We start from the raw sequence: 113,062 nt of genomic DNA on the forward strand, positions 1-113,062 counted from the left end.
TCGATCGCCGGGGCCCTCGTCGGCTCACTCCTCATGTCCATGATCAACAACGGTCTGATCCTCGCGGGACTGAGTGTGTCGCAGCAAATGATCGTCCGAGGAGCCATCATTCTCCTCGCCGTCTCCTTGTCCCTACGGGGCAAGAAGAGCCAGTAAGGAGGCACAACGATGTTTCTTGACCTGACCCGTCGTCGCAACCCCGCTCTCATTGCGGATGCCGTCGCGCTCCACCGCAGTGGTGCCATTCCACCGAACACTTCCGTGATCGACCTCGATGCGGTGCGCCGCAATGCCGCTGCGTTTGTCGCCGTGGCGCGGGCACACGGGCTCGTGCCGTTCGCGATGACCAAGCAGATTGGCCGCAATCCCGATGTGTCCGGCGCGCTCGTTGCCGAGGGCATCACTCACGCCGTCGGAGTGGACTTGGAGTGCGCCATCGCCGCACGGGCTGGAGGCCTCAAGACCGGCCACCTTGGCCACCTGGTTCAGATACCCCGCCACAGCGCAGGAACGGCCGCGAGCCTCGAGCCCCTCTTCTGGACAGTGTTCAGCGAAGCCAAAGCTCGTGAGGCGGCAGCCGCGGCGCGGGCACGCGGACGCGAGCAGCCGGTGCTCCTGCGCATCGCAGGTACAGGGGACCGCTTTTACCGCGGCCATGAAGGCGGCTTTGACGCCGACGCCATCGTGGAGACGGCGGCGGCCATCGACGCCATTGAGGGGCTCCGGTTCGCAGGCGTCACATCGTTCCCCGCCACGCTCTTCGACGCGCACACCGGAACCGCGAAGTCGACTCCGAACCTCGCGACGTTGGCGCGAGCCAAGGAGGCCCTGCTCGCAGCTGGCTGGGACCACGTCGAGCTCAACGCGCCCGGCACCACCTCGGCGTCAGTTCTGCCCACGCTTGCTGCCGCGGGTGCGACCCAAGTCGAGCCCGGCCACGGACTCACGGGGACGACGCCCCTGCATGCAGTGCAGGACCTCGTGGAGGAGCCTGCCATCGTGTATGTGTCCGAGGTCTCGCACCTGCACCAGGGAGAAGCGTTTGTCTTTGGAGGCGGGCTCTACGTCGATCCGGTCCTCGGCGACACCCCCACCGCCGCCCTTGTCGTCGGCGATGGCATAGATCCCGCCGAGGTGAACCCCACACCCGTCGACATGCCCGCAGCAAACGCCATCGATTACTACGCGACCGTCAACGCCAATGACTGCGCAGCCGCGCCGGGGGACACCGTGGTGTTTGGGTTCCGGCCCCAGGTCTTCGTCACCCGCGGGCTGACCGCGGCCGTGAGCGGGATCGGCACGGGGTCGCCCCGCGTCCACGGAATCTGGTCCGCGGACGGCTCCGCCCCCATCACCGTCGAGCTCGCGCTCGCCAACGGAAGGTCGCACGCATGAGCACCGCAACATCGACCCGCACGCCGCTCAAACTCGACGGCATCGTCAAACGCTTCGGAGCGGTCACCGCGATCCAGCGGTTCGACCTCGAGATTGCACCAGGAGAGATCGTCGCGCTCGTGGGCGACAACGGCGCCGGGAAGTCGACGCTCGTGAAGATCATCTCGGGTCTGTACCAGCCAACCGAGGGTGAGATTTGGATCAACGGCGACCGCGCCGAGTTCTCCGACCCCTCGGACGCCAGAGCGCGCGGCGTCGAGGTGGTCTATCAGGACCTGGCGCTCGCGGACCTGCAGCCCGTCTACATGAACCTCTTCCTCGGACGGGAACTGACGCGTGGGCCGCTGCGCATCTTGGATCGCTCCAGGATGGCGCGGGAGACCCAACAACTCGTCGACGACCTCGACATCCGCATCCCGTCCGCCAAGGCGCAACTGTCTGACCTCTCCGGCGGTCAGCGCCAGGGCATCGCGATTGCTCGCGCTACCCACTGGGCGTCCGGCCTGGTGTTGATGGATGAGCCGACGGCTGCGCTGGGCGTCGCCGAGACCGCGAAGGTCGAGGAAACCATCCTCAAGCTGAAGGAGCGTGGCGCGGCTGTGCTCATCGTGAGCCACAACATGGAGCAGGTGTTCCGTGTCGCTGACCGCGTGACTGTGCTCAGGCGCGGAACCCAAGTCGGGACGCGGTCCGTCGCGGAGACCACGCACAACGAACTGGTCGCGATGATCACGGGTCTGGCCTCGTAGCCGCCATCACGAAAGCCCCCGGCCTCTCGCAGTGGCCGGGGGCTTTCGTGTCGGGCTACTTCTTCGGGTCCGGGCTGTCCCCGGTCGCCTCGCCCTGGGGGTCGATCTCTTCGAGCGGCAGGATTAACTCATCGGTGTGATGCTGCTCGAAGTCCGGCGCCTCGTCGTCGGCGGCTGTCGCTACCGGTGCAAAGCTCGGCGGGGTGTCGTGGCGCTTGTGGCGACGCGTTCCCCTCACCGGCTTGTCGGTGTACCGATGCTCGGGGCCCATGCGGGTCCACTTGGGCCAGCGGGTGCGTGCACCTTCGATGTCCACCTCAGCGTCCGTGGGCTCAAGCCCGTACTCACCGGAGATGGTGTCACGGACGTGGTCCATGAACTCGGCCCGGTTATTCGCCAAGTACAGCCGGTGCTCGCGGCGGAACGCCTTGATGGTGGACAAACAGATCCCGATCATGACGATCGAGAACGGCAAGGCCGTAATGATCGCGGCCGTCTGAAGGGCGGACAAGCCGCCAGACAGCAGCAGCGCGATCGCGACCAGGGCCGTGGTGCACGCCCAGAAAATGCGGATCCACCGCTTGGGGGACTCGTCGCCGCCGGTCGTGATCATGGACAGCACCAACGATCCGGAGTCGGAACTAGTGACGAAGAACACCGCGATCAGGACCACAGCGCCCAGGACCAACGCGGTGGAGCCGGGCAGGGTTTCCAGCATCGAGAACAGCGAGCCGTTGTAGTCGACCTCGCCGTTGGGCCCCACAAGACCGCCGCCGCCATAGAGCTCCTGGTACAGCGCCGTGCCGCCCATGACGGAGAACCACAGGAAGGTGATGACGGTCGGCACCAGCAGGACGCCCCACACGAACTCGCGCACCGTGCGGCCCTTGGACACGCGGGCGATGAACACGCCAACGAACGGCGCCCACGAGATCCACCAGCCCCAATAGAACGTGGTCCACGCGGCCTGCCACTCTTCGCCGGCCGTGCCTTGGAAGGCGGAGACGTTGAAACTGAGCCCAATGAACTGCTGGATGTAGACGCCGATGGACTGCACGAACTCGCGCATCAGGAACTCGGTGGGCCCGGCGAACAGGACAAAGAGGAGGAGGAAGAGCGCGATGCCCAGGTTGATGTTGGACAGCCACTTCATGCCGCGCTGCAGCCCGGTGACGAGCGAGAAGATGGTGACGATGGTGATTGCGACAATCAGCCAAATCTGAGTGCTGGTGGACGGCTCCGCGATGTCAACCGAGGCCAGGCCGGAGGAGATCTGCATCACGCCTAGGCCCAGCGACGTCGCGACACCAAACAGGGTGCCGACCACGGCGGTGACGTCGATGAGGTTGCCCCAGAAGCCGTTGACGCGCTTGCCGAGCAGCGGCTCGAGCGCGTAGCGGATGGACACCGGCCGGTTGCGGCGGTGGACGGCGTACGCGATGCCCAGCCCCACGACGATGTAGATGGCCCACGCGTGGATGCCCCAGTGCAGGAACGTTTGCGCCATGGATTGTTGTGCCAGCTGTTCCGGGGTGCCGGTCACGCCGGGTCGCGGTTCAGCGAAGTGAGCGAGCGGCTCCGCGACGCCGTAGAAAACCAAGCCAATGCCCATGCCCGCGGCAAACAACAGCGCGAACCAGGAGAACATCGAGAACTGCGGTTTGTCGGAGTCTTTGCCGAGCACGATGTTGCCGAACCGGCTAAATCCCATGACAAGCGCGAAGCCCACGAACACGGCGGCGATCAGCACGTAGTACCAGCCGAACGCGTTGATGATGGTCGACTGGATCGCGTCAAAGACGTTTTCCGCGACGGTAGGCCAGATGATGGCGAACACCACGAAGGCCAAGATCAATATGGCGGAGGGCCAGAACACCCAGGTTGCGAGGGCCTGGCGGGACATACGGTGGGGTTGCTCGTCCGTTTGCGGATGAGCGATGACTTCGTCAGACATCACACGCGCTGCGGGGGTTGGGCCGCGACGCTCGCCTCCTCTTAGGGGTTAACGCTAGTGGACGCGGGCGCCACAGGGGCTGCGTTGCGCGACGGCGACACGGCGCGCCATCGCGTGAGGCGCGACAGCAGGACCCCCAACGCGAGTCCGGCGAGCAAAATGGTGCCGGTGGTGACGGCGACGGGGCCGTATCCGCGCGCCGGGTCTAGGAAGAAATACGGCACCCAGCCGTCGGTTGCGCCGCGCACCACGGTGACTGCGATCCACACAGCGGGGTACACCAGTGGAATCCACATGGAGCGCAGCCTCAAGGTCGATCGCGGTCCCTCCAGCACCCAGTCGATCACGATCGTGACGCATGCCAGGCCGTGCAATGTGTAGTCCGCGAGCGGGTTGGCCGGCGGCCCCGACTGGGGAAACAGCAGGCCCCAGTACACGATCCCGACAATGACCAGGTAGGTCGTTGCGGACAGTCGCGCCCATTCAAGCCACGCTGGTCGGTCGGCTCCGGTCCAGCGTGCGGCAGCCACCAGAACGGCCGCCCCGATGAGGTTGCTTTGGATCGTGAAGTAGCCAAAGAAGTCCACCGGCACAAAATCGCCTGCGCGCACTCCGTCGCGCACGAGGGCCCCGACGGCGAGCACCATCGCGATCGCCAGAACCACGCGGATTCCTATGGCCACGCTGACTCGATTCACAGGCGCCAATCTAGTGCGATGGCGAATCGACGTCCGCATCCTTCTCGTCAGTCTCGTCGGTCTCGTCGCCGGGATGGCGCCTCAGATATGCGCGCTGCGCTGCGAAAACTGCCACGACGGCTCCCACCGCACCCGCGATGAGCCACGGCGAGTCCTGACCACGCAAGGCAACGAAGGCGGTCAGCACCACGGCATCGGCCGCCATTGCTGCCCACACCACCCACACCCGTGCCTGGACCTCAGTACGCAACCGGCGCGCGACGCCCCACTGCACAACGAGATCCATGACGAGGTAGAAGATGATTCCGACGGCGGCGATTTGCGACATATCCAGCGCTACCGCCAGCACCGCAGCGATGACCCCGATGTACACGAGGAGGTGGTGACGCACGGTGCCCGGCATTGCGAAGTGCCGGTGCGGAATCATGTCCATGTCCGTCACCATCGCGAGCATGCGCGACACGGCGAACATCGAGCTCACAAGGCCGGTCAGGCAGGCCACGACGGCGACGACGACTGTGGCGCCCACGCCCCATGCGCCGAGTGCGGGCCTTGCAGCCTCCGCCAGTGCGTAGTCCTGGGCGGCAACGATGTCCTCGACGCTGAGTGAGGAGCCAGCAGCAAACGCCACGGTGGTGTAGATAACCGCGCAGATGGCTAGGGAGATCACGATTGCTCGCCCCACATTTCGCTTGGGGTTGACGAGTTCAGCCCCGTCGTTGGTGATCGTCGTGAACCCCTTGTAGGCCAACACGCCAAGGCCAGTGGCGGCGATAAACCCGGCCAGCGAGGTGCCCGCGGTCAGCCCTTCCTCGCCGGCGGTATACGTGCCTCCACCGACGGCAATTGCGGCGACGGCCAGGAGGCCGAGCCCTCCGACTTTGATGATCGCTCCCGCAGTCTGAACCCAACTGAGGCTCTCATTGCGCATCAGGTTGATGCCCACCGCGGCTGCCACGGACCCGACCGCCAGTACGGGGACGAGCCACGTGGGCCAGCCCAGTGGCTCGCTGAGGTACGTGCCAAACGTGCGGGCTACCAATGCCTGGTTGAGCACCATGGACAGTGCCATCAGCATGGAGGATCCGGCCGCCACCGTTGAGCGCCCATAGGCCTGAGTCAGAATCATCGCGATTCCGCCGGAGGACGGGTGTGTGCGAGTGACACGGATGTACGAATACGAGCCCAGGCCCGCGACGCCGGCCGCCGCAAGCAGGGCGAGGGGGAAGAGCGGGCCAGCGAGCCCCGCGACTTGCCCGGTCAGCGCGAAAATGCCGGCCCCGACCATGACGCCGGTGCCCATGGCCACCGCACCGCGCAAGGACAGCGAACCGTCTCGGAGATCGTTTGCCATACGTCTACTCTCACACCTTCTGCGTGGGCCCTCATCCCAGGCGCGGGCGGCAGCGCGCAGCGGCTTCACACCGACCGCGCAACACGCTACGGTGAGTAGACCGCATGACACGGGGTGCCCCTTGGGGCTGAGAACACACCCGTTGAACCTGATCTAGCTCGTACTAGCGAAGGGATGTCGCGCATGACGCGTACGCCTATTGACCTGCCCATTCCGTCCGCGGACGTCCTGGAAGCCGTGCGCTCCCAGGTCCCGCTGATTCAGTCGATCACCAATGCCGTCACGGTTGAGTTGGTCGCGAACGTCACCATTGCATTGGGCGCGACGCCCGCCATGGTGGACATTGTCGGTGAGGCGGGGCCGTTCGCGTCCGTCGCCTCCGCCGTGCATATCAACATTGGCACCCCGCACGCTGAGCAGCGCCAGGCCATGGTGGAGGCGGCCGATGCCGCAGTCGCCTCGGCAACGCCATGGGTCTTGGACCCGGTGGCGGTGGGCATGCTGCCGGTGCGAACGGCCTTGGCCCAGGACCTTTTGTCGCGGCGCCCGTCCATCATTCGGGGCAACGCCTCGGAGATCATTGCGCTCGCGGGTGTGGGGGCCGGGGGTCGCGGGGTCGATTCAGAGGACGCCGTTGAGGATGCGGAGGCCGCCGCGCGCGCGTTGGCGCGGGCGACCGGCGGCGCAGTAGCGGTGTCGGGCCCTGTGGACCTCATCGTGGACGCTGATCGCACCGCAAGGATCGCGGGCGGACACATCCTGCTGACCCGCATCACGGGCGGCGGCTGCGCGTTGGGCGCGGTCATGGCGGCGTGTGTCGCCGTGCACCCAGAGCCGTTTGAGGCGGCCGCGGCTGCGAGCGACATTTACGGCCAGGCGGCCGAACGTGCGGCGGTTGTGGCGGCCGGTCCCGGGGATTTCCGGACGCGGTTGCTCGACTCGCTGGCGTCCATCCCGGCCGCCCAGCTGCGCGCGCAGGAGGCGGCCGCATGAGCCTCGACCTGTCCGTCTACCTGGTGACCGACGTGGCCCAGTCCGCTGGCTGCGGGCGGGACATCGTCACGACGGTGCGCGAGGCGGTCGACGGGGGAGTCACGACAGTCCAGATCCGCCGCAAGGACGCCCCCGCGCGCGCCATGCTGGGACTGACCCGATCCGTGGCAGACGCCCTCCCTGATCACGTTGCGCTGGTGATCAACGACCGCGTCGACGTGGCGCTGGCCGCCCGGCGCAGCGGGATCAGGGTGGACGGTGTGCACCTGGGGCAGCAAGACATTCCGGTGGCCATTGCCCGCACACTGCTGGGGGATGACTGCGTGATCGGGGTCTCCGCCTCCACCGAAGCACAGATCGCTGCCGCTGGCGCGGACGGCGCGGATTACATCGGCATTGGCGCGGTGCGGGCCACCCAGTCCAAGGTGGATGCTCCGCCGCCGCTGGGCATCGCGCGGGCATGCGAGTTGGCGCGTCTGTGCACAGTGCCGGCCGTTGCGATTGGGGGAGTGCGCGCGGACGACGTGGGGGACCTCCGCCGGGGTGGGTTCGCGGGTGCCGCGGTGGTGTCGTGGATTTGCGCGGCGCCAGATCCCCGCGCGGCTGCGTCAATGCTGTCGCGGGTGTGGGAGGCGGCAGCATGACGGCCGGGCGCACGCGCATCCCGCGAGTGCTGTCCATCGCCGGTACCGACCCCACCGGGGGCGCGGGGATCCAGGCGGATCTGAAGTCGATTGCCGCGAACGGCGGCTATGGAATGGCTGCGGTCACGGCGCTTGTGGCGCAGAACACCCAGGGCGTGCGCGCCGTTCACGCACCGCCAGCGTCGTTTCTTGCCGCGCAGCTCGACGCGGTCAGCGATGACGTGGACATTGATGCCGTCAAGATCGGGATGTTGTTCGACACCGACGTCATTGACGTGGTCAGGGCCTGGCTCGAGCGCACCCGCCCTCCCGTGGTGGTGCTGGACCCCGTCATGGTCGCCACGAGTGGGGACCGCCTGTTGACGGCCGATGCCGAGGATGCCCTGCGTGCGCTGCTCCCACTTGCGGACCTGGTCACCCCGAACGTGCCGGAGCTCGCCGTGCTGGCGGGCGAGCCGCCCGCGCGCACGTGGGAGGCGCTGCTGGACCAGGCGGCGCGGCTTGCCTGTGACGCCGGCGTGAGCGTGCTTGCCAAGGGTGGCCATCTCGCGGGCGACGTGGTGCGCGATGCCCTGGTCCCGCCGTGTGAGCTTGAGCCCATCGTGTTCTCCTCTCCCCGGGTCGACACCACCGCCACTCACGGCACGGGCTGTTCGCTGTCCTCGGCCGTGGCAACGCTGCGTGCCCGCACGGGCCGGTGGGATACGGCTGTAGCAGAGGCCAAGGAGTGGCTGACGCGGTCCTTGACCCAGGCATCGGCCCTCAAGGTGGGGCGCGGTCACGGACCTATCTCCCACTTTGCCGACCTGTGGGAGCGGGCCGATGCTCGCGTCAGTGACGCTCCGGCGCTCGCTCAGCAATGGTGGGACAGCACGCGGGATGTGCGCGAGGAGACCGACCGGTTGGACTTTGTGGTGCAGCTGGGCTCGGGGGAGCTCAACCGGGATGCGTTCGACTGGTACGTCGCGCAGGATGCGCTGTACTTGCGGGACTATTCGCGGGCGCTGTCGGCCGCTGCGGCGCTTGCCCCTACCGCGCGTGAGCAGGCGTTCTGGGCTCGAGGGGCGCACACGTGCGTGGCGATCGAGATTGAGCTGCATGGCAGTTATCTGCCGCCCGCAGAGCTGTTCGCCGCGGAGCCCTCGCCCGTGACGACTGCCTACACCGATCACCTGCTCGCGGCCGCCGCTCGCGGTGACTACGCGGTGCTGTGTGCCGCGATCTTGCCGTGCTACTGGGTGTATCACGACGTCGGCACCAGGCTTGCGGACCAACGCACCGCCGACCATCCCTACGGTGCCTGGCTGGATACGTACTCGGATGAGACGTTCGCGGAGGCCACCCGAGAAGCCGTGCGAATTGCGTCGCAGGCGGTTGCGGCGGCGGACGAGCGCACGCGGGTCGCGGCGGCGAGGGCCTTTGAGTTGTCGACGCGGCACGAGCGGGACTTTTTCGCGGCCCCGTCGTCCTTGCTGGAGTGGAACAAAGTGGCCGCTACAGCCCCCTAAAACACCCGAATGGCTCCATTTGGCTGTTTTAGGGGTGCATGGCAGGCCCTTTGTGCCACTCCAGGAGCGGCGCTATGCCTCGCCGTGGTCCGATGAATCCACGGCCGAGGCCTCGCGGTGCCGGGCCGACGGGGTGATCCACCCCACCGTGCTCAGCACGGCGACCGTCAGGATGATCGCGACCGTGGCGTCGACCTGCGGCAGCCACCACGCGGCCACGACAAAGAACGCTGCCGTGCCCGCGAGCCACTGCCACGTTCCACCGGCCACGCGCATCAGCACCGCGCAGGTCCCGGCAAACACTGCGGCGCCCACCGCGAGGAACACCGACGCCCCGCCGGAGGCCTGCTCCTCCTCGAGGGCCACGACCGCCTCCTCGATGCCGGCCGCGACCAGGATGATGCCCATGATCAACGGCAAGTGCAGGTAGGAGTAGACATCGCGCGCGAGGTCGGGTTTGCGGTCAGCAGGGGCGTCGTCGAGTGCGTCCTCGAGCGCCGGCCCTACCGCCTTGAAGTACGGCCACCACAGCGAGATCGCGACCAAGACACCGAGCAGGCCAATGCCCAACAGCTCGCCACTGAAATCCAACTTAGCGGCCGTGATGCCGACCGCGAGCACGGACTCGCCCAGCGCCAAGATCACGACCAGGTCGAACCGCTCCGCGAAGTGCTGTCCTGAGGAGACCTTCCATCCCGGGCCACGCACGGACAGGAGCCACGTCGCGACTACCTCGAGCACCACGGTGGCGCCCCACCAGTACAGGCGCTGCTCAGGTGCCTGGAGCGCGCCAACGATCAGCGTCACGGCCGCGGGCACCCACGCCGCCGTCGACAGCCACACTTGCCGCTGCAGTTGGTCGTCGCCGCGCACTCCGTGCAGGTACACCGCCGTGTGGACGGCGCGGACCAGCGTGTAGAGCACCGCGAAGGCGACCGGTGCCACCGCGCCGCCCTCCGCATCCCAGATGCCTTGGATGGTGAGCGCAATGCCGAACGTGGCCACCATCGCGACAATGAATCCCGCGAGCGGCAGCCCGCGATCCGCGCGCATGACGTTCCCCAGCCACGCCCACGTCACCCACACCCACCACAGGATGGCGAGCATGACGAGCCCCTCTGCGGTCGCGCGCAGCGTGTGCTCCTGTGCGATCCAGGTAGTGACCTGGATGAACGCGAACACGTACACCAGGTCGAACAGGAGCTCCATGGTCGTGACGCGGTGGTTCTCGTCGGTCCGGTGCGCGCCCAGGCTCCAGCGGGGGGTTCTCATGGAGCGATTGTCTCCTGCACGAGCCGTCCGGGACGTGGGCGCGCCGCACGAGGTCGCCTAGGCTCGCTGGCATGAGTGAGTGGACGCCGCGCGTGATGAGGGCCCTTGCGTGCCCGGTGTGCGGCACAGGTGTGCAGTGGGCCGATGCCTCGTTGACGTGCGCTGCCGGGCACCGGTTTGACCGCGCTCGCCAGGGGTACGTCACGTTGAGGGCCGGGCATGGGCGGTCCCTCAATGCTGACACGGCTGAGATGGTGGCGGCGCGTGAGCGTCTGCAAAGCGATGGCTGGTACGCCCCGGTGGCACAGGCGGTCGCGGAGGCCGTCGGTAGTGCCGCGCGGGCAGCGGAAGCTGGGCTGCTGCTGGACCTTGCCGGCGGCACGGGGTACTACGCGGCGGCCGCCCTGGACGCGCCGGAGCTGCGGTCGTGGGACGGAATCTGCATGGACCTGTCCACCCCCGCGCTCAAGCGTGCGGCGCGCGCGCATGGCAGGTGCGTGGCCGTGGGCGCCGATGCCCTCCGGCCGCTGCCGCTGGTCGATGGCGAGGTGGACGTGGTCCTGTCGGTGTTCGGGCCGCGGGTGCCGAGCGAAATTGCCCGCGTGGTGCGTCCCGGTGGTGCGCTGGTGGTCGTGACGCCCTTGCCGCAGCATCTCGCCGAACTCGTGGACGCCGTCGACGGTGTCCACATCCACGAGGGCAAGTCGGAGCGTCTCGCCGCGCAGTTTCCCGGGTGGGCCAGCGGTGGCCGCGTGGACGTTGTCCAACGGCTCGAGCTCACCGCGCAGGCAGCGCACGATGCTCTCGCGATGGGACCCAACGCGCACCATGTGCCTAGCGGGGATCTCGCAGCGTTGGGCGACCGGGAAGCCACACTAGCGGTGCGGGTGGAGACGCTGACCGCCCCTGCCGCCCCCGTCGCCCCCTAACCCACCCACCCGCCAAATGGCTCCATTTGGCTGTTTTGGCGGCCTATAACAGCCATTTTGTGCCACTTCAGGGGAGTTGAGTGAGCGGCCAGCCGCGGCATCGGCCCGCTGCAGACCCGGCCTCGCGGCGCATCGCAGGCCAGTGCCAGGTATTTACGCAACGCCTGAGTTCTTTATACTGGCCGTGATGACTACTCCGGCCCGTCCCCCTCGCCCCGTCCGCACTGTCTCCGTGGTCCGCACCGAGCGCCTCTCACCCGCAATGGTGCGCGTGGTGCTCGGCGGAGACGTCCTCGCCGAGCTCCCGGACCTGACCCTCACCGACCACTACGTGAAGCTCAAGTTCGGCGACGTGACGCGCACGTACACCGTCCGCTGGTTCGACCGCGAGGCGCGCGAGATCGCGATCGACTTCGTCATCCACGGCGACGAAGGCCTGGCGGGCCCCTGGGCTGCGGGGGCGCAGCCAGGCGACGAGATCAGCTTCGTGGGCCCAGGCGGAGGGTGGGCACCGCGTGCCGATGCCGACATTCACCTTCTTGTGGGCGATGAGTCCGCGCTCCCCGCCGTGGCGGCCGCGCTCGACGCCTTGCCAGTGGGCGCGCGTGCCGAGGTTTTCCTCGAGGTGGGTTCCGCCGCCGACCAGCAGCACTTGCGCCTCACGGACGCTACCCAGGTGCACTGGATTCGACGCGATGAGCACGGCATGGGCTACGGAGAGGCGCTGACGTACGCGGTCCAGACCGCGACCCTACCCACGGGAGACATCGAGGCGTTTGTGCACGGCAACGCCGACATGATCAAGCCGCTGCGTCACCACCTCTTCAATGAGATGGGCGTGCCGCGCGAGCACGTCTCGATCTCCGGGTACTGGCGCACGGGCCTCAACGAGGATGGCTGGCAGTCCTCGAAGCACGAGTTTGTCGCGCAAATGGAAGCCGAGCAGGACGGGCTCTAGGCTCCGCAGCCGGGGAACTCGGCCAGGAGGCAAGGCGTTGCTTGGTTGTGACTGACGAGAGTGTGCCCGAACCCTCCGTAGGCGAACTGGAGCGTGCACGCGATCTGCGTCGCGACCTGTCGCGACTGATGATGGAGTACCGCTTCGCGGTTGACGAGGTGCTCACCAAGGTCACCATCTTGCGCGAGGAGTTCTTGCACCTTCACCGGTATAACCCCATTGAGCACGTGAGTTCGCGAGTGAAGTCCGCGCCCAGCATTGTCGCGAAGATGGCGCGCAAGGCGGTCGCGCCGGACGCTGACGCCATTCGCGCAGCTATTACGGACATTGCGGGGGTGAGGATTACCTGCAGCTTTATTGAGGACACGTACCGGGTTCTCGAGACGTTGGTGAGTCAAGATGACGTCCGGGTGATGCAGATCAAGGACTACATCGCTCACCCCAAGCCCAACGGCTACAAGTCGATCCACGCCATCATCGAGATCCCCGTGTTCCTGTCGACGGGGGCGGTGCAGGTTCCCGTCGAGCTCCAAATCCGCACCATCGCGATGGACTTCTGGGCGTCGCTGGAGCACAAGATTCACTACAAGTTTGATGGCGAGGTGCCCGATCATCTCGCGGAGAGCCTCTCAGATGCGGCCGTGATCGCCGAGCGCCTGGACGTCCGCATGGAAGAACTGCACCGCGAGGTCCACGGCACGGCGGGCGTGCGCGAAGAGTCCCCGTCGGACGCCCTCGACGATGCCGTCCTTGCGCAGCTGTGGAAGCAGCTCAACGCGCGCCAGGCCTAGGCGGCCTGCGCACAGCTGGGCACGGGCCGATGCTTGGACTCAGTAGCGCTCGGTGCCCGCCTACATTTCCTCGTGGGTCGTGGGGTCGCCGTCGAAGAGACGGCCGTCCGCGCGGGTGAGCGCGTTGATGGCACCCATCTCTATGCCGGTGAGCTCGAAGCCGAATACGTCGAGGTTCTCCACCTGGCGCGACGGCGTCGCGGACTTGGGCAGCGGCACGTTGCCCAACTGCACCTGCCAGCGCAGCACAACCTGTGCGGGGGTGACGCCGTGGGACCGCGCGGCCGCGACCACGGCAGGCTCTGAGTACGGCGCCTCGCGCTTACCCAGGGGGCTCCACGACTGGGTCAGGATTCCGCGGTCCGCGTTCGCGGCGCGCATGGCCTCCTGGTTGAAGTAGGGGTGCAGTTCGATCTGGTTGATCGCAGGCGTGACGCCCGAGTCGTCCACAATCTGCGTGAGGTGGTCGGCGGTGAAATTGGAGACGCCAATGGTACGCACGTAGTCGCGCTTGCGTGCCTCGATGAGCCCGCGCCAGGCCTCGCGGAACTTGCCGGTGACGGGGTTGGGCCAGTGGATCAGCACAACGTCGAGCGTGCCGAGCTGCATCTTGTCGAAGGACTCCTCGATGGAGCGTACGGCCGCGTCCGTCTCGTGGTGGCGTCCTGGCAGCTTGGTTTGCACGGTGATGTCCTCGCGAGGGGTGCCCGTGTCCTCAATAAACCCGCGGATGGCCTCGCCGACCTCGACCTCGTTGCCGTAGTTCACGGCGGAATCGATGAGCCGGTAGCCGTTGTCGAGTGCGGCGCGCACCGCGGTCACGCACTCGTCGCCCTTGAGGGGGTAGGTGCCGAACCCCAGCGCGGGGATCGAGTAGCCGTCGTTCAGGGTGTGGGAAGGAATCGCATCAACCATTCCTCCACGCTACGCCTGCGAGCGACGCGTGAAAAGGCCGGCCCGGACTCCTGCCATCGGAGGCCGGACCGGCCAGGTTTCCCCACGGGCCGCACACTGCCGGCGAGGAACTGCGCTTCGTGGCCAACGGATGCGAGGACGCTGGCCACAAAGAGAGAGTCAGGCGGGGAACTCCTCGCGCAGTGCCGCCGCCTCGGTGTCCACGACGGCGGCGTCGATCAGGTTGCCTGCGTCCCCCGTCAGGAGTGCGGACCAGGCGTCGAGCGAGGCGTCAGCCAGGCCGGAGTCAAAGAGTTCGGCTTGGAGGCGCTCCACTTCGGCGTCAATCTGCGCCGCGTATTCGTCGACTGCGCGGAAGCGCTCGGCCAGGATGTTGCTGCCCTGCGTACCTGCGCCCTGCATGCCGCCGCCGGGGGCCTCGCCACCGGGCATGCCGCCGCCGGGGGCCTCGCCGCCGGGCATGTCGCCGCCGGGGGCCTCGCCGCCGGGCATGTCACCGTCGGCAGCGCCGCCGCCTGGCGCGCGCTCACCGGGGACCGGGCGCTCGGCACCGTCTAGGCCGCCCTGTGCCTCACCCGTAGCGGGGCCACCTGCGCCGCCGCCCATCTGGTCACCGCCGCCCATCTGGTCGCCGTTGGTCGCGCCGAACGCGAGATTGAGGTCCCAGTTCACGACGGTCATCTGCTCGTCCTCGATGTCCCAGTAGAGGTAGGCGTTGTTGCCGGGACCGTCAATGTCGTCAAAGTTGTTGACGACTTGTTGATACGCGAGGTACGTGGCGAACGCGTCGACGTCAAGCCACTGGGAGAGGTCGGCCTCGAACGTGGCATCGTCGGCGTTATTGATGAAGTCAAGGAAGTCAATCAGGGGTGCGTAGTTGTCCTCGCCGCCTTCTTGGTCAAAGGAGTCGACGTAGTCGGCCTCATCTTCCCCCACGTAGTCCCACGTGCCGCCGGACTCGGCCTTCCACATGTAGCCGTCGCCCAACTCGCGCTCCATCCAATCCGTGTTGGGGTTTTCGACCACGAGCCGGAGCGTCTCCTCGGACCCGTTCATCGACACTGCCGCCGCGATGGCTTCTTCTGCCGCCAGGCCGGTCTGGTCGAGCAGGTCGAGCGCTACGGCCTCGTTCAGCGCGGTCTCGGAGGTGTTGGAGCGGATGACGAACTCTTCTGCGCCGTCGTGGTCTTGGCCGTCGACGAATTTGTCGAGGTTGATGATCCACGGCAAGTCCTCGGGACTGGCGGCGTCTTCTTCGGTGACGCCACGGAGAGAAGAGTTGCCCTTGAGTTTGAGGCCCACGTTCTCGTATGCCTCTCCATCGATGGTGACATCCGCGGAGATCCACTCCTTGTCCCCTGTGTCGAGGTAGGTCGCGATCATCGCGTCGTAGTCGTCTTGGTCGTAGGTAATGGAGAACTCGTGCAGTTCGCTCGCGTCCCACACCTCGGGGGTGTCGCCCACGGTGGCCGCGCCTACTTGAACGGTGTCCGATGCCGCGCTCGCGGACGCGGTCGACGACTCGGCGGGTGCGGTGCACGCGGTGACGAACGCCAGCGACGCTGCGACAGCGGTGATCTTGAGGGTGCGGGAGAGGTTCATGTCTCCATTTGACGGGCCGATGCTGGGAGCGGCCTGGGAACCGGCTCAGAGTTAGGTGCGGGGTTCTAGTCCGGTCAAGAGCACGTCGAGGGAGTCTTCGAGGGACGGGCCGGTGCCGAGCGCTGACCCGAAGACCTGGGTCATGATGACGAGGGCGGTGGTCACGGGGTCGACGGTTGCCGTGACTCGTCCCAGCGATTGTTCGGCGGCCAAGTACTCGGCGAGGTGGCGAGGAGGGCCGTCTGGCAGTCCGCGTTCGATGGCTTGCGAACGTGCCTGGGACAGTTCGGGGTCGGTGGCGATTGCGAGTTCCAAGGGGGCCATGTCCGCGCGCACGCTCGCCATGTGGCCCATCACGTCCAGCAAGTTGGCGCGAACCGTGGAGGACCCCGCACGTGGGGGGAGTTCCTGGGTGACTGCGCTGACCTGCGCGGCGGTGTCGCTTGCTGCGGCGTGTATGAGGCTGAACTTGTCGGGGAAGTGGCGGTAGATCGTGGCCTCTGACACGCCCGCTTGCTCCGCCACAGCACGGGTGGTCGTGTGGGCATAGCCCCGCGTGCGCGCGACGTGGACGGCGGCTTGGATGAGCCGCTGCTTGGTGTCGTGGCGTCGTGGCACGCGTGCCCCCTAGTCCGTGATGTCCCGCTTCTGATAGACCGCTAGTGTCCCACCTAGGCACAACGCGAGGTAGACCGCTCCGAGGCTCAACGCCGCCCCATAGCTCAAGGCGTCAGTGCCCCCACTGGCAATAGCGGCGATGGTGCTGCCGGGGAGCCAGTCTGCGATGTCGGGAACAATGACGGCGAGAACTCCTTCGACAATGAGGACCCAGCCGGCTCCGATGGAGATGGCGACAGCTGCGGAGCGAGTGATCGTGGCGAGGACCATACCGATGGCACCCCAGATGGTCATGGAGACACACACGTTCACCCACGCCTGGGCAACTATGGCGACGGTGACGTCCTGCCACGCGGAGATATCCAGTGACGTTGAGGCGCTCGCGGCGGGCGCGACGATGAATGTGGCGAGCAGCGCCACGGTCGCTGCGACTGCGGTCCACATGAGCAGCGCGAGGACCTTGCCGACCACGAGTTTCCAGCGGGTGGGTTGCGCGGCTGCGAGGAGCCGAATCATGCCCGTGGAGTAGTCGGACGCGGTGAACAGCGCCCAGAATGCGAGCGCGATGATGCCGAACATGCTGGATGCGGAGGCCAGTGGCGCGACGATGCCCTCGGGTGAGGTCAGCGTCTCCACCGAGGGGAACGTGACTCCCGGACCGCGTTCCGGAGCACCTTCTGCTGAGTCCACGAAGGTGAAAAAGGCGAAGAACATCATCACGGCAAAGAGCGCGGTGAGGCCGAACCAGGCGGCCACTGCGCCCTTGCGCCGGGTGCGGACAATTTCTGAGCGAGTGGCGTTGAGCATCATGATTCCTGGTCGTTGGTCTGTGCGGCGCGGTCACGTGAGACGTCACCGTCGGAGCGGCCGGTCATGTCGAGGAAGACCTCCTCGAGCGAGCGCGTGTGGGTGGTGATGGCGGCGAGGGTGATGCCCGCGGCGAATGCGGTGCGATTGATGTCGGCGCCGGAGACGCCGGGCTGCGTGATCCGCACCGACCCGTCCGCTGTGGCCTCAGCGGCCACGGCGCCGCGTGTCAAGGCGTCGATGAGCGCGCTCGCGTCATCGGGATTCTCGGGCGCGACCACGATCGAGGTCGCCGCGGACCCGAGGAGATCGTTCACGGTGCCGTTGTAGAGGACGTTTCCGAACTTGATGATGATGAGGTGATCGCAGATTGCCTCAAGCTCGCTCATGAGGTGAGACGACACGACGACGGTGCGACCGTCGTTCGCCAAGGCCGACAGCAAGGCCCTGATTTCAACGATCCCTGAGGGGTCGAGTCCATTGGTGGGTTCGTCCAGGATCAGCAGCGCAGGGTCTGGCAGAAGCGCAGCAGCGATCCCGAGGCGCTGTTTCATGCCGAGGCTGAACTGCTTCACCGGCTCCGTGTCCCGGCCGGTCAGGCCAACGATGTCCAGGACCTCGCCCACGCGGCTCATGGGGAGGTTGCGGAGGCGTGCGAGCGAGGCGAGGTTGGCGCGGGCTGACAGCCCCGGGATGAAGGCAGGGCTCTCCACGAGTGCGCCCACGCGGTCCAGGTAGGAGGAGGGCTGGTCGATGCGTCCGTCGAGCACGACCGCGCTGCCGGAGCTGGGGCGGATGAGTCCGAGCAGGATCCGAATGAGGGTCGACTTTCCCGAGCCGTTGGGACCGACGAGGCCCACGACTCCGCCGCTGGGAACGGTGATCGAGACATCGTTCAGTGCGCGGACGTCACCAAAGGTGCGGGTGAGAGAGTCGGTGGTGAGGGCAGCCATGCGGACCTCCAATGGTGGTGGGTCCAGGACGGGCCCTACGTAAGTGAGTGTTCACTCACATTAGCACGCGCGTGCGAGAGCGCACGTGTCATAGAGGCGAGCGGCGGTCACCGCTAGAGGCGTCGGCCTTGTGCGATGGCATCCCGGATCGAGGGGACCACGACGCCGGCCTCGGCCATGACCAGGCGCGTGCGTCGGCGCTGCCACAGGATGCCGGCAATCCCCATCGCAAACGGCAGTGCCAATGAGGCGAGGGCAATGCGGTAGTCGTCCAACGTGTAGTCCGAGGTGCCGGGGGCCACCCACTGGAGCACGGCGCCCACGAGGGCGACCGAGAGTACCGTCGCGGCGAAGCCGCCGACGTTCGCGAACCCAGTCGCGGTGCCCAGCCGCCGCGGCATCCCGAAGGTCCGCGCAAAGTCCATGGCCACCAGTGCCACTGGGCCGCCGAACCCCAGGACCATGATCCAGATGAGCAACTGCCACAGGGGGCGTGGAGTGGAGGGGGTGAGGACCGCGGCCCATGCCGTGATCGCGACGCCCGCGTAGGCCAACACCAGCCAACTGCGTCGCAGGGGGTGCCGCGAGGTCAATGTGCCGACGATGGGGCCGGCGGCCAAGTTGGTGATCACCAGGGCGGTGAGGAGTCCACTGGCCTGCGCGGCGCTCAACCCCTGGCCCTGAATGAGGAACGGGACGCCCCACAGCAGCGCCACAGTGTTGGCGGAGAACAGGCCCGTCCAGTGCGCCCAAAAAGCCAGGCGCACGCCAGGTGGACGCAAGGACTCGCGCAGCGACGGCGCAGGCACGGCGGGATCGGGCTCAGGATGCGCGACCGCGTAGGGAAGCTCGCCGGGATGCGGCATGCGGATGCGGACCATCGCGAGCCCGGCCGCCACAAGGCCTAGCGTCGCCAGTACGGTGAACGTGGTGCTCCATCCCGCCTCGTGCAGCAGGAGTGCCACCGGCACGGCGGTCGCCAGCTGACCCAATTGGCCCAGCAGGCCCGTGATTTGGACCATGACGGGAGCCTGGCGGGGAGGGAACCATTCCGACGCAAGCCGGGTGGCGGCGATGAAGATCGGGGCATCGCCCGCGCCAATCAGGATGCGCGCAGCGAGGGCCCACGCAAGCGTGTCGGCGTACGCGAGCAGGAGTTGGCCCGCCCCCATGATGAGGGACCCGGCCGCGAGCATGGCCTTGGGCCCAATGCGGTCCAGCAAAATGCCCGCCGGGATTTGGAGCGCGGCGTACACGCTGATCTGCACCACGGACAGCGAAGCGAGCCCCAGCGCCTCCACGCCGAACCGGTCGAGCGCCTCGACGCCCGCGACGCCGAGCGCCGTGCGCTGCACTACCGCGACAAAGTAGATGAACGCCGCGCAGGCAAACACCACCCAGGCGAGCGCCGGTGGGCGCACGCGGACGGAAGCGGTCGCGGACATGCCTCTCAGGCTAGTGCGCGCGAAGGTGCGCTCTGGCCGCTCCTGACTCCGGCATCGGCCCCATGCAGTACCGGGCCCAGCGGGTAGAGCGAGCCGTGCTCGCTAGACGTCCGTCACGCCCTCGTACAGTCCCATGATGTTGCCGTCGGGGTCGCGGAACACGGCCCACCAGCTGGTGGCGGTGATCTCTTCCTTTCCGCGCACGATGGTGCCGCCGCGCTCCTGGATCTGCGCGAGCGTGTCATCGATGGAGTCCACCTCGACGTAGGAGCGGGGTTGGGTGAAGCCCTCCGAGCGTGGCGCGAGGCCTCCGCCGCTGACTTCATTGGGCGCCTGCCACATGGGGTAACCCGCAAACCCAGGCGGGGCGGTGATGGTCCAGCCGAACAGTGCCTCGTAAAACTCCGTCGCGGCGCCAAGGTCGGCGACTGGAATATCGATGTGGGTGATGTCTCCGTGGGGCATATGGGTCTCCTGCGGCAGTGGTGGAAATCCCAGTGTGCGCCACAGCGGCGCGGTTTTCCTGGCGAGGCGCTAGGTGCGCTGGCGTGAGCGCACCGCTGTCACGATGCTCGCCGCAGTCGCCCCCACGAACGCGCCCACGAGCGCCCCAACGCTGTTGAGAATGATGTCGTCGATGTCGGCAACCCGCCCCATCCCGAACTGAAGAAACTCGATGCCCCCGGTCAGCACCACGCCGGTGCCGGTCGCAAGGACGAGCCGGCGCCAGAACCCGCCAGGGATCAGGGCCGCGACCACCAGGCCTAACGGGATGAACATCGCGATGTTGCCCACGAGGTTGAACCAGGAGGCGCTGCCGGGGTTGTCGAGGCCACGCTCGATCTCTTGACCCGGAGTGAGGTTCGCATAGCGGCCGCCGGGATAGTCCGAGGTCCCCGGGATCACGAGGGTGACGATCGCGATGATCCCCACCACGACCGCGAGGGTCGTCCAGAGCGCGTATCGCGTTCCCTTCCCGCGCCGCCGCCCCAGCACGAAGGCCACGGCAACGCCCACGAGTCCCACGACGGCGAGCAGCGCGAGCTCGACGCTCGTGGTGCCGTCGACAGGGGGCATGGAAAAGACTCCGGGTTCGTGTGGGCCGTGTGGGCCGTGTGGGTTGTGTGAGCCGCCACTCTATCCGTGCCGGTCGCGCGCAGGTGCTGGGGAAACGCGCTGGTGCGGGCGGGCGTTCCCAGTGCTGGGTGGGCTCAGTGGACAAAATCGGTCATAGGGCCGATGCCGCGGCTGGGCGAACCGTGTCAGGATCAGACAATGACGGCATACGTTCCTGACCAGCCCACTATCGCAGCGGACCTGATGCTGCTGCTGTTCAATCCCCGCAACGGCACCATTGCGGGCGAGGGCATGCTGTACTACCCGCTGGGTGGCGCCGTGCTCGCGGAACTCGCCCTGGCGGACCACGTGGAGATCGAGCCGGGCGGCACCTTGTCGCCGGGGAAGGTCTCTGCGGTGGGCGCCGGCCCCACTGACCCGTTGCTGCGGGAGGCGTGGGAGCGGCTGCAGAAGAAGCCCATGACCACTCAGTCTTTCCTCACGGCCGCAGGGCCCACCCTGCGCGGGCCCGTCCTGGACCGCATTGTCTCCCGCGGCGACATTGTGCGCACCAAGCGCAAGGTGCTCGGCATTTTCCCCAGCACCAAGATGACTGACGGCGGCACTGCCCGCAGGCCCGAGCTCGTCTCGCAGATGGAGGCCGTGCTGATCCATGGCATCGAGCCAGCGCCGCGCACGGCCGTGTTGGGTGCGCTCTTGTCGGCATCGGGCCAGTTGCATTCACTCCACCGGGACATTCCGTGGTCGGGGGCGGTCGCCAAGCGCGGCAAGGAACTGGAGAAGGGTGACTGGGCGGCCGAGGGTGTGAGCAAGGCCGTCAGTGCAGCGGCCGCCGCGGTCGCCAGCAGCGTGGTGCTGACGTCCGCCGTGTTGGTGAGCACGAACAACTGACGGAATCGCTCGGCGCGTGCGGTCGCGGCCGGATGTCGCGAGCCCTGTGCGCGCGACATCCCGGCATTCCGACGCCGCGCAGGTAATGTCCCTCTGTGAAGATTTTTCTGATTGTCCTGCTCGTCGCGGCCATCGTGCTTGGCATCTTGGGTGCGATCATCGAGGCACTGCTGTGGCTCGCGTTCCTTGGGCTCATCCTGTTCGGCGTGACCGCCGCCTACTGGTGGTTCCGCTTCCGTCGCTCGCGCGGCACTGACGTCGAGTCCGCCTCCTAGCGCGTTCCCAGGGGCGGCATCGCCTGCGGTGCCGCGCGACCCCCTTGGTGGTGCAGTGGCGCTGCTCGGACGGTGCGTGTCGGTGGCGTCGACTACGGTGGTGAGTGGATCAAGAAGTGCGACCACAGGCCCTCCGGCCGGTCGCCTGGCAACCGCGTTCCGCACACGGTGCCCCCGGAGGAAGATCCGCCCCGCGCGAACCCGTGCGGGGAAGAACGGATGAACAGGACTGCCTCTATGTCTCTTTCCACGCCCCAGCACCGCGTGCGCGTCGACCAGCCCGGGACCCGCCGGTGGCTGCCGGGACCGCGCCGCATCACCGCTGTGCGGTCCGACGGCACCGCGGTCGTCAAAGCGCCGTATGCCCGCCCTCTGTTCTGGATCGGGGTACCGCCCGGCCTCGACCTGCATGAAGGCAATGTTGTCTTTGGCCTCTGGCACGACCGCCTAATCGCGGGCTCTTACCCGGGAACGTCGCTGTTGTGCGTGGATCCTGGTTGCCCGGCCACAGTGGTCTGCGAGAGCGACGACGGCCACACCTGGGAAGACCCGTATGTCGTTGACGGTCACTTCGCTTTGTGGGGCGCCATGGAGCTTCCGGGGGCCTGACGGTCGAGGCACTGGCTCGCCCCGGTCGAGGCCGGGCGAGCCAGTGCTACCCGCGTGGACACGTCACGCGGTGCGCTCCTTCGTCACCGCCTCGATGATGACCGATGCGGGGGTGTCGAGGTGCTGCGTTGCTTGCTTGCGAACGCGGGCTTTGCCTGCTGGGCTGGTCTCGCGGAACGCGAGCGCGTCGGCCTGGAGCGCCTTGCGGGGAAGGAACTCCACCGTGGTCCACTCCCGCCTGAACGTCACCGCGCGACGCTGAATGCCGCGAGCTCCTGGCACCTCCATGGCCGGAAACTCGATCGTGGAGGGAGTGATCGTCAGCGCGACTTCCGGCAAGCGCGGCACGTGCCGCCATGCGCGGGCTGCGCTCCAGGTGAGAACCGCAGGCACGGCAAGCAATGCGATCGCGAGCGCCGTCCCTGTGGCGGTTGCGGGCTCGGCGGCGACGCCCGTGAGCCAGCCTGCGATGAGGAGGCCGGAGGGCAGCGCACACAGACCCCCAACTAACACCGCGAGGATGAGCGTGGTGCGAGCGTTGGCCCGCTGCAATTTAGGCATGGTCGACTCAAACTCCGCCCGAGCATCGGCCGTAAAACGGATCTCAAGCACTGCCCGGTCGTTACGCACACTGGACCGTCCCAGGTTCGGCGGCGTGCAGCAATGCGACGAGGACCTCGTGGGGGATCGGGCGCGTGGCGGTAAACGTCACGCCTGTCTTCGTGTGCTTGAGACCAGCCTCGGTGAGGAGGTCCTCACACGCGGCAATCGCCTCAGCTGGCAGGTACAGGCCGCATTGCTTGGTGAAGGCGGCATACCCCACCACGGTGCCGTCGCTCAGAAGAAACCCGGGCATCTTGTACTGCACCACTTCATCGGCGTCAGGGAAGGTCGCGGCAATGGTCGCGCGCAACTCTCGCAGGACGTCGTGAAACGCCGCAGGTGCGGATTCGATGTAGTCGTCGTGTGTGCGTGGGGTCGCCATGGCCACCATTGTGGTGTGTGGGTCGGGCCGGGGCGACTGCGGTGACGTGTCGCGCGCGGCTTCGCCCGCGCTCCGTTTGCTTGTTGCCTCCACACGGACACGGAGGCCGTTCACGGCGCTCACGCGTGATCAATGTGCCCTAGGTCCACTTCTTCAACGGTGGCGGCTCGCTTGCTGTTGAGGTTGCGAGTGCGGGTCGGCTGGCGTGGGCGCCACGTCGTCACCACTGTCCGAATCAGGCGCTGGGCGCTTCTTCTTGTCGTCGGGAAAAGCGAGTACTAGAAATACGAAGGCGGCAAGGAAATAGGTGAATGGTGGCGTAATCAAGACATGGCGAATGAGCATGATGATGTCACCTGCACCCGGCACGTGAATCACCGCTTTGCCGAGCACTTCGTCGCCGGTGGTCTCCCACATGTCGATGCGGTCGTTGTTGTCACCTTGGGTGATGAATCCGCTGTCGCCGTCTCCGTCGACGATCCGATGGATGACGTTCGCTGATCCGGTGGTGAACACGACGACGTCGCCGACGGCGTAGGAGTCTTGCTTGCGCGCGGCAACAAAATCACCGCTTTCATACAAAGGTTCCATGCTTGGCCCGGACACCGTGATGTATGTCATCGACCCGCCCATAGTCTCGGGCCACACAAAAAGCCACGCTGCGATGGCGACCGCTGCAGTGAGGGCGATGTTAATGGCGCGGCGGTAGGTCACGGTGCCAGGTCATCTTCAGGCTTGGGAGCTACGGGCTCGTCAACGTGTGTCTCGGATAGTGCCGGTGGCGCTGCCGGCTCGACACACTCGACCACCTCATCTGCAATCGGGTCGTCAACCGCAGTTGTGTCTTCAGTCTCGGTGCTGCTGATGGGCTGTTCGTCTTGCTCGGGCACGGCTGAAGGTGATGGGCTCGGCGCGGTCTCGTTGGGCGTTTCCCGGTCATCGCTCGGTTCCGCCTGGGAAGGGGCCGATGGAGGGGCAACCGGCGCCATTTGCTGCGCTTGCTTGGTATCGCAAGGATTGACAACGTCCCAGCCGATGGTGACATCTGATCCGGAGCCCGCGGGAGCGCACTCTTCGATGAAAACGTCGAAGCTGGTAATGGTGGGGCGGGCGCTGCTCGTGAGAGTGGCCGCGCTCGCGGAGCCCACGGCGATCACGACTGCGCCGAAAGCGGCCGTGACAACGTGCGCGGCTCGGATCACGGAACGCTCCGATCTGTGTCTGCTGGAGTATTGCAAGTTGGCGGGATGCCTGCGCGACGCCCGGCCGAATCAATGGCGAACGGCCGGGCGTCGCACGTGCAGTGGCGTTTAGCCGGAGTACACGTTCAGGTTCAGGCCACCGAGATCCTTCGCGAGGAACTTCTTGGAGGAGATGTCGATGGTGAGGACGCCGTTGGCGTCGGTGGTGAAGTTCGCGGGGTCGTTGAGTGCGTCCGGCCCGAAGTATCCGGCCCAACCACCGTTGGTCTTCAAGAGGCCGCCCTCGACGACCAGGCCGGCGTCATCCGCGCCAAAGTCGAAGGTGATGGTCTGAATCGCGGGCGCGGTCTGCTGAGGGCTAGTGCCGTTGTTCAGGCCGATCCAGGTGGTGTCGAACGAGACGTCTTCAAGGCTAGCGCCGGAGACCTCGACCACACCGGCAGCGAGGGTCTCATCCGGAGTCGAAAGCTGGGCCGCGGAAGCGGCACCAGCGACGACGAGAGCGGCGCCACACGCGCCAATGACGATCTTCTTGATCATGTTTGTCCCTTTTCTGCCGCGTCAGCGGCTGTCAATGCCCGCGCGAAAATAAAGGGAGGCGACAATGCCCATTTTCAACGATGCGATATGGCTCGCGTCGTCATTTCCCCTCAGTCTGACGAGCTGCCAAAGTTGCGATTTTCGCCCCCCCAGCAATGTCAACGTAGCGGTGATCCCTGGATTGGGCAATAGGGAAAGTGCACCTTCATGGAAAGTTTACGGGGATGGTGCAGATTAATGTCCCTTAAGTCCAATTTCTGCCTCCCGTCGAGGGCGGTCACCACTAACGCTGCCCGAAGATCTCGCGCTGTCACAAACTAAAACGTCGGGACACACTCATGCGCGCGAGGCGTGCGTGTGCTTGCCGTCGCAGTCGACCATTGGCGTCAGGGGGGGGAGTCTCTACGGTGGCGGGAGGACGGGACCAGAGGGAATTCCGGCCGATGCTCTCACCGAGGCCGGCATCGACTACGTAGTGTGGCTGCCGTGAGCCGTTTCGACTTTGACGAGGGCGCCGACCAGGTTGCGCCAGTTCGTGCGTGGCTTCGCGCGGAGCCGATCAGCGTTGTTGTCATGCAGAGCGTATGGATGTCGGAGTACGGCACCGCGTATGCACCGACCACAGGGAACTACAGGCGAGCGGTAGCGGCAGTGGCGTTACATCTGTGGGACCGTGGCGACGTGCCCGCGCCCTTGTGGTTCGGGCGTCGAGGCTGGGACAGCGGGGATGTGACTCCGTGGGGTGCACGTCTGGCTGACGCGCTCGCGTTCCATGTCGCGCACATGTATGGAATCGACAGTGCGGGCTGGGCGGTAGTGCTCGATCGCCGATACGCGTCGTACGGTGCCCCGGTCCTGGCCTCCCACTCCTACGTGCAACCGCTGATCGCGGTGCGTGCGTTGCTGAGGGTGGTGCGGGGTGACGAGCCTGTTTCTGCCATGGCGTTCCCGTTCACCACGATGCCTGAGTTGCTTAAAGGCGTCGCCCCGGACCCACGCCCCACCGACGCGGATGTCGACGTAGCCAAGGCGCGACGCGCCGCGAAGCCGCGCTTGGGAGGGCTGCTGGGCAAGGGTGCGCCTACGTGGCACATCGACGTGCCTCCCCTGCTCGCGGAGGCGCCGCCGGTCGCGGAGATCGTGAAGATCAAGACCCGTGAACTCTCGGTTGAGGAACTGATTCAGGATGTCGAGCCTTCGGACCGGAAGGAGTTCACCTTTCTGGTTTCGGTGCACGAGGCAGCCCTGCATCAATGGGGCGAGGCCGCTTACGGGAGGTACGAGGCGGCGCTGGCGGCTCAGCCCGGCATCGAGGCTGTGGAGGGCGAGGATAGAGAGCAGTTCTACGTACTCGCGCCTTCCCTCACGGCTGAGCAGGTCTTGGCGGCCGCGAGGGCGGCTGCACCGCGGCGCTGACAACCCGCCTAGCCGCGCCGCGAGAGCGTCGGGTGCCAGCCTGGCGCTCTTCCCAAAAGTGGGCCCCGTGGGGCTCGAACCCACGACCTACGGATTAAAAGTCCGCTGCTCTACCAACTGAGCTAGAGGCCCTCGGCCACCCATACTACGAGGCCCTGACCACTCCCAGTGCCGCGAGCCCGCGCCAGGCCATGATGGTGTTGGCTTCGCGACCAAGTGTCGCCCACCGCAAGCACTTCGCGAGCGCAACGCCGCGCGCCCGGTCAACGAGCCCGGGGTCCTCGCATCCGGTGGCGGCAACGTAGGCCTCGACAGCATCGGCTATCCCGTTCGCCTCAAGCACCGTGTACACAAACCCTAGGTCCACCGCCCGGTCACAGGCCGCCGCCTTGCCCCAGTCGATGATCCCGCCGAGCGTCCCGCGCCGCTCCAGCACGTTGGACCCGTGCAGGTCCGCGTGTGACCACACCGCCTCGGTGGGCGGGGGAGCATTGAGCGCCCGGCGCCACAGCGCATGCACCCCGTCAAGGTCCAGCGGCGCGGACTGGCCACTCGCGGCCAGCGTGGCGAGAGCGTCCCCGACGTCGGCGGTGCGCTCGGCCATCGCCAGGGATTGCTCGGGGTTGTAGGGGGCGTCGGCCGTCGCGGGGCGGTGAATCTGCGCAATCGCCCGCCCCAGGGCTGGTGCGGCGCGGGCGGGCAAAGGCTCAGCGTCCGTGGTCCGGCCAGGCAGCCACGCGACAATGCTCCACGCCCACGGATAGCCATGCTGGGACCGGCCCATGCGCACCACGTGGGGATGCGGGAAGCCCCAACCCGCACCATGGTTCGCGATGAGCCGTGTCTCCAGCTCAAGCGGCCCCACCGCAGCCTCGACACGCGGGAGCCGGATGCTCAGGTCTGGCCCCAGTCGGAACACCGCCATGTCCCACCCGTCGAACCGTTCGCCCAGGTCCAGGTGGGCGAGGTCGGGGTGCTGCGACGCGACCAGCGCATGGGCCAGCTCACGCGAGATGGACGAGTGCGCCGCGGGCGGCCCGGAATCCAGGACCCCGGGGGCTGCGCCGCTGCTCATACGGCGACCGTATCAGCGCGCCGCCCGCAAGGAATGCCGCGCCGGGCGGGCCTGTTGACGTGAGTGACCGCACCCATGGAAGGGAGTTCATGATCATGACTGCTCACGAACCGCGCGACCAGGACAAGCCCATCGACGTCGACAACGCCGCCGACCACCGGCCTCCAGAGCCGGGTGATCCCGGCCAACCCCCGGAGACGGACACGACCAATCAGAATCCGCAGGCGAAGGAGCCCAATCCTTCGCAGATTCACAAGCAGCAACGCAGCCAGGGCATGAACCACGCCGACTAAGCCCTGAACAATGCCCGATGCCGGGGTGAGAACCGTACGGTTCTCACCCCGGCATCGGGCATTTATGCGTCAGGTCGCCCGCCGAGCGTGGGGTTTACGGGGTGACGATCGCGAACCAGAGGTTGAAGTCGTCGAGGAGCTTCGTGAACGCGATGAAGGAATCCGCATTCCCGTCGATCGTCACGTCGCCGGAATCGAGCGCGGCCTCCAACGTCGTTTCTCCCAGCACAATGGCGTCGAGAACCGATCGAGGGAAGCTGACGGTGGCATCGGCCCCCTCCTTGTTTCCCTCACTGTGGTTCAGCACGCCGTTGCCCAGTTCAAGCACGTAGTCCTCGCCGATGTCTGGCAGCGTGAGGTTGAACACCGCCTGCAGGTCGCCCACCTCGGGGCCGCGCAGCCGCATCGCCAAGTAGTCGAGGAACATCTCCACGGACATGGCCTGCACGGAATCTGCGGAGGCGGTGACCGTGACGATTTGCTCCTGCACGCCGCGGCGAAGTTCAAGTGCGCCGGTGAGGTAGAAGTTGCGCCAGGTGCCGTTCTCGCTTTGGTAGCCCAACTGCTCAAAGGTGTCGGCGAGGAGTTCGCGTGCCTGAGTGTTTGAGTCGTCCGCGTACACGACGTGCTTCAGGGCCTGTGCGACCCACCGGTACTCGCCCTTGTCGAAGTCCTCCTGAGCCTTGGCGATCACGGCGTCAGCGCCGCCCATGTATTCGACGGTCTTGAGGGCGGTCTTCACAGGAGGCAGCGGGTTCAGGTTGGCCGGGTTGGCGTCGAACCACCCCAGGTAGTAGACGTACGTGGACTTGGTGTTGTGCGACACCGAGCCGTAGTAGCCGCGGTTGGCGAAGCGCTGATCCGTGCGCGTGGGCAGGGTGATTTGCTCGGCGATCTCGTCCGGAGTGAAGCCAGCATTGGCCAGGCGCACGGTCTCGTCGTGGATGTACCGGTACAGGTCCCGCTGCCCCTTGATGAGGTCGACAATGTTGTCGTTACCCCAGGTGGGCCAGTGGTGGGACGCGAACTCCACCTCGGCATCGCCAAACAGGGTGAGCATCTCGTTCAGGTGCTTGGACCACACCAGCGAGTCGCGGATTTTTGCGCCGCGCAACGTGTACACGTTGTGAAGCACGTGCGTGAGGATTTCCGCGCCGCACAGCGCCTTGAAGTCCGGCAGGTAGAAGCACAGTTCGGCTGGCGCCTCGGCACCGGGAGTGTTCTGGAAGACCACCCGCACGCCGTCGACGTCGAGCTCCTGCCCGGTCTCCGTGATGATGTCCGTCGGGGCCAACAGCGTCACGCGGCCGGCGGACGTCATGGGGCCAAGCCCGGCGCCCACGGATCCCTGTGGGCCGTAGCCGACCAGTTCTCCATACATGTACATCTTGCGCCGCGACATGGCGTTGCCGAGCATCACGTTTTCGCTCACGGACTCCTCGAGGAACCCCTCGGGTGCGATGACGCGCTGCTCACCAGCGGCGACCTTGGCGTCATCGATCACGGCGCGGACGCCGCCAAAGTGGTCGATGTGGCTGTGGGTGTGGATCACGGCCACGACGGGCAGGTCCTCAACGTGCTCGCGCAGCATCTTGTATTCGAGCTCCATGGGCTCGCAGGAGATGGGCGGGTCCACGACGATCCAGCCGTTGTCCGAGCGGATGAAGCTCTGAACGGAAAGGTCAAAGCCGCGTGCCTGGTAGATGCCGTCGGCAACCTTGTAAATTCCCGCCATGGTGATGAGTTGTGCTTGGCGCCACAGCGAGGGATTCACGGTGTCAGGCGCCTCCCCCTGGAGGAAGGTCCAGCGGTCGATGTCCCAGACCACCTCGCCCTTGTCGTTGGTGATCTGCCCAGTGGCCTCCACCACGAGGCCCTTGCGGGCGTTGTCGAAATCGGTGGTGTCATCGAAGGGCAGCTGGTCCCGGACCGCCTTGTTGGCGGCGATGGTGGCTGGGGTGGCCGGCTTGGGGTAGTTCATGGTGCTGCTCCTTTACTGCGATTGCTGTGGCTGTATGGCGGTGGTGCTGTGGGCGCGCGAGGAGTGCGTCACTCTCACGCTACGGGTCAGTGACGGTTGCCGCATGGCGCTGTGGGTAGGGCGCGTCACAGGCTGCCCTTCTCATTGAGTAGGGCAGCGACGACCGTGAGGTCGCTATTGAGTCGCTGAGTGTCGATGTGCGCCGCGCGCGGGTCGTCGAAGATGCTGGCGAGCCGCTGTTCGAGGTCGGCCGCAGCGACCTCGACCAACGCGCGCGAACGGTCTGTGAGAGATAGGACCACGCGACGGGCGTTCGCCGGATCCGTCCCGGTCGCCAGCCAGCCAGACGCGACCATTGGTGCCACGCGCTTGCTGACGGCCGCCTTGGACACGGCCATGCGGTGCGCAAGCCGCGTAACGTCGCAGGGCTCAATTTCTGAGCAGTTCGCGAGAAAGACGAACTGGCTGAGGCTGAGTCCGTGCTCGCGTACCAAGAGGGCTTCGACGGCGTTGTCGAGCGCCGTGGTGGCCTCGTGGAGGGAGAAGCTCAGCTTGTCGGACATGCCTACATGTTAACTCGTTAACACGTAGGTTGTCAACTGGTTAACACGTAGCTTGGGCCGATGCTCGGGTGAGGTGCGTACGGGCCTCACCCGGGCATCGGCCAGGTGCGCTTAGGCGCCGACCGGCGCAGGCCTGAGCGCTGGGGTGAGTGCGGCGTCGGCGCGCCCCTGCCGTGCCGAACGCTCGAGCGCCGCCTCTCGCTGACCCGGGGTGCTTCTGCGCACCTCCGCCACGCGCGTGACGCCCACGGTCTTGATGCCCACAAACCACAAGGTCGCGGTCTTCAGCGTGCGAATCGCCGCATCGCGGTACGCGAACCGATTCCACGACAGCGGTGAATCCATGGTCATGACGATCCGCGCCGTCCTGCCGGTCAACAGCTTGTCCCAGCCCTGCCCCTTGGGGCGGTAGCGGAAGGACTCGCCCGCCACAATGACGCGGTCCAGCCAGGCCGTCAGTGCCGCGGGGTACGTGCCCCACCACTGCGGGAAGAAGATCGCGACGTGATCGGCGGCGCGCACGCGAGCGACGTAGTCCGCCACCTCTGGGCTGAGCGCGGGCGCGTCCTCCGAACGGGGCGTTTGCAGTTGATACATCGAGGTGGGGTGGTCGGGGATGGGGTCCGATGCCAGGTCAACCACGTCGACCTCCGCGCCCGCACCGCGCGCGGCGTCGACGTAGCGCTGAGCCAGGGCGTGGTTGAGGCTGTCGGCAACAGGGTGGCCAATGACCACCAAAATGCGTGGGGTTGTCACGAGGAGGCTCCGTTCTGTCGCATGAGCGCAACGAGGGTGTTGAGGTCGGCATTGAGTGCATCGAGGTCGATCCCTTGCGCGCGGGAGGCTGCGACCAGGCGGGCGAGGTTGTCGTCGAGGGCGCGTCCCGCCCGCGCCACGAGGTCGCGGGCCGTTGGCGTGAGCTCGAGCAGCACCCTCCGGCCCGGCCCCGGCGGCGTCGAGGTCGAGATCCAGCCCGCCTCCACAAAGGCGGGCACGCGCTTGCTGACGGCCGCCTTGCTGGTGCCAAGGCAGTGCGCGAGCCCCGTCATATCCGTGGGCTCAACATCCAGCAGGGTCGCGAGGAAGATGAACTGGCTGCCGGTGATGTCGAAGTGCTCGCGCAAGTGCTGGTCGGCAGCGTGGTCGAGTTCCCACACGAGCTCGTGGAGGGTGAAGGTGATCTTGTCGGACATGCCTTGAAGTCAACCAGTTGACTTAGGTTGATGTCAACCCGTTGACTTCGCGGCTGCCGGCAAGGTGCGGCTACAGGCCGGCGACGAGGAGCAGCGCGAATGCGGTCGCGCCCGCGACGAGCGTCCAGCCCATCGACCGCTTCCACAGCGCGACGCCCACGGCGACCAATGCCGCGAGGTGCCAGGCGCCAAAGTCGCGCCATGCTCCCTGGTCGAGGAACAGCGAGTTCGCGATGATGGCCGCCATTGCCGCGGGCGCGACCAGGGTCAACGCCTTGCGCACTCGTGGGCTCAGTTGCTTGCCATCTCCCAAGAGTGCGATGCCGGACAGCCTGATCAGGTACGTGCCTATGGCCGCGAGGGTGAACACGATGAACGCCGTCATCATGATTCTTCACCCGCTGAGCGGCCCTCGGGAGTGGCCTTGTCGGGAACGAAGGCGCCCAGCGCAATCCCCAGCAGCGCCCCACTCAGCACGTTGAGGCCGTACGGGAGATCCTTGAGCAGCAGCACCACGGCGATCGCCACGCCGGCTGCCGCCACGGACGGCCAAGTGCGCAGCGCGGGGACCATGACCGCGATGAACATCAGCGGCACAATGAAGCCAATCTGCCAGGCCTCCGGAATGACGGGGCCGAGCAGCGCGCCCGCGGCGGTGCCAGCAATCCACACGCCCACGAAGGGCCCGGAGACGCCCAGGATGAACCACCGGCGACGGACCGGGTCAGGCCAGCGCGGGGCCTCGAGCACGGACACCGCCGCGGACTGGTCCGTCATCAAATACGCCAGCGCGAGCTTCCACCGGCGGGGGAACGCCGCGAACACGGGCGCCAAGGACGCGGAGTACAGGGCGAGCCGCGCGTTGATCACCAGCGCCGTGGCGACCGCGATCAGCAGGGGCGCGTTCTGGCGCAGGGCCTCGACAATGGCGATCTGGCTCGCGCCAGCGGTGACGGTTGACGATGCGTAGGGGGCGAGCCACGCCGGCAGGCCCGCCTCGACAATGAGCGCGCCGAAGGCCAGGCCAAAAACGATTGAGCCGGGCATGAGTGGGGCGATGGCCCTGGAGCCCGTCCAGAAGTCTCGCCATTGTTGGCGGCCGATGCCCCAGAAGGTTCCGCGTGCAGGCTCGCCGTGGGTGCGCGACGGCTTAGGGGACTCTGTCACGCCGCCAGTGTGTCACGAGGGCGCAGGGGGCAAAGGCGGTCCGAGTGGGGAGCCGATGCTGCATCCGGGGGCTCGCCGCCTTCCCAGGGCATCCCCCGCCCGCCCGCCCCCCCCGCCCGCCGCGTGCATGTGGTTGCCGAGAATCGCTCGATTGTCGGCAACCACATGCACGAGAGAGTGGAGAGAGTGGGGGAGGGTGAAGGGGGCTGCGCCTAGCGTGCCTCGAAGGTGAGGCAGTCGGCGGTGTCGAACGATGCGCCCACCTCGATGGCTTCTGCGGTGCAGGCCATGTCGTTGTTGAACTTGCATTCGGTGCGCATGCAGGCACCCACGCCGGCAATGTCTGCGTGGCCGGCCTTCGAGTCCGAATCAACGAAGGTCGAGCAGTGTGCGTGGTCGCCGGACACGTTGATGGCGCCGGCGCGGCAGCCGTCGTGGTTGAAGCCGCAGGACTCCACCGAACACGACGAGACGATGGGCAGGTTGATGATCGTGGCCATGATTCCTCCTAGGCATCAGTGTCAATGCCTCCACTGTAGGACGAGAAATGCCACTTTTCTACATTTATGAATATATTGACAATGCCGTTTCTTAATCATTTACGAAACGGCATTGTTGCGAATAGGTGAGCCTTAGATGCTGTTTACCAGGCATGATGCTCGCCCCGGGTGGTGCCCGTTCGATTTAGCCAACACGGGAGCAGATTTAACGAACATCATGAGGCGTGCGCAGTGGCGGCCCGTTCTTCCGCGACCTCTGCCCGCCGCGCCGCGGCGATTTCCTCACGCTTGGCCTCGAACGCAGCCGCGATCGCGGCGTCGTCCCACGTCATGGCCAGGCCCTCCTTGGCGGCAAACTTTTCCAGGTGGCCCCCCACAATGCCCATGGATCGGTAGACGTCCTCGTCCGCCGCACCCGTGATGGCCACCTCCAGGGAGCCTGGCAGCACGGTCAGCGTGCTCGTCGCGCTCTGGAAGACAACGGTCCCCGAGCCCTCGTCGTGCGTTGCCTCGATCTTTTGGCTCAGGTGCGAGCACAGTTGCTTGAGGTAGCGCGCGGGACGGTCGGTGGTAAACCGACCGGTGATGGAAAGGGTCATGACTGCTCCTGACATCCACGGTGACGGCACGTGCGGGGGTCACCCGGGCATCGACCCTCACCGACTGATCGCTAACGGAAGTAGGCGGCGATCCGGTCGCCGCCTACGGTGTGCACGGAGAACTCCATGCCGTACACGTCGCCCAGGGCGTGCTCGCTGATCACGGCCTCCGGTGGGCCATCGTGAACGACCTCACCGTCGCGCATCGCGATGATCCTGTCGGAGTACACGGACGCGTAGTTCACGTCGTGCAGCACCAGGACAATCGACTTGCCCTTGTCATCCGCCAAGCGCCTCAGCAGCCGCATCAGCCCGGTCGCGTGGACCATGTCGAGGTTGTTCAGTGGCTCATCCAGCAGCACGTAGCGGGTGTCCTGCGCGAGCACCATGGCGACGTAGGCGCGCTGACGCTGACCGCCAGAGAGCTGATGAATGGGGCGCTGCGCGAGATCCACGAGGTCGCAATACTCCAGGGCCTCTGCGACGGCAGCATGGCACTCGGGCGTGAGGCGACCGTGCGAGTGGGGGTAGCGCCCAAACTCGACAAGCTCCTGCACCGTGATGCGAGCGGTGGTGTGGGCGTCCTGGCGCAGAATCGAGAGTTTCTTTGCGACCTGCTTGCTGGGGGCCTTGAAGACGTCCACGCCCTCCACGGAGACGTGCCCGGCATCCGCGCCCAGGATGCGCGACACCATGGACAGCAGCGTGGATTTGCCCGCGCCGTTGGGCCCGATGAGCGACGTCACACCCGAGTCTGGGAGCTGCAGATCAACGTGGTTGACGACGGTGGTGTCGCCGTACGTCTTCGTCAAGGAGTCAATAGTGATCATGAGCGTGCCTCCTTCAGCAGCAGACCAATAAAGTACAGACCGCCCACCACGTTGATGATCGAGCCCAGGGTGCCGTTGTGATCCAGGACGTGCTCCAGGATTGCTTGGCCGGCCACGAGTGCGACGATCGCCACGAGCGAGGCCACCGCGAGGTTGATGACGTGGCGATGGGTGCGGGTGAGTTGGTAGGCAAGGTTGGCCACCAGGAGGCCAAGGAACGTGATGGGGCCCACGAGCGCGGTGGAGACGGACACCAGCAGCGCGATGATGAGCAACAACCACGTCACGGTGCGGTGGTAGTCGAGCCCAAGGGTGATGGCGCGCTCGCGGCCCAGACTGAGGACGTCTAGCTTTCCGGCCATGCGGAACACCGCGACGATGCCGACCATCAGCATCGCGCCACCGATCCCTAGCAGGGTGGTATCGATCGCGTTGAACGAGGCAAACAGCGTCGACATCAGCGAGTCGAACTCGTTGGGGTCCATGGTGCGGAACATGAAGTTCGTCAGCGAGCTGAAGAACGTTCCTGCGACAACGCCAACCAAGATGAGGGTGTAGAGCCCTCGCTCGCCGTTGCCCAGAATCCACCGGTACAGCGCGGTCGCGCAGCCCATCATGAGAACCGTGTTGGCGGCGAACATCACGAGCGGGTCGATCCGCGCCACGGTGGCGGATCCCAGGAGGAATACCAGGGCCGTCGCGACCAGAACGTAGAGGGCGTCGAAGCCCATGATCGACGGCGTCAGGATGCGGTTCGCCGTGAGGGTCTGGAACACCACCGTTGAGGTCGCGATCGCGATTCCGACGACTGTGAGCGCGACGACCTGCTCGCTGCGGCGGGGGAGCGCGAAGTCCCAGTGGCCGTTGACGTCCCAGGTGAGGAACAACGCCAGCGCGGCGAGCAGGAGGAGTGCCAGGCCCGCGAAGACGCGCTTTTGCCGGGTGGTGAGGTGGCGTGTGGAGTGGGCCGATGCCCGGGCCGCCGGGTCGGAGACCTCGGCCTCCGTGGGGAGGGCGAGGGTGGGCTGCTTACGCTGTGGCATAGCGGTTGCTCCGTCGCAGGATGAGGGTGAGGAAGACGGCGGAGCCGATAGTGCCGACGATCACGCCAACGGCGATCTCGTAGGGGAAGATCACGACGCGTCCCACGATGTCGCACACCAGCACGAGTGCTGCGCCCAGGAGCGCGGTCGTGGGCAGGACGCGGCGAATGTTGTCGCCAAGCATCATGGTGACGATGTTGGGGACGATCAGCCCCAGGAAGGGGATAGCGCCCACGGTGGTGACGACGACGGCCGTGACAAGCGCGGCGATGGTGAGGCCCCCGGCCATCGCGAGCCGGTAGTTCACGCCAATGTTCGTGGCGAACTCTTCTCCCATGCCAGCGGCGGTGAACCAGTTCGCGAAGACGTACGCGAGCACGGCGACGCCGCCCGCGAGCCACAGGGTCTCGTAGCGGCCCTGGATGATTCCGGAGAAGTCGCCGTTCATCCACACGCTCATGGTTTGCGTGAGGTTGGTGCGGTAGGCGAAGAACTCGCCAATGGCCGCGTACACGCCTCCGAGCACAATGCCCACGAGGGGGACAAACACGACGTCCTTGAACTGGACGCGTTGGATGAGCGCAATAAAGAGGGCGGTGCCGGCGAGTGCGAAGACGCAAGCAATGGCGATCTTGCCCATGATCGCGGTCCCCGGGGCAATGATCGTGACGGCCAGCAGTCCCAGGGCGGCCGCATCCACGGTGCCGGCGGTGGACGGTGCCACGAACCGGTTGCGCGCGAGGTGTTGCATGATGAGGCCGGCGACGGCGAGCGCCGCACCCGCCAGAATGATCGCGAAGGTGCGGGGCAGGCGCGATTGCACCAGGACCTGGCGCGCAGCTGGGTCGGACCATATGGCGCTGAAGTCAACCTGGGCGACTCCGATGAACACGGAGACCACGCCGAGGACAAGCACCGCCGCGGCCGCTACCCAGGGGGCAGCGGCCGCGACGCTAGAGCGTGAAGGTGCCAAGGCCTTACTCGACGATCGAGGCAACCTCATCGATGATGCTGTTCACCGACGTCAGGCCGCCGAAGGACAGGTACCACTTGGCGGTGTCCGCGTACACGACGTCGTCGTTCGCGACGGCGGTGGTGCCGTTCACGAGGTCGTTGTCGAGGATGGCCTGTGCGGCCTCAGCGCCCTCGGTGCCGATGGCAGCGTCGCGGTCGAGCACAATCAGCAGTTCGGGGTCGAGCTCGGCGAGGTACTCGAAGGAGATGGCGTCACCGTGCGAGTCGATCGCGATCTGCTCAGCAGCGGGCTCGACGCCCAGCAGGTTGTAGACGAAGTCGAAGCGACCCTCTTCTGAGGGGCCGTAGGCGGACAGCTCTCCGCCGGAAGTCATGACGACCAGGCCAGCGCCAGCGTCTGCGGCCTGGGCGGCCGTGGCCTGGACCTTCGCGGTTACCTCGTCGACGGCGGCCTGGGCCTCTTCCTCGGCGCCGAAGATTTGGCCAATGGTCGTGGTGTTGCGGATGAAGGACTCTTGGAACGGAGCGCTGCCCCAGCCGAAGGACAGGTCGATGGTCGGGGCGATCGCCTCCATGTCTGCCATGGTCGCGGCGGAACGGCCGCCCACGATGATCAGGTCAGGCTCCACGGCGTTAATGGCCTCGTAGTCGGGCTCGAAGAGGGTGCCAGTGTTCTCGGTCGAGGTCTCGAAGTCCGTGGCGAGGTAGTCGGGAAGGGCGTGGTGAGGGATGCCTGCCACGTTCTCCGAGGCGCCCAGCGCCTGAATGGTGTCGAGGATGCCGTGCTCGAAGACAACGACCGTCTGCGGGTCGAAGGGCACGGTGACGTCACCCTGCGCGGTCGCCACGGTGACCTCGGTGGGAGCCTCTGCGGCCGCGTCTGCGGTGGCGGTTGCCTCCGTGGTGGCGCCGGCGGCGGCGGTCGTGGAGGTCTCGGCCTCCTCGGCGGCGTCGGTTGCGCACGCGGCGAGAGCAATTGCGGCAACGGCGGCGAGCGCCGGAAGGCGCAGCGTCTTGACAGCAGACATGATTCTCCTGAGGTGGGATGAGTGAGGTGACTTCGACGTCGAATGGGGCCTAACCAGGCCCGGCGCGATTTACGGTAGCGGAATATTGCGAAAATAGGAATCCGTCACTGTGATGTTGCGTAAATGTGACATCGCCCCCTCCTCGGCGAGGTGCTCGTGCCGTCTCTGAGGCATCGGCTCACAAGAATTTTGGCCACCGGGGAACAAACCAAGGCCTAAGTGCGTAGAAGTAAGTGAACCCGCCACGGCGTGAGCCGCATGGGCTCCACTGGCGACGCGCCTGCTGGGCTGAATACCCCCCCCTCAGCCAGTCCAGCATGGCGCGTCGCTTGGCACGTACCCTTGAGATGAGTCCACAAGACCCTCGGGCGTGCCGCCGTGGCGGGTTCCTCTACACGGGGTCCGCGCGAACGCGGGCCAGACAAGGAGAAAGCCATGTCCCCCAAGGTTGAGCGCACTGACGCCGAGTGGCGCGAAATCCTGTCCGACCAGGAGTACCAGGTGCTTCGCGAGTCGGGTACGGAGCGCGCTTTCACCGGCGAGCTCCTCGACAACACCCGCGAAGGCGTGTATCGCTGCCGCGCGTGCAACGCCGAGTTGTTCCGCTCAGACACCAAGTTCGACTCGCACTGTGGCTGGCCGTCCTTCTTTACTGCAGAGAACGACGCCGTGGTCCTCAGCGAGGACGCATCGCTTGGCATGATCCGCACCGAGGTTCGCTGCGCTACCTGCGACTCGCACCTGGGCCACGTTTTCCCGGACGCGCCGCAGACGCCCACCGGTGACCGCTTTTGCATCAACTCTGTGTGCCTCACCTTCGAGGACGCTGACGGAACTCAGGGCGCCTGAGTTGGCCGTCCCGCGCTTCAGGCGCCCCGCCATGCTGGACATGGAAGAGGCTGAGCAGATCGAAGGCGACATTGACCCCGCTGACCGCGGTCTCATTGCGCACGAAACTGCGCTGGCGCTCGTGTCGCAAGCCCGAGCGTCGCAGGACCCGTCGCTGACTGAGCGTCTGGTGCGGCTGGTCGACGAGGAGGGCATCGATACCGTTGCCATGATGTGGTCCAAGGCCGGCGCGACCACGCTCCCCGGCGCGTTGTGGCGCATCTACATGCTGCGCGAGTGGGTGAAGTTTGATGCGCCCTCCGTTGCACGTTCGTATCACCATGGAGTGCACGCCGCTCACGTGCGGCATGCCATCGCCGGAGTCGAGGACCCGCCCGGGCCTACGGAAGTGAAGGCGCTCGCGGACTCTGTGCTGTCGGGCGTGTTCTCGGGAGACCTCGCGGTCGCACTCGAGCGGGCCGGCGCATTCTGCCGCGTCGTGGCCACCGGCGCCGCGTATGAGGCCGAGTCAGACGACGGTCACAACGACAGGCGTGCCCACGAGACGTCGCTGCGCGCCGCGCAGTTGTTGCGCACCGGCGAAGAGCTGGAGAAGTGCGCATCCATGTGGCGCGAGGACCGCCTGGACTAGGCGCTGGCGCTACGCAGAGTCGCGCCACACCACGGGCGTGTCAAGAAGGACGCCGCTCGTGGGTCCGTCCTCTCCAGCGATGGCAGCAAGCACAGCTGCGGCCGCTGCCTCTCCCAGACCACGCGCTGGCTGATGCACGGTGGACAGCGCGGGACTGGTGCGGTGCGCCCACGCGCTGTCGTCAAAACCCACGACGCCAATATCCTCTGGCACCCGCCGGCCCATGTCCTGGAGCGCCTGCATGGCTCCCGCAGCGAGCGAGTCGGATGCGGCGAAGACGCCGTCCAGGTCCGGTGCGCGCTCAAGCAGCGCACGCATGGCGTCCGCTCCGCCGCGGAACGTATAGAGCGGCGTTTCCTCGACCAGCACAGGGTCAAAGCGGTCGCCCAGGGCGTCGGTGAAGCCCGCGAGCCGGTCGGCACCGGAGTCGCGGTCGAGCGCCGCGGCGATCATGCCAATGCGTGACCGGCCGGTCGCCATGAGTCGCTCAATGAGCTCGCGAGTGGAGCCGCGATTGTCGATCCCCACCCAGGGGGCCGTGAGGCCAGGGGGGTGGCCCACAAAGACGGCGGGCACTTGCACGCGTTCAATGGCGCGGGTGATGGGGTCATCGACGCGGGCGGACACCACGATGGCCCCGTCGACAAAGCCGCCGGCAAGGTAGCGAGCGACGCGAGAGGTGTCGCGCGCGGAGTCGACGATGAGGAAAACTAGCTGGTAGTCGGCCTCTGACAGAGCGGCGTTTGCGCCCAAGGTAATCGCGCCGATGTTGGGGTCTTCGAGGAACAAATGGTGCGGTTCGTGCACGATGAGGGCGACGGCCTGGGTGCGTTGACGCACCAGGTTTTGCGCTGCCGTGTTGGGGGAGTAGCCGACCTCAGCGATGGCTTGCTCGATGGCGCTGCGGGCTGCCGCAGAGACGTAGCGTTCGCCGTTGAGAAAGCGGCTCACCGTGCCGCGGGAGACTCCGGCCGTGCGTGCGACGTCGTGGACCGTTGCACGCTTGCGACTCTGCCCACCCTGACTCATGGGGACACCCTACTCACCCGGGGGGCTTGACGAGAACTGCCGATCGTGAATAGTGTGTGCACGTGCACAGAAACGGCGGTGCCACCATCGCCGCCCATTCTGTGCACGTGCACACATCGCTGTGGGCCTAGCGCTGACGCGGAGTGTGCACGTGCACACTTAGCGACTACTCAGGCGAGGTCCCATGTCTCACTCGACGCCACCCAGCGCTCCCGCTGGTGCGCCCTGGCGCGGCGCCATCGCGTACGGCTGCGACTACAACCCCGAGCAGTGGCCACGCGAGGTGTGGGAGCTCGATGCCGACCTGATGGTGGAGGCGGGCGTCACCATGGTCGCCGTCAACATCTTTGGCTGGGCACACATCAACCCCGCAGACGGCGTGTGGGACTTCGAGGGCCTGGACGCCGTGCTGGACCTGCTGCACTCCCGCGGTATCGCGGTCAATCTGGGCACCGGAACCGCGTCAACCCCGCCGTGGCTCACCACCGCCCACCCCGAGATCCTTCCCGTGATGGAAGATGGCACGCGTCGCTTCCCTGGCGGGCGACAGGCGTGGTGCCCCAGCTCCCCTGAGTACCGCGCGCGGTCGCTCGACCTCGTCGCACGGGTGGCCGATCGCTACGGCGACCACCCCGCGGTAGCCCTGTGGCATGTCTCGAACGAGCTCGGTTGCCACAACGCGCTGTGCTACTGCGACCACAGCGCCGCGGCCTTCCGCGAGTGGCTTCGGGAGCGCTACGCAACGATCGACGCCGTGAACGACGCCTGGGGCACCTCGTTTTGGAGCCAGCGCTACGGAGCCTTTGACGAGATCCTCCCGCCGCTCGCGACAGTGTCTTCCCGCAACCCAAGCCAGGTCCTCGACTTCCACCGTTTCAGTTCCGACGCGTTGCTGGCGCAGTACCGCGCCGAGCAGGACGTGCTGCGGAAGAAGTCCTCAGTGCCCGTGACCACCAACTTCATGGTCACGGCGCACATCCGGAATCTCGACTACGCACAGTGGGCCCCACACATGGACGTGATCGCCAACGATCACTACCTGGACCACCGCCTTGCTGACTCGGAAGCGGAGATGCACTTCAGCGCGGACCTCACGCGTGGCCTCGCCGGCGGCGAGCCGTGGTTGTTGATGGAGACCGCAGTGGGTGCGGTCAACTGGCAGCCACTGAACTCCACGCGCGCCCCGGGCGAACTGCGGCGCCACGTCTTCTCCCACGTGGCTCGCGGTGCAGATGGCATTCACTTCTTTCAATGGCGTGCCTCCCTGCAGGGAAGCGAGAAGTTCCACTCGGCGATGCTGCCGCACGCCGGCACCCAGTCCCGCGCGTGGGAGGAGGCGCGAGACCTGGGCTCCGAGCTCGCCGCGGTCGGCGAACTGGCCGGCACGCGCACCGAGGCGCACGCAGCCATCATTTTTGACTGGCCCTCCTGGTGGGCCGTGGATGGCGAGAGCGTGCCGAGCTCACACGTGCGCTACCTCGAGCAAGTACACGCCGCCCACGCTGCCATGAGCGCGGCGGGAGTCACGGTCGACGTGGTCCCGGCCACGGCCGACCTGAGCCGCTACTCACTGGTGATCGCGCCCGCGTGGCACGTGGTCAGCGACGCCGCAGCCGGCGCGCTCGACGAGTATGTGCAGGGCGGAGGTCACGCTCTGGTGACGTTCTTCAGCGGAGTCGTCGACACGCACGACCGGGTACGCGCCGGGGGTTACCCTGGAGCCTTTCGCGATCTCCTTGGGGTAGTAGTGGACGAGTTTGCGCCCCTGCCTCAGGGCGACACCGTGACGCTTGAGTCCGGTGCACAGGCGACCTTGTGGTCAGAGCGAGTGACGCTGCGCGGTGCGATGGCGCAGGACTCCTTCGTGGACGGTCCCATGGCCGGCGGCGCCGCACTTACGCGCCACTCGTACGGGGCTGGCACGGCGTGGTACTGCGCCACCGCATTGGGCCCTGCCGCCTACGCCGACCTGGCCCGCCAGCTCGCCGATCAGGCGCAGATCCCGCGCATTGGTGGCGCCAACGCGCGCGTGACCGCGGTGCGGCGCTCCGGCGAGAACGGGTCCTACGTCGTGATCGCGAACAGTTCCAGCCAGCCCGCATGCGTGGATGTGCGCGGCACCAACCTGCTCACGGGCCAGCCGTGGCAGCCAGACACGGCGCTCGCCTCGGGTGACGTCGCAGTTGTACGAGAGGAGGCGGCATGAGTGCCGCACCAGCATTGGCGAGCGTGGCATCGACGCCACCGCGCCGTACCCCGCTGAAGGTGCAACACAAGGGCGCCATCGCTGCGCTCACCATTCCCTTCTGCACGCTGTTCGTGTTGTTCTACCTGATCCCCATCGGCTACGCGTTTTGGCAGTCGCTGCTCGTCGTCGAGCGCGATGGCACCTACGGCGAAGCGACCAAGGTGTTCGGCGGTTTCCAGCAGTACGCCCTGGTGTTCCAGAACGAGGCCTTCTGGGACTCCATGGGCAGGATGTTCCTGTTCGGCATTGTGCAGGTGCCGGTGATGCTGGGCCTAGCGCTGCTGTTCGCGCTGCTCCTGGACTCGTCACTCCTGAAAGGCCGGCGCTTCTTCCGCCTCGCCTTCTTTGTGCCCTACGCCGTCCCCGGGGTGATCGCGGCGATCATGTGGGGCAACCTGCTGTCGCCCAACCTCTCGCCGTTCACATCGCTGACCAGTTCCGTCGACCTCCTGGGCCCAGAGCTCGTGTTGTGGTCCATCGCGAACGTCGTGACGTGGGTGTTCGTGGGCTACAACATGCTGATCATCTACTCGTCCTTGCTGTCGATCCCGAGCGACCTCTACGAGGCTGCCCGGCTGGACGGCGCGGGTCAGCTGCGCATCGCGTGGTCCATCAAGATCCCGCTGGTGCGGCCCGCGATCATCATGACCGCGGTCTTCTCGATCATCGGAACGCTGCAGTTGCTCGCTGAGCCGCAGGTATTCCAGTCCTTCAGCTCCGCGGTGACCTCCACGTTCACACCCAACATGACCGTCTATGCCACGGCATCGGTCCCCAACACGAACCTGGCCGCCGCAATGTCAGTGGTGCTCGCCCTCGTCACCTTCGTGTTGTCGTTCAGCTTCTTGAAGTTCACCCAGCGAAAGGGCATCTCGTGACCACCACGGCTGTACGCACCCGCGGCACCGCTCGCGGTCCGCGCGATTCCCTCATGTCCCGCACCACCGCCATGATCATCATGAGCGTGTTCACGGTGTACTTCCTGTTGCCCATCTGGTGGCTGTTCGTCGCCTCGACCAAGTCCACCGGAGACATCCTTACCTCCGACCCGCTGTGGTTCGCCGACCCCCAATTGCTGTCGAACCTCGGGGACCTCTTCGCCTACCGCGACGGCGTCTACCTCCGCTGGCTAGGCAACTCGGTCTTGTACGCGGGGCTCGGTGGCCTGGTGGCGACTCTGTTGGCTGGCATGTGCGGCTACGCCTTGGCCAAGTACCACTTCCGTGGCCGCGAGTTCATGTTCTCGGTGGTCCTGGGTGGCGTGCTGGTGCCGGCCACGGCCCTCGCACTGCCGCTGTTCCTGCTGTTCAGCCAGGTGGAACTGACCAACACGTTCTGGGCGGTGTTCCTGCCGTCCATCGTGAGCCCCTTCGGCGTGTACCTGACGCGCATCTTCGCGGCAGGCTCCGTACCGGACGAGCTCCTGGAGGCCGCCCGCTTGGACGGCTCCGGAGAGCTGCGGACCTTCTTCACCGTGAGCCTGCGCCTGATGTCCCCCGCGCTGGTCACCGTGTTCTTGTTCCAGTTCGTCACGATCTGGAACAACTTCTTCCTGCCCCTGATCATGCTGCGGGACGAGGCTCTGTTCCCCGTCACGTTCGGGCTGTACGGCTGGAACACCCAACTCAACCAGATCCCGGAACTGCGCATGTTGGTGCTGGTCGGGGCTTTGGTGTCGATTATCCCGCTCGTCGTGACGTTCCTGTCGCTGCAGCGGTTCTGGCGCAGCGGCCTTGGTGCCGGCGCCGTCAAGTAGCAACCCCGGCGCAGCGCCCGGCTGCGCCGTTCAAAGAGAGAAAGCAGGCATTGCAATGAAGCACATGAGAAAGGCGGCCGTGGTCGCCCTGCTGTCATCCTTCGCGCTCGCAGCGTGTTCCAGCGGTGACGAGGGATCTGAGGCCGCCGCCTCGGGTTCGGGTGCGGACGCCGCTGGCGGCGCCTGCGCCCCTGCCGGTGAGGACGTCACGCTGAGCTTCACGACGTGGATCCCCGGCATCGAGGGTGTCGTCGACATCTGGAACGAGCAGAACCCTGACATTCAGGTCGAGGTCCAGACTGGCCCCAACGGCCTGGGTGGCACGTACCAGAACTTCTTCAACCAGATCGAGGCGGGCAACGCTCCTGACCTGGGTCAGATCGAGTACGACGCCCTGCCCAACTTCCGCGTCCAGGGTGGACTCGAAGACCTGAGCGCCTGCGAAGACGTGGTCGCGGCCGAGTCGGAGTTCGTGGAGTGGACCTGGAGCCAGGTGACGCTCGGCGAGGAGTCCAGCATCTACGGCATCCCGCAGGACTCGGGCCCCATGGCGATGTTCTACCGCAAGGACCTGTTCGAGGAAAACGGCATCGAGATCCCGACCACGTGGGATGAGTACGCTGAGGCCGCCGCGCAGGTGCGCGAGGCCGGTGGCTACATCACCAACTTCTCGCAGACGGACATCAACCAGTTCGCTGGCTTTGTGTGGCAGGCAGACGGTCAGTGGTTCTCCACCGAGGGCGACGAGTGGACCGTTGAGCTCGACTCCGACCCGTCGCTGGCGGTCGCCGATTACTGGCAGGGCCTGCTCGACGAGGACCTCGTCGCGACCTACCCTGCCTGGACCGACGAGTGGAACAACGCGTACAACTCGAGCGAGGTGTGGACCTGGGTCTCGGCCGTCTGGGGCGCCAACTCCATCGCCTCGGGTGCGCCTGACACCGCTGGCAACTGGGCCGTCGCTCCCGCACCGCAGTGGGAAGAGGGCGGTACGGACGCCGGTAACTGGGGTGGATCCTCGACCGCAGTCCTGAAGGGCAGCGAGCACATGTACGAGGCCACCAAGTTCGCGCTGTGGCTCAACACGTCGGAAGAGGCACTGACGGCTCTCAACGAGGCCGCCAACCTTTACCCGGCAACCATCGCAGGCCTGGAGCTTCCGGTGCTCAAGGAGGGCGTCGAGTTCTACGACGACCAGCCCATCTACGACGTGTTCGCCGAGGCCGCCAAGCAGGTCGTGCCCGACTTCACGTGGGGCCCCACCATGACCCAGGTCTACGCGGACGCCTCTGACGGCTTCAAGGCTGCGGCGACCGGTTCCGGCACGCTGGCTGAGGCCCTGACGACCGGCAACCAGAAGACCATCGACGCGCTCAACGCACAGTCGATCCCGGTGGCCGAGTAACCGCCAGGTCTCATAACACCACGCAAGAAATATCGTGGGGGTGGGTGACAACCGTCGCCCACCCCCACGACTGTGTGAAAGTGGGAACACCATGAACGACCACCAGGTGTGGCACCTGAACGCCGCAGGCGTCAGCTTTGCCGTCGCGGCAGATTCTCGCGGCGCGCGCATAGTCCACTGGGGCGCCGAACTCACAGACGCGGACGTCGAGGCGCTCGCAGCGAGTGACCTGCCGGCAGTCACGTTCAGCTCTTTCGATGAGCCCCGCGTATTCCCCGTGCTGCCGGTGGAAAGCACGGGCTGGTCGGGTACGCCCGCGCTCGCATGGCACCGCGCCGGCGCCTTGCCGGCGCCGCACCTTCGCTTTGACGGCGCCGACCGTGCCGGGAACCGGCTCGTACTTCGGTGGGACGATGCCTCGGCGGGGGCCTCAGTGCAGGTCACCTACGGCTTGGACGAGTGGGGCGTGCTCTCCGTGGCGACGACTGTCGAGGCGGCTGAGCATGCGGCTGGCCCCCTCGATGTACTCGGCGTCCGCGCTGTGCTGCCGCTGCCTGCACGCGCGAGCGAGATCATCGACCAGACCGGACGCTGGACGCGCGAGCGCGCTCCGCAGCGCACGCCGGTGCGCGACGGTGCTCACGTGCGCGCGTCGCGTCGCGGCCGCCCGGGGCACGACGCCCCGTATCTCACCATGGTCGCGGAAGCCGGCTGCGGTTTCCGCGAGGCAGAGGTGTGGGCCGCCCACGTGGCGTTCAGCGGCAACCACGAGGTCATCGTGGAACGCCTGCCGGAGGGCGCCGGTGTGCATCAGTCCGCCCTCGTGGCGGGTGAACTGCTCCTGCCAGGCGAGGTGCGGCTGGATGCCGGCGAGGTGTACGAGTCCCCGGTCGTGCTGTGTGCGTGGTCGGGAGAGGGGATCGACGGGCTCAGCGCGCGCCTGCATGGACACGTGCGCGGCCGCGCGGCTCACCCGCGCTCACCCCGGCCCCTCACCCTCAACACGTGGGAAGCGGTGTACTTTGACCACGATCCGGCCGCGATCGAAGAACTCGCGCGCGTTGCCGCAAGCGTGGGGGTGGAGCGCTTCGTCCTGGACGACGGGTGGTTTACCCGGCGGCACAGTGACTCAGCGGGGCTGGGTGACTGGCGCGTGGACCAGGCCAAGTGGCCCCACGGCCTAGGGGTTCTCGCTGACGCCGTGCACGGGCTCGGCATGCAGTGCGGCCTGTGGGTTGAGCCAGAGATGGTCAACCTCGACTCGGACATTGCTCGCGCCCACCCTGAGTGGATCCTTGGCGGTCCCGACGCGCCCACGTGGCGCCACCAGCTGCCCCTCGACCTCACGGTCCCTGAGGTGCGCGCCCACCTTCTTGACCGCATCGGCTCCCTGGTCAGTGACCACGGCATCGACTACCTCAAGTGGGATCACAACCGCGAACTTCACGCTGCGGTGACCCACGCGCAGGGCCGAGCCGCCGTGCGTGCGCAGACCCTCGCCGCGTACAGCGTGATGGACCAGTTGGGGGAGCGCTTCCCGGAGTTGGAGATTGAAAGCTGCGCGTCCGGGGGCGCGCGCGTCGACCTCGGTGTGCTCGAGCGCACCCACCGGGTGTGGCCATCGGACGTCAATGACCCGGTGGAGCGTCAACGCGTCCAGCGCTGGACCGGAGTCCTGCTGCCGCCAGAGCTCGTGGGCACCCACGTGGGGCCAGCAACCGCCCACACCACGCACCGGACCACCGACCTGTCGTTCCGGATGCTGACCGCATTGTTCGGGCATGCCGGTATTGAGTGGGACCTCACGCAGTGCGATGAGGACGAGCGGGCCGCCTTGCGTGCCTGGACGGCGACGTACCGCGAGTTCCGGTCCCTGCTGCACGGCGGCATCACCGTGCGCGCTGAGCTCGCCGACCCCGGTGCCATCCTCCACGGCGTGGTCGCTCCGGATGCCTCCCGTGCACTGCTGTGTTGGGCCCGGCTTGAGACATCCGGGCCCGCGTCCACGCCGCGCGTGCCCATCCCGGGGCTCGACGACCCCACGCAGTACCGCGTGACCGTCCGGGAGCCGTTCGGCGCTGCCCATCGGCACCAAGTGGCCGACCCCGCGTGGGTCGCCACGGGCGTCACGATGAGCGGGCGAGCACTCCGCACGGCCGGCCTCCCGCTGCCGCTGCTGGACCCCGCGCAAGGCCTCTTGCTCGAGTGCGTGCGCGTTCCAGCGTGACTGAATCGGGGCATCGGCCCGCTTGCGTGGGAGCATCGCCTCCCTGGTAGTGCGCCGCTCGCCCGCGCAGGTGTGGACAGCGGGAACAAATGCGCGGCAAGAGACGTAGAGTAGAGACAGGACATCGGGCCGCGGTAGCCCCGGGCTCCAACATCAGCCGCCACGAGCGGCCTTCGCGCCGACTGGCGCTCCCGGCCCGGTGTCCGTCTTCTTCCATCAAATGGCTCCATTTCGCTGTTCTAACTACCCAAAACAGCGAAATGGAGCCATTTGGTGTGGGGCTAGGGATGCACCTGCAGCAGATGGGTTTCGATCGCCGTCACGATGGGTCCGCCGTCCGTGTCCGTGACATGCGCGACGAGCACGCCGCCGGCAGGCAGGAACGGGTTTTTCCGCGGCAGCGCCCCGCGCGTATACGAGCGCGTCGCCGCCCGCAGCATCTCGACAATGGTGGGAAGCGTGGGCCGGTGGGCTGACACCGTCCGCGACGACTTTTTGCGCAGCAGCTTCACGAAGGTGTTGGCGGTCGCGAGCGGCCGCTCGGCGTGCGCGGGCTCCGTGAGGGCGTCATGCTCCTTGATCGTGATGCCCGTGGCCTCCGCGTAGGGGCGCACGGTTGCCATGCAGCGCTCGGCCGGCGACGAGTCGATCTTGGTCACCCCAAAGGCCGCGAACAGGGGCACCAGTTGGCGGGCACGTTCGGCCCCGGCCTTGGTGATGGGTCGCTTGATGTCCGCCCGCTTCCACGCCTTGCGGCGCTTGGCCCGGGCGTGGCGAGTCAGCACAAAAGCCCTGGTATCCAGCCTGTCACGCTCCCAGGCGTCGACCAGCACCTCGAGTGGGCGTAGGTCCTCGCGGAAGGTAATGCGGTCACGGGCTTCCTCGATCGAGAGCCAGCGCACGTGGTCAATCTCGTTCTTGGATGCGGACTTCACGGCCGGGCGCGCCGCGACCGCAACGGATGACCCAGATGCCACCTGCGCTGCCCAATACTTGACGACCTTGGTCTTCTCCCCGGTGGGGTACCGCAGGGTGGGCAGGGGCTGGCCCAGGATGACCTGCTTGCCCGTCTCCTCCGCTACCTCGCGGATCGCGCAGGCAGGCAGCGTCTCCCCGTGGTCCAGTTTGCCTTTGGGCCACGACCAGTCGTTGTACCGAGGCCGGTGCACAGCGAGCACCTGCAGCTCGCCCGAGCGCACTCGCCACACGAGCGCGCCCGCAGCAACGACGGTGCCTGGCGGGTACGGTGTCACTTCCGCTTGGCCCTGCGCTTGGGCTGGCGCTTGATATAGGTGTCCTGGACGTCCCGCAAGCGCTCGCCGTCCTCGCCCACCACCGTGCGGGTATACACGCCATCGCTGTCGAGTTCCCAAGCTGAGAAGTCGGAGGACATGACCATGTCGATGTTCTCGATGAGCAACTCGCGCTGCTGCTCCACCTCGATCGAGATCAGCGCCTCGATGCGGCGGTCAAGGTTGCGGTGCATCAGATCCGCAGAGCCGATGAACACCTCCGGCTCGCCCTCATTGCAGAACGCGTAGATGCGCGAGTGCTCCAGGAAGCGTCCCAGCACGGAGCGCACGCGAATGTTCTCGCTGAGACCCGGCACGCCCGGTCGCAGAGCGCAGATGCCGCGCACCACCAGGTCCACCTTCACCCCCGCCTGCGACGCCCGGTACAGGGCGTCGATGGTCTTTTCATCCACGATGGAATTGACCTTGATCTTCACCCAGCCGGGCTTGCCGTCGCGCGCCCGGTCCGCCTCCGCGTTGATGCGTTCGATGAGGCCCACGCGCACGCTGGTGGGAGCGACAATCAGGCGTCGGAACTTTGCCTTGGGCGCGTACCCGGAGAGTTGGTTGAACAACTTAGTGAGGTCGGAACCCACCTGAGGGTCGTTGGTGAGGAGGCCGTAGTCCTCGTACAAGCGCGCGGTCTTGGGGTGGTAGTTGCCAGTGCCGACGTGGCAGTAGCGCACCAGGCCCGTCTCTTCCTGACGCACCACGAGCGAAAGCTTGCAGTGTGTCTTGAGGCCCACGAGGCCGTACACGACGTGGACGCCCGCCTGCTCAAGCTTGCGTGCCCACGAGATGTTGCGTTGCTCGTCAAAGCGGGCCTTGATCTCCACCAACGCCACCACCTGCTTGCCGTTGCGCGCGGCCTCGATCAGGGAGTCGACGATGGGGGAGTCGCCCGAGGTCCGGTACAGGGTCTGCTTGATGGCCAGCACCTTGGGGTCAACGGCGGCCTGAGCGAGGAACGCCTGGACCGAGGTGGAGAACGAGTCGTATGGGTGGTGCAGCAAGACGTCGCCGCGGCGGATGGCTCGGAAGATGTCCTGCTCGTCGGCCGTTTCCACGGGAGCCAACTGGTGGTGCGTGGTGGGTCGGAAGGGCGAGAACTGTAGGCGCGGGCGGTCAAGGTCGGCGATGACGTTGAGGCCCGTCAGGTCCAGTGGCGCGCGCAGCGAGAACACGTCGTGGTCCACGACGCCAAGCTCGCGCACCAGGCGCTCGCGGATCGACGTGGGAAGGTCGTCGACGACCTCGAGGCGCACGGCGGGCCCAAAACGACGCCGCAGCAGCTCCTTTTCCATGGCCTTGAGAAGGTTCTCCGCGTCGTCTTCCTCGACCTCGACGTCCTCATTGCGGGTCACGCGGAACGTGTAGTGGCTGACCACTTCCATGCCGGGGAACAGGTAGTCCAGGTGCGCCGCGATGACGTCCTCGAGCGGTACGAATGAGCGCGGCTCGTCACTGAGGGCGGAGGCGTCGGTGACCTGCGCGGCGTGGCCGCTGGAGTCGACGGAGAGGAAGCGCGGCAGGGTCTCCGGCACCTTCACGCGGGCAAAGAGGTCCTTACCTGTGTCAGGGTCACGCAGTTCGACGGCGAGGTTAAGGGACAGGCCGGAGATGTAGGGGAACGGGTGCGCCGGGTCGACCGCCAGTGGCGTGAGCACGGGGAAAATGTCCGAACGGAACAGCTTGCGCAGGCGTTCCTGCTCGGCGCCGTCGAGGTCGTCGTGGCGCACCAGCCAGATTCCCTGGTCGGACAGCGCCGGGGCGACGTGGTCCTGGAACACGCTGGCGTGCCGGTCCATCAACTGGTGGGCCTTGTCCGTCAGCACCTCCACGAGGCGGGTGGCGCTCATGCCGGTGGCCGAGGGCAGCGCGAAGCCGGCGGCGATGCGGCGCTTGAGTCCGGCCACGCGGACCATGAAGAACTCGTCCAGGTTGGACGCGAAGATCGCGAGGAACCGGGCTCGCTCGAGCAGCGGCGTGCCGTCGTCTTCGGCCAGTTCGAGCACGCGCTCGTTAAACGCCAGCCATGATAGTTCGCGGTCCAGGAAGCGCTCCTCAGGGAGGTCCTGGGGCTCCGGGTCAACCTCGTCCAGGTCAGCGGAGATGGTCGGCACCGGGTAGGTCTCCTCCGAGTCGGAGAACGCGCCTTGGGCGTCCGCGGGGGTGGCTGGCGTCTGGGTCATGGACCCCATCGTGGCACGGCTCGCGCGCGGCGCACTAGTGGGACATCGAAGAGGGCGGCGGAGTTCACAAAAACGCAACATCGCTGGTGGTCGCCGGCTCCGAGACGGGTTGCGAGTTTCAGTAGTTTCAGATAGAACTGAAACATGATGTCGAGGGCCGATGCTGCACAGCCAGTGGGGGAGGGCGCGTCCAGGGGGCCCGGGGGCCGGGGAGGTGCCGCCGCAGCGGCGCGCCGCGACTTCGTCGCACGCGTAGCCGCTTACTGGGAGCGCGGCGGGCTGACCCACGCTGCCGGAACGATCCTGGGGCACCTCATGGTGTGCGAGCCCGCTGACCCTACCCAGGCGGAACTTGCCGACGCCCTAGGACTGTCGGCGGGATCGGTCTCAACCCAACTCAGCCAGCTGCAGGCCATCGGCATGGTGGAGCGCGTCCGCGTGCCCGGTGAGAGGGCGGCTCACTATCAACTTCCGCGGGACATGTGGACGGAGATCTTGATGTCAGAGCAGGAGCGCATCGCCGGCCTGCGTTCACTGGCCACTGCCGCCGAAGCCGTGCGTCCAGCGGAACGGCCCGACCGCATCGGCTCCCTCGACGCCATGGTGCGCTTTTGGGAACAGGAGTGGCCCGGCACCCAGCGCCGCCTTGACGAGTTCTTGCGAAAGGAGCGGTCATGACCGCAAGCCCGTCCATCGAGGTGGATCGCCTCACCAAGCGCTACGGCGACTTCACCGCCGTCGATGACGTCAGCTTCGAGATCCACCCGGGAGAGATCTTCGGATTCCTCGGTCCCAACGGCGCCGGAAAGTCGACCACCATTCGTGCGATCCTGGACCTGATCCGGCCCACCGCGGGCGCGTGCCGCGTGCTCGGCCTCGACAGCCGCACAGACGCCGTCGAAATCCACCGGCGCACAGGGTTTTTGCCCGCGGACCTCGCGCTGTGGCCCAACCTCACCGGCAAGCAGACCTTGCAGTACCTCGCGAACCTGCGTGGGGGTGTGGACTGGGGCTTTGTCGACGAACTCACGCAGCGCCTGGACGCTGACCTGTCCAAGAAGGTAGGCGAGTACTCGTCGGGCAACAGGCAGAAGATCGGCATAATTCAGGCCTTCATGCACATGCCCGAGGTGCTGATTTTGGACGAACCCATCACGGGCCTTGACCCGCTTGTCCAACTCGAGTTCCACACCCTGCTCCGGGAGACGGCGCAGGCTGGCCGCACCGTGTTTTTGTCGTCACACACCATTTCTGAGGTGGAGCGGGTGGCGGACAAGGTGGCGTTTATTCGGCGCGGCCACCTGATTGCGGTCGAGCAGATGAGCGACCTGCAAGACAAGGCGCTGCGCCGCATCACCCTCGAGTTCGCCGCACCCGTCGCGCCCGAGGCCTTCCGAGGCGTGGAAGGTGTCCACGAGGTGTCCGTCGAGGGTGCCACGGTGACCGCGCAGTACGAAGGCTCCATGGCGCCCCTGCTCAGTGTCGCCACCCGTCACGACGTGGTGTCGGTCGCCTCCGCCAGCGTGGACCTCGACGAGATCTTCCTCGAGTTCTACCGCGACGAGGTGGCCGCCGCGGGCGGCGACCCCTCGCGCGAGCCGGACACGTCCTCCCCGGTGGCGTGATGCTGCGCTCGGTCTACCTCAAGACGGTGCGCGACCGGTGGGTCGGAGCATTGGTCGGAGTTGTGGCGCTGTTCCTGGTCGCATGGATGGGAATCGCGGCGTTCGCCGGCATGGGCGATGACGCCACCGCGTTCATCGAGGCAATGCCCCCGGCGTACCTGTCACTCACGGGAATCTCCGCAGAAGCAGGCGTAGTCGGCATGATGCTCGGCAACATGTTCAACTTCATGGGCCCCTTCGTGATCGCCGGCATAGGGGTGTCCATGGCAGCCGCGGCGATCGCCGGTGAAGAGGCGGACGGCACCATGGAAATCCTCGGGACCATGCCCCGCTCGCGCACGCGTCTCACCGTGTCCAAGGTGACGGCCGCTGTGACCGTCGTCGCGGCATCGGCCCTTACCGCCTCAGTGAGTTACGCGCTCGCCGCGGTGATGTCCGGCGAGGACGTCGCAGGCGTGAACCTCGCGGCCGCGACCGTGCACCTGGTCGTCGTCGCCGTGTTCTTTGTCGCGTTCGCGGTGATGCTGGGCGCGATCACCGGCAACCGGGGACTCGCCTCTGGTGCGACGGTGGGACTCATCGTGGTGTCCTTCCTCGTGTCAGGCATGGCGCCGCTGGTACCCGGATGGGACTGGCTCGCGAAGTGGTCGCCGTGGTACTGGCTGCAAGGCCCCCAGCCCATGGCGAATGGAATCGATGCCGGACCGCTCGCCGTGCTACTGGTGCTCGCGGTTGTCATGGTCGCGGTCGCCGCATGGGGCGTGAACCGTCGCGATCTGAGCGCCGGGCACGGGCGCGTATCCATGCTCGACAAGCTGCGCCGCGACCCGCGCGTTGGTCGGTGGGTCACGAGGATCGCGGGGTCAGGGTCCACGCGGTCGGTGACGGCAAAGGCGTTCTCCGACATCCGTCCGCTCATCCTCATCGGAGGCGCATTTGTGGCCTTCCAGTCGGTGGTGGTCGGCGTGCTCTACAACGCCATCGGAGCGGACATCACGGGCCTGGTGGACTCGATGCCTGACGCGATTCTCGCGATGGTGGGCTTCGCCGACATGTCCACCGCGGAGGGCTTTTACTTCGCGGAGGTCCTGTCGATCGTCGCTCCCCTTGTCGTGGCCGTCGTCGCCATCAACGCCGGTGCCGCGTTGGCAAAGGAAGAGAAGCGCCGCACGGTCGCCATCCTTGCGACTGCACCCGTGACGCGAACCCAGATTGCGGCCAGTAAGGCGACCACGATGGTCCTAGGGTCCGTGCTTGTCGGGTTCCTGGTCGCTGCCGGGCTCGCGCTGGGCAACGCGGTCGCGGGATTGGGTATGGACTGGGTCAAGGTGGCCGCGTCCGGGCTCATGGTGGCCGGGCTGGGAGTGTTCATCGGAGCCGTGGCCTTGGTGATCGCAGCGGCGACGGGACGCTCCCAGTGGGCCGTCGCCGGCGCAGGGGGACTGACGGCCCTGTGGTGGGGGATCAACTCATTTGTGCCGGTCAACCCTGACTACGCGGACTGGGCCAGGATCTCCCCCTTCTACTACTACGGGCATGACAACCCGCTCGAGGTCGGAGCGGACTGGAGCGGCCTCGCCGTACTGATGGGCGCCGCCGCCGTGCTCGTGGCATGCGGCCTTGCCGCGTACCGCGCCCGTGACCTCAGAGGTTGAGTCCCACGTAATCTAGGTCGATGCGAGATTTCTGGCTCAAGCTACCGCCGTGGCTTCGCGCTGTCCTGCCCGGGCTGCTCCTGTGTGCCGTCACCGCCGTGGCGTTCGCTCAGATCCTCGAAGAAGTGGTCGAACGGGAAGCGTTTGTCTCCTGGGACGAGCCCCTCATCGAGTGGATGGCGGATCACCGCACCGCGTGGCTGACCTCTGTGATGACCTTCATCACCAATGTGTTTGGGCCGGTGGTGTTGCCCATCCTCCTGGTGATCGGAGCAGGCCTGTGGGGCTGGCGCACCAAGTCGTGGCGTGACCCCTTGCTCCTGGTGGGCGCCATGATCTTCTCGACTGCAGCGACCAGCATCGCGAAGAACGTGGTCGGCCGCGCGCGCCCCAGCGAAGAGATTCAAGCCGTTCCAGGCGTAGAGCATTCCTTCTCGTTCCCCTCCGGACACACCACCGGCGCGGCCACCCTTGTTCTTGTGACCGGATACCTGCTGTGGCGCCACAGCAGGAGCCGGCGCGCGCTCGTAGTGTGGGCAGTGGCATCCGTTCTCATCACCGGGCTCGTGGCGCTCACCCGCATGTACTTGGGCTATCACTTCTTGTCCGACGTCCTCGCGGGTGCGCTCGTGGGCCTGTTTACGCTGGGGCTCGTGATGTGTGTGGACCGGCTGTTGGATGTGCGGCGTGGATAAAGCGCAAGCGATGAAGGCCCTGGCGTGGGTCGTAGGCGCCGCTGGTGTGATGCTGGGTGGCGCGCTGGCGTGGCGCGTCATCACCTATTGGGGAACCACGCCGGGTGCGACCGCCGAGTACTGGCTGCTCCTGGGTAGTGGCGTGGGTATCGCTTGCCTGGGGCTCATCGTGGCGCGCGGCCTCGTGAAGGGTCAGCAATGGGCGGTGGCAACCACCCTTGTCCTCGGCATCATGCTCGCCATCGTCGCAGTGACATGGCTGGCCTCCCTCGCTGTGGGGTTGTAGCCGACAGGCGCCGCCGGGCTTACCTGAGTGTGCTGCTCGGGGTCGGGCGGTAGTGCGCGATCTCGAGTCCTCGCAGCACTCCCTTGTAGCGCTCGGGGAAGCATGTGGCGAGGACCGCGATGGATGACAACCACTGAGGCGATGCTCCCCGTAGCGCGAGACGTGTCGATAACCCGCGTCGCCGTTGACACTTCCTCATGTGTCTGTGCTCTCAGGATCGCTATCGGATCGTGTTCGAGCCCGTCCGCGTCGATCAGGGCCAGGTGCGGGATCCCGCTTGGACGGCTTCGGCGGAGGAACCCCGCGGGCTGTCAACGAAGATCGTTGTGGCGTGTAGGTCGTGCATGTGTTGCCCCCTTTGTATGCGGGCGCCGCAGTCGCGTTGCTCGGCTCGCCCGTGGCATGACTCTAGAGCCACGCAGCCCCCGGCAGTCGTCGAGTGTCGAGAATCGCCGATGTTCGGCGCTCAGCGACTGCTGGGCCCAGATTCTGCGCCGGAGCCGCGTGACTAGGCCGCCCTCTCGCGCACCACTCTGGCGATGTCGACCCGCCGGATGGCGCGCGCCGCCGGCCACTGCGAGACGGCCGCTGCGAGGAGAACTCCCAGGGCGGCTGCCGGTAGCGTCCACCAGCCCCATTGAAGCTCCAGTGTGAACAGGTCGTCATTGAAGGAAGCGAGGAAGGCACCTGCTGACCAGGCACCGATTGCGAGCCCAAACGGGATGCCCAGCACGGTCGCTACGAGGTTCTCGGTGGCGACGGCCCCGGCGACTTTCCGCAACGGGGCTCCCGCGGCGCGCAGGGTGGCGAGTTCACCTGTGCGCTCGACGACGTTGACGGACATCGTGACGTACATCACGGCCAGCGCGAGCACCGTGCCCATCACAATCATGATGCCAATGAACGCCCAGAACAGTCCCAGGTACTGATTGAGCTGGCCAACGATGGCTCTGACGTCCTGATACGCGACTACGCCTTCAAGCTGTGTGACGGTGTCGCGGATCTGGTCGCGAGCTGTCTCCGTCGTGGACTCCGCAGTGAACGCAAGCGCGTAACTCTCGGTCCCTTCGTTGGGCAGGAGCGAGCGGGCGGTGTCGTTGGTCGCGTACACGGACGTGCCAATGGGCTCGTCGAGGAACCCCACGACGGTGACCTCGTTCTGCCCCGCATCGGAGGTGATGGTGATGGTGTCCCCGGCCGCAATGCCAATCTCTTCCGAGAGGAACTGGCCGGCAAGCACGCCGTCGTCAGGCAACGTGACGGCTGTCCCGTCTGTCCCGATGAAGCCATGCATCTGCGTGTCAGGTTCAAACCCCGTCAGGGTGGTCTGGTAGGTCCCATCCGGACCCTTGAGGGTGACTTGCCCAAGCGTGGTGGCTTCGACGCGCTCCACGCCGTCTACATCGGCGAGCGCGTCGCCAACGCCGGCTTCTGACTGGGCCACCACGGACGCATCTTCGAGTTCGATGTCCTCGAACTGCGTCGTGATCGCGGCCAGGATCGAGGTCATCATCCCCACCGAGGTCAGGACGAGGACCAGCGCCAACACGGTGCCGAGCATGGTGGCGAGAGTGCGCCGCTTGGACCGCACTACGTCGCGCAGCGCCATCCGGCCGCTCACGGGGAGCCACCGCTGCCGCGCGACCCACCTGCTCCACCCGCCAGGCGCCTTCGCATCGGATGCCGGGCGCATTGCCTGCGCCGGCGCGATCCGGGAGGCGCTGACTGCGGGCCCGAGCGCGCCAAGCACTCCCACCACAACGCCAAAGACGAGGCCGATCACGAGCATCCACGGGTAGTTGCGCACCACGGTGTCGGGGACCCCGATGAACCCGGTGTAGGCGGACGTGATCGCGGCATTGGCCGGCACACCCAGCGCGACGCCGAGGAGTGCTCCCACCCCGCCCATGAGCAGCCCCTGAAGCACGTAGTGACGCAGTACGCGTCCACGCCTGGCGCCGGCGGCCATCATGGTGCCGATCACCGGCGTCTCCTGCAGGATTCTGCGCGTCAAGAGCACCCACGACGCCACGCCGGCCGCGATCAGGAACAGGGCGGGGAACGCGACGGACATCTGGTCAAAGCCTTGGAGGTCTTCACTCAAGGTGGCGTTGGACGGCTGGTCGGCCTGACTTTGAAGGGCCGATGCCCCAGCATCCGTCATCGCTTGGGCGACAGCAATGCCGGTGTCCGTCTCCCAAGGCTCGCGTTTCTCCGAGGCGACCCGGGCATCGGCCGTATCCGGCAGCAGCACCTGGGTCTGGTTGGCGGGTATCTCAAACCAGCCCTGAACCGACTCTTCCGGGGCGAAGGCCACGGCGAAAGAGTTGGGATCAGACAAAATCTCTTGGCGCGAGCGCGCGGGCCAGAGGTACTCGGGGGAGTCGACCACGCCCTGCACGGTGACGTCGACCCAGCCGGTCGTGGAGAAGATCTGCAGCGTGTCTCCTGGACCCACCCCGAAGGTGTCCGCGGCGTGGGTCTCAAGCAAGATCTGGTCGGTGGCGCCCTCGTCGAAGTAGTCGCCGTCAATCACGTCGACCTGGTTGACCGCCGGCTGCGCGTCGGTGGGCATGCCAATCACGCGTCCCACGAGCTTGGTGTCCTCGATCAGCATCGGGGGATCCACTTGCGTGCGTGTGATCGCCGCGCTCGCACCGGCGTCGAGCGCGTCTTGTGCGACCGCGTCCAAGTCGCCGCCCGTGGCCGTCAGATCCGCAAAGTGCAGGCGTTCGTAAGTCTGGTCGTAGGACGCGGAGAGGTTCTGGAACGCACCTGCGGTGGCGATGTAGATCATCACGCCAAGCATGATGGTGACGGCGACTGCAATGACCTGCGCTTTGGAGCGCCACAGGTCCCTGAAAGCCTTCTTGGTGGTGGCGTTCATGCGGGCTACCAGGTGACATCCGCGGCGGCCGCGGGGGAGTCGTTGGACTCGATGGACTTGATCTGGCCGTCGACCACGGTGATGACACGGTCCGCAATCTGCCCCACGGAGAGGTTGTGGGTGACGATGATGATGGTTTTTCCCTGGCGATTGAGTTCCTGCAGTAGTTCGAGGATCTGGCGCCCGGTGGGCAGGTCAAGTGCGCCCGTCGGCTCGTCGGCGAGCAGGATGTCGGGGTCGGTCGCGAGGGCGCGGGCCACGGCGACACGCTGCTGCTGGCCGCCGGACAGTTGCGCCGGGAAGCTGTCGAGTTTGTCGCCTAGCCCCACAGCTTCCAGGTGAGCGGGAACCTGGGCTTTGTCGCCCCGGCCGGTCATCTCGACAATCATCTCGACGTTCTCGCGTGCGGTGAGGGTGGGGATGAGGTTGAAGAACTGGAAGATGAAGCCCACGTGGTCACGGCGGAAGTCGCTGAGCTTGGCCGGCTTGGTGCGGGAGATGTCCTCGCCTGCGACCATGACCGTGCCGCTCGTCGCTGTCTCGATTCCGCCAATGATGTTGCACAGCGTGGTCTTTCCCGACCCGGAGGGGCCGATGACCACCACGAACTCGCCTGAGGAGATCTCCAGGTCAACGCCCTTGAGGGCATGGACGGCGGCATCGCCTTCGCCAAAGACTTTGGTCAGCCCGGTGAGGTGGACTCCTCGAGCGGTGGTGGTGGCGGTCATGAGTCCTCCTTGACGGTGGGCGCGGTGAAGATTCCGTGGGTGTAGGCATGGGTCGCTGCGGTCGCTAGGCGCGTCATGCCTGGTTCCGTCAGTGGATCAGTGCCAAGTGCGTCGCCGATGTGCTCGTGCAGGAGCAGTAGGGAGAGGTCGTTGGCGAGGACAAAGGCCGCGCGCGCGGGCGGGTCGGGCGTGGAGCGTGTGGCGCCAGCGGCGTCCATCTGAGCGAGCAACTCCTGCGTCATGGTGAACCACTGTCGGAACAGGCTGCGGCCGGCGTCAGATCCATCGAGTAGCGCTCGCCTGAGGTAGGCAAAGACGGGGGACGCCTGGGGAAGGTGGCGCGCCATGGCGGCCGCGAGTCCGCTGGCTTGGGCGTCCACGTCCGCGGTACCCGGTGCGGTCGCGGGGTCGAGAAGCACGTCGCGCAGCGCGTCGAAAACTCCCACGACCGTGGCGTCGACCGCCTCAATGAGCCCGGCCTTGGATCCAAAGTGATGCGGGATGAGGGCGGGCGAGACGCCCACCGCGGCGGCGATGTCGCGAATCGACACCGCCTCGCTGCCGCGCTCGGCGAACAGGCGCAGGGCGGCGTCGATGATCCGGTCGCGGGCCTGGGACGTGGTCACGCCTTCACCGTACTGAACAGTTGTTCAGTCTGCAATGGCACGGCGGTGCGGCCCATGGAAGCCGCCCGACGGTCGGCGGTCGGCGCCCGCTTACAGGGTTACGGTGGAGTATGAGCTCGTACTCCAGCCTCACCGACATCATCGCCGTCCCACGAGTCGAGGGCCTTGCTCTCGCGCCCGACGGCACCTACGCGGTGCTCACCGTCGCCACGCTCGCCAAGGACCAGACCTCGTATGAGCGCGCCCTGTGGAAAGTGCCCACCTCTGGTGACGGCGCGCCCGTGCGCCTGACCCGCTCCGCGAAGGGCGAAGGCGGCGCGGCGTTCCTGTCCACCGGAGACCTCGTGTTCACCTCTGCGCGCCCAGGGGGCGGCGACGAGGACGCGTCGCAATTGTGGCTCCTGCCCGCAAACGGGGGAGAGGCGCGGCCTGTGACGGGCTTCGCGGGTGGCGCAGGTGGCGTGGCGGCGACGGCGGCCGATGCCCCGGTGGCGGCATTCACCGCGGGTCAGCTTCCTGCCGCGAAAGACCTCGACGAGGACACTGCGTTGCGTGGCATCCGGTCCAAGCGCAAGGTCAACGCCATCTGGCACAGCACCTATCCCATCCGCCACTGGGACCACGACCTAGGGCCCGACCACACCCACCTCTTCGCGCTGGATGCATCCGAGATCCCCGCAGAGACGGCCACCGCCCCGGCCGCGCCGAGCGCAGCGGAAGGCGACGAAGAATCCGAGGGGTCAGAAGTGCCCGCCCCCACGGTGTACCCGCGCCACATGGCGCGCCCGCAGGACCTCACGCCCGGCGCTCGCCGGTGGAGCGACGCCCCGGCGGCGGCCGTCAGCCCCGACGGCTCCGCGGTGCTCGCGACGCTCGAGGTCCCCGAGGGACGGAGCAAGCGCAAGGACCTGGTGCGCATCGTCCGCGCCACCGGAGCACACACCGTGGTGCGCAGCGATGCAGGCGTCGACATCGGCGCCCCGACCTACAGCCTCGATGGCAACGCGATCGCCTACCTTCGCCAGGCCCATTCCGATCCCAGCGGGCCCACACAGGTCGAGACGTGGGTGGCGGACGCCGACGGCGGCAACCCGCGACGCGTTGCCGAGCACTGGGACAGGTGGCCCAGTTCGCTGCAGTTCTCGCACGACTCAGCGGCGCTGGTCGCGACGGCGGACAGCGACGGGCGCGGACCCATCTTCCGCATCGACCTCGCGACGGATGAGGTCACCCAGATCACCACTGACGATGCTCACTACAGCGCAGTCCGCGTCGATCGCGGCACGGGCGACCTGGTCGCGCTGCGCACCACGATGCTGCGCCCCGCGCACCCGGTGCGCGTGAACGCCGCCGGGACCGTCACGGAACTGGCGACCCCGGCCCCGGCAGAAGAAGCCGAGGCGACGCTCACGGATGTCGAGACCCTCGCCGAGGACGGTGCGCGCGTTCGCGGCTGGCTGCTCACCCCGCCTGACGCGTCGGAGGACAACCCGGCGCCGCTCCTACTGTGGATTCACGGCGGCCCGCTCAACTCATGGAACGCCTGGTCGTGGCGGTGGACACCCGCGCTCGCCGTCGCCCGCGGCTACGCCGTGCTGCTCCCCGACCCCGCGCTGTCGACTGGCTACGGGCTGGAGTTCATCGCGCGCGGCTGGAACTCATGGGGCCACAAGCCGTTCACCGACCTCCTGGCAATCACCGACGCCGTTGAGGACCGTCCCGAGATCGACTCCACCCGCACCGCCGCGATGGGTGGATCCTTTGGCGGATACATGGCGAACTGGGTGGCTGGCCACACCGATCGCTTTGACGCGATCGTCACCCACGCGAGCCTGTGGGCGCTCGACCAGTTTGGGCCCACCACGGACCACGCGGACTACTGGCAGTCGATCTTCACGCCCGAGGCCATGGTGGAGCACTCGCCGCACCGAGCGGTGAAGGACATCTCGACCCCCATGCTCGTCATCCACGGCGACAAGGACTACCGCGTGCCCATCGGGGAGGGTCTGCGCCTGTGGGCCGAGCTCGCTGAGCACTTCGCCGCCGACGACGGCACCATGGTGCACCGCTACTTGTACTTCCCGGATGAGAACCACTGGATTCTCAAGCCGCAGCACACCGTGGTCTGGTACGAGGGCGTGTTCGCATTCCTCGCCCAGCACGTACTGGGCCAGGAGGAGGGAGCACCCGAGTCGTTGCGGATCTCCGGCGCGTGACGGTGCACGCCGCGCGGCTGGCGCGGCGGTGGTTATCGTTTCTGCGAATGACCGCTAGGTTGCTCGCATGACTGGCATCGATTCATGGCTACTCATCGTCGGCATCGTTGCCATCGTGGGCCTCGTCGCGTACGTCGCGTGGCGCCGCCACTCCTGGCCGACCGCGATCTTCGTGGGGCTTGGGCTAGCCGCGATCCTGTTCGGCCTGGAGTGGTCCGTCGACCAATTGGTCGCCTAACTGCTCAGTCACCCTGGCATCGGCCCTCACCCGATGCCTTCCGCACGCAACAGCGCCGGCGCCCTCTGGGGAAGAGCGCCGGCGCTGCGGTGTGTGGTGTGACGATTAGTCGTCGTCGGCCTGACCGGACTCCATGCCGTCACGGATGGCCGCCATCACCGTGGCATCAGCCAGGGTGGTGACGTCGCCCACCTCGCGGTGCTCTGCCACATCACGGAGCAGGCGCCGCATGATCTTGCCCGAACGCGTCTTCGGGACCTCCTTCACCACCAGCACGGTGCGCGGCTTAGCCAGGGCGCCAATCTCGCGCTTGACCTGCTCGCGCAGCTCGGCCGCGATCTCGTGGTTGCTGTGGTTCGCGCCGTCGGAGTCGTCACCGATTACGACGAACGCCACGACTGCCTGCCCCGTGGTCTCGTCCTTGGCGCCCACCACCGCGGCCTCGACTACCCACGGGTGCGCCACCAGGGCGGACTCGATCTCGGTCGTCGACAGGCGGTGGCCGGACACGTTCATGACGTCATCCACGCGGCCCATCAGCCAGATGTCGCCGTCAGCGTCGCGCTTGGCGCCGTCGCCGGCGAAGTACAGGCCCTTGAAGCGGCTCCAGTACGTCTCCTCGTAACGCTCACGGTCGCCCCACACGCCGCGCAGCATCGACGGCCATGGCTGGTCGAGCACCAGGTAGCCACCGCGGCCGGGCCCGACCTCGCTGGCGTCGTCGTCCACCACCGCCGCGGACACACCAGGCAGCGGCACCTGCGCTGATCCCGGCTTGGTGGCCGTCACACCTGGTAGCGGAGCGATCATGATGGATCCGGTCTCCGTCTGCCACCAGGTGTCCACGATCGGGCAGCGGTCGCCGCCAATCACGCGGCGGTACCACATCCACGCCTCAGGGTTGATGGGTTCGCCGACGGATCCCAGCAGGCGCAGCGAGGACAGGTCGAACTTGTTCGGGATCGCCTCTCCCCACTTCATGAACATGCGGATCGCTGTGGGGGCGGTGTAGAAGATCGAGACCTTGTACTTCTCGATGATCTCCCACCAGCGGCCCTCGTGCGGGGCGTTCGGGACGCCCTCGTACAGGACCTGCGTGGCCCCATTGATCATGGGGCCGTACACGATGTACGAGTGGCCCGTGATCCAGCCCACGTCCGCCGAGCACCAGTAGACGTCGGTCTCCGGCTTGAGGTCGAACACCACACGGTGGGTGTAGCTCACGCCGGTGAGGTAGCCACCGGTGGTGTGGAACAGACCCTTGGGAGTGCCGGTGGTGCCGGAGGTGTACAGGATGAACAACGGGTGTTCCGCCTCGACCATCACGGGGGAGTGCTGGTCGGAGGCCGGCTCGACAACGTCGTGCCACCACACGTCACGACCCTCGGTCCAGTCGGTGTCCTGGCCCGTGCGCTTGACGGTGAGGACGTGCTCGACGGTGGCTGCTTCCGTGGGGTTCGCCTCCGAGGGCGCCAGTGCGGCGTCCACGAGCGGCTTGAGTGCGAGGTGCGAACCGCGGCGGTTGCCGCCGTCCGCCGTGATGACCAGCTTGGCCTGGGCATCGTCGATGCGCTGGCGCAGGCTGTCAGAAGAGAAGCCGCCGAACACCACGGAGTGGATCGCTCCAATGCGCGCGCACGCGAGCATGGAGATGACGGCCTCAGGGATCTGAGGCAGGTAGATGGCGACGCGGTCGCCCTTGGTCAGGCCGAGGGACTCGAGGGCGTTAGCCGCCTTCGAAACCTCGCGCTGCATGTCGGCATAGGTGAGGGTGCGGGTGTCGCCCGGCTCTCCCTCGAAGAAGAAGGCGACGCGGTCGCCGCGTCCCTCGCGCACGTGGCGGTCCACGGCGTTGTCGCAGGCGTTAAGGGTGCCGTCTGCGAACCAGCGCGCCACGGGCGCGTCGGACCAGTCGAGGGTTTCAGTAAACGGTGTGTCCCAGTGCAGTTGTTCTGCCTGTTCACGCCAGAATCCGAGGCGGTCGGCCGCGGCCTGGTTGTACAGCTCGGCCCGGGCGTTTGCCTGGGCCGCGAAGTCGGGAGACGGCGCAAAGGAGCGCGTCTCGTTGTACAGGTTCTCAAGAGTTTGGGCATCGTTGACCATGGTGGCCACTCTAGTTTGTTAGGAAAGTTTCGTAAACCACCGACCGCGGGTTTGTTAGGGTGCCTGGTAAATCCTGCATCCACCCCCGCCTTCCTCGCCAAATGGCTCCATTTGGCTGTTTTACGGGGGCAAGACGAGCGAAAAGTGCCACTTCAGCGGGGGTGTGCGGAGGCATCGGGCCGATGCCCGGGAAGAGCCCGCTCCGCACTCACCGAGCGTGTTTGGTCACCACGTGTGACGATGAGGAGATGACTGCACCAGAGGGATACGACTACCGGACCCGCTCCAACGGCGAAGTGGCGATCTTCCACCACGGCAAGCTCTCGACCTTGATGCGGGGGGACGACGCCGCGGGGTTCCTGGAGGCGCTGAGCGACGGCGAGCCCCAAGAGGTCATGGCCCGCTTTGCTGGCAACGACGGGCAGAACGAGCATCCAGGAGGAGGCGCTGGAGCGCCTGGCGTGGGCCTTCACGGCAACGGCGAGGCGCACGCGCACCAGGACTTCCGGCGCAAGACGGGCTAGGCCTGCGGCGCTGTTCTCCGTGGCGGCCGACGCGCGGAGTTCAGGCACGAAGTGGCACGTTTTGCCTGTTATGCGCCCCTAAACAGCCAAATGGAGCCATTCGGCGGGTTTTAGGAGACGGTGAAGGAGAACGCTTCCGAGATCGCGACGGTCGGTTCGTTGTCGACGATGTAGGACTCGGGGACGTCGCGCTCCAGGACCTCAAGCAGGACCTCTTGCGGGACATCACACAGGAGTTCCGTGGTGCCCTCGGGCGTCTCGTTCTCTTCGCAGTACGGCTGAATGCGCTCATCCTGAGCGATAGGCGAGTACCCGGCGGTGTACTGCAGGAGTGCGAGGTCGGTGATGCCTTCCTCAGCGAGCTTGCGCGCGACCGCGGCCTGCTCGCCCATGATGATGGGGCTCCACGCGTACACCTTGTACTCGCCAGCGGGCAGGTCGGCATTGTCTTGCTCGAACTGGGCGGCCTTCTCGTATTGAGCGTTGATCTCGTCCTCGGTCGCGTTCTCCCAATCGAAGTCGCTGAGGATCGAGTCAAGCTCGCTGGCAACGTCACACAGCGAGGCGCCGGACATATCGAGTTGCGCGCCAGGGGCTGCCGTGACCTCGTCCGTCGTAATAAACAGCTCGGGCGCGAACTCGCTGCCCCAGTCAGGGGTGACGACCACGTCATCGCGCGTGACGACGACCTGGCCCTCCTGAGCGAGAAAGGCCGTGATGCCCTCGCTCTGTGAGGTGAAGGCCACCCGGGCAGATGCGCCCGAGTCGTTTTGCGTGACCTCCACCACGGGCATGACGCCATTTCCGGGCGTGGGCTCGGCGGACCACGTCTCTCCACATGCGGGCGGCGTGAACAGGCCGTCGCCGTGCTCGACGACCTGGGCGAGGTCGAAGGTCAGCGGCACGGTGGCTCCGGAGGGAGCGTCGGAACCCTCAGCGGCGGTGTCGGAACTCTCGGGTGCGAAGAGAAACTGGACGCCGAACCAGCCCACGGCAGCAGAGGCTCCAGCGAGGGCGACGGCGCCAACCGCCATGAGGCCCTTGTTCATTGCTGCCTATCCTCCCGGCGCATGCGCGCGCCCCGCGTTTCAGGTGGTGTGGGGCATCAGGATACGGGTCGGATATGTCCGTTGTGTATCCCACGCGCCCAGGACCACTGGTGCCCTCCGGTACTTAGACGCGCACCAGGCCAGAAGCGTTGCGTGGAATCCGTCACTCCTCTTCGGGGTCTGGGGCGCTGCGTGCAAGCAGCGCGACGCCCACCACGATCACTGCGACCGCAACCACCCCAATGAGGACCGACCTGGTCTGCGGTCCCGAGTGCAGCCCCACGGGCTTCTTGAAGTACAGATTGCCCCAGCCATGGTCGATGGCGGCCCGGCGCAGAGCCCGATCCGCGTTGACGGTGAAGCCATGACCGACCACGTCGAGCATGGGGGCGTCAGTGATCGAGTCGGAGTACGCGTAGGAGCGGTGCAGGTCGTAGCCGCGCTTCGCAGCCAGGTCCCGAATCGCTTCCGCCTTTGCCTCGCCGTACGCATAGAAGGTGACCTCACCGGTGTAGAAGCCCTTCTTGACCTCCAGTTCCGACGCAATCACGGCGTCGGCCCCCAGCAACTGGGCAATGGGCTCCACGATGTCGCGCGCGGAGGCGGACACAATGACCACCTCGCGGCCGTTTGCCTGGTGCCGCTTGATGAGTTCGAGGGCTTCCGCGTAGACGACGGGGTCAATGTGCTCGTGAACCGTCTCATTGACGATCTGCTTGACCTTCGCGACCTCCCACCCCTTGATGAGATCGGACAGCGCGTCTCGCAAGCGGGTGGTCTGGCGCTCATCTGCTGCACCGACCAGGAAGAGGAACTGTGAATAGGCCGTGCGCACCGCGTCCGAACGCGTGATCAAGCCACCGTTGTAGAACGGGCGCGAAAACGCCATCGATGAGCTTGTCGCGATGATCGTCTTGTCCAGGTCGAAGAACGCGGCTGACCGCGGAACGGACTTCTTGCGGGGCATGTGACCTCCTTGTGGCTCAAGCCTATCTGCCCGCTGTGACATCGACGAGGCCCGTGTCGCCGCGAGCACAAGCGTTGTCCCCAGGTATTCGGGTAGACGACTCAGCACCACAGATTGTTCCTCTGCACTGGAGAGACCGGACCCGTCGCCTCGACAGTCGTGACATGAGCGACGAACCGCCTCCATGGGGAGGGCCCTTGGCATCACTGTTGGCGTTGCCCGGTGTGACGGATGTCCTCATTCACGAGCCCGGCCGCGCGTGGATTGACCGGGGTCGTGGGCTCGAGCCGCGACCGGTGGATCTGGCCGACGCCGCAGCAGTGCGCGCTCTCGCCGTCACGATGGCCAGCGCCGGCGGCCGGAGGCTCGATGACGCCTGTCCGCTTGTCGACGCTCGCCTTCCCGATGGCACCCGACTGCACGCCGCCCTGCCTCCGCTGTCCCCGGAGTGCACCGCGATTTCGTTGCGCCGGGTGCGGGCTACGGCCTTGACGCTTGACGACCTCGCCGTGGGAGGCATGTTGAGTGGTCCCTCGGTGCCGCTCGTTCGGGAGCTGGTGCGCCGACGCTGCTCGGGGTTGATCACCGGTGCTACCGGCTCCGGCAAGACCACGTTGCTGGCGTCGCTCCTGTCTGAGGTCGACCCGAGCGAGCGGATCCTCATCATTGAAGAGGCCGGCGAACTTCAACCGACGCATCCGCACGTAGTCCGCCTCGTCGAACGACGCGCGAATATCGAGGGCACCGGCGCCATCGGGATGCCGATGCTGGTGCGGGAGGCGTTGCGCATGCGGCCCGATCGCGTGGTGCTCGGCGAGTGCCGAGGCCCGGAGGTGCGGGACGTGCTGACCGCATTCAATACCGGGCACCGAGGCGGCTTCGCGACCCTGCATGCGAACTCGCCGCAGGACGCGCCGGCACGCCTTGTCGCCTTGGGCGCGCTCGCGGGCATGGACCAGCGCACGGTCGAGGCGCAGGCGGCGATCGCCTTTGACGTGGTGCTGCATGTGGAACGCGTGCGGGGCGCGCGGCGGCTCGGCAGCATCGCGGTCTTTGAACGCGGCGACGATGGGTTGCGCGCCATCGAGGCCGTGGGGTGGACGGCGCGGGGATGGCGCGAAGGGCCAGGGTGGGGCTCGCTCGTCCGCGCCATGGGAGGAGAGGAACGGGCCGATGCTGCGTAAGGGGGCCGCACACAAGGAAGACGTGACTGATGCCGCGATGGCCGATGCGGTGGCGCTGCTGGAGTCGGGACTCCCGCCGGCGACGGCGTGGGCGGAGGCGGGCATCGAAACGGACGAGAGCGGAGTGCCTTGCGAGGGCGCAGGTCAGGCAGTCGCGGTGCGTGCCGCGGCCCGCCTGTCGCACGCTGGTGGCGTGCCGCTGGCGGCCGTGTTGCGCCGGGTCTTGGAGGTCGAACGCGACCGCGAGGAAGCGGCGGCCCAATGCGAGGCGGCGTTGGCGGGTCCGCAGATGAGCGCGCGCGTGCTGGCGTGGTTGCCGCTGGCGGGCGTGGGGCTCACGGCGTTGCTGGATCCTCGCGCGATTACTGTGCTTGTTACCACGCCTGTGGGGTGGGTGTTGCTGGTGCTGGCTGGGGCGCTGACATGGACAGGACGCAGGTGGACACGGTCATTGCTGGCGGGAGCCTCAGTCCCGTCCGGTGGCATTCCCGCGCCTTTGGCCCTTGCCATGGTGGAGGCGGCACTGACGAGCGGCATGGACGTCGCGGGCGCGGTCATGGCGGTGGGTCGCGTGGTGGGCGGGCCCGACGGCGAGGCGATGGAGCAGGCGGGTGCAGCGCTGGCCCGCGGGGCGCCGTGGGCCGAGGCGTGGGAACCTCCAGGCGCGCCCTTACGGCCGCGACGCACCCGGACCCGCGCGCGAGCGCCTGGCGTGTGCAGGCAAGTCGAGCGTGCGCTGCGCGCGCCGTATCGGTGCGGCGCCTCCGCGCTACCGGCGCTGCGTTCGGCCACCGAGTTGTCGTTACGCAATGCGCGGCGCGAGGCTCAACGTGCCGCGGGCCAGTTGGGCGTGACGCTCGCGCTTCCCCTCACGCTGTGCTTGCTGCCCGCCTTCATTCTCGTGGGCATCGTCCCCATGGTTCTCGCGGTTCTGGCGACGGTCCAGATGCCGGATGTGCCCGGGGTTACTGGCTAGAAGCGGGTGGGGAGGAGGTCAACGATCGTCGCATCGAGACCGAGGCTGAGGTCGTCCACGATGGGCACGAGCCGCCACTTGTCCGTCATGGTGCACGGGTGCGACAGGCCCAGTTCGATGATGTCGCCCACGTCAACGGCCAGGCCCTCGCCACGGAGGAACGTGTGTTGATCGTTGAGGGCCTCGACTCGTGCGCGTCCGTCGAGGCTCGTGACTGTGCCATCCGCTTTGAGCGCCCGGCGCACGGTCGGTAGGCCCTCGTCGTACGGGACATCTCGCTTGCCGGCGTCAAGCAAGGCGAGGCCGGGTTCCGGAGTCGAGGTCACGCGCGCAAAGCCGCGGGCCGCCGGCCGCAGCCCACCCGGCACACGGGTGTGGTCGAACGGCGAGACCTCGAGATAGTGGCCCTCATCGTGAAGCACGTATGCGCCGCACCGCACCACGCCGCGCAGGCCCACGTCGACCGCATGCTGGAGCCCCTCTGCCACGGCGTCGGGATACGCCGACCCGCCTGCGGTGACGATGAGTGGCTCCTGGCCTTCACGTGCCTCGACGGCGAGGCGCGTCAGATCAGCGACGTAGTCGCGCACGGTCGCAAGAGCGTCGGGGTGACGACCATGAGTGATGGCGCCCTCGTAGCCGGCGATTCCCGCCAGCCGCACTCCAGGGCTGCGCCGCACCAGCGCGATGAGTGCGCGCGCTGCATCCAGAGTGCGCGCGCCGGTACGGCCCTGCGGCCGACCCAGTTCCACGAGCACGGGCACCTCGACGCCACACGCCTGTCCGGCAGTGGCCATGATCGCTATCGCCTGAGCGTCATCTACCCAAGAGATGATCTCCGCGCCTGCCGCAATGCTGGCTGCGACCCACGCCGCAGCGTCCTTGCTCGCCACCTGATGAGCGAGCATCACCGTCCGAATCCCGGACTCGACCGCTACCCGGGCCTGCCATGGCGTGGCGACAGTGATACCCGTGGCCCCGGCGGCCAGCTGCCGGTGCCACAGCGGCGGCGACATGGAGGTCTTGCCGTGTGGCATGAGTTCGAGGCCATGGTCCGCTACCCAACCAGCGAGAAAATCGATGTTGTGCTGGAGGGCTACGGAGTCGATCGCGAGCACAGGAGTCCAGCAGTCCCGCAGGCGCGGTGCGCGCGCGAGGGCCTGCGCCGCCGTGATGCCATGCGCCCACGGCGGCAGGGACTTGTCGGCGCCCAGCACGGTGTGGGGGTCAATGAGCGTCACGGCGGCGGACCAGCTACTTGTCGCCGATGTAGGCGACGACGTCGATCTCGACGAGGATGTTTGCGAGGTCAGAGCCCACGGTGGTGCGCACGGGGTAGGGCTCGTTGAAGCGTTCTCCGTATGCCCGGTTGTACTCGGCGAAGTCCCGGTCCAGACGCTCAAGGTGGGTCGTGACCTTCACGACGTCGTCAAGCGTGGCGCCGTGAGCTGCCAGGACGGCCTCAACGTTGGTGAGGACCTGGTGGGTCTGCTCATACACGCCGCCAGCCACGACCTCGCCAGTGGCGGGGTCCTGCGGGCCAAAACCCGCGGTGTAAAGGAAACCGCCGGCAACGACGCCGTGGCTGTACGGGCCAGCGGGCTTGGGGGCGTTCTCGATCAGCACGGCCTTCTTGGCCATAGGGGTCCTCCTTAGGACGGTAGTGGGGGATGGTTTACAGCGTGGAGCCAATGCGCGCGGCAGCGGCGGTCAGAGCGGGACGGTGGCGTTGCAGGGCAGCGACGGCCTCGGCGTCCCTCCCCGTCGTGATCGACAGCGCGCCTACGACGCCGTGCGAGGCGACGATGGGCACCGCGAGGCACGTGACGAAGGACTCGAACTCACCGTCGTCGATGGCCCAACCCTGGCGCGCGATGATCTCTAGTTGTTCGTCGAGTCGCCGGCGCGAGGTCAACGTCGTGGCCGTGTAGGCGCGCCAGGTGACGTCCGCAAGGATGCGGTCGCGCGCGTCGGGGCTCAGGCGGGACAGGATGGCCTTCCCGGATGCCGTGCAATACGGGATGACGGGGCGGCCCACCTGCGAGTACAGGCGGATTCCACGGGAGTCTTCGCGCTTGTCGACGTACACGATCGCGTGGTCCATGAGCGCGGCAACGTGCACTGTCCCGCCCACCTTGGCGTGAAGCGCTTCGATGGTGGAGCGTGCAGCGTCGCGCACGTCGATCTGTTCGAGCGCCGCCTGTGCGAGCGAGATCAGTCGCATGCCTAGGCGGTAGTCGCCGTTGGCGCCGCGCCTGAGGAAGCCGGCCTCCTCGAGCGACTTGAGCTCGCGATACATGGTGGTGCGGTGAACACCGAACTCCTCGGCGAGGACGGAAATGGGGCGGGGGCCCTGGGAGATCTTCGCGAGGATCTCGGCGCCGCGCATCACGCTCTGGGTCATCGTGCGGCCGCCGTTCTGCGCAGGCCGCGCCCTGGACGTTCTTGGGTCAGCGCCCCGCCAGCGAGCACGTGTGTGCCCGCGACAAAGACGTCGTCGATGCCGGTGGCGAGCTGGCGCGGGCGGTCATAGGTCGCCTCGTCGCGCACGTGGGCGGGGGACACGATCGCGAGATCCGCGATCCACCCTGGTCGCACCGCGCCTCGATCTCCTAGGCCAAAGCGCGCCGCCGTGCGCCCGGACAGGTGCATCGCGGCGCCTGCCCACGTGAAGGAGCGACCCACAAAAGTCGTGAGCAAACGCGCGAAGGCGCCAAAGGCGCGAGGGTGAGGGGAGCCGCCCAGGACAATCCCGTCGGAGCCCGCCAGGTACGCATCGTGGGAGAAGAGCTTTGCCAAGTCGGCATCGGGCCGTTGGTCACGTACCGCCATGACCGCGGACACCTCGAGCCGCAGTTCGATCAGCAGGTCGAGGACGGTGTTGACGACGGTCGAGCCCATCCGGCGCGCGACATCCTCGAGTGTGAGGCCTTCCGCCCACATCCAGTCCAGGTGGGGCGCGTGCGCGATCGTGATCATCGATGGCCACGCGGGCCCCAAGCTTGCCTTCTGCGCGACCTGGGGGAACCACTCGCTCATGAGGCGCTGTCGCTCGCGCGTGTCCTGGAGACGCGCTACGGCATCGTCGACGCTGAGCGCCGAGTACTCCGGCGGGAGCAGCGCCATCGCCAGGAGGGTGCAGCCGCGCGTGTAGGGGTACATGTCAAAGGTGACGTCGTGCCCCGCGGCGGTGAGGTCGCTCAGGAGGCGCCGGCCCTCCGCAGCGGGGAGGTGGAAGTGCGAGATGTGGCCGCGCACGCCGGTGCGCTCGAGGATGCGCGCCACCTCGCGGACGCCAAACTCGGAGTTGGCCTCATAGCCGCCACGCATGTGGGTCACGTACACGGCGCCGGCGGCTGCGACGGGCTCGCACAACCTGGCGATCTCCTCGGCGTCCGCAAAGAGTCCCGGCACGTAGTCGAGCCCCGTCGACAAGCCCAGGGCGCCATCGGCGAGGCCGTCCTTCACCATGCGCTTCATCTGCGTCAGCTGGCGCGCTGAGGCCCTGCCGGTGTCCATCCCCATCACCGCGTGGCGCACGTTGCCGGCGGGGACCAGAAGCCCCACGTTGACGGCTGTGGCGTTGTCGTAGGAGGCAAGCGCGTCGCGCACACGTGGCCCGGCAAGGGTGGGGTGGGGGCCGTTGATCGCGGCAAAGTACTGGCTTGCCCACCCAGTGTCGCCGGGAACGTAGGAGACGCCGTCTTGGCCGCAAATCACGCTCGTGATGCCCTGGCGCAGCATGGCGTGCTGGACGTCGGGGTCGAAGACGGCGCCTTCGAGGTGGGCGTGGGCGTCGATGAAGCCGGGCATGATGAGCCGGCCCGTGCAGTCGATCACGGTGTCTCTGGGGTGATCATCGACAGTGCCGACAATGGTGATGCGCTCGCCTTCGATCGCGACGTCAGCGGCGCGTGTGCGTTGGCGTTGGCCGTCGACGACGGTTCCACCCCGTAAGACGGTGCGTCTGCTGTGTGCCACGTATCCCCCCGAGTAAGTCTCACGCAGGTGTGCATCTATTGCACGCATTGTGCGTTCGTCGCACAGCGTCACCTTAGCCGCTTCGCGCAGGCCTGCAAACCGCGGGTCAGGCGCCGCAGCTGAGCGAAGCGACTCGTGTCCCGAGGCAACGCCCAGCACTGACCTCTTCCACAGATTGCCACGAGTGCGGCGCCGTTGCCGGCCCGCTCGATGAACCTGGAGGTGCCCGGACGTTCCGGGGCGAGAGGAGAGGACATGGACAGGTGGAGCAGGTGGAAGCGGTTCCGCGACGACGAGGGCATGGCGACCACGGAGTATGCGCTCGTGACGGTCGCAGCCGCGGCATTCGCGGGGTTGCTGATCGCGATCATCAAGTCGGAGGAGGTGCGTGGAATGCTGCTGGGGGTCATCCGCTCGGCATTCGGCTGAGCGGTGCAGGGGGCGGTGATCGTGGCTCGGTGACGGCAGAGTTTGCGCTGGTGCTGCCGGCAGTCGTCGTGGTGCTGGGCCTTGTCCTCGCGACGGTGGCGTGGGCCGGCCACCACCTTCGAGCAGGTGACCTGGCTTCCCTCGCGGCGCGCACGGCCGCCGTGGAAGGGGACTCTGCGGCGCAGGCGGCCGTGGCCGGGGCAGATGCCAGGGCGAGTCTCGCGCTGTCGCGCTCGGGGACGTGGGTGACAGCGACGGTGAGCGTGGAGGCCGCGTCGTGGCTGCCGACTGCTCGGAACCAGGTGACGGCGCGTGTGGAGCCGTGAACGGGACAGGGCCGATGCCGGCTCGGCCGCCGTAGTCATGGTCGCCGTGATCTGTGTCGCACTCGCGGCCGCCTCCGTGGCATTGGCAGGCTCCCAGATGCTGATCGCACGATTCCATGCAAGAGTGGGAGCCGATCAGGCGGCGCTCGCGGGCGCGATGGTGGCCCGCGAGCACGCCGCCGCCGGAATGACCGATCCCGGCGCTGTCTGCGCGGAGGTCGTCACAGGTGCCACCTCCAACGACGCCACCGTGACCTCATGCACCGTGGACGGTGCCGTCGTCACCGTCCACACGGCCTCCGGGGAAGGTGTCGTGCGAGCGACGGCGTGGGCCGTGGCCGGCCCCGCAGACTCCGGGTGAGCGCCCTTACCGCGCGGTCACCGTCACCGTTCCCAGCGACGTCCACAGTTGCAAGTCCACCCACTCATACTCGCTCGTGGTGACTGGGTCGATCGCGACGCCGGGTTCGACGGCATCCGCCGTGTCGCCAAACGGGAGGAGGCTTGTCGCACCGTCCGCCTCGTCGAGCAAGCTGAGGTTGTCGGGAGCGGAGTCGTCCATGATCCGGACCTCCTCCTCGTAGTGCTGGTTCGAGACGGAGAGCCCGGACGAGGCCAGCAGGGTGTACGTCCCGGACTGGACGCCCTCGCCGCCTGACTCACCGTCGCAGCGCGTGACGTCCCGCCACAATGACGTGCCGGTCAGCGACGCTCCCGCTGCCAAGCTCTGGCTCTCAGGGGCAGGCCAGATGAGCGCTTCGGCCGCGCCATCTGCGCTGCGCGCGGTCGTGTCTCCGAGGTCCTGCGGATAGCCCTCAGCAACGACCCTGCCGTCCCTAACCAGGAACAACTGTGGTTCCGTGGAGCCCCAGTAGTCCTGGATGTCGTACTCAGAGACGTTGGTGAGGGTGGTGGTGATGGCGGGATTGCCATCGACGACGAACCCATAGCTGACGGACAGCGAACGCGGCACGTCGACCTGCATGTCAAGCACATCCATGGTGGACGTCGTCGAAGGGAACGTCGCACCCTCCTGGCCTCCCCAGGTGCAGCCAAAGTACGCGTACTCGCCGGTTGTCGCGTCGTTCATCACCCACCGGTGGGTCCCGGCGGCCATGTCCCATGCGCCAGACGCCTGGTCCGCGGCGAAGAGTTCGCGCACAATGTCCGGCGTCAGGGACCCTTCAGGTAGCGGCTTGGGTTCGAGCGGGTCGGGAAGCCCAGGCTCTGGCAACGGCGCAGGCTCGCCGGGCTCCGGCGCCGCAGTCGGCTGCGCAGGGCTGAGATACTGTCCAAAGGGGTCGTCGACCTTGTCCCCGTCGACGCTCAATGTGACGGGCCCACCGGCCACGCGCACCAGCTCGTGACTGAGGTCGGTCCCCGGCAAGTCCTCCTCGACAGCGAGGTCCTCCGTGGGCACGCTGCTCGCGTCAGCCCCGGAGGCCGCCGCGCTAGGGGAGGGGGCCGGTGATGCGGAGGGCGCCGAATCAGGCGATTCGGGTGCCTCGGCGGGGTACGCGAGCGTATGCGCGAGGTAGACCTCGTAGTCGCCACCGGGCAAGGCGGCGCCATCCCAGCAGTTGACAGGCTGCAACCCAATCCATTGTTCAACCGAGCCGAACTCGGTGTCCGGGTCTAGGCGCTCGTACACCTCTCCGGCAGGCAGGGATGGCTCGTCGGCCGGCCCGTAGACCACGGGCGAGGGGTTCACGAGCCGGCCCACGACAAGCCCGTCCCACACAATCACGTAGTCAGCGGATGCCACCAGGTCGACCGGGCGCTTCGCCGTGATCGTTTCCGGCACCCAGTACTCGTTGCCATCGACCTCGATGTCTCCCACGCTGTACTCGACACCGGAGGCGTCGCCAAAGCTCCACGCGGGATCGTCGGCGGCAAATTCTGAGCCGCACATCCACTGCTCGGCCAGCATGGCATCCGCCCCTGAGCCTGCGAGTCCCTCATCGCGGTAGCCGTCGGCGGCGTCGCCTGCACTCGTATCCATCTGGGACTCTTCCGTCGCCTCGCTGCCGCTGGACTCCATGGCGCTATCGGTGTCTCCGGCACTTGTGGGAACGCCAATGCCCAATGCCACGACGGCTACGGCGCCCACGCCGACAAGCCCATTCGCGGCGCCGTGGAGCCTGCGGTTGCGGCGCACGGCACGTGCGGCCGCGGCGGTCGACACCGTGGCGTCCTCGATGGGTGCGTTTTCCGCTGCGCCCCGCATCGCGTCTGACAGCCTCATGACTGGCTCCTTTCCGTCACGTCAGCCGGGGCAGCCGTAGCGGCCTCGGCATCCTCCAGCGGTCCCAGGGCAAGCTGCAACTGGCCCATCGCGTCGCTGAGGTACCTCTTCACCGTGCCTTCCGCGATCCCCAGCTGGCGCGCAATCTGCGGCACCGTGAGGTCGTCGAAGAATCGCAACACCACGCATGCGCGCACCCGTGGAGGCAACGTCGCGAGTGCCTGCGAGATGTCGGAACCGGCCTCCACCTGGCCAAAGCCGTCGGGCATCACCGCGTCAGGACTGAACAGGTGTTGGACTCGCTTCCAGCGCTGTTGGCGCCGGTACTGGTCCACGAAGGAGGACGTGATGGCGCGTCGCACGTAGCCCTCAGCCTTCCCCGCCGTGAGCCCACGGCGTTCCCGGCTGAAGGTGCGCACCAGGGCGTCCTGGACAAGGTCCTGGGCCTGCACTGGGTCGCCGCACACCAGGTACGCGTAGGACAGCAGGGCGCGTTCGCGGTCGCGCACCAACTGTTCCATCGTGTCCTGCCACGGGGCCATGACTTCCTCCACACGCCATTGGGTTGGTCGGTTCACAGTGTCGACGCACAACTGGGCAGAAACGTTGGGTCCCACCCAGCCACGCGTCCCATGGTCCCCTAGAGTGGCGTCATACCCGGTAGGGGGCACAGCGTGGTGTCTCCCCGTGAGCGTCGTCAAGGAGGACGAATGCACACACTGGCCAACTCCGGAGTCGACGTCGGCTCGGACAATCTCCTCATTGTGGGCGTCATTGCCGCCATCGCGGTGGCCGCCCTGATCTTTTCCTTCGTGCTGCGTCAACAGGTCCTGAAGGCCCCTGACGGCTCGGAACGGATGCGCGATATCGCCGGAGCTGTGCAGGAGGGCGCATCCGCATACCTGAGCCGGCAGTTCCGCACGCTGGTGCTGTTCGCGGTCGTCGTGTTCGCGTTGCTGTTCTTGTTGCCGGGCGATGCGGGCGTGCGTGTGGGCCGGTCCGTGTTCTTCCTGGTGGGGGCGGGGTTCTCTGCGGCGATCGGCTACATGGGCATGTGGCTCGCGGTGCGGGCCAACGTGAGGGTCGCCTCGGCGGCCACCCGGCCTGGCGGGCGCGCGGAGGGGGCGCGGATCGCTTTCCGCACCGGAGGCGCGGTGGGGATGTCTGTGGTGGGCCTTGGATTGCTGGGCGCCGCGGGCGTGGTGCTGGTCTTCCGGGGAGACGCTGCCGCAGTCCTGGAGGGCTTTGGGTTTGGGGCCGCGCTCCTGGCGATGTTCATGCGGGTGGGCGGCGGTATCTTCACCAAGGCGGCCGATGTTGGGGCTGACTTGGTAGGAAAAGTCGAGCAGCACATTCCTGAGGATGACCCACGCAACGCCGCGACCATCGCGGACAACGTGGGCGACAACGTGGGCGACTGCGCCGGCATGGCGGCCGACCTCTTTGAGTCCTACGCCGTGACGCTGGTCGCGGCGCTGATTCTGGGCAAGGCGGCCATGGGGGAGCAGGGCCTGGTATTCCCCCTGATTGTGACCGCGGTGGGTGCCTTTGTTGCCGCGATCGGTGTCTTCATTACCCGCGTACGCAAGGGCGAATCCGGCCTGGCGGCCATCAATCGCGGCTTTTACTCCGCGGCGGCTATTGGCGCGGTGCTCTCCGCCATCGCCGCCTTCGTCTACCTGCCGGACAGCTTCTCGGAGTTCACCGGTTCTACGATCGCTGACGAGTCTGGGGACCCGCGCGTCATGGCCACTGTGGCCGTATTTGTGGGGATCGGTCTCGCGGGGCTCATCCTGTGGCTCACCGGCTTCTTCACTGACACCGGCAAAAAGCCCACCAAGCGTGTGGCGGCCACCTCAAGAACGGGAGCCGCGACTGTGGTTCTCTCCGGCATCGGCCTGGGGCTCGAGTCTGCCGTCTATACGGCGACCGTGATCGCCGGCGCCGTGGTGGTGCTGTTCTTTGTCGCGGGCGGGTCCGTGGCGATGGCGCTGTTCTTGGTGGCGCTCGCGGGGTGCGGACTGCTGACGACCGTGGGCGTGATTGTCGCGATGGACACGTTCGGGCCGGTCTCCGACAACGCCCAGGGCATTGCGGAAATGAGCGGCGAGGTCGACGAGGAGGCTGCCCAGATCCTGACCGACCTCGACGCCGTGGGCAACACCACCAAGGCGATCACCAAGGGCATCGCGATCGCGACGGCGGTCCTGGCCGCGACGGCGCTGTTCGGGTCGTACTCGGACGCGGTGACCCAAGCCCTCGCGCAGGCCGGTGCAGCTGTGGCGGACTTCTCGTATGAGGTCATCAACCCCCTGACCCTGGTGGGCATCATCATTGGCGGCGCCACCGTGTTCCTGTTCTCGGGGCTTGCGATCGATGCCGTGACGCGCGCGGCGGGCGCGATCGTCTTCGAGGTGCGCCGTCAGTTCCGCGACCACCCCGGCATCATGACAGGGGAGGTCCGGCCGGAGTACGGACGCGTGGTGGACATCTGCACGCGTGACTCGTTGCGGGAACTCGCGACCCCTGGGCTACTCGCTGCGATGGCGCCCGTCTTCGTGGGCTTCGCGCTGGGGCCCGGCGCGCTTGCCGGGTTCCTCGCGGGCTCGATCGGCACCGGAGTGCTGATGGCGGTGTTCCTCGCCAACTCCGGCGGAGCGTGGGACAACGCCAAGAAAATCGTGGAGGACGGCCACCACGGCGGCAAGTACTCCCCTGCGCATGAGGCAACGGTGATTGGCGACACCATTGGCGACCCCTTCAAGGACACCGCCGGCCCAGCCATCAACCCCCTCATCAAGGTGATGAACCTGGTGGCGTTGCTGATCGCGCCCGCGGTGGTGATGTTGACATACGGCGATGACGCTAATCCGGTGCTGCGGTGGACCATCGCGATTATCGCCGGCGCGATCGCGGTCGTGACCGTGGGGATCTCCTCACGCCGCGCCCATGCGGCCGGCATTGAGGATGAGGCGGACGAGGTCGCCGCGGAAGCACAGTAGGGCTCTCGGCCGCCTATCTCACAGGCTCAAATGGAGCGCGAGCCGCCATCGATGGGCGTTCGTGGCGGTTGCTGCTCCATTCCAGGCCAGGTCGTGGGCCGCGGGTCACGGTGCGGCAACGAAGTACACGCGTGCAACCTGCCGGACACACCGCGCCGCCATACTTGCCGTGTGATGGCAAGCAAAGGTGCCCTCGCCGGCGGCGTTGTCGGCGCGCTCGTGGTGGTCGAAGCCACGTCCGGAGTCCTCCAGGGGTATTACACGCCCCTGTTCACCGACATCGCCCGGCACTTGGGGATTCACGATGCGGACATCAACTGGTTTGAGGCCGCGCAACTGCTGCTAAGCGCCATCGTGGTGCCGGTCCTGGCGCGCCTAGGCGACATGTTCGGCCATCGCAAGATCCTCATTGCGTCGTTGATTGTCACCATGATCGCGAGCTATCTGATTGCCTTCGCCCCCACGTTTCCGCTGTTCGTGGCCGCGTGGGCGTTGCAGGGCTTCTACGTGGTGTGGCTGCCCCTCAACGTGGCGATCATCTTCGCGCGCGCTCGCCAGCAACCCCATACGGCCGCGCTCACGCGCAAAGGCGCGGGTGTGATCGTGGTCGCGCTCCAGGCGGGCGCGATCGGTGGAGCGCTCGCAGGCGGTCAAGCGGGCGCGCTCTTGCCGCTGTGGGGCGCGCTGCTGATTCCCGCAGTGATGGTCACGATCGCGCTCGCGGTGGTGGTGCTCAAGGTTCCGGACACGGGGGTGCGTGGCGGCGGAAGATTGGACTCGCTGGGCACCTCCATCATGACGATTGGCCTGCTCGCGATCATGGGCGGCCTGTCACTGGTGCGTCTGGACGGAGTCACGCTTTGGGTGGTGGGCATGGTTGCCCTGGGTGTCGCGTTGCTGGCGGTCTTCGTCAAGGTTGAACAGCGCCAGGAGCACCCGCTTGTGGACATGACCATGCTTCGCAGTCCAGCCTTGTGGCCGGTCATCGCCACGTCCGCGCTGTTTGGCGTGAGCGTGTTGGGTGCCCAGGGGCCGCTGTCGACTTTTGCCCGCACTGATCCCGACGAGGTCGGCTATGGCCTGGGGCTCACCTCAGCGACCGCGTCCTACGTGATCGGCGCGTACGTGTTCTCGCTCCTCGTAGGAGCGGGCCTGTTCGCGCGGATCTCTGCGCGGTTGACTCCTCGCACAGTGCTCATCGGGGCGTCCACGCTGGTGGCGGTGGGCTATTTGGCCCTGATCCCGTTCCACGGAGGGGTGGTCGCGGTGGTCTCTTGCATGGTGGTCGCGGGCTTGGGGTCCGGCGCGCTCGTCGCCGCCTTGCCCGCTGCGGCGGCCGCAGCAGCACCGCCCGAACACACCGGGGTCGCGACGGGCCTGACGAACACGACCAAGACCATTGGCGGCGCCTTCGCGTCCTCTGCCTTCGCGATCGCGTTGGTCACGGGCGCCGGCACGGCGCTGGACGGCAGCGCGACGGAGGCGGGCTCGCTGAGCGGCTACATGACGGTGTGGGCCATCTGCGGCGGCACAGCCATTGTTGCCACCATCTTCTTGTTTGTGGTGCCCAAGGTCGCGTTCACCTCCGGAGGCGACGCACTTGTGGCGGAGGCAGGAATTGACCTGGCTGACGTGAGAGCCAATCCCAGTAGCGCAGCCCCGGCCGAGCCCAGCGCCGCTCAGGACCCGCGCCGTACGGAAGGGGAGTGACCCGTGAAACTCAAGCGAGCATCGGCCCAGGGCAGTGCTAGCGAGCCCTCTGAGCGCGCCCAGCGCGTCGCCGAGCACCTCAGCGCCGCGGTGCGCATCCCCACGGTTGCGCCAGACGGTCCGCGAGAGATGACGGAGGACGAGTCCGCGACGTTCGCGGCGCTGCACGCCCTGTTGCGCGAGACCTACCCGGCCGTGTTTGCCGCGTGCGAGCTCGACCACGTGGGGCGCGCCGGCCTGCTGATGCGCCTTCCTGGTGAGACGGCGGAGCGCCCCCTGATGCTCATGGCTCATCAGGATGTGGTGCCCGTGCCGCAGGACTGGCAGGCGGAAGGCTGGGAGCACCCGCCCTTTGACGGCGTGATCGCCGATGGTCGCGTGCATGGTCGGGGCACGCTCGACGACAAGGGCGCGTTGGTCGTCATGCTCGAGGCGCTTGAGGAGCTCCTCGCCGGTGGCTGGTCGCCGGCGCGCGACGTGTGGCTCTTGATGGGTGGCGACGAGGAGCAGCATGGCGCGTCCGCCGTCGCGGCTGTCGACCTCCTCCGAGAGCGGGGCGTGGAGCCCTGGATGGTGCTCGACGAGGGCGGAGCGGTCGCATCGGAGGCCTTTCCGGGGCTGAAGCAGCCCATGGCAGTGGTAGGGGCGTCGGAAAAGGGAATCGCGACGCTGTCGCTGACGGTGGAAGGCCTGGGCGGGCATGCCTCCACCCCGCCGCGCCAGTCCGCGCCCGGAATCCTTGCGCGCGCGCTCGCGGCCGTGGAGGACAACCCCTTCCCGGTCTCGCTGCACGACGTTTCGGTCGAGATGTTCGAGGGGGTGGCGCCGCAATTACGAGGGCCGATGCGCGCCGTCCTTGGCCGTGCGGGTCGCCTTCGCGGCCCGTTGGCTCGGGTGCTTCCGCGCTTGGGGCCGGAAATGGCGGCCATGGTGCGCACCACCGCGGCCATCACCATGTTGGAAGGCTCGCCAGCGCAGAACGTTCTGGCCACGCGAGCCACGGCGACGCTCAACTGTCGCATCGCCGTGGGATCGACGGTCGTCGCCACCATCGCTCACCTCGAGCAAGCGATCGGCGACGAACGGGTGCAGGTAGACGTCGTGGAATCCTCGGAGCCCTCGCCGGTGTCGCCGACGGGCCTGGACCCGCGGTGGCTTGCTATTGGTGATGCCGTCGAGGCGTCCTATCCCGGCACGGTGACGGTGCCCTACGTGATGATGGCGGCGTCCGATGCACGGCACGTCGCTGCCATCGCTCCGGCCGTGTACCGGTTCTCCCCGCTGGCGATGGACAAGAAGCAGCGCGAAGCGATCCACGGTCCAAACGAGTACGTGGAAATCGCCTCACTCGAGCGGGGCGTCGACTTCTACCGAGCGCTGCTCACCGGGTCCGCTCTGGGGCCTGCCGGCTTAGCCACGGATTGTTCGCGTAGGCGAGCGGTGCCGTGATGGGGCGTAGCCGCTAGGGCAGGTGGTTTTGGCCGAAGTCGCCGGGGTGGTGAGGGATGCGCTTGTTGGCTTTTCGACCGGTGGGGGCTGCCTGCCACGAGCGGGGTTTGGTCTCATACAGGTGGTGACGTTGACTCACCCACCGGCTGTACCAGTCATAGAGGCGGGTCGGTTCGGGATGGGCGATATCTGGGCTTAGTTCTCGCTGGTTGATCGCACGTACAACGCCCACGTTGCCGATTTGGAGGACGTCCCATGGGTCAGTTGCGAGGCCTTGGTCGAGCACGAAGCGGGCGTTCTTGATATGGATGGGGTGGTCACCGCGCCAGCAGACCCATTGGAGGGTGGGGTCCTGTGCGAGGCACATGTCCGCGAAGTAGATTCCGGTGAGTTCCCAGCGGCGGTAGACCTTGTCTGGCACGGGCATGGTTCGTTTCTGGGCTTGTTCCTCAGGCGTCATGCGGTACAGCCACAGTGGCCACCAGTCCATGGCGTCGTCCTGGTCGGAGAGTCCGAACTCGATTGCCCAGTCATTGAGTTGCTGGAGGCTGGCTGGTGTCCCGTCGAGCTCGGGTCCGCCGGTAGCAGCCATGAGAGTCCGTAACTGTTCGCGCCGCTTAGGGATGGACGCGACAAACTCCTCGAACTTGGCGTCCGCCTCGGCCCACGAAGCGTGGAAGTCAGGTCTCATTCTCATGGGAGGTGGTTTTGGCCGAAGTCGCCGGGGTGGTGAGGGATGCGCTTGTTGGCTTTTCTGCCGGTGGGTGCTGCCTGCCACGAGCGGGGTTTGGTCTCGTACAGGTGGTGGCGTTGGTTGACCCAGCGGCTGTACCAGTTGTAGAGCTGGTCACGATTGGGTGGTGCTGGGTTCGGGTTGAGCGCGGTGGGGTCGTGGACCCGGATGTACTCTCTGATGATGCCGATATTGCCGAGGGTTATCGGGTCTAATGGCTCGCGGAGTAGTCCTTGGTCAAGTATGAATTTCGCGTTCTTGATGTCGATGCGGTGATCGCCTCGCCAGCAGACCCACTGCAGTGTGGGGTCGTGGGCGAGGTACATGTCGGCCAGGTAGATGCCGGTGAGTTCCCACAAGCGGTACAAGTAGTCAGGTAGGGGCGGGTTGTGCTTGCGTGCCAGTTCCTCGGCGGTAGGCCAGTATCGCCACAAGGGCCGCCAGTCCATTCCGTCGTCCTCATTCGAGAACGCGAACTCGATGGACCAGTCGCTTAGGTCAAGCAGGCTCTGCGGCGTCCCATCAAGTTCCGGTCCGCCCGTCGCGGCCATCAGGTCACGGAGTTGCTGACGGCGCTCAGGAATCGTCGTCAGGAACTGCTCGAACGCAGCGTCCGCCGCATCCCACGATTCATGAAAACCAGGGCGCAATCTCATGGCAGGTGGTTGTGGCCGAAGTCGCCGGGGTGGTGAGGGATGCGTTTGTTAGCTTTTCGATCGGTGGGGGCTGCTTGCCAGGAGCGAGGTTGTTCGGCGAACCATTGGGGCTGGCGAGCACGCCACACGTCGAACGCGCGTGCGAGGGCTGTGGGTTTGGGGTGTGCTAAGTCGGGGCGCAACTCGCGCTGACTTATTGTCGTGCCGATGCCGACGTTGCCGATGCTTAGCGGATCCATTGGACGGTAGGCCAATCCCTGGTCGAGGTAAAACTGGGCGTTATGAATGTCGATCGGGTGGTCACCTCGCCAGCACACCCACTGCATGGTGGGGTCGTGTGTGAGGCACATGTCTGCGAAGTAGATTCCGGTGAGTTCCCAGAGGCGGTAGGCCTTGTCGGGGACTGGGATGGTTCGTTTCTTGGCTCGTTCCTCTGAAGTCATGCGGTACAGCCACAGTGGCCACCAGTCCATGCCGTCGTCCTGGTCCGACAGGCCGAACTCGATGACCCAGTCGTTGAGAAGTTGCAAGCTGGCTGGTGTGCCGTCCAACTCGGGGCCGCCTGTAGCTGCCATCAGGTCACGCAACTGCTGACGCCGCTCAGGTATGGACGCGACAAACCCGTCGAACTTCGCGTCCGCGTCCTTCCAGGAATCGTAGATGTAGGGCCTGCGCTTCATGGGAGGTGGTTGTGGCCGAAGGCGCCGGGGTGGTGGGGGATGCGTTTGTTGGCGTTTCTGCCGGTGGGGGCGGCTTGCCAGGAGCGGGGTTTGGTCTCATACAGGTGGTGACGCTGGTTGACCCAGCGGCTGTACCAGTCGTAGAGCCACGTCCGGTCGGGATGCGCCAAGTCTGGGCGTAGTTCACGTTGGCTGATGGTTGCGATGATGCCGACGTTGGCGATTTGGAGTACGTCCCACGGGTCGGATGCGAGGCCTTGGTCGAGCACAAACCGTGCGTTCTTGATGTGGATGGGGTGGTCGCCGCGCCAGCACACCCACTGCAGTGTGGGGTCGTGTGTGAGGCACATGTCGGCGAAGTAGATGCCGGTGAGTTCCCACAGCCGGTAGACCTTGTCTGGCACGGGTATTGTTCGTTTCTTGGCTCGTTCCTCTGGACTCATGCGGTAGCGCCACAGTGGCCACCAGTCCATGCCATCGTCCTGGTCGGACAGTCCAAACTCGATCACCCAGTCATTGAGTAGTTGCAAACTGGCCGGTGTGCCGTCGAGCTCAGGGCCCCCGGTGGCGGCCATGAGTGCTCTCAACTGTTCGCGCCGGTCAGGGATGGACGCGACAAACTCCTCGAACTTGGCGTCCGCCTCGGCCCACGAAGCGTGGAAGTCAGGTCTCAGTCTCACGTGCTCCCCCTCTTAATCGACGCCTCATTGCGCACCCAAGCGTGGACTATAGCGAAGGGCGCTTCGATAGCCTGGTGATCGTGACAACCGCGCCCCCGCACTTGAGCCCCAACGCCGCTGACCGCCTGCGTTCCGACGTGTCTGAATGGACCGTCGACGCCGTCCAGGATGTCGTGGGGGAGCGTGCCATGCGGGCCTTTGGCCGCGAGCAAGTGCTGCCCGGCCGGCTCGCTGCGCGCGCCGCGGGCGAGGATCGCGTTGCGTTGCTGAGTCGACTGTTCCTCTTTGGCGATTCCCTCACCCGCGCACAGGCGGATGCGGCCCTTCCCCAGCTGGGTGCCCAGGGTGGCATCGAAGCGGGACTCATCGCAGCATCGGGCGCCAGCGCGGACGATGAGGTGCGGGCCACGGTCGACCTGCGCCCTACGAGCGCCATGACCGAGGATGGCGAACTTGCGTGGTGGATCGCGCACGATCACGGCGAGGCCGTGACCGGACGCGCCGTTCGCGAGGACCATGTGTTGGGAGTCGGGGGCGCCTCGACCACTCTCGCCTCGATCACGATGCGTGCGCCCGTGCAGCGCACACTGGATCTGGGTACGGGGTGCGGGATTCAGGCCCTGCACGCATCGCAGCATTCGCAGCAGGTCGTGGCGACGGACATTTCGCGCCGAGCCCTTGCCTTTGCACGGTTCAACGAGGCCCTCAACCGCCCCGACGGTGCCCCGTGGGACGTCCGGGAAGGACACCTGTTGGAGCCGGTTGCGGGGGAGCAGTTCGACCTCGTGGTCTCGAACCCACCGTTCGTCATCAGTCCTCCCGGCACCCCGCGGTTCGAGTACCGCGATGGGGGCCTCGCGTGGGACGGCGTTGTGGGGGCGCTCGCGAGCGGCGTAGGCGCCTGCCTCAACCCCGGCGGGGTGGCGCAGTTCTTGGGTAACTGGCTGATCCGCGACGACTGGACGGAGCGCTGGGAGCAGTGGTTGGCGGAGTCGTCAGTGCCGGTAGACGCGTGGGTGATCCAGCGCGACGTCCTGGACCCCGCCGAGTACGCGGAGACATGGCTGCGCGACGCCGGCGTGACCCGCGAGCGTGACGAGGCCCGCTTCTATGCGGCCTACGAGGCGTACATGGCGGGCTTTGACGCGGCCGGTGCCCAGGGAATCGGGTTTGGGGCAGTGCTGCTGAGGCGGCCGATGCACGGGTCGCCCACACTGCGGCGTCTCGAAGAGCATGAGGGCACCTTGCAGTCGCCGCTGGGCCCGCACCTGATCTCCGTACTGGCCGCGCACGATTGGCTGGCGAGCGCGAGCGACGACGATCTCCTGGGCGCCGCGTACACGGTGGCGCCTGACGTGACCAAGGAGACCTATGGCCGCCCTCTGCAGTACGAGCCAGAGCACATCCTTATTCGTCAAGGAGGCGGGCTGGGGCGGTCCATCAAAGCAGACACCGCCCTCGCGGGCCTGGTGGGTGCGTGCGACGGGGAACTGACGGCCGGGCAGATCGCGCACGCCCTGGCGGCCCTGCTGGACGTGCCCGCGAGCGACATGGTGGCCGGCCTGGCACCCGCGCTGCGGGAACTGGTGAGGGACGGGTTCCTCCTGCCCCAGTGAGGGTGTGTGAAACCTCTCACGTGAGCCTTGTCTCACGCGTATTGGGACGCGGGTCCCCGCTGTGGGCGTAGACCAGGGGTTTTCATGGGGTCAGACCCAAGAACGTGCACGCGGATCGACCGCGCCCCGGAGGTACCTCATGCCCACAGCCAGCGCCCGAGCGCTCCGTGCGCTCGCCATGCCCGTCACGCGGACCTTCGTGCCCGACGACACCACGCATCCCGACGGTGACGCGCCCTCGTTGGAAGTCGCTGAGTTTGTCCCCTTCTCCACCGCGGACTGGCCGGGACACATTGTCGCCACGGTGTACCTGCAGGGGTGCTCATGGCGCTGCACGTACTGCTACAACCCAGGATGGCAGGCGCCCCGCTCGGACTCCCTGTGGAAGTGGGCGGACGTAGCCGCGTGGATGCGCGAACGCCAAGGAGTGCTGCACGGACTGGTGTTCTCCGGAGGCGAGCCCACGCGCCATGCCGCCCTCGCGCAGGCCCTCAGCCAGGCCCGCGGCCTAGGGTTCGCGACCGCTCTTCACACGGCGGGCCCGTATCCCGCACGGCTGGAGAAGGTGCTTCCCCTGCTGGATTGGGTGGCCATCGACATCAAAGGCACGCCTGCGGACTATGCCGCCATCACCGGCGTGCCCATGGCGGGCGAGGCCGCGTGGCGCTCGCTTGAGCTCCTTCAGAATTCCGGCGTGGACTATGAGGTGCGCATCACAGTGGACCCCACCGTCCACACGCGGGAGGGCATCCTCGACCTCGTGGGCACGCTCACCGCGCGCGGAATGACGCGGGTGGTGATTCAAGAGGCACGCGCCGCACTCGCCAACCCGCACTACGCGGAAGAGCTGGGAGAACGCGGCCTCACCGACGTGCTGACCCACGGCGATCTGCACCGCCTGCACGTCAGAACGGTGTGAGCGAACTACGGTGCGCCCAACGCCTCGACAATGACCTCCCATTCGCCGGGGCGTGCCACCAAGAACGGCCGGCCGGGCAGACCCGGCCGGTAGGTAGCGCCGTCATTGATGTAACGGACCTCGAAGCCGGCGGCAGTGCAGATCGCGGCACCGGGAGCGTGGTCCCAGGGCTTGGCGCGCGAATACACCAAGAAGTCGACGTCGCCGGTGAGCAGGTCCCAGTAGTCCCAGCCCGCACACATGCGCGGGGTCGTGTGCCCGCCCAGACCGGGCAGCATCGCCTCGACGCGTTCCTTCAGTTCCGGCGGGGTGAACCGTGTGACGACCATGCCGCGCAGCTTGTTCAGGGGCCGCACCGGACCCGTGGGAGCGCTCAGCGCGCGGGTGTGGCCCGCACGGCTGGTGACCTGCGCGCCGCCGCCTACCACGCCATCAATCAGATCGCCCGTCTCCGGTTGCAGAATCCACCCCGCGTGCGTGTCGCCCTCCACCACGTGAGCCACCATCACCGCATAGTCCGCGCGGCCGTGGGCAAAGTTCCAGGTGCCGTCCACGGGGTCGACCGTCCATGCCGCATCGGCTTCACCCAGAACGTCCGGAAGCGTGGGGTCCTCAGCCGTCGCCTCTTCACCCACCACGGGAATGTCCTCGATCTCACGAAGCAAGGGCGTGAGCGCGTGCTCGGCCTCGATATCCGCGATCGTCACCAGGTCCCCTGGACCGTCCTTCTCCGACACTTGGCCCTCCGACAAGGCGCGGAATCGAGGGCGGATGTACTCGTCGGCAATGCGGCGCATGAGCGGGGATACGGCGTCAGAAGTCACCCGCCCATCGTGGCACGCTTGGCTGGCCGGCGGGTAAACACCCGCGCCTACAACAATGGACCCGGCCTACGGCCGGCGCCGACATCCCGATGGACACCGCCGTGCACCTATGTATTCTGTGAGCGTCTCGGCCCAACCAATCCGGCAGGCCGCATCCCCTCACTTGACCCGAAGGTAGGACTTCCATATGGCCCACAAGCTCGTCATCGTCGAGTCGCCCACCAAGGCAGGCACGATCGGCGGCTACCTGGGGGACGAGTATGAGGTCGTGTCCTCTGTGGGACACATCCGCGACATCCCCGAACCCCGGGACATGCCTGCCGAGGTCAAGAAGGGGCCGTTTGGCAAGTACGGCGTGGACGTCGACAACGACTTCGAGGCCTACTACCAAGTCTCGCCGCGCGCCAAGAAGACGGTCGCTGACATTAAGCGCAAGCTCAAGGACGCCGACGAGCTCTACCTGGCAACAGATGAAGACCGCGAGGGAGAGGCCATCGCGTGGCACTTGCTTGAGGTTCTCAAGCCCAAGGTGCCCGTGAAGCGCCTGGCTTTCCACGAGATCACCCGCGAGGGCATTGACCGCGCATTGGCATCGCCGCGCGAGGTCGACATGGAGATGGTGGAGGCGCAAGAGACCCGCCGTGTTCTGGACCGCCTGTACGGCTGGGACATGTCGGACGTGATGCGTCGCAAGGTGGGCCAGGGGTCCTCTGCCGGGCGCGTTCAGTCGGTCGCGCTGCGCCTGGTCGTGGACCGCGAGCGCGAGCGTATGGCCTTCCAGGTCGCGGAGTACTGGGACCTCACGGCCCGCTTCGCCGCCGTGACGGGGGCCGATGCCGGCGTGGGTTTCGTGGCTCGCCTCGCCAAGGTCGACGGCAAACGCGTCGCAACCGGTAAGGACTTCGACGACCGCGGCGTGATGACGAACGCCAAGGCGCACCACGTGACGGCCGCTGAGGCCGGCGCGCTGGCCTCGGGGCTCGCTCACGCCGACTTCTCCGTGGTCGACGTCACCTCCAAGCCGTACAAGAAGCGCCCAGCTGCGCCGTTCATCACGTCTTCCCTCATTCAGGAGGCCTCGCGCAAGTTGGGTCTTGGCGCGCGTCAGGCCATGGGTGTGGCGCAGGCGCTGTACCAGCAGGGTTTCATCACCTATATGCGTTCGGACTCGCCCGCGCTGTCCGCTGAGGCCACCAAGGCTGCGCGTTCGCAGGCGATCGAACTCTTCGGCTCTGATGCCGTCCCGACCTCGCCGCGCGTGTATGCGTCGGGCGACTCCAACGCCCAAGAGGCGCACGAGGCGATCCGCCCTGCGGGAGACCGCTTCCGCACGCCGGAGTCGCTGCGCAGTCAACTGCGCGGTGACGAGTTCCGTATGTACGAGATGATCTGGAAGCGCACCTTGGCTTCACAGATGGCCGATGCCGTGGGCACCACCTCCACGATCACGGTGGGCGCTACCTCCTCCGCTGGGCACGCCGTTGAGTTCTCGAAGTCCGGCACGATCCTGACGTCGCCGGGATTCCGCGCGCTGTACATCGAGTCCACCGACAAGTCGCGGTACGAGGACGAGGACGGCAAGCAGCCCTCTGACGGCGACGCGCGCCTGCCTCAGGTCGCCACAGGGGACGCCATGGAGGCCTCCGACCTTGAACCGCTGATCCACGCGACCAACCCCCCGCCGCGGTTCACCCAGGGCTCCATGATTAAGGAGCTCGAGGACCGCAAGCTCGGCCGCCCGTCCACCTACGCGGCCACGGTAGACGTCATCATTGACCGCGGCTACGTGAATGTGGATAAGAAGGTGCTGGTCCCCACCTGGCTGGCGTTCAACATCATCACCTTGCTTGAGCAGCACTTCCCCACGCTCGTGGACTACGGATTTACCGCGGACATGGAGGCGGGCCTGGACCGTATTGCCGCCGGCGAGCGGTCAATGCGGGACTGGCTGCACGAGTTCTACTTTGGCGGAGCCGACGCGCCTCAACAGGGGTTGCGAGAACTTCTCGACAACATGGGCGAGATCAACGCCCGCGCCGTGAACACCTTTGAGATTGGCAACGGCATCACCGCCCACAACGGCCGGTATGGCCCCTTCGTGGAGCGGGTGGTAGATGACGAGAAGCAGACGGCATCGATCCCGGATGAGCTGGCGCCGGGCGACCTCACCGTTGCCAAGGCCGAGGAACTGTTCGCGAACCAGGGAGGCGACGAGCGCGTCCTGGGCGAGCACCCCACGCTCGGCACCACGATCGTCGCGAAGGCCGGTCGCTTTGGTCCCTACGTGACGGAACAGTTGCCGGAGGACGCGAAGGGTAAGCCCAAGACAGCGTCGCTGTTCAAGTCGATGTCGCTGGAGACCGTGACTCTTGACGACGCGGTGAGGCTCATGTCGCTGCCGCGTGTGGTGGGAGAGGACCCGGAGTCGGGTGAGGCCATTACCGCGCAGAACGGTCGTTATGGCCCGTACCTGAAGAAGGGCACGGACTCGCGCACCATCGAGTCCGAGGAGCAGCTGCTGTCCATCACGCTGGACGAGGCGCTGGCCATTTACGCGCAGCCCAAGCGTGGGCGCGGACGCACGGCGGCACCGCCGCTGAAGGAGTTTGGCGCGGACCCGGTGTCCGGCAAGCCCGTGGTGGTCAAGGACGGCCGCTTTGGCCCGTACGTCACCGACGGCGAGGTCAATGCGACCATCCCGAAGGCGGAGAACGTCGAGGCGCTGACGGAGGAGCGTGCCTTCGAGCTCATCGCGGACAAGCGAGCCAAGGGTCCGGCGAAGAAGCGCTCGACGGCCCGCAAACCCGCCGCGAAGAAGACCGCCAAGAAGGCCGCGCCCAAGAAGAAGTCCTAGGACCACCCCCACCCCAGCGGTGGGAGTATCCGTCTTATGGGTATGAGCAGCACGCCGCAGGGAGCCGGACAAGGCCATGGCGTGCCTTCACGGCGCGCCTCTCACGACGAGGTTGTCGCCGAGGTACTCAGGGAAGCTGGTGCGCGACTGGCCTCATACGGCTGGATTCTTACCGGTTCCGAGCATGCGGGCGAGGAACTGGTGCAAGCGGCGATCGTGAAGACGTTTGTCCGCAAGCGCCGCCTGACCGATGTCCGTGCCGCAGAGGCGTACGTGCGCGCGGCCATGCGAACTGTCCACGTTGACGGCCTGCGGCGGCATTCCACGTGGGGACGCGTGAAATCGCGGGTGGTGCCCACGCAGGTCCTGGCCGACCCCGCTGAGGACATTGGCGCCAAAGACGAGGTGTCGCGTGCACTGGCGACACTCGCACCGCGCGTGCGCACCGCGATCGCGTTGCGCTACTACGACGACCTGACCGTCGAGGATGTGGCGCAGGCCATGGGTCTATCCGCCGGGACCGTGAAGAAGTACCTCGCTGATGGTCGTGCCGCGCTGGCGCCCCTGCTTGGGGTGGCAGACGATGAGCCCGAGTCCGTGCCCGTGAAGGGAGCGAAGCGATGAACGACATGTTCGATGGCCTGCACCGCAGTGCCGCGCGCCACGGAGAGACGATGGCCGCGCGGATGGATCCCGACGCGGTGGCCGAGCGCACGCACGACGCCATTGCTGCTGGACGCCGCCGCCGCACCCAGGGACACGCGGCGCTCGCGATCGCCGCGGTCGGCCTGGTCGGCGCAGGTGTGTGGGCGGTCCAGCCGCACCACCCAGAGCCGGCCGACGAGCTTGTGGACGCCCGTGTTGGCACGGTGGACGTTGTTCCCGGGGACTTCGGGGACATGGGCTGCTTCCGCGATGGTGCGCCCGCCTATGTGCCCTGGACGGAACCCGGCGTGACGATCGCCTCCGAGGACGTCCTGCGTTTGGGTCTCCAGGTGGAAGCGACCTTCTACCGATGGGGCGAAGGGGACAACGTCGAAGCCTTCGACCCCGGTCCTCACTTCGACGCTTCCCGGTCGGCACATGGCGACGTCGATCCTGTCGGGTGGGGTGCTCAGTTCACGGTGTCGTGGGAAGGTGATGCCCCCTACACGGTGGAGGCGGCGGCGTTTCTGGTGTCGGAAGGGCGGGTGGTGAGCGACTTCTACGCGTGGGATTCGCCCATCGTGGGGGATGTCGCCCCGCAGGACTGGAAGGGATACGCGGCGCCGTCGAACACGACGACCACGTACGTGGGTGCGGATGTCAACACCGCCAATTGTTTGCGCGGCGATGGCGATGATCCCGTGGGGCTGGTGCCGGCGGAGCAGGCCGTCGTGCACACCTTGGTGCAGGTCCAAGACGAAGCGGGCGTGCCGTTGGCCACCTATGTCGACGCCAATGGCATCGACGGACTTACGGTCTCCTACCCTGATGCCGTCGAGGCTGGACTCGGGGTCGACATTGAGCCGGTGACGGACGACGAGGTTGTGGCCGAGCGCGCGCGGCGTGCGGACATCGGCCCCACCGCTCCAGCTGAGGTGGCGCTCGCGGAAGCGCTGGCGAGCGACGGGCAACCGTTGGAGCAGGCCGGCGCGGGCCTGTCGGGGCCGTCTAAGTGCGGCGTGCCCGTCGCGGAGCCGGTGGCTCAGGCAGTGCTGCCTGTCGATGTTGACGTGCCACCGGCCCCAGCGACAGTGTCGCTGTCGGAACTGCACGCTGATCCGGCAGCCGCTGCTGAAGTAACCGAGCCCACATTCGGCACACCCGGCGTGCTGCACTTTATTGATCAGGATGGCGATCAGGTGGGTCACATGCCCGCCACCTTTGGCCCAGATGGGGACGCGTGGGTCATTGACGTGACTCCCGCCCTGTGCGCCGAGGTCCAGGGAATCGTTCCCGGGACGTACACCGTGGTCGCGGAGGTAGGCGAGGTCGCCAGTGTGATTGGCCAGCAGACCTGGAACACCTTCTGGGAGATCAATCACGCGGACCCCGTGGCGTGGGCCGTGATCGGCACCACCGTGGTGGAAGACGAGTGAGGTCCGTCACCCCCCGGTAGATTTTCGGCACGCGGGGTCCGTAGGATGCGACGCAACGCCCTCCCAGTGGCACTTTTTGGCTGTTATGCCCTCGCTCACCAGCCAAATGGAGCCATCTGGTTGTTATGGGGGCGTAAAACAGCGAAATCTTGCCACCAGGGGGATCCATGGGTGACCGGACGCACCTCATCGAGGAGGTGCTCGCCGAGTCAGGCGCGCGGCTGGGCGCTTACGGGTGGCTCCTCGCCGGCTCCGAGTCCGCCGCCGCGGACCTTGTTCAGTCAGCAATGGTCGAGGCGCTCAGCCGGGCGCGCCGCCCGCGCGATGCCGAGGCGACCGAGGATGCCGTCCGTGCGCAGATGCGGCGCCTCGCCGCGCGTGACGCCAAGCGGGCACAACGTGGCCGCGACCATGAAGAGCTTGGCGAGGCCGCGGCCGCGATACCCGCGGACCGGGCCTCATTGGCGGCAGGTGAGCCGGGTCGGGAAAGCGACTCTGCTGGGGCCGATGCCGTGGACCTGTCCGCATGGGAGTACCGGCCACACCAAGAGGCCAGTCCCGCGCCCGCGTCCACAGCGAGCGGGGCGGGCGCGGACGACGTGTCCGGGCCAGCGCTGACGTACGACGCGTCGCTGTGGGAACCGCCGGCTCCGGGGCAGGGGTCCGATGCCGTCAAGGGCGGCAGTGGCGAGGAGCCGCAGGCGGCACCTGAGGATGACCGCCACGACGTTCGCGAAGGAGACGACGCCGTGCTGGCGGACCTCGACGGGTCGGTTCCAGAGCTCCGCGACGAGCAGGGTCGCCACGCGGACGCCCCCGGCGCCGTCGCCCTCGCACGAGCCCTGAGTGGCCTCGAGCCCCGCGTACGGGTGGCAGTGGTGATGGCAGAGATTGACCACTTGGAGACCGAGCAGATCGCGCGGGCTATGCGACTACCCGCGCACGCCGTCGAGGCGGATGTGGCGTTTGGCCGGTCAGAGTTGGCGCGCGCGCTCGGCATCGCCCATGCGCACCACGCCGAGCACGTGGACCTGGTGCCTGGAGGTGCGAGGTGAGCCGCATCGGAGATGAACTTCGCTCGAGCGCCGGCCCACACGGCGACGCCGTCGCTGCCACGCTGGCCAGCACTGCCGTACCCGCTGACCTCGCCCGGGCGGCCCGCACCCGCAGGCGCACGCGCGGGGTGCGGGCGGCGCTCGTGGGCACGGCTGGGGTTGCCGTGGTCGCGACTGGCGCGTGGATGCTCGCGCCCGAGCCCCCACTACCGGCTATGCAGGTCGCTGATGGCACCGTGGCACCCGACGTAGCGCCTATGCCTCCAGACTTTGGCATGGATGTCTGTTCTTCTTCGATGGAGCCGTACGTGCCGTGGGCCGAGCCCGGAGTCGCCCTCGCGTCTGATGAGGTACGAGACTTAGGGATCTTGATCGACGCCCACCTGTTCTCGATGGACGCCGACGCGTGGAACGGACCGGAGTCCGTCACTGAGCACGAGCAGGGCGAGGCCGTGATGCTGGAGCATGCGCCGTCGGATTCTTCGAGCGGCGACATGGTCGGGGTTCAGTTCGAGTTCACGTGGCCGGGCGACCAGCTCTACGAGGTGGAGGCGCTCGCCTTCCTGGTGTCCCAGGACCGGGTGCACAGCCCCATGATGTCCTGGCCCATGAACGTCCTCACCGAGGAGCCGCTGTGGGTATCGGGGGACGGAGCCGACTACGACAGCGGCGCGGACCGCTCCTCACTGGCGCTGGTCTCTCTCATCCAACCAGGCGTGTGTCACTACCAGTCCACCGCCGCCACGCGGCCCATCCCGCCCGGTCCTGCCGAGTTGCACACCCTTGTCCAGGTGAAGGACGAGTCCGGCGAACCGTTGGTGACTTTCGTCGACGCCCAAGGTCTGGACGGCACCACCGTCGACTACGCCCCTCAACCCGGCGACCCCACCACGCCTGAACCCACGGCATCGGCCTCACCCGTGACGCAAGCCCAGATCGACGCCGTGCTCGACACACGCGCCAACCTTGAGCCCGTGCCCTCGGTGCAAGCGGTCATCCGTGACGCTATCGCGCAGCAGGGGGCGCCACTGAGCGAGGCTGGCGACGGCATCATTCAGAGACGCCCAGGGGAGATCCTGGGGGCCACTCCCCTCGACGACCGTGTGCTGACCTTTGACTACGGGGAGGACCCCGAGCGATCGCTGCTGCCTCCCGCACCCTCCACGGTGTCCATGGAGGTGCTTGAGAGTGGCGGTAGCGCGTCCTTCGACCAAAGTTGGGACGGCCGCGCGGTCGCGACTGACGGCACGTTGATGTTCCTCGATAGCGATGGTGTGGTCGTGGGGCGGGTCGACGCGTACTTCGAGGCACCCGCGGACATCGACGGGGACGGTGACGTTGATAGTGAGGGCGCCACTGGCGGTTGGATGATCTGGAACGACGGTACTGACATCGAGGGCACCGTCGGGTCGCTTGAGGAGGGCGAGACCTACACCGTGGTGGGGCAGACCATGCTCTACGATCCCGCAGCGATGCCCGAGGAGGTCGCTGCGACGGGAGTCAACGAGGTATGGGCATGGGGCCTCATGGGGGAGACCACGATCGAGTGAGCGGCGGCCCATTTGTCGCAGGCTCCAGCAAGCCCACTAGGCTGGCGCCATGAGCGACGCCACGACCGAGACACCCCTGGCCCCCGCGACTGCGCCCGACCCCATGGAGGCGCCAGGGTACCGCTGGGGAATCCTGGGCGCCGGCGGCATTGCCCGCAAGCTCACCGACGCGGTCCAGCAGTTCACGCAGTCAGAGGTGGTGGCCGTGGCATCCGCATCTAGCCTCGCCAACGCGCAGGCATTCGCGGAAGAAAAGGGCATCCCGACTGCCTACGGTTCCTACGCGGAACTCGTGGCGGACCCCAACGTGGACATCGTTTACGTTGCCACTCCTCACTCGAACCATCACGAGCCCGCGCTGCTGGCGATCAACGCCGGCAAGCACCTGCTCGTCGAGAAGCCCTTCACGCAGAACGTGGCGCAGGCCCAGCAGGTCATCGACGCTGCACGCGAGCGTGGTGTCTTCATGATGGAGGCGATGTGGGCGCCGCACTTGCCCCACATGTATGCCGTGCGGGACCTCATCGCGCGCGGTGAGATCGGCGACGTGGTGGCCGTGCAGGCGGACCACGGCCAGTTGCTCACCCACGTTGAGCGCCTGGTCAAGCCAGAACTCGCCGGGGGCGCTCTTCTGGATCTCGGGGTCTACCCGGTCTCGTTCGCCCACCACATGCTCGGCGCGCCCCAGGCGATCACTGCCCGCGGTCGGCTCACGGACCTGGGAGTGGACGCACAGGTGGCGGCCATCTTCGAGTACGACGGGGCGGTCGCGACCGTGAACACGACTCTCGAAGCACGGACCGCGAACACCGCACAGATCGCGGGCACCGAGGGCATGATCCGCCTCGACGGGACGTTCTACAGCCCCACCACCTTCACGCTGGACCGCAACGACGGCACGGTCATCGAGTTCGACGGGCAGGTCGACAACGGCTTCCAGTTCGAGGTTGCCGAAGTGGCGAGGTGCATCGCCGCTGGCCGTACTGAGTCAGAGCTCCACTCCCTCGACACCACGCTAGACATCATGCGTAGCCTCGACGAGATCCGCGCGCAGATTGGGCTGGTCTACCCGAACGAGCGTTGAGCGTCAGTCGCCGGCGATCACGTTGGAGGTGAGCTCGGCGATGACGTGGTGGCCGGCCGCGTTGGGGTGGAAGCCGTCGATCGCAAGCAGGTCGGGCCGGTCCTGAAGCGGCTCGCCAATGTCCACGAACACGGCGCCAATCTCGCTGGCAGCGGCGGCGACGGCGTCGTTGACCGTCGTGAGGGCCGATGCCGCGGTGGCGTTGGGTGCCACGCCGGAAACGGCGTAGATGGTGGCGTCTGGGTACGTCTCGCGTACGGACAGGTACGTTGCGCGCACGGCCGCGCGAATGTGCTCGGGTGTCGAGGCGAGGTCGTTGAGTCCCCCTGACAGCACAATGATGTCGGGGTCTGCCTCAATGTGTGTGGGCAGTTGCTCGCGGAACGTCGTGGTGCACACGGCGCCTTGTCGCGTGTAACCCGCGCCCGCGCACCCAGCGTTGATTTCTTCCCAGCCCAGTTCCTGGGCGAGCAGGCTAGGCCAGCGCTCGTCGGCATCGGCCGTGGAAAGGGCGTAGCCCTCCGTGAAGGAGTCCCCGACAAAGACAGCGGTGGGGGCGTCAGGCGGTGCGGTGCATGCCGACAAGAGCGCTGCGGCCACCGCTAGCGCTCCCATGACCTTCGTTGGCACCGGCATCGCCCACTCCTCGGTCACTAGTGTGCTCCCGGAACGGTCGGCCATGGAAGAGGCGTGTGGTGTGTTGCACGTCTTGATCGGATGGTGCCGGCCTCTGCGGAGGATTTCGCGTGTCTGGGGGCGCGGGTAGGTTGGTCGCATGAGCGGGTTCTTTGTGGTGTTCGAGGGCGGCGACGGCGTGGGCAAAACCACCCAGATCGACCGGCTGGCCCAGGCCATGCGCGGCGATCGCGAGGTGGTCGTCACACGCGAGCCTGGCGGGACCCCGCTAGGGCAGCAGCTGCGCCAAGCGATCATGCACGGCGACCACGTGGCGCCCCGTGCCGAGGCGCTCCTTTACGCCGCCGATCGCGCGCATCACATCGCGACCAAGGTTCGTCCGGCACTCGAGCGCGGCGCCGTTGTCGTCCAGGACCGGTACATCGACTCGTCGATCGTGTATCAAGGCGGTGCGCGCGGGCTTGGAGAGGAAGTCGAGCGGATCTCCACATGGGGGACCGAGGGCTTGCTCCCTGACCTCACGGTGCTGCTCGACATGGAGCCAGGTGAGGGCAGGCTTGACCGTGAACTGGACCGTGTGGAGCGCGAAACCGGCGAGTACAAGGCGTTGATCCGGCAGGCGTTCCTCGACCTCGCTCGTCGTGAACCCGAGCGGTACGTGGTGATCGACGCCGCGCAGAGCATCGACGCGGTTGCGGGGCACGTGCGCGAGGCGGTCAACGTCGCACTGGGCGCGAAGGGCCTGCCGGGCGTCGCCGGCGGCAACCTCGCCGTCGAGCCCTGGGGGACGCCGTGACTGTATGGGACGACCTCGTGGGACAGGCCGACGCGATTGCGCCCCTGCGAGCAGCGGTTGAGCGCCCCGAGGCAATGACGCATGCGTGGCTTGTGACGGGACCGCCCGGTTCCGGTCGGTCCGTCGCGGGCCGGGCCTTTGCCGCGGCGCTCCAGTGCGAGGCGGGCGGTTGCGGGCAGTGCCGTGCGTGCGTCACCTCCATGAGCGGAACCCATGCGGATGTCACGGTGCTGGCGACTGACAAAGTCACCATCTCAATCGATGAAGTTCGCGACCTCGTCGCCACGGCTCAGTCCGCCCCAAGCGCGGGTCGGTGGCGCGTGATGCTCGTTGAGGACGCGGACCGTATGACCGAGCGCACGTCGAACTTGTTGCTCAAGTCGATCGAGGAACCGCCGCCGCGCACCGTCTGGGTGTTGTGCGCGCCCTCGGCGCACGACGTCATGGTGACCATCCGGTCGCGGTCCAGGCACGTGAGCCTGCACATTCCGGATCCCGAGGCGGTCGCGCAGTTGCTGGTCGACCGTGACGGCGTCGACGCGGAACTCGCGCGCGAGTGCGCCTACGCCTCCCAAAGCCATATTGGGGTTGCGCGGCGCCTCGCCCGCGATCCCGAGGCCCGCGCGAGGCGTGCACAGGTGCTCGCGTTGGCGACAGAGATCAGGGGAGTGGGCGACGCCGTCCTGGCAGCGGCGGACCTCGTCAAGGTCGCAGAGGAGGATGCCGCCGCAGCCACGGCCGAACGCGATGTCGAAGAACGCAACGCGCTGCTGAAGACTCTGGGCGCAGACGACGGCGGGCGTCTTCCGCCCGCTTTGCGCTCCCAGGTGAAGCAGCTCGAAGACGACCAAAAGCGGCGCGCCACCCGCCACAAGCGCGACGTCCTCGACCGCGCCATCGTGGACCTGCTGTCGCTGTATCGCGACGTCGCCTGCGTCCAAGTGGGGGCTGACCTGCCCCTGGTGAACGCGTCCCACCGCAGCCACATCGCGCAGTTGGCACAGCGGACTGCCCTGGCTGACACCATGCGGTGTCTCGATGCGCTCGCGCTGACCAGGGAGCGCCTTGCCGGCAACGTCGCGCCGCTGCTCGCGCTTGAGGCAATGACACTCGCACTGCGGCCGCGGACTGCCGCGTAGGGTAGGCGCCATGACAACTCGCGTTGCCTCCGTGCTTGCCCTCGCCGCGGCATCGGCCCTGGTGCTCACCGCCTGTACGCCTGACAAAGAGCAGGTGACGCCTGACGGCGGCGCCAGCGATGGCGCTACGGGTGACAGCACCGGTCCGGTCGACATCTACACCCAAGACATTGCCTGGGAAGAGTGCGGATCGCTCGAGTGTGCCACCGTCAAGGTCCCCGTCGACTGGTCCGAGCCAGAAGGCGAACTCATGGACCTCGCCATCAACCGATCTGGGGCCCGCGGGGGCGCAGAGCGCATGGGGTCGTTGCTCATCAACCCCGGAGGGCCAGGCGGCTCGGGGCTGGACTTCACCGAGTACTTTGTGACGACCGCGGGCGACGACCTCCTGGCCGCGTATGACGTCGTGGGATTCGACCCGAGAGGCGTAGGCCAATCGACGCCCGTCATGTGCGGCGACGACGACGTGATCGATCAGTACTACATCCCCGACTACCCGCTCGAGTCGCAAGAGGACATGGACGCGTCTGTTGCGCGCACCGAGGCCTTTGCTGCCGAGTGTGCCAACAGTTCCGGAGCCGTCGTGGAGAACGTCGACACGGCCTCAGCCGCGCGCGACATGGATCTGCTGCGCACGATCCTGGGTGACGAGGAGTTGTACTACCTGGGATTCTCGTACGGCACCCAGCTGGGAGCGACGTACGCCGAGCTTTTCCCTGACAACGTCGGCAGGCTCGCGCTCGATGGCGCAGTCGACTTCCTGCTGCCCGGCGAGGAACAGTCGATTGGCCAGGCTGAGGGATTTGAGCAGGCGCTCACCAACTTCTTGGTGTGGTGCGGTGAGCAAGAGGACTGCGCGCTCGACGGCACCGTTGACGAGATGCGCGCGCAAATCTCTTCGCTGATGGACCGCGCTCGCCAGGAGCCCTTCGAAACCGGCGAGGCCTGGCAGCTCAACGGCAACCTCATGGTCTACGGCATTGTCGTCACGTTGTACGACGAGGGCTCGTGGGGGTTGCTCAACACCGCGCTGACCGAGCTCACTGCCTCGGGAACCGGTGGCGTCATGTATACGCTCGCCAACTTCTACCTGGACCGCGACGGCACCTCCGGCACGTACTCCGCGAACGCGACGTGGGCGTTCACAGCGATCGGCTGCCTCGACGCGGGCGAGGAGGACCCGTGGGACTACAGCGACGTCGAGGACTTCCGTGCGCTGATGAACGAGGCGTCGCCGACCTTCGGCTGGTGGTTCGCCGGGTCGACCGGCTGCGAGGGGTGGCCGTGGGTCGCCGATGACATCGTGACGTCCCTGGACAACGCCGCTACGGCCCCGCAGATGCTTGTGATCGGCACCACCAACGACCCCGCAACGCCACTGGCGTGGTCGGAGTCGCTTGCCGACCGCCTGGGCGCCGAACTCCTCGTCTACGACGGCGAAGGCCACACCGCCTACGGGCGTTCAAACCAGTGCATCATCGACAACGTCGACGGGTTCCTCGTGGACGGTGTGATGCCCGATTCGGGAACTGAGTGTTGACGCGCTAGTATGTCTACTCGCAGCCCTCGGGTTGCACGCCGCCTTAGCTCAGTCGGCAGAGCGATTCACTCGTAATGAATAGGTCAAGGGTTCGATTCCCTTAGGCGGCTCCGATAAATCCCCCGGTAATCGTGAAGATGCCGGGGGATTCTCATTTCACTGAACCTGCCCCTGCTGGCCATCGTGCTAGCCATTCGGCTATCGCCCCACTCAACCCGCGAGACGCCCCGCCTCGACTCCGACGAGTGAGACGGGGCGCTGTTCCACTTTGCGCCACATCCTTGAATAAGGGTGGGTGCTATTCCAACATGCGGGACTCGGCCCGTGCGCGGCGGCGTGGTCTCGCGCGGGGGTGCGACATTGACACTCGCGCTACCCTGTCCCCAAACGAGAGGGGCAATCGTGAGTGAAGAGGCATCAAAGCCGGACAGCGTGGAGCGCAAGATATGGATCGGCGTGGGAGTTGTGGCGTCCGTCGTCGTTGCATTCGTCGTCTGGATGCTCGCCAGCATCTCGAGCGACAACGACTACAAGGCCGAAGCGCAGGCCGCGTGCGAGGCCGATGTGCTGGCGAAGTATCACGGCGATGAGGACGTGTGGGTGTTCAGCGAGCTCGAGGGCCGCGATGGTGACCGACTTGAGTTCACGGTTCACGACTCGATTCCCGAGTTTGAGTGGACTTGCTTCGCTTCACCTGGTGACGACGGCGAGATTGTGGTCGATTCCTTCAAGTAGGGACTCCCTAGAAACACCAAAAGCGCCCCGCCTCGACTCCGAAGAGTGAGACGGGGCGCGAGGCAGGGGGGTGTGCGACTACTCAGCAGGCCCACTCGTGTCGGTGTTGCCCTGAGCCATTGCCGTAGCGGTGGCTGATGCGATGGCGATTGCGAACTGGCCCCAATCGCCCTGGGATGCCTCCCAGATTGACCACACAGCCAGCGCAAGAGTGATGGTGCCGTAGACGTGCCAGCGAACTCGTGCGGGCAGGATGTCGTGCAGATACTTCATGGCTTCCTCCTAGAACTTGCCGGTGGCATTGAGGCGACGCTGCATCGCCTTGATGGTCATGGATGGGCCGTCCAGGTGTCCGTCACCTTTGATGCCGTAGCGCTTAGACAGGGCGTTGATCGTGTCCGGCCCAATGCGTCCGTCATCTTCGATGCCCATTTCCCGCTGCATGGAAGCGATGAGTTGCGACCCGAGTGCCTTCGCCGATGCAACCCACTCCCAGCCGCTCGTCAGGCCAGGGTTAGCGGTCTTCCAGAAGTTCGACTGTCTCGACACCTTGCGATCTACGGGCGTTCCTTGCGACCGCTGTAGCGCCTCAGTTGTGTCGCCGCCCCAGTAGCCGTCCTCGTCAATGCCGGTCGGCTTGGGTTCAGGCTTCGGATCCGGCTTCACGTCAGGCTTCGAGTTGCCGCCACCTGAGACTTCACCTTCAAGAATGATGGCGGCGCGAGAGAACACGGCGGGAACCTGCTTGATCTTCGCATCGCCGGGACAAATCTTGCCGCGCGACCGTGAGTAGTACATGCCGCCGCCACGCTGCAAACGTCCGGCGCGAATGTCGGGCAGGTCAGGGAAGTTGCCGTCGATGCCGAGACGATGCCAGGACAGTCCGCGCGATTCATCCCCGAGCTTCGATGAGGTCGCCATGCGCAATGAGACGCCGTGAGTCTTGACGCACCAAGCGTAGAACTCTGCCAGCGCTTCAACCTGCGCGTCAGTCCAGGGTTCGCCGTTCGCATTCTTCACGCCACCCTGAGTCTCGACGCTGATCGTCGCATCGTTGCCCTCGAGGTCGGCCTCTGCCATGTAGTCGGTGTCCACGTACTGCTCGAACACGCCATCTTTGCGCAGGTACATGTGCGACGAGGGCTTGCCGGGTCCGTTGAAGTAGCCATGAAGTGACGACGCTTCCGAGACGGCAACATGCAGGTTCACGCGGTTGTGCGTCACGAGTTTGCGACCGGGCAGATACTTCGCGTCGATGGGCTTCCAGATTGCGCCGGGATAGCGGGCCATGATTCCTCCAAAGGGTTAGCGGCATGGCGGGGAAGAGGTCGGTCACGCTTCCGTCGAAACGGCCCCTAGGAGGTGCCCCGGCGCGACCACGCAGGGCAGGCGATGTCACCGAACGGTGACAACAGGTGAGATGTCACCGAACGGTGACATTGGGGAATGTCGCGTAGTCACGACACGGCACAACGGGCCGCGTTATCTCAGCGCACGGTTCGCAACAGCGTGCGGGCCTTGACGAAGTTGCGTCGCTGGAATGCGCCACACGCCTTGCACTTCACCAGCGCATAGTTCGTGAGCGCGGTCATTGCCGACCTGCCCTCTACAAGTGCGAGCTCGGACTTGCCGCAGTTGCAGCAGACCTCGACGGGGTTGCCGGACTCATCATGCCCGGCCCACAGGTTGAGGTTCGGATGGTCTTTGATCCAGGGGCGCATGGCATCCATCGCGCGCTCAGTCTGAATCACGTCCCCGATGTTGTATTCCTCCATGAGCGCGTGAGCCTCAGTGTCGCCGCGCAGGAAGTCCGTCCACAACGCGAACCCCTGGTGAGCAACCTTGCCACCCAGTCCGAAAGCATCCAGCGTCTCGGCCAACGATGCGTAGTCCCAGCCCATGCGCTTGCTTGTGCGCATGAGGTCAAGCGAGCGATACGGCGACGGCTCAGGGATGCCCATGCGTGCAAACTCGCCGCGCAACTTGGCCTCATCGAACCTGATCGAGTTGTACCCGACCACGATGTCTGCCTGGTCCATGAGGTCGCGGATCGAAACGAGCATGTCACGGTAGCCGGGAACGTCCTCGGGCTGCATGAACATGGAGTCGACCGGATCAATGGCGCGATACGTGACATCGGGGTCGCCGTACCATTTGGCCGCGAACGAGATAGTGGACGAGCGAATGAGTTGCTTCTCGCGGCCCATGTACTTCACGCGCGGACCCCATGAGAGGTACACGCCGGGGCGACGCTCGATATCGAACGTCAGCACCTTTGCGCGGGTGGTCATTGTGTGCTGGCGTGCGGCCTCAGCGATCCCCACAGGAGCACCCTCCCTTGAGGTGGCTCGCAAAGGCGTTGTACCTGAGCGTAAGGCCATCGTCCAGAACCTCGCGATACAACTTCGCCATGTTCCATCCACCCGCATGAGCGAGAGCGAGTTGCTTCAGTGATGCCAATGCCTCGCGAAGGTCGGGCGAAAGGGACTGCTCCCAATCGCCCACGCCGCATCGTGTGCGGGGGTCGGCTTTCGGCCCCGACTCCAGTGCTTGTGCTAGTCCCATTGCGCCCTCCTAGCGTCGTTGGGTTAGTTGAAGATCGTTGCCAGCGTCGTCACCACTGAGCCGACCAGCAGCACGCCGCCGGATACGGCTGTCCACAGTTGCCACGGCGCAATCGTCTTGCGTGCTTCAACAGCGCGCAGCCGGTCCTCGTGGTCGTGATAGCGGGCATCGTTCAGCGCCCGGTCCTCGTATCGCTGTTGCTCCGATGAATCCTGCTTTGCGATCAGGGTGTCCAACTTGCCGCCCAGGTCAGCAAAGCCCTCTTTCATCTGCCCCTCCAACTTGGCGATTTCGACTGCCTCTATGGAGTGCGTCTTGTCGGGTGTCATGACCGCTACCCCGCACCGCTTGTGGGTGTCACCTGAATCGCGTGCCAGTGCCACGCGACGGATGTGCCCGCCTCGGGGCGCAGGTCAAAGCCAGATGTAGTGACGTTGAGGATGAGCGCGGATGCGCCAATGGCAGAGCCCGACGCGGACGTCACCTGAGCGGTGACGATCGGGGGGTGTGTGAAGCGTCCTGAAGGAAAGGTGACCGCACGGAAGCCACCCGGCGTGAGGTTAGGAGTCACACCGGCGGCGACCGCAAAGGGGCCGTTCGCATAGTGCGTCACCCACGCACTCCCATCCACGCTCGACTGCAACTGCGCACCCACTGGTTGAGCCTTGTTGTGGACATACAGCGGGTTATCGGCACTCGGCGCTTCCATGCCCTTCGTCGCCAGCCACGGCACCAGAACATCATCGCGCTCAGTGTTGTCCGCGACGGGGAAGATGGAACGGCGCGATAGCGTGTTCCAAATGTCCTGGAACGGCTGCATCTGGTCGCCGGGGACGAGTGACGGCCATGTGTCCTGTGTGGTCATGGGGTTTCCTCCGTGGGTTCAGGCTCGGGGTCAGGGTCAACGGGCGGTTCGGGCGTAGGCATGGGGTGGGCGTCGTGGAAGGTGGCGTGCGCAGCCGCATCGCCCACGACCACGCCGCATTTGCAGACGGTCCACATGTCACACGGCCTTCACGTAGGTGATTTCGATGGACATTGAGCCGCCTGTGCCGTAGAAGCCCGCGTCGCCAGGGCCAACGAGCGCCAGGCCTTTGATCGACCCGGTGCGCAATCCCTCGCGCATGGCCGATGAGAGCGCGACGGTCCGTGTGGACCCCTTACCCATTGACGGCGCCGTGACGGTCGCGCCGGTCAACGAAGGTGCGCCACCGGGGATCGAGCCGTTGGTGGAGCCTCGAACGACGGCAGATTCAGCGCCCGCTCCGGCATAGTCGTTGCGCTTGAGCTTGAGGGTCGCTTTGGTGATTTCTACGGCGCCCAAGTTGGCGATACGGCTCCCGTAGACAGCGAGGCCGGTCATGTCGCCAGACCCGTAGGCGTTGCCCTGGTACAGGGCGCGGGGGAAGTCCCAGCGGCCACGATTCCAATCGTTCCAACGGTTTACGCTGTTGCGGTACGTGCCAGAGTCGGAGGGCTGAATGGTCGTCGTGAACGTCTTGTACTTCACGGCAGCGTCGCGAGATATGGCCTGCGATCCACTCCACCCCGACGAGCCGCCAGTGTTGTTGGCCTGAATCGCCACAGTGAGTGTCTGGCCCTGGGCTAGTCCAAAGGTCGCCACCGGCACATCGTTCGACACATACGACCAGGCGCCGCCATAGTTGAAGCGGAACCGGTATCCCGTCGCGCCGCTCGATGGGTTGGCGGTGGCGGTGACGGTGTTGCCGTCGAGCGACAGGGACAGGCCTGTTGGCGTCGCGGGCGCAGATGCGGCCACGCCTACCTCGCCGACGACCCACGCCTTGCCATTGTCGTCCCACTGGATCAGCACCTTGTCGTTGACGCTAATCACGGCAGACACAATCGACCCGGCGACCACCGTGCCTGCCGTAGTCGAGATGGTGACAGTCGAGCCGCTGATCGCAGTCACGGTGCCCGTCGAAGGGCGCGACAGAGGCGTGCGAGCAATGCCGATGCTCCCCAGCGCCACCGGTCCAGCGGGATCGCGAGTGATGTAGGCGGTCTGCCCCGGCGCATAGTCGCCAATGAATCCCACCGCGGGAATCACTATCGTTGACTCACCAGCGGCGACTTCGATGCGACGTGCATCCTCGTCAACCGACACAACCTCAGCCCGCCAATATGGGTCATTGTCGCCGTGGGCGCGCTTGACTGACTGCAAGGCGTTTGCGAGCTTGTCTGACACGCTCACACCTCGCTTTCAGACACGACAGAGACAGTCAGCCGCATATCGCCGGGGCCGGTGGGGAATGTGCCTGCGATGACGTAGCCGAGGTAGCGCACGCCCTCGCGGATCACCTCGACCGGCTCATATGGCTCGACACGCGGATCGACAGCGGCGGTGGCTTCGACGGTGCGTGCCGGACGCATGGACGTCTTGAGAATCGACGCCGCAGCCGACTCGCACTGTGACTTCGAGGTCAGCGTGGGCGACGTATAGAAACGGGTCACGCGACCGTACGGACCATCGACAGCGAACGGGCCGGACGTGACGAACGCCTCGCCCTGAATCAGCGGCGCGTCAGACTCGGTGGACTGCGCGCGCGCGATCACATGGTTGTAGCGGCCCGAGCGCGTGTCTGAGCGTGGGGCAGAGACGACAGTGCCGCCCTCGCCGTCCGTGAATGTCATGGTGGGCGTCACGGTGTCGGGCAAGTCGGGGATCAGTCGCACGCCGCCGAACCCGTCCGGCACGATCAGCGCGGGCCACGTGTCGGCAATGTCGTACAGTGCCGCGAGTCGATCCTCGGGCCACTCAAACGAAGATGGGCACGCGCGATCCACGAGCGCCGGGTCAATGTCCACAGGGATTCCAGCGGGCATGATGCGCCGGAACTCGCTGGCGAGCGTGCCGCCTCGACGGGGAACCTGGGGCGTTGAGAATCGGTCCTCGGCAACACGGCCTAGTACGCCGTGAGCCTGCACTTCAATGTCGCCGCCGCCGTCCGTCCATTCGGCATTGACGACGCGCGCAAGTTCCGTCACCCAGCGCTCGTCACCCAAGTGCATGATGGCGTTGAGGGTGAGTTCTTGCCCGTAGTTCGCCAGCGCGGCCTGCGTGTTGCTTCCTGGGGTCCAGTTGCGACCAGCGGCCACGGCGGGGAATGCGAGTGTCGCTGACTCGATATCCTCGCGTGTTGTGTCGAAGGTGTACGAGCCGCCCGAGGGTCGCACATCCTCAGCGAGTGTGGACGCGCCCAGGTAGGAATCAACGCGCACCCGATACCCGACCGCCGCCGCCTGAATTACGGTGGGAGCACCCGCGCGCATCAGGCAACCTCGGAGGCAAAGTCAAAGCGGTTGAAGTCAGCGACCGTGCCGCCCTGACTGAGCATCCACGTGTTGAAGTCAGCAACCGTGCCGCCCTGCGTCAGAATGAAGGCGTTGAAGTCAGCGACCGTGGAGTTTGTCACCGCGACCGTCGCGTAGGGGTCTTCTGTTTCGACCCACGACAGGGACCACACACGCTGCTTCGACGTGCCGCCATCGCCCGCCCACAGTTGAGACGGGGCGGCGGCAACCGACACCACCTGGACGGCAGGCACGTCGCGAATGTCGCCATTGGTGCGCAGGATCATTGGCGCGGACTTGCCCAGCTCGGCACGCAACAGCCGTGAGTTCACGAAACTGGTGCGCGCGGCAATCTCCCCAGACTCACCGCCCGCCTCCGAGAAGCGCACGACAGTACTACGGCGACCGGGTACTCGCGAGAAATGCTGGTCAATGGCAATCTCGCGCGGGTCGGCGTTGTCCAACCACGTGAAGTCCACCACCGTCTCCCCGTCCAGTGACGTGAGCAGGTAGTCGCCGTCGTATGTGACCGTGATTGGCGCGGTCTGGTAGTCAGCACCATCGACGCGCACCGTGTAGACGACCGGCGCATTCACGGCCCCGGTGTTGTCAATGCGAATCAACTGCGACGACGACGCGACGGCAGGGGATGCACCACGCACGTACCACGACCACGGGCCAGTTGACCCGGTAATCGTCACCTCGTCGCCGATGGTCAGACCATTGACCTCGATCTGCACCATGCGCGGGGTTGTTGCACCCACGAGCGATGCCGAAACGGTGACGGCCATTAGCGCACACCCCCTGCAACGCGGCGACCGGTCATATCAATCTCCCCACGCGCCAAACGCTGAGATGCGGCAATCATGTAGTCGCCCAGCGCCGCGATGTCGCCACTCGACATGGGCGACGTAGACACGGACGGGCTCACGGTCACGGACGGGCCAGTGTTCATGGCCGCGCCCACTGCATTGAAGTTGCCGCCGTTGGCGAATCCGGCACGAGCCATCGCGCGCATCTCGGCGACCGCAGCGTGACCACCCATCCCGCGAACCTCTTGCGCCGACAACACGTGCTCGTTGTGGGACAGCAGTGCCGGGATTGAGTCGGACGTTTCCGAGCCAGGGCCGAACACGGGGCCACCGGTCGCGAACGTCCCGTAGGCGATTGGCCCCGAGACGGTGCCGCCCATCGATGCAATCTTGGTCTTGAGCGCGTTAAGCCGGGCCGTCGCGTTTGACGTATCCACAGAAACTGTGGTCGTGATGTTGCGGGGCACGCGAGCGTAGTTGCCCATTAGGGTTCGGCGCTCACGCTCTGCGGGCCGGCTGTCAAAGTCCGCGCGAGTTGAAACTTCATCTGGAATCAGGCCGAGGTCGTCGGCCAGGCCTTCGGCCTCTTCAGCCGTGAGTCCCATCTGGGTTGCCGTTAGGACAAACGCCTCGCGGGCACTCCCCATCGTCGCATCAATATCCTCAGCGGCGGCATCCGCTTCTCGCATCGCATCGCGCTGATCCAGGGCGGCTCGAGCGAGGTCATCGAGAGCGGATTCGTTTGCGCGTCCCTTCGCCGTGTTGCGGTCCAGGGTCGCGCCATTCTCTTCCAGCGCCTCGGCTGCGTCGTCAAGCGCCTGCTCGTACTGCCTCGCCGCCGAGCGGGCGTCCAGAGCGATGCCTGCGGCTTCGCGCTGCGCGTCGATCAGGTCTTCCAGCGATTCTGTTGCATCATCCGCAGCGTCAGCAGTGTCACCCCATGCGTCGTTTGCCACGGCGGCAGAATCGGCGGCGTCTCCCTGTGCAATGTCGGCAGCCGCTAGGGCGTCGCGGTACTCCGGCAATTGAGCCTCAAGGCGCTCTACTTCGAGGCCGGTGTCGGCGAGCAGGTTCTTTGCCGTCTCAATGTTGCCACTCTGCACGAGGCCGCTGAGGGCACTGTCGAGCGAGCGGAAGATCTCGGCCGCCTGCTCTTCGTCGGCCTGCGAGAATGCGCCAGTGCCAGGGCCGTTGAGTTGGCCCCAGAAGCCCTTTGCGCTGTACTCGGCTGCCTCAAGCGCCTCCTCGAGACTGCCTAGGTCCTTGGCCGCAAATGACCACGGGCTGTCGTTCTGCTCGAACTGGCCGAGCGCGAACAGGGCATCCTCGAGACCGCCGCCAGCGTCCTTTGCGTCGAGCATCGCCTTGGTGACCTCGGCCACGCCTCCCGCTGCGTTCACGGAAGATTTGGCCGCTGCGGTCAGCGCCTCGTTGAGTCCCCAAGTGACGCCTGCCGCGATACCCACTGCGCCGCCGACGCGCGTTGCGCCACCTGCGATCCGTCCGATGCCACTTGCAACACGCGGCGAGATTGCGCCAATGTCCCTGAGTGCGCGCCCTGTTTCGATCATGCGCGGGAACATCAGCAGGAAGCCGCCCGCCGCGAGCGACGTGACCGTAGCTACACCGCCCAGGCCGGTAATCGCCCGCTGCACGCCGGGGTCCAGGTCGGCAAACCACTGAGATACGTTCGCCACACCGCCCGCAAGGTCCGCGAGCATCGGCAGCAGGTTCTCGCCAATGACAATCGCGGCCTCGTTGAGCGAGTTGCGCGCGATGGCAATCTTGGCTTCGGTCGTGTCGTAGCGCTTCTCAGCCTCGGCAACAAGCGCCTCGTTGGACTCCCATGCACCGTTGGCAATCTCCAACTGGTCATTGAGCAAGCCCTGAGCCGAGCCCAGCGACAGCACAGAGCGCTTGAGGCGTTCATCTGCGAGACCCAGGTCATCGAACACCTGCGTGGTCGACTCGCCGGACTGAGCCATCCGGCCCATGCCCTCAACGAACATGCCGATAGCCGTCGCCGCGTCGTCCTCGAATGCCGAGCGGAAGTCCTCGACCGACACTCCCGCGACCCTTGCGAACGTCTCGAGATCAGCGCCACCGTCACGCACCGCGTCGCCAATGGACGTGAACACCTTCGACATCGCCGTGCCGCCAGCCTCGGCCTCAACGCCCACAGACGTGAGGGCCGATGCGAACGCGAACACGTCGGCCTCGGATAGTCCGGCCTGACTTCCAGCCGCCGCGAGACGTGTGCCCAGGGCCACAATCTCGGCCTCGGTCGTGGCGGCATTGTTTCCGAGGTCAACGATGGTCGCGCCCATGCGGTCAACGTCTGTGGCGGACGTGCCCATGATGTTGGAGATTCGGGCCAAGGCGGTCGCGGCCTCATCCGCGGTGAGATTCGTCGTCTCGCCCAGGTCAATCATGACCCGCGTGAATGCGGCCACGTTCGGCGTTGCAACACCCAACTGACCGGCAGCCTCAGCAACCGCAGCGATTTCCTCGTGCGTCGCAGGCAGTTCCGTCGCCATCTGACGCAGATCCGCTTCAAGCTGGGACAGTTGCTCGTCGGTGCCCTCAACGGTCTTGAGAACGCCAGTCCAGGCCGTCTCCCAGTCCATCGCGGCCTTCGCAGACAGGCCGAACGCCACGGCTCCTGCGGCACCAAAAGCCGTGATCGACGCGCCCGCCGTCGTCCACGACTCGCGGTTGACCTCAGCCGAGCGGACCATTCGACCCGCGACCGTGTCGATGCGCTTGCCGTCACGGTCAACCGATGCGGCGAACTTGTCCGTGGAGTCCTGCGCCGCCTTCATCGCGGCCTGGTAGCCGGCAATCTGGGCGTTCAACTTAACGCTGATGGTCCTGGTGTTGCTCACGCCATTGCCTCCACGACCTTGTTGGACTTGCGGATGTTGCAGCCGTTGTGAGCGGCCTGTGCATTTGCAGGCGAGTGCTCACCGCCGCGAGACAGCGGGATAATGTGATCCACGACGGGGCTTGCGAGCGACGGCCACTCCTCGCCCTTGTCGATTGGTCCGTGGCAGATGCCGCACGTCCACTCGTCGCGCTCGAAGATGTCCTCGCGGCGATATGGCTCGACCGTTGCCGCGCGCACCCTTGCGCGGCGAGCTGTTACGTGCTTCCAGTTCGCCTTATGGCGGTACGACTCGAAGCATTCGCGGGAGCAGTACGAGTAGTTCTTGCCATTGCCTCGGAACTCAGTGCCGCACGCGCGGCATGTGCAATCCCGGTCCCTCTTGGGCGGAGCGGGCACGAACACTGAGCGAATCCGCTTGCGCCTCGCCATGCACGCTTTGCACGGGCCGCCCTTGTTTGCGGTGAATGCGGTCAGCGTCTTGTCGACGCCGCATGCTGGGCACACGCGACACCCGTTGACCACCTCGCCCGCCCGCCGCGTCGTCGGGGAGCCTGTGCGCTGCCAGCGCGAGTAGTGGGTGCCGCACCAGCCGCGCGACCACACCTTTTGCTCGCATCCGTCAACGTCACACTCGGCTACGCCAACCACGACTGGGCGCACATACTCCGGATCGCCGTGCCGCCACCACCGCTTCCAGTGCATGGAGCACATGCCACGCCCGTAAGGCTTGACCAACTCACGCCCACAGCCATCAATCCGGCAGGTTCGCAGCGCCATGCGGCCACCTTCGGCGATGTTGAGTTGTGGCGCGCGGGCCTACTTCGATGGACGGCGCGGCTTGTAATCGGGGTCGAGCGTCACGACAGGGAACTCGTGTGCCTCGGGCTTGTGGCCCGTGTCCTTAATGGCCTTGACCGTGTAGTCGGTGCGCCACTCGACGGTCCACCAGCCCTCGAACTCGGGGTCGGACGCCTTGACGGCATCGATGCCCAGCGAGTTCGTGGACTTGTCGTAAAGGGTGAGCGCCTGCATGAGCGTTCGATCACGGGCAGATAGCGCCTCATATTCAGACGGCGACTTGCCCCAGTCCCGCGCTGTCTCAAGTTGGACGCGCAGGCCGTCGCGCTCACGTAGGGCGCTGACTATTTTGGGAGCGGGGGAGCGACCTCACCCTTAGTGGCCTGAATTGCGGCATCTAACAGGCGGTTAAACTGAGGGATACCACCGGGACGCGAACGCAACCGGCGCACATGCTCAGCCGTGACGCTCGTTGTCGTCTTGTCGCCTTGAGTGACCGACAGCACGGATGCGGCGACGGTGGCGATGTCCACTGTCAAGCGGCGTTCCTTGTCGCGCTTTTGCCACTCGCGGAAGTCCTCGAGGTACTTCTTGGCAACCGGAGCGGGCGCACCTACAGGCGGCTTTGTGGGCTGAGGCTCGCGAGGGTGCGCATCCTCGATCGCGTCCCACTCGTCGCCCGAAACTGCACCCATCGTCCACGTCGATAGGGACGCCTCGAAGAGTTCGGAGACGGCCTCAATGCGCGCG

Annotated in this window: 113 protein-coding genes, 2 tRNA genes and 2 riboswitches (2 of these 117 only partly in view); of the genes, 50 read left to right on the forward strand and 65 right to left on the reverse strand. The window is 66.5% G+C overall.

Annotated features, from left to right (window positions below; translation table 11 throughout):
• The 3 genes in view from AOP75_RS06415 to AOP75_RS06425 are tightly spaced (at most 12 nt apart) and all read left to right on the forward strand, a layout consistent with a single transcriptional unit that may run on beyond the window.
• Positions 1–156, forward strand: partial view of an ABC transporter permease gene (locus AOP75_RS06415; protein WP_062077474.1) — the end only. It extends 828 nt beyond the left edge of the window; the window shows 156 of its 984 coding nt (coding positions 829–984); its start codon lies off the left edge, out of view; the stop codon is at positions 154–156.
• 12 nt (positions 157–168) lie between these two features.
• Complete coding sequence (locus tag AOP75_RS06420; protein WP_062077476.1) at positions 169–1,395, forward strand: alanine racemase; 1,227 nt, start codon at positions 169–171, stop codon at positions 1,393–1,395.
• Entirely contained in the window at positions 1,392–2,144 is a 753-nt protein-coding gene (locus tag AOP75_RS06425) for an ATP-binding cassette domain-containing protein (protein ID WP_062077478.1), read from the forward strand. Before AOP75_RS06420 ends, AOP75_RS06425 begins: the two co-directional genes overlap by 4 nt.
• A gap of 55 nt (positions 2,145–2,199) precedes the next feature.
• Here AOP75_RS06425 and AOP75_RS06430 read toward each other — a convergent pair whose 3' ends face one another.
• Genes AOP75_RS06430 through AOP75_RS06440 form a run of 3 tightly spaced genes read right to left on the reverse strand, consistent with a single transcriptional unit; the run spans position 2,200 to position 6,150 of the window.
• A complete protein-coding gene (locus AOP75_RS06430; protein ID WP_083966843.1) occupies positions 2,200–4,098 on the reverse strand; it encodes a BCCT family transporter in 1,899 nt (632 codons plus the stop codon).
• A gap of 41 nt (positions 4,099–4,139) precedes the next feature.
• Positions 4,140–4,796 carry a Pr6Pr family membrane protein gene (locus AOP75_RS06435; RefSeq protein WP_152649975.1) on the reverse strand — a complete coding sequence of 219 codons (657 nt, stop codon included), beginning with the start codon at positions 4,794–4,796 and terminating at the stop codon, positions 4,140–4,142.
• A gap of 10 nt (positions 4,797–4,806) precedes the next feature.
• Complete coding sequence (locus AOP75_RS06440; protein WP_062077482.1) at positions 4,807–6,150, reverse strand: APC family permease; 1,344 nt, start codon at positions 6,148–6,150, stop codon at positions 4,807–4,809.
• Between the two features lie 100 nt (positions 6,151–6,250).
• Positions 6,251–6,342, forward strand: a riboswitch (TPP riboswitch).
• Here AOP75_RS06440 and thiM point away from each other — a divergent pair.
• From thiM to AOP75_RS06455, 3 genes are all read left to right on the forward strand, one after another.
• Complete coding sequence (thiM, locus tag AOP75_RS06445) at positions 6,334–7,143, forward strand: hydroxyethylthiazole kinase (RefSeq protein WP_062078478.1); 810 nt, start codon at positions 6,334–6,336, stop codon at positions 7,141–7,143. (Overlaps the previous riboswitch by 9 nt.)
• Positions 7,140–7,787 (forward strand): thiamine phosphate synthase, encoded by a 648-nt coding sequence (gene thiE / locus AOP75_RS06450; RefSeq protein WP_062077484.1) that lies wholly within the window; start codon positions 7,140–7,142, stop codon positions 7,785–7,787. The genes thiM and thiE overlap by 4 nt, the downstream gene beginning before the upstream one ends.
• Positions 7,784–9,295, forward strand: coding sequence for a bifunctional hydroxymethylpyrimidine kinase/phosphomethylpyrimidine kinase (locus tag AOP75_RS06455; protein ID WP_062077487.1), 1,512 nt, complete (start codon positions 7,784–7,786; stop codon positions 9,293–9,295). The genes thiE and AOP75_RS06455 overlap by 4 nt, the downstream gene beginning before the upstream one ends.
• A gap of 72 nt (positions 9,296–9,367) precedes the next feature.
• On the opposite strand, the gene AOP75_RS06460 is transcribed toward AOP75_RS06455, so the two are convergent.
• Positions 9,368–10,567 carry a low temperature requirement protein A gene (locus AOP75_RS06460; protein ID WP_062077489.1) on the reverse strand — a complete coding sequence of 400 codons (1,200 nt, stop codon included), beginning with the start codon at positions 10,565–10,567 and terminating at the stop codon, positions 9,368–9,370.
• Positions 10,568–10,638: 71 nt separating this feature from the next.
• Here AOP75_RS06460 and AOP75_RS06465 point away from each other — a divergent pair, with 71 nt between their 5' ends.
• The 3 genes from AOP75_RS06465 (at position 10,639) to AOP75_RS06475 (ending at position 13,245) form a co-directional block, all read left to right on the forward strand.
• Positions 10,639–11,496, forward strand: a complete 858-nt coding sequence (locus AOP75_RS06465) for a putative RNA methyltransferase (protein ID WP_083966747.1) — start codon at positions 10,639–10,641, stop codon at positions 11,494–11,496.
• A 187-nt stretch (positions 11,497–11,683) separates the two neighbouring features.
• Positions 11,684–12,454, forward strand: a complete 771-nt coding sequence (locus AOP75_RS06470; RefSeq protein WP_062078480.1) for a siderophore-interacting protein — start codon at positions 11,684–11,686, stop codon at positions 12,452–12,454.
• A 47-nt stretch (positions 12,455–12,501) separates the two neighbouring features.
• The gene (locus tag AOP75_RS06475; protein WP_439645186.1) at positions 12,502–13,245 is read left to right on the forward strand and encodes a GTP pyrophosphokinase; all 744 of its coding nucleotides are present in this window, start codon (positions 12,502–12,504) and stop codon (positions 13,243–13,245) included.
• A 60-nt stretch (positions 13,246–13,305) separates the two neighbouring features.
• Here AOP75_RS06475 and AOP75_RS06480 read toward each other — a convergent pair whose 3' ends face one another.
• From AOP75_RS06480 to AOP75_RS06515, 8 genes are all read right to left on the reverse strand, one after another.
• Positions 13,306–14,160 (reverse strand): aldo/keto reductase, encoded by an 855-nt coding sequence (locus tag AOP75_RS06480; protein WP_062077495.1) that lies wholly within the window; start codon positions 14,158–14,160, stop codon positions 13,306–13,308.
• 159 nt (positions 14,161–14,319) lie between these two features.
• The gene (locus AOP75_RS06485; RefSeq protein ID WP_062077498.1) at positions 14,320–15,762 is read right to left on the reverse strand and encodes a CotH kinase family protein; all 1,443 of its coding nucleotides are present in this window, start codon (positions 15,760–15,762) and stop codon (positions 14,320–14,322) included.
• A gap of 51 nt (positions 15,763–15,813) precedes the next feature.
• Positions 15,814–16,380 (reverse strand): TetR/AcrR family transcriptional regulator, encoded by a 567-nt coding sequence (locus AOP75_RS06490; protein WP_062077501.1) that lies wholly within the window; start codon positions 16,378–16,380, stop codon positions 15,814–15,816.
• Positions 16,381–16,389: 9 nt separating this feature from the next.
• A complete protein-coding gene (locus AOP75_RS06495; protein ID WP_152649976.1) occupies positions 16,390–17,190 on the reverse strand; it encodes an ABC transporter permease subunit in 801 nt (266 codons plus the stop codon).
• A complete protein-coding gene (locus tag AOP75_RS06500) occupies positions 17,187–18,140 on the reverse strand; it encodes an ABC transporter ATP-binding protein (protein WP_062077504.1) in 954 nt (317 codons plus the stop codon). The genes AOP75_RS06495 and AOP75_RS06500 overlap by 4 nt, the downstream gene beginning before the upstream one ends.
• A gap of 113 nt (positions 18,141–18,253) precedes the next feature.
• A complete protein-coding gene (locus tag AOP75_RS06505; RefSeq protein WP_062077506.1) occupies positions 18,254–19,585 on the reverse strand; it encodes an MFS transporter in 1,332 nt (443 codons plus the stop codon).
• Positions 19,586–19,687: 102 nt separating this feature from the next.
• On the reverse strand, positions 19,688–20,050 hold the full coding sequence (locus tag AOP75_RS06510) for a VOC family protein (RefSeq protein ID WP_062077508.1): 363 nt from the start codon (positions 20,048–20,050) through the stop codon (positions 19,688–19,690).
• Between the two features lie 69 nt (positions 20,051–20,119).
• Positions 20,120–20,662: a VanZ family protein gene (locus AOP75_RS06515; RefSeq protein WP_062077510.1), complete on the reverse strand. Its 543-nt coding sequence runs from the start codon at positions 20,660–20,662 to the stop codon at positions 20,120–20,122.
• 198 nt (positions 20,663–20,860) lie between these two features.
• Here AOP75_RS06515 and AOP75_RS06520 point away from each other — a divergent pair, with 198 nt between their 5' ends.
• From AOP75_RS06520 to AOP75_RS06530, 3 genes are all read left to right on the forward strand, one after another.
• Positions 20,861–21,553 (forward strand): GOLPH3/VPS74 family protein, encoded by a 693-nt coding sequence (locus AOP75_RS06520; protein ID WP_062077512.1) that lies wholly within the window; start codon positions 20,861–20,863, stop codon positions 21,551–21,553.
• A gap of 95 nt (positions 21,554–21,648) precedes the next feature.
• Positions 21,649–21,828: a hypothetical protein gene (locus AOP75_RS06525; RefSeq protein ID WP_062077514.1), complete on the forward strand. Its 180-nt coding sequence runs from the start codon at positions 21,649–21,651 to the stop codon at positions 21,826–21,828.
• Between the two features lie 107 nt (positions 21,829–21,935).
• Positions 21,936–22,050: riboswitch (SAM riboswitch) on the forward strand.
• Between the two features lie 15 nt (positions 22,051–22,065).
• Positions 22,066–22,437 (forward strand): hypothetical protein, encoded by a 372-nt coding sequence (locus AOP75_RS06530; RefSeq protein WP_062077516.1) that lies wholly within the window; start codon positions 22,066–22,068, stop codon positions 22,435–22,437.
• A 63-nt stretch (positions 22,438–22,500) separates the two neighbouring features.
• Here the strand turns inward: AOP75_RS06530 and AOP75_RS06535 are convergent, their stop codons facing one another.
• From AOP75_RS06535 to AOP75_RS06555, 5 genes are all read right to left on the reverse strand, one after another.
• Complete coding sequence (locus tag AOP75_RS06535) at positions 22,501–23,049, reverse strand: hypothetical protein (RefSeq protein WP_062077519.1); 549 nt, start codon at positions 23,047–23,049, stop codon at positions 22,501–22,503.
• Between the two features lie 10 nt (positions 23,050–23,059).
• A complete protein-coding gene (locus AOP75_RS06540; protein WP_062077521.1) occupies positions 23,060–23,422 on the reverse strand; it encodes an iron chaperone in 363 nt (120 codons plus the stop codon).
• 153 nt (positions 23,423–23,575) lie between these two features.
• Positions 23,576–24,136, reverse strand: a complete 561-nt coding sequence (locus AOP75_RS06545; protein WP_062077523.1) for a signal peptidase I — start codon at positions 24,134–24,136, stop codon at positions 23,576–23,578.
• Positions 24,133–24,624, reverse strand: a complete 492-nt coding sequence (locus AOP75_RS06550) for a hypothetical protein (protein ID WP_062077525.1) — start codon at positions 24,622–24,624, stop codon at positions 24,133–24,135. Before AOP75_RS06550 ends, AOP75_RS06545 begins: the two co-directional genes overlap by 4 nt.
• Positions 24,625–24,732: 108 nt before the next feature.
• Positions 24,733–25,164, reverse strand: a complete 432-nt coding sequence (locus tag AOP75_RS06555; protein ID WP_062077527.1) for a hypothetical protein — start codon at positions 25,162–25,164, stop codon at positions 24,733–24,735.
• A 486-nt stretch (positions 25,165–25,650) separates the two neighbouring features.
• On the opposite strand from AOP75_RS06555, the gene AOP75_RS06560 reads away from it, so the two are divergent.
• Complete coding sequence (locus AOP75_RS06560; RefSeq protein ID WP_062077529.1) at positions 25,651–26,580, forward strand: hypothetical protein; 930 nt, start codon at positions 25,651–25,653, stop codon at positions 26,578–26,580.
• Between the two features lie 59 nt (positions 26,581–26,639).
• Here the strand turns inward: AOP75_RS06560 and AOP75_RS06565 are convergent.
• Together AOP75_RS06565 and AOP75_RS06570 are read right to left on the reverse strand one after the other, a co-directional pair.
• Positions 26,640–26,712 (reverse strand) — tRNA-Lys (locus tag AOP75_RS06565).
• Positions 26,713–26,725: 13 nt separating this feature from the next.
• Positions 26,726–27,655 carry a phosphotransferase gene (locus AOP75_RS06570; RefSeq protein WP_062077531.1) on the reverse strand — a complete coding sequence of 310 codons (930 nt, stop codon included), beginning with the start codon at positions 27,653–27,655 and terminating at the stop codon, positions 26,726–26,728.
• Between the two features lie 95 nt (positions 27,656–27,750).
• Between AOP75_RS06570 and AOP75_RS06575 the strand changes: the two genes are divergently transcribed.
• Positions 27,751–27,948: a hypothetical protein gene (locus tag AOP75_RS06575; protein WP_161794545.1), complete on the forward strand. Its 198-nt coding sequence runs from the start codon at positions 27,751–27,753 to the stop codon at positions 27,946–27,948.
• 94 nt (positions 27,949–28,042) lie between these two features.
• On the opposite strand, the gene AOP75_RS06580 is transcribed toward AOP75_RS06575, so the two are convergent.
• The 12 genes from AOP75_RS06580 to AOP75_RS06635 form a co-directional block, all read right to left on the reverse strand.
• Positions 28,043–29,929, reverse strand: coding sequence for an alkyl/aryl-sulfatase (locus AOP75_RS06580; RefSeq protein WP_062077535.1), 1,887 nt, complete (start codon positions 29,927–29,929; stop codon positions 28,043–28,045).
• A gap of 125 nt (positions 29,930–30,054) precedes the next feature.
• Positions 30,055–30,492, reverse strand: a complete 438-nt coding sequence (locus AOP75_RS06585) for a MarR family winged helix-turn-helix transcriptional regulator (RefSeq protein ID WP_062077538.1) — start codon at positions 30,490–30,492, stop codon at positions 30,055–30,057.
• A 111-nt stretch (positions 30,493–30,603) separates the two neighbouring features.
• Positions 30,604–31,248: an NAD(P)H-dependent oxidoreductase gene (locus AOP75_RS06590; protein ID WP_062077540.1), complete on the reverse strand. Its 645-nt coding sequence runs from the start codon at positions 31,246–31,248 to the stop codon at positions 30,604–30,606.
• Positions 31,245–31,685 (reverse strand): MarR family winged helix-turn-helix transcriptional regulator, encoded by a 441-nt coding sequence (locus AOP75_RS06595; protein ID WP_062077542.1) that lies wholly within the window; start codon positions 31,683–31,685, stop codon positions 31,245–31,247. The genes AOP75_RS06590 and AOP75_RS06595 overlap by 4 nt, the downstream gene beginning before the upstream one ends.
• A gap of 70 nt (positions 31,686–31,755) precedes the next feature.
• The gene (locus AOP75_RS06600; protein WP_161794546.1) at positions 31,756–32,070 is read right to left on the reverse strand and encodes an AzlD domain-containing protein; all 315 of its coding nucleotides are present in this window, start codon (positions 32,068–32,070) and stop codon (positions 31,756–31,758) included.
• Positions 32,070–32,852, reverse strand: a complete 783-nt coding sequence (locus tag AOP75_RS06605; protein WP_152649977.1) for an AzlC family ABC transporter permease — start codon at positions 32,850–32,852, stop codon at positions 32,070–32,072. The genes AOP75_RS06600 and AOP75_RS06605 overlap by 1 nt, the downstream gene beginning before the upstream one ends.
• Before the next feature lie 212 nt (positions 32,853–33,064).
• Positions 33,065–33,352, reverse strand: coding sequence for a DUF1540 domain-containing protein (locus AOP75_RS06610; protein ID WP_062077548.1), 288 nt, complete (start codon positions 33,350–33,352; stop codon positions 33,065–33,067).
• A gap of 215 nt (positions 33,353–33,567) precedes the next feature.
• Positions 33,568–33,951, reverse strand: a complete 384-nt coding sequence (locus AOP75_RS06615) for a DUF2218 domain-containing protein (protein ID WP_062077550.1) — start codon at positions 33,949–33,951, stop codon at positions 33,568–33,570.
• A gap of 71 nt (positions 33,952–34,022) precedes the next feature.
• Positions 34,023–34,781, reverse strand: a complete 759-nt coding sequence (locus AOP75_RS06620; protein WP_062077552.1) for an iron ABC transporter ATP-binding protein — start codon at positions 34,779–34,781, stop codon at positions 34,023–34,025.
• On the reverse strand, positions 34,778–35,824 hold the full coding sequence (locus AOP75_RS06625; RefSeq protein ID WP_083966749.1) for an iron chelate uptake ABC transporter family permease subunit: 1,047 nt from the start codon (positions 35,822–35,824) through the stop codon (positions 34,778–34,780). The genes AOP75_RS06620 and AOP75_RS06625 overlap by 4 nt, the downstream gene beginning before the upstream one ends.
• On the reverse strand, positions 35,811–36,797 hold the full coding sequence (locus AOP75_RS06630; RefSeq protein WP_062077554.1) for an ABC transporter permease: 987 nt from the start codon (positions 36,795–36,797) through the stop codon (positions 35,811–35,813). The genes AOP75_RS06625 and AOP75_RS06630 overlap by 14 nt, the downstream gene beginning before the upstream one ends.
• A 4-nt stretch (positions 36,798–36,801) precedes the next feature.
• A complete protein-coding gene (locus AOP75_RS06635) occupies positions 36,802–37,827 on the reverse strand; it encodes a siderophore ABC transporter substrate-binding protein (protein WP_083966751.1) in 1,026 nt (341 codons plus the stop codon).
• Positions 37,828–38,262: 435 nt separating this feature from the next.
• Between AOP75_RS06635 and msrB the strand changes: the two genes are divergently transcribed.
• Both msrB and AOP75_RS06645 read left to right on the forward strand, forming a co-directional pair.
• Complete coding sequence (msrB, locus tag AOP75_RS06640) at positions 38,263–38,676, forward strand: peptide-methionine (R)-S-oxide reductase MsrB (protein ID WP_062077556.1); 414 nt, start codon at positions 38,263–38,265, stop codon at positions 38,674–38,676.
• Positions 38,677–38,707: 31 nt separating this feature from the next.
• On the forward strand, positions 38,708–39,307 hold the full coding sequence (locus AOP75_RS06645) for a hypothetical protein (RefSeq protein WP_062077558.1): 600 nt from the start codon (positions 38,708–38,710) through the stop codon (positions 39,305–39,307).
• 9 nt (positions 39,308–39,316) lie between these two features.
• On the opposite strand, the gene AOP75_RS06650 is transcribed toward AOP75_RS06645, so the two are convergent.
• Positions 39,317–40,336 (reverse strand): LacI family DNA-binding transcriptional regulator, encoded by a 1,020-nt coding sequence (locus AOP75_RS06650; RefSeq protein WP_062077560.1) that lies wholly within the window; start codon positions 40,334–40,336, stop codon positions 39,317–39,319.
• Between the two features lie 184 nt (positions 40,337–40,520).
• Between AOP75_RS06650 and AOP75_RS06655 the strand changes: the two genes are divergently transcribed.
• The 5 genes from AOP75_RS06655 (at position 40,521) to AOP75_RS06675 (ending at position 47,972) form a co-directional block, all read left to right on the forward strand.
• A complete protein-coding gene (locus tag AOP75_RS06655) occupies positions 40,521–42,542 on the forward strand; it encodes a beta-galactosidase (protein ID WP_062077561.1) in 2,022 nt (673 codons plus the stop codon).
• Positions 42,539–43,462, forward strand: coding sequence for a carbohydrate ABC transporter permease (locus tag AOP75_RS06660; RefSeq protein WP_062077563.1), 924 nt, complete (start codon positions 42,539–42,541; stop codon positions 43,460–43,462). Before AOP75_RS06655 ends, AOP75_RS06660 begins: the two co-directional genes overlap by 4 nt.
• 53 nt (positions 43,463–43,515) lie before the next feature.
• Complete coding sequence (locus AOP75_RS06665) at positions 43,516–44,340, forward strand: carbohydrate ABC transporter permease (RefSeq protein ID WP_062078486.1); 825 nt, start codon at positions 43,516–43,518, stop codon at positions 44,338–44,340.
• 55 nt (positions 44,341–44,395) lie between these two features.
• Positions 44,396–45,745, forward strand: coding sequence for an ABC transporter substrate-binding protein (locus AOP75_RS06670; protein ID WP_062077565.1), 1,350 nt, complete (start codon positions 44,396–44,398; stop codon positions 45,743–45,745).
• A gap of 91 nt (positions 45,746–45,836) precedes the next feature.
• Positions 45,837–47,972, forward strand: a complete 2,136-nt coding sequence (locus AOP75_RS06675; RefSeq protein WP_062077567.1) for an alpha-galactosidase — start codon at positions 45,837–45,839, stop codon at positions 47,970–47,972.
• Between the two features lie 281 nt (positions 47,973–48,253).
• Here AOP75_RS06675 and AOP75_RS06680 read toward each other — a convergent pair whose 3' ends face one another.
• Entirely contained in the window at positions 48,254–49,225 is a 972-nt protein-coding gene (locus AOP75_RS06680; RefSeq protein WP_062077569.1) for an NUDIX hydrolase, read from the reverse strand.
• Positions 49,222–51,456: an RNA degradosome polyphosphate kinase gene (locus AOP75_RS06685; protein ID WP_083966752.1), complete on the reverse strand. Its 2,235-nt coding sequence runs from the start codon at positions 51,454–51,456 to the stop codon at positions 49,222–49,224. The genes AOP75_RS06680 and AOP75_RS06685 overlap by 4 nt, the downstream gene beginning before the upstream one ends.
• Positions 51,457–51,600: 144 nt before the next feature.
• Between AOP75_RS06685 and AOP75_RS06690 the strand changes: the two genes are divergently transcribed.
• Genes AOP75_RS06690 through AOP75_RS06710 form a run of 5 tightly spaced genes read left to right on the forward strand, consistent with a single transcriptional unit; the run spans position 51,601 to position 55,717 of the window.
• On the forward strand, positions 51,601–52,134 hold the full coding sequence (locus tag AOP75_RS06690; RefSeq protein ID WP_062077572.1) for a GbsR/MarR family transcriptional regulator: 534 nt from the start codon (positions 51,601–51,603) through the stop codon (positions 52,132–52,134).
• Positions 52,131–53,081: an ABC transporter ATP-binding protein gene (locus AOP75_RS06695; protein WP_062077574.1), complete on the forward strand. Its 951-nt coding sequence runs from the start codon at positions 52,131–52,133 to the stop codon at positions 53,079–53,081. The genes AOP75_RS06690 and AOP75_RS06695 overlap by 4 nt, the downstream gene beginning before the upstream one ends.
• Positions 53,081–54,736 carry an ABC transporter permease gene (locus tag AOP75_RS06700; RefSeq protein WP_062077576.1) on the forward strand — a complete coding sequence of 552 codons (1,656 nt, stop codon included), beginning with the start codon at positions 53,081–53,083 and terminating at the stop codon, positions 54,734–54,736. The genes AOP75_RS06695 and AOP75_RS06700 overlap by 1 nt, the downstream gene beginning before the upstream one ends.
• Positions 54,737–54,756: 20 nt before the next feature.
• Positions 54,757–55,431, forward strand: coding sequence for a phosphatase PAP2 family protein (locus tag AOP75_RS06705; RefSeq protein ID WP_062077578.1), 675 nt, complete (start codon positions 54,757–54,759; stop codon positions 55,429–55,431).
• Entirely contained in the window at positions 55,424–55,717 is a 294-nt protein-coding gene (locus tag AOP75_RS06710; RefSeq protein WP_152649978.1) for a hypothetical protein, read from the forward strand. Before AOP75_RS06705 ends, AOP75_RS06710 begins: the two co-directional genes overlap by 8 nt.
• Positions 55,718–56,225: 508 nt before the next feature.
• On the opposite strand, the gene AOP75_RS06715 is transcribed toward AOP75_RS06710, so the two are convergent.
• Genes AOP75_RS06715 through AOP75_RS06725 form a run of 3 tightly spaced genes read right to left on the reverse strand, consistent with a single transcriptional unit; the run spans position 56,226 to position 59,958 of the window.
• Positions 56,226–58,604: an ABC transporter permease gene (locus AOP75_RS06715; RefSeq protein WP_062077585.1), complete on the reverse strand. Its 2,379-nt coding sequence runs from the start codon at positions 58,602–58,604 to the stop codon at positions 56,226–56,228.
• Positions 58,605–58,609: 5 nt separating this feature from the next.
• Positions 58,610–59,332, reverse strand: coding sequence for an ABC transporter ATP-binding protein (locus AOP75_RS06720; RefSeq protein ID WP_062077587.1), 723 nt, complete (start codon positions 59,330–59,332; stop codon positions 58,610–58,612).
• Positions 59,329–59,958, reverse strand: coding sequence for a TetR/AcrR family transcriptional regulator (locus AOP75_RS06725; RefSeq protein WP_083966753.1), 630 nt, complete (start codon positions 59,956–59,958; stop codon positions 59,329–59,331). Before AOP75_RS06725 ends, AOP75_RS06720 begins: the two co-directional genes overlap by 4 nt.
• A gap of 110 nt (positions 59,959–60,068) precedes the next feature.
• Here AOP75_RS06725 and AOP75_RS06730 point away from each other — a divergent pair, with 110 nt between their 5' ends.
• Together AOP75_RS06730 and AOP75_RS12620 are read left to right on the forward strand one after the other, a co-directional pair.
• A complete protein-coding gene (locus AOP75_RS06730; protein WP_062077589.1) occupies positions 60,069–62,174 on the forward strand; it encodes a S9 family peptidase in 2,106 nt (701 codons plus the stop codon).
• A 67-nt stretch (positions 62,175–62,241) separates the two neighbouring features.
• A complete protein-coding gene (locus AOP75_RS12620; protein WP_161794547.1) occupies positions 62,242–62,412 on the forward strand; it encodes a hypothetical protein in 171 nt (56 codons plus the stop codon).
• Positions 62,413–62,517: 105 nt separating this feature from the next.
• Here the strand turns inward: AOP75_RS12620 and acs are convergent, their stop codons facing one another.
• Positions 62,518–64,515 carry an acetate--CoA ligase gene (gene acs / locus AOP75_RS06735; RefSeq protein WP_062077591.1) on the reverse strand — a complete coding sequence of 666 codons (1,998 nt, stop codon included), beginning with the start codon at positions 64,513–64,515 and terminating at the stop codon, positions 62,518–62,520.
• A 248-nt stretch (positions 64,516–64,763) separates the two neighbouring features.
• On the opposite strand from acs, the gene AOP75_RS12710 reads away from it, so the two are divergent.
• A complete protein-coding gene (locus tag AOP75_RS12710; protein ID WP_062077593.1) occupies positions 64,764–65,039 on the forward strand; it encodes a hypothetical protein in 276 nt (91 codons plus the stop codon).
• Positions 65,040–65,149: 110 nt separating this feature from the next.
• On the opposite strand, the gene AOP75_RS06745 is transcribed toward AOP75_RS12710, so the two are convergent.
• Positions 65,150–66,088, reverse strand: coding sequence for a hypothetical protein (locus tag AOP75_RS06745; protein WP_062077595.1), 939 nt, complete (start codon positions 66,086–66,088; stop codon positions 65,150–65,152).
• A 163-nt stretch (positions 66,089–66,251) separates the two neighbouring features.
• Positions 66,252–67,055, reverse strand: coding sequence for an HAD family hydrolase (locus AOP75_RS06750; protein ID WP_083966754.1), 804 nt, complete (start codon positions 67,053–67,055; stop codon positions 66,252–66,254).
• Positions 67,056–67,219: 164 nt separating this feature from the next.
• Between AOP75_RS06750 and AOP75_RS06755 the strand changes: the two genes are divergently transcribed.
• Both AOP75_RS06755 and AOP75_RS06760 read left to right on the forward strand, forming a co-directional pair.
• Positions 67,220–68,239, forward strand: a complete 1,020-nt coding sequence (locus AOP75_RS06755; RefSeq protein WP_062077599.1) for a TadA family conjugal transfer-associated ATPase — start codon at positions 67,220–67,222, stop codon at positions 68,237–68,239.
• On the forward strand, positions 68,229–69,215 hold the full coding sequence (locus tag AOP75_RS06760) for a type II secretion system F family protein (protein ID WP_062077601.1): 987 nt from the start codon (positions 68,229–68,231) through the stop codon (positions 69,213–69,215). The genes AOP75_RS06755 and AOP75_RS06760 overlap by 11 nt, the downstream gene beginning before the upstream one ends.
• On the opposite strand, the gene AOP75_RS06765 is transcribed toward AOP75_RS06760, so the two are convergent.
• From AOP75_RS06765 to AOP75_RS06780, 4 genes are read right to left on the reverse strand one after another with little or no spacing between them, the layout of a single operon-like run.
• Entirely contained in the window at positions 69,212–70,456 is a 1,245-nt protein-coding gene (locus AOP75_RS06765; protein WP_152649980.1) for an alanine racemase, read from the reverse strand. The two genes, AOP75_RS06760 and AOP75_RS06765, sit on opposite strands and share 4 nt — an antisense overlap.
• A 13-nt stretch (positions 70,457–70,469) precedes the next feature.
• On the reverse strand, positions 70,470–70,856 hold the full coding sequence (locus AOP75_RS06770) for a RidA family protein (protein WP_062077603.1): 387 nt from the start codon (positions 70,854–70,856) through the stop codon (positions 70,470–70,472).
• A 34-nt stretch (positions 70,857–70,890) separates the two neighbouring features.
• Entirely contained in the window at positions 70,891–71,619 is a 729-nt protein-coding gene (locus AOP75_RS06775) for an IclR family transcriptional regulator (RefSeq protein ID WP_062077605.1), read from the reverse strand.
• Positions 71,616–73,196 carry an N-acyl-D-amino-acid deacylase family protein gene (locus tag AOP75_RS06780; protein WP_236683084.1) on the reverse strand — a complete coding sequence of 527 codons (1,581 nt, stop codon included), beginning with the start codon at positions 73,194–73,196 and terminating at the stop codon, positions 71,616–71,618. Before AOP75_RS06780 ends, AOP75_RS06775 begins: the two co-directional genes overlap by 4 nt.
• A gap of 255 nt (positions 73,197–73,451) precedes the next feature.
• On the opposite strand from AOP75_RS06780, the gene AOP75_RS12400 reads away from it, so the two are divergent.
• The 3 genes from AOP75_RS12400 to AOP75_RS06790 are packed head-to-tail and all read left to right on the forward strand — an operon-like array spanning position 73,452 to position 74,312.
• Complete coding sequence (locus tag AOP75_RS12400; RefSeq protein ID WP_236683085.1) at positions 73,452–73,625, forward strand: DUF4244 domain-containing protein; 174 nt, start codon at positions 73,452–73,454, stop codon at positions 73,623–73,625.
• A gap of 29 nt (positions 73,626–73,654) precedes the next feature.
• A complete protein-coding gene (locus AOP75_RS06785) occupies positions 73,655–73,951 on the forward strand; it encodes a hypothetical protein (RefSeq protein ID WP_062077607.1) in 297 nt (98 codons plus the stop codon).
• A complete protein-coding gene (locus tag AOP75_RS06790; RefSeq protein ID WP_062077610.1) occupies positions 73,938–74,312 on the forward strand; it encodes a pilus assembly protein TadG-related protein in 375 nt (124 codons plus the stop codon). Before AOP75_RS06785 ends, AOP75_RS06790 begins: the two co-directional genes overlap by 14 nt.
• 6 nt (positions 74,313–74,318) lie before the next feature.
• Here AOP75_RS06790 and AOP75_RS06795 read toward each other — a convergent pair whose 3' ends face one another.
• Positions 74,319–76,196, reverse strand: coding sequence for a hypothetical protein (locus AOP75_RS06795; protein ID WP_062077612.1), 1,878 nt, complete (start codon positions 76,194–76,196; stop codon positions 74,319–74,321).
• Complete coding sequence (locus tag AOP75_RS06800) at positions 76,193–76,738, reverse strand: SigE family RNA polymerase sigma factor (protein WP_062077614.1); 546 nt, start codon at positions 76,736–76,738, stop codon at positions 76,193–76,195. The genes AOP75_RS06795 and AOP75_RS06800 overlap by 4 nt, the downstream gene beginning before the upstream one ends.
• Positions 76,739–76,906: 168 nt before the next feature.
• On the opposite strand from AOP75_RS06800, the gene AOP75_RS06805 reads away from it, so the two are divergent.
• The 3 genes from AOP75_RS06805 to AOP75_RS06815 all read left to right on the forward strand — a co-directional run bounded on the left by AOP75_RS06805 (position 76,907) and on the right by AOP75_RS06815 (position 82,357).
• Complete coding sequence (locus AOP75_RS06805; RefSeq protein ID WP_062077616.1) at positions 76,907–79,198, forward strand: sodium-translocating pyrophosphatase; 2,292 nt, start codon at positions 76,907–76,909, stop codon at positions 79,196–79,198.
• Between the two features lie 174 nt (positions 79,199–79,372).
• Positions 79,373–80,908: an MFS transporter gene (locus AOP75_RS06810; protein ID WP_062077619.1), complete on the forward strand. Its 1,536-nt coding sequence runs from the start codon at positions 79,373–79,375 to the stop codon at positions 80,906–80,908.
• 3 nt (positions 80,909–80,911) lie between these two features.
• Complete coding sequence (locus tag AOP75_RS06815) at positions 80,912–82,357, forward strand: M20/M25/M40 family metallo-hydrolase (protein ID WP_152649981.1); 1,446 nt, start codon at positions 80,912–80,914, stop codon at positions 82,355–82,357.
• A 13-nt stretch (positions 82,358–82,370) separates the two neighbouring features.
• Here the strand turns inward: AOP75_RS06815 and AOP75_RS06820 are convergent, their stop codons facing one another.
• The 4 genes from AOP75_RS06820 to AOP75_RS06835 are packed head-to-tail and all read right to left on the reverse strand — an operon-like array spanning position 82,371 to position 85,106.
• Positions 82,371–83,054: a hypothetical protein gene (locus AOP75_RS06820; RefSeq protein ID WP_152649982.1), complete on the reverse strand. Its 684-nt coding sequence runs from the start codon at positions 83,052–83,054 to the stop codon at positions 82,371–82,373.
• Positions 83,051–83,746, reverse strand: a complete 696-nt coding sequence (locus tag AOP75_RS06825) for a hypothetical protein (protein WP_152649983.1) — start codon at positions 83,744–83,746, stop codon at positions 83,051–83,053. Before AOP75_RS06825 ends, AOP75_RS06820 begins: the two co-directional genes overlap by 4 nt.
• Positions 83,743–84,426 (reverse strand): hypothetical protein, encoded by a 684-nt coding sequence (locus tag AOP75_RS06830; protein ID WP_062077624.1) that lies wholly within the window; start codon positions 84,424–84,426, stop codon positions 83,743–83,745. The genes AOP75_RS06825 and AOP75_RS06830 overlap by 4 nt, the downstream gene beginning before the upstream one ends.
• Positions 84,423–85,106 carry a hypothetical protein gene (locus tag AOP75_RS06835; RefSeq protein WP_062077626.1) on the reverse strand — a complete coding sequence of 228 codons (684 nt, stop codon included), beginning with the start codon at positions 85,104–85,106 and terminating at the stop codon, positions 84,423–84,425. Before AOP75_RS06835 ends, AOP75_RS06830 begins: the two co-directional genes overlap by 4 nt.
• Before the next feature lie 80 nt (positions 85,107–85,186).
• On the opposite strand from AOP75_RS06835, the gene AOP75_RS06840 reads away from it, so the two are divergent.
• Complete coding sequence (locus tag AOP75_RS06840; protein WP_062078494.1) at positions 85,187–86,722, forward strand: DUF7059 domain-containing protein; 1,536 nt, start codon at positions 85,187–85,189, stop codon at positions 86,720–86,722.
• 139 nt (positions 86,723–86,861) lie between these two features.
• On the forward strand, positions 86,862–87,641 hold the full coding sequence (locus AOP75_RS06845) for an anaerobic ribonucleoside-triphosphate reductase activating protein (protein WP_062077628.1): 780 nt from the start codon (positions 86,862–86,864) through the stop codon (positions 87,639–87,641).
• A gap of 5 nt (positions 87,642–87,646) precedes the next feature.
• On the opposite strand, the gene AOP75_RS06850 is transcribed toward AOP75_RS06845, so the two are convergent.
• Positions 87,647–88,465: an inositol monophosphatase family protein gene (locus AOP75_RS06850; RefSeq protein WP_152649984.1), complete on the reverse strand. Its 819-nt coding sequence runs from the start codon at positions 88,463–88,465 to the stop codon at positions 87,647–87,649.
• 187 nt (positions 88,466–88,652) lie between these two features.
• Here AOP75_RS06850 and topA point away from each other — a divergent pair, with 187 nt between their 5' ends.
• From topA to AOP75_RS06880, 6 genes are all read left to right on the forward strand, one after another.
• Positions 88,653–91,319 carry a type I DNA topoisomerase gene (gene topA / locus AOP75_RS06855; RefSeq protein WP_062077636.1) on the forward strand — a complete coding sequence of 889 codons (2,667 nt, stop codon included), beginning with the start codon at positions 88,653–88,655 and terminating at the stop codon, positions 91,317–91,319.
• A gap of 81 nt (positions 91,320–91,400) precedes the next feature.
• Complete coding sequence (locus tag AOP75_RS06860; protein ID WP_062077638.1) at positions 91,401–91,943, forward strand: sigma-70 family RNA polymerase sigma factor; 543 nt, start codon at positions 91,401–91,403, stop codon at positions 91,941–91,943.
• Positions 91,940–93,400, forward strand: coding sequence for a hypothetical protein (locus tag AOP75_RS06865; protein WP_062077640.1), 1,461 nt, complete (start codon positions 91,940–91,942; stop codon positions 93,398–93,400). The genes AOP75_RS06860 and AOP75_RS06865 overlap by 4 nt, the downstream gene beginning before the upstream one ends.
• 167 nt (positions 93,401–93,567) lie before the next feature.
• On the forward strand, positions 93,568–94,455 hold the full coding sequence (locus AOP75_RS06870; RefSeq protein WP_062077642.1) for a sigma factor-like helix-turn-helix DNA-binding protein: 888 nt from the start codon (positions 93,568–93,570) through the stop codon (positions 94,453–94,455).
• Positions 94,452–96,005: a hypothetical protein gene (locus AOP75_RS06875; protein WP_062077644.1), complete on the forward strand. Its 1,554-nt coding sequence runs from the start codon at positions 94,452–94,454 to the stop codon at positions 96,003–96,005. The genes AOP75_RS06870 and AOP75_RS06875 overlap by 4 nt, the downstream gene beginning before the upstream one ends.
• A gap of 49 nt (positions 96,006–96,054) precedes the next feature.
• On the forward strand, positions 96,055–97,089 hold the full coding sequence (locus AOP75_RS06880; RefSeq protein WP_062077646.1) for a Gfo/Idh/MocA family protein: 1,035 nt from the start codon (positions 96,055–96,057) through the stop codon (positions 97,087–97,089).
• Positions 97,090–97,092: 3 nt separating this feature from the next.
• Here the strand turns inward: AOP75_RS06880 and AOP75_RS06885 are convergent, their stop codons facing one another.
• Positions 97,093–97,725, reverse strand: a complete 633-nt coding sequence (locus tag AOP75_RS06885) for an SGNH/GDSL hydrolase family protein (protein WP_161794548.1) — start codon at positions 97,723–97,725, stop codon at positions 97,093–97,095.
• A gap of 139 nt (positions 97,726–97,864) precedes the next feature.
• Here AOP75_RS06885 and tmk point away from each other — a divergent pair, with 139 nt between their 5' ends.
• From tmk to AOP75_RS06910, 5 genes are all read left to right on the forward strand, one after another.
• The gene (gene tmk, locus AOP75_RS06890; protein WP_152649985.1) at positions 97,865–98,521 is read left to right on the forward strand and encodes a dTMP kinase; all 657 of its coding nucleotides are present in this window, start codon (positions 97,865–97,867) and stop codon (positions 98,519–98,521) included.
• Positions 98,518–99,660, forward strand: a complete 1,143-nt coding sequence (locus AOP75_RS06895; protein ID WP_062077650.1) for a DNA polymerase III subunit delta' — start codon at positions 98,518–98,520, stop codon at positions 99,658–99,660. The genes tmk and AOP75_RS06895 overlap by 4 nt, the downstream gene beginning before the upstream one ends.
• A 10-nt stretch (positions 99,661–99,670) precedes the next feature.
• A complete protein-coding gene (locus tag AOP75_RS06900; protein WP_062077652.1) occupies positions 99,671–101,200 on the forward strand; it encodes an alpha/beta hydrolase in 1,530 nt (509 codons plus the stop codon).
• 37 nt (positions 101,201–101,237) lie between these two features.
• Positions 101,238–101,310: transfer RNA gene (locus tag AOP75_RS06905), tRNA-Thr, on the forward strand.
• A gap of 292 nt (positions 101,311–101,602) precedes the next feature.
• The gene (locus tag AOP75_RS06910) at positions 101,603–101,935 is read left to right on the forward strand and encodes a hypothetical protein (RefSeq protein WP_062077654.1); all 333 of its coding nucleotides are present in this window, start codon (positions 101,603–101,605) and stop codon (positions 101,933–101,935) included.
• Between the two features lie 78 nt (positions 101,936–102,013).
• On the opposite strand, the gene AOP75_RS06915 is transcribed toward AOP75_RS06910, so the two are convergent.
• From AOP75_RS06915 to AOP75_RS06970, 13 genes are all read right to left on the reverse strand, one after another.
• Positions 102,014–102,208 carry a hypothetical protein gene (locus tag AOP75_RS06915; RefSeq protein ID WP_062077656.1) on the reverse strand — a complete coding sequence of 65 codons (195 nt, stop codon included), beginning with the start codon at positions 102,206–102,208 and terminating at the stop codon, positions 102,014–102,016.
• Between the two features lie 9 nt (positions 102,209–102,217).
• Positions 102,218–103,225: a peptidoglycan recognition protein family protein gene (locus AOP75_RS06920; RefSeq protein WP_062077658.1), complete on the reverse strand. Its 1,008-nt coding sequence runs from the start codon at positions 103,223–103,225 to the stop codon at positions 102,218–102,220.
• Positions 103,226–103,422: 197 nt separating this feature from the next.
• The gene (locus AOP75_RS06925; protein ID WP_161794549.1) at positions 103,423–104,226 is read right to left on the reverse strand and encodes a ribonuclease H-like domain-containing protein; all 804 of its coding nucleotides are present in this window, start codon (positions 104,224–104,226) and stop codon (positions 103,423–103,425) included.
• Positions 104,227–104,523: 297 nt separating this feature from the next.
• Positions 104,524–104,829: a hypothetical protein gene (locus AOP75_RS06930; RefSeq protein ID WP_062077662.1), complete on the reverse strand. Its 306-nt coding sequence runs from the start codon at positions 104,827–104,829 to the stop codon at positions 104,524–104,526.
• 5 nt (positions 104,830–104,834) lie between these two features.
• Complete coding sequence (locus AOP75_RS06935) at positions 104,835–105,365, reverse strand: hypothetical protein (RefSeq protein WP_062077664.1); 531 nt, start codon at positions 105,363–105,365, stop codon at positions 104,835–104,837.
• Complete coding sequence (locus AOP75_RS12625; protein WP_161794550.1) at positions 105,362–105,502, reverse strand: hypothetical protein; 141 nt, start codon at positions 105,500–105,502, stop codon at positions 105,362–105,364. The genes AOP75_RS06935 and AOP75_RS12625 overlap by 4 nt, the downstream gene beginning before the upstream one ends.
• A gap of 1 nt (position 105,503) precedes the next feature.
• The gene (locus AOP75_RS06940; RefSeq protein ID WP_062077666.1) at positions 105,504–106,709 is read right to left on the reverse strand and encodes a hypothetical protein; all 1,206 of its coding nucleotides are present in this window, start codon (positions 106,707–106,709) and stop codon (positions 105,504–105,506) included.
• A 2-nt stretch (positions 106,710–106,711) separates the two neighbouring features.
• Positions 106,712–107,794: a hypothetical protein gene (locus tag AOP75_RS06945; RefSeq protein ID WP_062077668.1), complete on the reverse strand. Its 1,083-nt coding sequence runs from the start codon at positions 107,792–107,794 to the stop codon at positions 106,712–106,714.
• Positions 107,794–108,606 carry a hypothetical protein gene (locus AOP75_RS06950; RefSeq protein WP_062077670.1) on the reverse strand — a complete coding sequence of 271 codons (813 nt, stop codon included), beginning with the start codon at positions 108,604–108,606 and terminating at the stop codon, positions 107,794–107,796. The genes AOP75_RS06945 and AOP75_RS06950 overlap by 1 nt, the downstream gene beginning before the upstream one ends.
• Positions 108,606–111,512, reverse strand: a complete 2,907-nt coding sequence (locus AOP75_RS06955) for a phage tail tape measure protein (RefSeq protein ID WP_062077672.1) — start codon at positions 111,510–111,512, stop codon at positions 108,606–108,608. Before AOP75_RS06955 ends, AOP75_RS06950 begins: the two co-directional genes overlap by 1 nt.
• Complete coding sequence (locus tag AOP75_RS06960; RefSeq protein ID WP_062077674.1) at positions 111,509–112,291, reverse strand: HNH endonuclease; 783 nt, start codon at positions 112,289–112,291, stop codon at positions 111,509–111,511. Before AOP75_RS06960 ends, AOP75_RS06955 begins: the two co-directional genes overlap by 4 nt.
• 39 nt (positions 112,292–112,330) lie before the next feature.
• Positions 112,331–112,546, reverse strand: coding sequence for a hypothetical protein (locus AOP75_RS06965; RefSeq protein ID WP_062077676.1), 216 nt, complete (start codon positions 112,544–112,546; stop codon positions 112,331–112,333).
• Between the two features lie 110 nt (positions 112,547–112,656).
• Positions 112,657–113,062: the 3' portion of a hypothetical protein gene (locus tag AOP75_RS06970; protein ID WP_062077679.1), read on the reverse strand. 197 nt of this gene lie beyond the right edge of the window; 406 of the gene's 603 nt are visible here — the last part of the coding sequence; its start codon lies beyond the right edge, outside the window — the gene reads right to left on this strand; the stop codon is at positions 112,657–112,659.

This window comes from Demequina globuliformis, from assembly GCF_000975155.1.
GTDB classification, from domain to species: Bacteria; Actinomycetota; Actinomycetes; order Actinomycetales; family Demequinaceae; genus Demequina; species Demequina globuliformis.

Coding starts and splice junctions, on each gene's coding strand:
- AOP75_RS06510 (WP_062077508.1), bottom strand. CDS start 20,050: ATGCCCCACGGAGACATCACCCACATCGATATTCCAGTCGCCGACCTT.
- AOP75_RS06470 (WP_062078480.1), top strand. CDS start 11,684: ATGACTACTCCGGCCCGTCCCCCTCGCCCCGTCCGCACTGTCTCCGTG.
- AOP75_RS06440 (WP_062077482.1), bottom strand. CDS start 6,150: ATGGCAAACGATCTCCGAGACGGTTCGCTGTCCTTGCGCGGTGCGGTG.
- AOP75_RS06585 (WP_062077538.1), bottom strand. CDS start 30,492: ATGTCCGACAAGCTGAGCTTCTCCCTCCACGAGGCCACCACGGCGCTC.
- acs (WP_062077591.1), bottom strand. CDS start 64,515: ATGGTCAACGATGCCCAAACTCTTGAGAACCTGTACAACGAGACGCGC.
- AOP75_RS06540 (WP_062077521.1), bottom strand. CDS start 23,422: ATGGCGACCCCACGCACACACGACGACTACATCGAATCCGCACCTGCG.
- AOP75_RS06485 (WP_062077498.1), bottom strand. CDS start 15,762: ATGAACCTCTCCCGCACCCTCAAGATCACCGCTGTCGCAGCGTCGCTG.
- AOP75_RS06480 (WP_062077495.1), bottom strand. CDS start 14,160: ATGGTTGATGCGATTCCTTCCCACACCCTGAACGACGGCTACTCGATC.
- AOP75_RS06520 (WP_062077512.1), top strand. CDS start 20,861: ATGACGGCATACGTTCCTGACCAGCCCACTATCGCAGCGGACCTGATG.
- AOP75_RS06570 (WP_062077531.1), bottom strand. CDS start 27,655: ATGAGCAGCGGCGCAGCCCCCGGGGTCCTGGATTCCGGGCCGCCCGCG.
- AOP75_RS06755 (WP_062077599.1), top strand. CDS start 67,220: ATGAGCGACGAACCGCCTCCATGGGGAGGGCCCTTGGCATCACTGTTG.
- AOP75_RS06870 (WP_062077642.1), top strand. CDS start 93,568: ATGGGTGACCGGACGCACCTCATCGAGGAGGTGCTCGCCGAGTCAGGC.
- AOP75_RS06965 (WP_062077676.1), bottom strand. CDS start 112,546: ATGCAGGCGCTCACCCTTTACGACAAGTCCACGAACTCGCTGGGCATC.
- AOP75_RS06915 (WP_062077656.1), bottom strand. CDS start 102,208: ATGAAGTATCTGCACGACATCCTGCCCGCACGAGTTCGCTGGCACGTC.
- AOP75_RS06810 (WP_062077619.1), top strand. CDS start 79,373: ATGGCAAGCAAAGGTGCCCTCGCCGGCGGCGTTGTCGGCGCGCTCGTG.
- AOP75_RS06825 (WP_152649983.1), bottom strand. CDS start 83,746: ATGAGATTGCGCCCTGGTTTTCATGAATCGTGGGATGCGGCGGACGCT.
- AOP75_RS06820 (WP_152649982.1), bottom strand. CDS start 83,054: ATGAGAATGAGACCTGACTTCCACGCTTCGTGGGCCGAGGCGGACGCC.
- AOP75_RS06600 (WP_161794546.1), bottom strand. CDS start 32,070: ATGACGGCGTTCATCGTGTTCACCCTCGCGGCCATAGGCACGTACCTG.
- AOP75_RS12620 (WP_161794547.1), top strand. CDS start 62,242: ATGACTGGCATCGATTCATGGCTACTCATCGTCGGCATCGTTGCCATC.
- thiM (WP_062078478.1), top strand. CDS start 6,334: ATGACGCGTACGCCTATTGACCTGCCCATTCCGTCCGCGGACGTCCTG.
- AOP75_RS06760 (WP_062077601.1), top strand. CDS start 68,229: ATGCTGCGTAAGGGGGCCGCACACAAGGAAGACGTGACTGATGCCGCG.
- AOP75_RS06670 (WP_062077565.1), top strand. CDS start 44,396: ATGAAGCACATGAGAAAGGCGGCCGTGGTCGCCCTGCTGTCATCCTTC.
- AOP75_RS06885 (WP_161794548.1), bottom strand. CDS start 97,725: ATGCCGGTGCCAACGAAGGTCATGGGAGCGCTAGCGGTGGCCGCAGCG.
- AOP75_RS06805 (WP_062077616.1), top strand. CDS start 76,907: ATGCACACACTGGCCAACTCCGGAGTCGACGTCGGCTCGGACAATCTC.
- AOP75_RS06795 (WP_062077612.1), bottom strand. CDS start 76,196: ATGAGGCTGTCAGACGCGATGCGGGGCGCAGCGGAAAACGCACCCATC.
- AOP75_RS06705 (WP_062077578.1), top strand. CDS start 54,757: ATGCGAGATTTCTGGCTCAAGCTACCGCCGTGGCTTCGCGCTGTCCTG.
- AOP75_RS06775 (WP_062077605.1), bottom strand. CDS start 71,619: ATGACCCAGAGCGTGATGCGCGGCGCCGAGATCCTCGCGAAGATCTCC.
- AOP75_RS06655 (WP_062077561.1), top strand. CDS start 40,521: ATGTCTCACTCGACGCCACCCAGCGCTCCCGCTGGTGCGCCCTGGCGC.
- AOP75_RS06430 (WP_083966843.1), bottom strand. CDS start 4,098: ATGTCTGACGAAGTCATCGCTCATCCGCAAACGGACGAGCAACCCCAC.
- AOP75_RS06830 (WP_062077624.1), bottom strand. CDS start 84,426: ATGAAGCGCAGGCCCTACATCTACGATTCCTGGAAGGACGCGGACGCG.
- AOP75_RS06615 (WP_062077550.1), bottom strand. CDS start 33,951: ATGACCCTTTCCATCACCGGTCGGTTTACCACCGACCGTCCCGCGCGC.
- AOP75_RS06500 (WP_062077504.1), bottom strand. CDS start 18,140: ATGGCTGCCCTCACCACCGACTCTCTCACCCGCACCTTTGGTGACGTC.
- AOP75_RS06745 (WP_062077595.1), bottom strand. CDS start 66,088: ATGAACAAGGGCCTCATGGCGGTTGGCGCCGTCGCCCTCGCTGGAGCC.
- msrB (WP_062077556.1), top strand. CDS start 38,263: ATGTCCCCCAAGGTTGAGCGCACTGACGCCGAGTGGCGCGAAATCCTG.
- AOP75_RS06900 (WP_062077652.1), top strand. CDS start 99,671: ATGACAACTCGCGTTGCCTCCGTGCTTGCCCTCGCCGCGGCATCGGCC.
- AOP75_RS06425 (WP_062077478.1), top strand. CDS start 1,392: ATGAGCACCGCAACATCGACCCGCACGCCGCTCAAACTCGACGGCATC.
- AOP75_RS06595 (WP_062077542.1), bottom strand. CDS start 31,685: ATGTCCGACAAGATCACCTTCACCCTCCACGAGCTCGTGTGGGAACTC.
- AOP75_RS06645 (WP_062077558.1), top strand. CDS start 38,708: ATGCTGGACATGGAAGAGGCTGAGCAGATCGAAGGCGACATTGACCCC.
- AOP75_RS06750 (WP_083966754.1), bottom strand. CDS start 67,055: ATGCCCCGCAAGAAGTCCGTTCCGCGGTCAGCCGCGTTCTTCGACCTG.
- AOP75_RS06575 (WP_161794545.1), top strand. CDS start 27,751: ATGACTGCTCACGAACCGCGCGACCAGGACAAGCCCATCGACGTCGAC.
- AOP75_RS06460 (WP_062077489.1), bottom strand. CDS start 10,567: ATGAGAACCCCCCGCTGGAGCCTGGGCGCGCACCGGACCGACGAGAAC.
- AOP75_RS06960 (WP_062077674.1), bottom strand. CDS start 112,291: ATGGCGCTGCGAACCTGCCGGATTGATGGCTGTGGGCGTGAGTTGGTC.
- AOP75_RS12710 (WP_062077593.1), top strand. CDS start 64,764: ATGACTGCACCAGAGGGATACGACTACCGGACCCGCTCCAACGGCGAA.
- AOP75_RS06665 (WP_062078486.1), top strand. CDS start 43,516: ATGTCCCGCACCACCGCCATGATCATCATGAGCGTGTTCACGGTGTAC.
- AOP75_RS06690 (WP_062077572.1), top strand. CDS start 51,601: ATGATGTCGAGGGCCGATGCTGCACAGCCAGTGGGGGAGGGCGCGTCC.
- AOP75_RS06715 (WP_062077585.1), bottom strand. CDS start 58,604: ATGAACGCCACCACCAAGAAGGCTTTCAGGGACCTGTGGCGCTCCAAA.
- AOP75_RS06880 (WP_062077646.1), top strand. CDS start 96,055: ATGAGCGACGCCACGACCGAGACACCCCTGGCCCCCGCGACTGCGCCC.
- AOP75_RS06505 (WP_062077506.1), bottom strand. CDS start 19,585: ATGTCCGCGACCGCTTCCGTCCGCGTGCGCCCACCGGCGCTCGCCTGG.
- tmk (WP_152649985.1), top strand. CDS start 97,865: ATGAGCGGGTTCTTTGTGGTGTTCGAGGGCGGCGACGGCGTGGGCAAA.
- AOP75_RS06660 (WP_062077563.1), top strand. CDS start 42,539: ATGAGTGCCGCACCAGCATTGGCGAGCGTGGCATCGACGCCACCGCGC.
- AOP75_RS06945 (WP_062077668.1), bottom strand. CDS start 107,794: ATGCGCGCGGGTGCTCCCACCGTAATTCAGGCGGCGGCGGTCGGGTAT.
- AOP75_RS06695 (WP_062077574.1), top strand. CDS start 52,131: ATGACCGCAAGCCCGTCCATCGAGGTGGATCGCCTCACCAAGCGCTAC.
- AOP75_RS06730 (WP_062077589.1), top strand. CDS start 60,069: ATGAGCTCGTACTCCAGCCTCACCGACATCATCGCCGTCCCACGAGTC.
- AOP75_RS06635 (WP_083966751.1), bottom strand. CDS start 37,827: ATGTCTGCTGTCAAGACGCTGCGCCTTCCGGCGCTCGCCGCCGTTGCC.
- AOP75_RS06515 (WP_062077510.1), bottom strand. CDS start 20,662: ATGCCCCCTGTCGACGGCACCACGAGCGTCGAGCTCGCGCTGCTCGCC.
- AOP75_RS06845 (WP_062077628.1), top strand. CDS start 86,862: ATGCCCACAGCCAGCGCCCGAGCGCTCCGTGCGCTCGCCATGCCCGTC.
- AOP75_RS06865 (WP_062077640.1), top strand. CDS start 91,940: ATGAACGACATGTTCGATGGCCTGCACCGCAGTGCCGCGCGCCACGGA.
- AOP75_RS06580 (WP_062077535.1), bottom strand. CDS start 29,929: ATGAACTACCCCAAGCCGGCCACCCCAGCCACCATCGCCGCCAACAAG.
- AOP75_RS06455 (WP_062077487.1), top strand. CDS start 7,784: ATGACGGCCGGGCGCACGCGCATCCCGCGAGTGCTGTCCATCGCCGGT.
- AOP75_RS06770 (WP_062077603.1), bottom strand. CDS start 70,856: ATGGCCAAGAAGGCCGTGCTGATCGAGAACGCCCCCAAGCCCGCTGGC.
- AOP75_RS06420 (WP_062077476.1), top strand. CDS start 169: ATGTTTCTTGACCTGACCCGTCGTCGCAACCCCGCTCTCATTGCGGAT.
- AOP75_RS06530 (WP_062077516.1), top strand. CDS start 22,066: ATGTCTCTTTCCACGCCCCAGCACCGCGTGCGCGTCGACCAGCCCGGG.
- AOP75_RS06650 (WP_062077560.1), bottom strand. CDS start 40,336: ATGAGTCAGGGTGGGCAGAGTCGCAAGCGTGCAACGGTCCACGACGTC.
- AOP75_RS06610 (WP_062077548.1), bottom strand. CDS start 33,352: ATGGCCACGATCATCAACCTGCCCATCGTCTCGTCGTGTTCGGTGGAG.
- AOP75_RS12400 (WP_236683085.1), top strand. CDS start 73,452: ATGGACAGGTGGAGCAGGTGGAAGCGGTTCCGCGACGACGAGGGCATG.
- AOP75_RS06555 (WP_062077527.1), bottom strand. CDS start 25,164: ATGATCAAGAAGATCGTCATTGGCGCGTGTGGCGCCGCTCTCGTCGTC.
- topA (WP_062077636.1), top strand. CDS start 88,653: ATGGCCCACAAGCTCGTCATCGTCGAGTCGCCCACCAAGGCAGGCACG.
- AOP75_RS06700 (WP_062077576.1), top strand. CDS start 53,081: ATGCTGCGCTCGGTCTACCTCAAGACGGTGCGCGACCGGTGGGTCGGA.
- AOP75_RS06935 (WP_062077664.1), bottom strand. CDS start 105,365: ATGACCACACAGGACACATGGCCGTCACTCGTCCCCGGCGACCAGATG.
- AOP75_RS06800 (WP_062077614.1), bottom strand. CDS start 76,738: ATGGCCCCGTGGCAGGACACGATGGAACAGTTGGTGCGCGACCGCGAA.
- AOP75_RS06685 (WP_083966752.1), bottom strand. CDS start 51,456: ATGACCCAGACGCCAGCCACCCCCGCGGACGCCCAAGGCGCGTTCTCC.
- AOP75_RS06930 (WP_062077662.1), bottom strand. CDS start 104,829: ATGACACCCGACAAGACGCACTCCATAGAGGCAGTCGAAATCGCCAAG.
- AOP75_RS06720 (WP_062077587.1), bottom strand. CDS start 59,332: ATGACCGCCACCACCACCGCTCGAGGAGTCCACCTCACCGGGCTGACC.
- AOP75_RS06675 (WP_062077567.1), top strand. CDS start 45,837: ATGAACGACCACCAGGTGTGGCACCTGAACGCCGCAGGCGTCAGCTTT.
- AOP75_RS06625 (WP_083966749.1), bottom strand. CDS start 35,824: ATGCCACAGCGTAAGCAGCCCACCCTCGCCCTCCCCACGGAGGCCGAG.
- AOP75_RS06620 (WP_062077552.1), bottom strand. CDS start 34,781: ATGATCACTATTGACTCCTTGACGAAGACGTACGGCGACACCACCGTC.
- AOP75_RS06925 (WP_161794549.1), bottom strand. CDS start 104,226: ATGACCACCCGCGCAAAGGTGCTGACGTTCGATATCGAGCGTCGCCCC.
- AOP75_RS06465 (WP_083966747.1), top strand. CDS start 10,639: ATGAGTGAGTGGACGCCGCGCGTGATGAGGGCCCTTGCGTGCCCGGTG.
- AOP75_RS12625 (WP_161794550.1), bottom strand. CDS start 105,502: ATGTGGACCGTCTGCAAATGCGGCGTGGTCGTGGGCGATGCGGCTGCG.
- thiE (WP_062077484.1), top strand. CDS start 7,140: ATGAGCCTCGACCTGTCCGTCTACCTGGTGACCGACGTGGCCCAGTCC.
- AOP75_RS06950 (WP_062077670.1), bottom strand. CDS start 108,606: ATGGCCGTCACCGTTTCGGCATCGCTCGTGGGTGCAACAACCCCGCGC.
- AOP75_RS06920 (WP_062077658.1), bottom strand. CDS start 103,225: ATGGCCCGCTATCCCGGCGCAATCTGGAAGCCCATCGACGCGAAGTAT.
- AOP75_RS06495 (WP_152649976.1), bottom strand. CDS start 17,190: ATGATGCTCAACGCCACTCGCTCAGAAATTGTCCGCACCCGGCGCAAG.